The 108,691-nt window shown below is 46.2% G+C and carries 137 protein-coding genes, 1 other RNA gene and 6 pseudogenes (2 of these 144 running past the window's edge); 81 read left to right on the plus strand and 63 right to left on the minus strand.

The window, feature by feature from the left end:
• The 3 genes from KNP94_RS02895 to KNP94_RS02905 form a co-directional block, all read left to right on the plus strand.
• Positions 1–923, plus strand: the 3' portion of a protein-coding gene (locus KNP94_RS02895; protein WP_251132549.1) for a glycoside hydrolase family 31 protein. It extends 1,414 nt beyond the left edge of the window; only the last 923 of its 2,337 coding nucleotides appear in the window; its start codon lies beyond the left edge, outside the window; it ends in the stop codon at positions 921–923.
• Positions 924–1,201: 278 nt separating this feature from the next.
• Positions 1,202–2,104: an acyl-ACP desaturase gene (locus KNP94_RS02900; protein ID WP_088836876.1), complete on the plus strand. Its 903-nt coding sequence runs from the start codon at positions 1,202–1,204 to the stop codon at positions 2,102–2,104.
• Positions 2,105–2,117: 13 nt separating this feature from the next.
• Positions 2,118–2,378, plus strand: coding sequence for a hypothetical protein (locus tag KNP94_RS02905; RefSeq protein ID WP_214804857.1), 261 nt, complete (start codon positions 2,118–2,120; stop codon positions 2,376–2,378).
• A 117-nt stretch (positions 2,379–2,495) separates the two neighbouring features.
• Here KNP94_RS02905 and KNP94_RS02910 read toward each other — a convergent pair whose 3' ends face one another.
• Both KNP94_RS02910 and KNP94_RS02915 read right to left on the minus strand, forming a co-directional pair.
• The gene (locus KNP94_RS02910) at positions 2,496–3,077 is read right to left on the minus strand and encodes a DUF1643 domain-containing protein (RefSeq protein ID WP_029333471.1); all 582 of its coding nucleotides are present in this window, start codon (positions 3,075–3,077) and stop codon (positions 2,496–2,498) included.
• 13 nt (positions 3,078–3,090) lie between these two features.
• A complete protein-coding gene (locus KNP94_RS02915) occupies positions 3,091–3,774 on the minus strand; it encodes a lytic transglycosylase domain-containing protein (protein WP_029333472.1) in 684 nt (227 codons plus the stop codon).
• Positions 3,775–4,089: 315 nt separating this feature from the next.
• On the opposite strand from KNP94_RS02915, the gene KNP94_RS02920 reads away from it, so the two are divergent.
• Positions 4,090–4,512: a hypothetical protein gene (locus KNP94_RS02920; RefSeq protein ID WP_088836877.1), complete on the plus strand. Its 423-nt coding sequence runs from the start codon at positions 4,090–4,092 to the stop codon at positions 4,510–4,512.
• A gap of 109 nt (positions 4,513–4,621) precedes the next feature.
• On the opposite strand, the gene KNP94_RS02925 is transcribed toward KNP94_RS02920, so the two are convergent.
• The 3 genes from KNP94_RS02925 to KNP94_RS02935 form a co-directional block, all read right to left on the minus strand.
• Positions 4,622–5,521, minus strand: coding sequence for a hypothetical protein (locus KNP94_RS02925; RefSeq protein WP_159172632.1), 900 nt, complete (start codon positions 5,519–5,521; stop codon positions 4,622–4,624).
• A gap of 92 nt (positions 5,522–5,613) precedes the next feature.
• Entirely contained in the window at positions 5,614–5,820 is a 207-nt protein-coding gene (locus tag KNP94_RS02930) for a DUF2922 domain-containing protein (protein WP_029333475.1), read from the minus strand.
• Between the two features lie 18 nt (positions 5,821–5,838).
• Entirely contained in the window at positions 5,839–6,066 is a 228-nt protein-coding gene (locus KNP94_RS02935; protein WP_214801289.1) for a DUF1659 domain-containing protein, read from the minus strand.
• 70 nt (positions 6,067–6,136) lie between these two features.
• Here KNP94_RS02935 and KNP94_RS02940 point away from each other — a divergent pair, with 70 nt between their 5' ends.
• The 4 genes from KNP94_RS02940 to KNP94_RS02955 all read left to right on the plus strand — a co-directional run bounded on the left by KNP94_RS02940 (position 6,137) and on the right by KNP94_RS02955 (position 9,769).
• Positions 6,137–7,132 carry a potassium channel family protein gene (locus KNP94_RS02940; RefSeq protein ID WP_236549986.1) on the plus strand — a complete coding sequence of 332 codons (996 nt, stop codon included), beginning with the start codon at positions 6,137–6,139 and terminating at the stop codon, positions 7,130–7,132.
• Between the two features lie 68 nt (positions 7,133–7,200).
• Positions 7,201–7,893, plus strand: coding sequence for a hypothetical protein (locus KNP94_RS02945; RefSeq protein WP_215115185.1), 693 nt, complete (start codon positions 7,201–7,203; stop codon positions 7,891–7,893).
• Positions 7,894–7,952: 59 nt separating this feature from the next.
• On the plus strand, positions 7,953–8,366 hold the full coding sequence (locus KNP94_RS02950; protein WP_215115186.1) for a hypothetical protein: 414 nt from the start codon (positions 7,953–7,955) through the stop codon (positions 8,364–8,366).
• Between the two features lie 59 nt (positions 8,367–8,425).
• A complete protein-coding gene (locus tag KNP94_RS02955; RefSeq protein WP_215115187.1) occupies positions 8,426–9,769 on the plus strand; it encodes a S8 family peptidase in 1,344 nt (447 codons plus the stop codon).
• A 52-nt stretch (positions 9,770–9,821) separates the two neighbouring features.
• Here KNP94_RS02955 and KNP94_RS02960 read toward each other — a convergent pair whose 3' ends face one another.
• A complete protein-coding gene (locus tag KNP94_RS02960) occupies positions 9,822–10,274 on the minus strand; it encodes a hypothetical protein (RefSeq protein WP_235195231.1) in 453 nt (150 codons plus the stop codon).
• Positions 10,275–10,409: 135 nt separating this feature from the next.
• Here KNP94_RS02960 and rnpB point away from each other — a divergent pair.
• From rnpB to KNP94_RS02995, 7 genes are all read left to right on the plus strand, one after another.
• An RNA gene (rnpB, locus tag KNP94_RS02965) (RNase P RNA component class B) lies at positions 10,410–10,783 on the plus strand.
• Positions 10,784–10,892: 109 nt separating this feature from the next.
• On the plus strand, positions 10,893–12,038 hold the full coding sequence (locus tag KNP94_RS02970) for a THUMP domain-containing class I SAM-dependent RNA methyltransferase (protein ID WP_088836883.1): 1,146 nt from the start codon (positions 10,893–10,895) through the stop codon (positions 12,036–12,038).
• Between the two features lie 1,008 nt (positions 12,039–13,046).
• Positions 13,047–14,591: a hypothetical protein gene (locus KNP94_RS02975; protein ID WP_215115188.1), complete on the plus strand. Its 1,545-nt coding sequence runs from the start codon at positions 13,047–13,049 to the stop codon at positions 14,589–14,591.
• On the plus strand, positions 14,533–15,156 hold the full coding sequence (locus tag KNP94_RS02980; RefSeq protein ID WP_215115189.1) for a hypothetical protein: 624 nt from the start codon (positions 14,533–14,535) through the stop codon (positions 15,154–15,156). Before KNP94_RS02975 ends, KNP94_RS02980 begins: the two co-directional genes overlap by 59 nt.
• Before the next feature lie 74 nt (positions 15,157–15,230).
• Positions 15,231–15,791: a hypothetical protein gene (locus KNP94_RS02985; RefSeq protein WP_215115190.1), complete on the plus strand. Its 561-nt coding sequence runs from the start codon at positions 15,231–15,233 to the stop codon at positions 15,789–15,791.
• 607 nt (positions 15,792–16,398) lie between these two features.
• A complete protein-coding gene (locus KNP94_RS02990; RefSeq protein ID WP_215115191.1) occupies positions 16,399–16,863 on the plus strand; it encodes a hypothetical protein in 465 nt (154 codons plus the stop codon).
• A gap of 995 nt (positions 16,864–17,858) precedes the next feature.
• Positions 17,859–18,872, plus strand: a complete 1,014-nt coding sequence (locus tag KNP94_RS02995) for a hypothetical protein (RefSeq protein WP_215115192.1) — start codon at positions 17,859–17,861, stop codon at positions 18,870–18,872.
• Positions 18,873–19,096: 224 nt separating this feature from the next.
• Here the strand turns inward: KNP94_RS02995 and KNP94_RS03000 are convergent, their stop codons facing one another.
• A complete protein-coding gene (locus tag KNP94_RS03000; protein ID WP_215115193.1) occupies positions 19,097–19,342 on the minus strand; it encodes a hypothetical protein in 246 nt (81 codons plus the stop codon).
• A 323-nt stretch (positions 19,343–19,665) separates the two neighbouring features.
• Here KNP94_RS03000 and KNP94_RS03005 point away from each other — a divergent pair, with 323 nt between their 5' ends.
• Positions 19,666–19,950: a hypothetical protein gene (locus tag KNP94_RS03005; RefSeq protein ID WP_214801298.1), complete on the plus strand. Its 285-nt coding sequence runs from the start codon at positions 19,666–19,668 to the stop codon at positions 19,948–19,950.
• Positions 19,951–20,002: 52 nt separating this feature from the next.
• Here the strand turns inward: KNP94_RS03005 and KNP94_RS03010 are convergent, their stop codons facing one another.
• Positions 20,003–20,332 (minus strand): ABC transporter permease, encoded by a 330-nt coding sequence (locus KNP94_RS03010; RefSeq protein WP_214769574.1) that lies wholly within the window; start codon positions 20,330–20,332, stop codon positions 20,003–20,005.
• Between the two features lie 167 nt (positions 20,333–20,499).
• Here KNP94_RS03010 and KNP94_RS03015 point away from each other — a divergent pair, with 167 nt between their 5' ends.
• The 3 genes from KNP94_RS03015 to KNP94_RS16100 all read left to right on the plus strand — a co-directional run bounded on the left by KNP94_RS03015 (position 20,500) and on the right by KNP94_RS16100 (position 21,932).
• On the plus strand, positions 20,500–21,114 hold the full coding sequence (locus KNP94_RS03015; protein ID WP_214769571.1) for an SMI1/KNR4 family protein: 615 nt from the start codon (positions 20,500–20,502) through the stop codon (positions 21,112–21,114).
• Positions 21,115–21,180: 66 nt separating this feature from the next.
• Complete coding sequence (locus KNP94_RS03020) at positions 21,181–21,468, plus strand: hypothetical protein (protein ID WP_215115194.1); 288 nt, start codon at positions 21,181–21,183, stop codon at positions 21,466–21,468.
• Positions 21,469–21,596: 128 nt separating this feature from the next.
• On the plus strand, positions 21,597–21,932 hold the full coding sequence (locus tag KNP94_RS16100) for a hypothetical protein (protein WP_214807930.1): 336 nt from the start codon (positions 21,597–21,599) through the stop codon (positions 21,930–21,932).
• Between the two features lie 1,444 nt (positions 21,933–23,376).
• Here the strand turns inward: KNP94_RS16100 and KNP94_RS03030 are convergent.
• From KNP94_RS03030 to KNP94_RS03050, 5 genes are all read right to left on the minus strand, one after another.
• Positions 23,377–23,838 carry a YrvL family regulatory protein gene (locus KNP94_RS03030; protein ID WP_215115448.1) on the minus strand — a complete coding sequence of 154 codons (462 nt, stop codon included), beginning with the start codon at positions 23,836–23,838 and terminating at the stop codon, positions 23,377–23,379.
• Positions 23,839–24,829: 991 nt separating this feature from the next.
• Positions 24,830–25,309, minus strand: a complete 480-nt coding sequence (locus KNP94_RS03035) for a DUF7878 domain-containing protein (RefSeq protein WP_214765643.1) — start codon at positions 25,307–25,309, stop codon at positions 24,830–24,832.
• Positions 25,310–25,795: 486 nt separating this feature from the next.
• Positions 25,796–25,951: a type II toxin-antitoxin system RelB family antitoxin gene (relB, locus tag KNP94_RS03040; protein WP_251132550.1), complete on the minus strand. Its 156-nt coding sequence runs from the start codon at positions 25,949–25,951 to the stop codon at positions 25,796–25,798.
• A gap of 65 nt (positions 25,952–26,016) precedes the next feature.
• A complete protein-coding gene (locus KNP94_RS03045) occupies positions 26,017–26,358 on the minus strand; it encodes a hypothetical protein (RefSeq protein ID WP_215115195.1) in 342 nt (113 codons plus the stop codon).
• Positions 26,359–26,408: 50 nt separating this feature from the next.
• Complete coding sequence (locus KNP94_RS03050; RefSeq protein ID WP_088836891.1) at positions 26,409–26,738, minus strand: hypothetical protein; 330 nt, start codon at positions 26,736–26,738, stop codon at positions 26,409–26,411.
• A gap of 173 nt (positions 26,739–26,911) precedes the next feature.
• Between KNP94_RS03050 and KNP94_RS03055 the strand changes: the two genes are divergently transcribed.
• Positions 26,912–27,529, plus strand: coding sequence for a hypothetical protein (locus tag KNP94_RS03055; RefSeq protein ID WP_214801313.1), 618 nt, complete (start codon positions 26,912–26,914; stop codon positions 27,527–27,529).
• A 107-nt stretch (positions 27,530–27,636) separates the two neighbouring features.
• Here the strand turns inward: KNP94_RS03055 and KNP94_RS03060 are convergent, their stop codons facing one another.
• The gene (locus KNP94_RS03060; protein WP_215115196.1) at positions 27,637–28,608 is read right to left on the minus strand and encodes a DUF2268 domain-containing putative Zn-dependent protease; all 972 of its coding nucleotides are present in this window, start codon (positions 28,606–28,608) and stop codon (positions 27,637–27,639) included.
• Positions 28,609–28,860: 252 nt separating this feature from the next.
• Here KNP94_RS03060 and KNP94_RS03065 point away from each other — a divergent pair, with 252 nt between their 5' ends.
• The gene (locus KNP94_RS03065) at positions 28,861–29,079 is read left to right on the plus strand and encodes a hypothetical protein (RefSeq protein WP_088836894.1); all 219 of its coding nucleotides are present in this window, start codon (positions 28,861–28,863) and stop codon (positions 29,077–29,079) included.
• Between the two features lie 74 nt (positions 29,080–29,153).
• Positions 29,154–29,630 (plus strand): glutathione peroxidase, encoded by a 477-nt coding sequence (locus KNP94_RS03070; RefSeq protein WP_088836895.1) that lies wholly within the window; start codon positions 29,154–29,156, stop codon positions 29,628–29,630.
• A gap of 83 nt (positions 29,631–29,713) precedes the next feature.
• On the opposite strand, the gene KNP94_RS03075 is transcribed toward KNP94_RS03070, so the two are convergent.
• Both KNP94_RS03075 and KNP94_RS03080 read right to left on the minus strand, forming a co-directional pair.
• A complete protein-coding gene (locus tag KNP94_RS03075) occupies positions 29,714–30,178 on the minus strand; it encodes a hypothetical protein (RefSeq protein ID WP_088836896.1) in 465 nt (154 codons plus the stop codon).
• A 12-nt stretch (positions 30,179–30,190) separates the two neighbouring features.
• The gene (locus KNP94_RS03080; RefSeq protein WP_215115197.1) at positions 30,191–31,096 is read right to left on the minus strand and encodes an EamA family transporter; all 906 of its coding nucleotides are present in this window, start codon (positions 31,094–31,096) and stop codon (positions 30,191–30,193) included.
• 171 nt (positions 31,097–31,267) lie between these two features.
• Here KNP94_RS03080 and KNP94_RS03085 point away from each other — a divergent pair, with 171 nt between their 5' ends.
• From KNP94_RS03085 to KNP94_RS16195, 7 genes and pseudogenes are all read left to right on the plus strand, one after another.
• On the plus strand, positions 31,268–32,206 hold the full coding sequence (locus KNP94_RS03085) for an SMI1/KNR4 family protein (RefSeq protein ID WP_215115198.1): 939 nt from the start codon (positions 31,268–31,270) through the stop codon (positions 32,204–32,206).
• A 219-nt stretch (positions 32,207–32,425) separates the two neighbouring features.
• Complete coding sequence (locus KNP94_RS03090) at positions 32,426–33,283, plus strand: SDR family oxidoreductase (RefSeq protein ID WP_214765671.1); 858 nt, start codon at positions 32,426–32,428, stop codon at positions 33,281–33,283.
• A 67-nt stretch (positions 33,284–33,350) separates the two neighbouring features.
• A complete protein-coding gene (locus KNP94_RS03095; protein WP_088836900.1) occupies positions 33,351–33,578 on the plus strand; it encodes a DUF2188 domain-containing protein in 228 nt (75 codons plus the stop codon).
• 558 nt (positions 33,579–34,136) lie between these two features.
• Positions 34,137–34,703: pseudogene (locus tag KNP94_RS03100) on the plus strand (helix-turn-helix domain-containing protein); the annotation flags it as partial.
• Positions 34,704–34,830: 127 nt separating this feature from the next.
• Positions 34,831–35,355, plus strand: a complete 525-nt coding sequence (locus tag KNP94_RS03105) for a DUF421 domain-containing protein (RefSeq protein ID WP_215115199.1) — start codon at positions 34,831–34,833, stop codon at positions 35,353–35,355.
• 72 nt (positions 35,356–35,427) lie between these two features.
• Positions 35,428–35,625: pseudogene (locus KNP94_RS16190) on the plus strand (helix-turn-helix domain-containing protein); the annotation flags it as partial.
• A gap of 6 nt (positions 35,626–35,631) precedes the next feature.
• A complete protein-coding gene (locus KNP94_RS16195; RefSeq protein ID WP_483299338.1) occupies positions 35,632–35,871 on the plus strand; it encodes a zinc ribbon domain-containing protein in 240 nt (79 codons plus the stop codon).
• Between the two features lie 49 nt (positions 35,872–35,920).
• Here KNP94_RS16195 and KNP94_RS03115 read toward each other — a convergent pair whose 3' ends face one another.
• Positions 35,921–36,568 (minus strand): DUF3885 domain-containing protein, encoded by a 648-nt coding sequence (locus KNP94_RS03115; RefSeq protein WP_214765680.1) that lies wholly within the window; start codon positions 36,566–36,568, stop codon positions 35,921–35,923.
• A gap of 137 nt (positions 36,569–36,705) precedes the next feature.
• Between KNP94_RS03115 and KNP94_RS03120 the strand changes: the two genes are divergently transcribed.
• On the plus strand, positions 36,706–36,927 hold the full coding sequence (locus KNP94_RS03120) for a DUF2188 domain-containing protein (protein ID WP_215115201.1): 222 nt from the start codon (positions 36,706–36,708) through the stop codon (positions 36,925–36,927).
• 16 nt (positions 36,928–36,943) lie between these two features.
• On the opposite strand, the gene KNP94_RS03125 is transcribed toward KNP94_RS03120, so the two are convergent.
• Together KNP94_RS03125 and KNP94_RS03130 are read right to left on the minus strand one after the other, a co-directional pair.
• Positions 36,944–37,528 (minus strand): GNAT family N-acetyltransferase, encoded by a 585-nt coding sequence (locus KNP94_RS03125; protein ID WP_214765686.1) that lies wholly within the window; start codon positions 37,526–37,528, stop codon positions 36,944–36,946.
• A gap of 23 nt (positions 37,529–37,551) precedes the next feature.
• On the minus strand, positions 37,552–37,905 hold the full coding sequence (locus KNP94_RS03130) for a hypothetical protein (RefSeq protein WP_215115202.1): 354 nt from the start codon (positions 37,903–37,905) through the stop codon (positions 37,552–37,554).
• Between the two features lie 170 nt (positions 37,906–38,075).
• Here KNP94_RS03130 and KNP94_RS03135 point away from each other — a divergent pair, with 170 nt between their 5' ends.
• Genes KNP94_RS03135 through KNP94_RS03145 form a run of 3 tightly spaced genes read left to right on the plus strand, consistent with a single transcriptional unit; the run spans position 38,076 to position 41,543 of the window.
• Positions 38,076–40,067 (plus strand): hypothetical protein, encoded by a 1,992-nt coding sequence (locus KNP94_RS03135; RefSeq protein ID WP_215115203.1) that lies wholly within the window; start codon positions 38,076–38,078, stop codon positions 40,065–40,067.
• Complete coding sequence (locus KNP94_RS03140) at positions 40,060–40,920, plus strand: ATP-binding cassette domain-containing protein (RefSeq protein WP_215115204.1); 861 nt, start codon at positions 40,060–40,062, stop codon at positions 40,918–40,920. Before KNP94_RS03135 ends, KNP94_RS03140 begins: the two co-directional genes overlap by 8 nt.
• Positions 40,917–41,543 (plus strand): hypothetical protein, encoded by a 627-nt coding sequence (locus KNP94_RS03145; RefSeq protein WP_214769529.1) that lies wholly within the window; start codon positions 40,917–40,919, stop codon positions 41,541–41,543. The genes KNP94_RS03140 and KNP94_RS03145 overlap by 4 nt, the downstream gene beginning before the upstream one ends.
• A 110-nt stretch (positions 41,544–41,653) precedes the next feature.
• Here KNP94_RS03145 and KNP94_RS03150 read toward each other — a convergent pair whose 3' ends face one another.
• Complete coding sequence (locus KNP94_RS03150; RefSeq protein WP_214765701.1) at positions 41,654–42,232, minus strand: histidine phosphatase family protein; 579 nt, start codon at positions 42,230–42,232, stop codon at positions 41,654–41,656.
• A 231-nt stretch (positions 42,233–42,463) separates the two neighbouring features.
• Here KNP94_RS03150 and KNP94_RS03155 point away from each other — a divergent pair, with 231 nt between their 5' ends.
• The 3 genes from KNP94_RS03155 (at position 42,464) to KNP94_RS03165 (ending at position 44,759) form a co-directional block, all read left to right on the plus strand.
• Positions 42,464–43,357 (plus strand): Cof-type HAD-IIB family hydrolase, encoded by an 894-nt coding sequence (locus KNP94_RS03155; protein WP_215115205.1) that lies wholly within the window; start codon positions 42,464–42,466, stop codon positions 43,355–43,357.
• Complete coding sequence (locus KNP94_RS03160; RefSeq protein ID WP_215115206.1) at positions 43,341–44,312, plus strand: LacI family DNA-binding transcriptional regulator; 972 nt, start codon at positions 43,341–43,343, stop codon at positions 44,310–44,312. The genes KNP94_RS03155 and KNP94_RS03160 overlap by 17 nt, the downstream gene beginning before the upstream one ends.
• Before the next feature lie 87 nt (positions 44,313–44,399).
• Positions 44,400–44,759, plus strand: coding sequence for a cupin (locus KNP94_RS03165; protein WP_215115207.1), 360 nt, complete (start codon positions 44,400–44,402; stop codon positions 44,757–44,759).
• A 49-nt stretch (positions 44,760–44,808) separates the two neighbouring features.
• Here the strand turns inward: KNP94_RS03165 and KNP94_RS03170 are convergent, their stop codons facing one another.
• Entirely contained in the window at positions 44,809–45,030 is a 222-nt protein-coding gene (locus KNP94_RS03170; RefSeq protein WP_214807965.1) for a hypothetical protein, read from the minus strand.
• Between the two features lie 363 nt (positions 45,031–45,393).
• On the opposite strand from KNP94_RS03170, the gene sstT reads away from it, so the two are divergent.
• The 5 genes from sstT (at position 45,394) to KNP94_RS03195 (ending at position 48,202) form a co-directional block, all read left to right on the plus strand.
• Positions 45,394–46,665, plus strand: a complete 1,272-nt coding sequence (gene sstT / locus KNP94_RS03175; RefSeq protein ID WP_215115208.1) for a serine/threonine transporter SstT — start codon at positions 45,394–45,396, stop codon at positions 46,663–46,665.
• 330 nt (positions 46,666–46,995) lie between these two features.
• Entirely contained in the window at positions 46,996–47,253 is a 258-nt protein-coding gene (locus tag KNP94_RS03180; protein ID WP_214765727.1) for a hypothetical protein, read from the plus strand.
• Positions 47,254–47,319: 66 nt separating this feature from the next.
• Positions 47,320–47,697 (plus strand): hypothetical protein, encoded by a 378-nt coding sequence (locus KNP94_RS03185; RefSeq protein ID WP_214807970.1) that lies wholly within the window; start codon positions 47,320–47,322, stop codon positions 47,695–47,697.
• A gap of 147 nt (positions 47,698–47,844) precedes the next feature.
• Positions 47,845–47,970 carry an ankyrin repeat domain-containing protein gene (locus KNP94_RS16105; protein WP_214765733.1) on the plus strand — a complete coding sequence of 42 codons (126 nt, stop codon included), beginning with the start codon at positions 47,845–47,847 and terminating at the stop codon, positions 47,968–47,970.
• A gap of 1 nt (position 47,971) precedes the next feature.
• Positions 47,972–48,202 (plus strand): hypothetical protein, encoded by a 231-nt coding sequence (locus KNP94_RS03195; protein ID WP_251131952.1) that lies wholly within the window; start codon positions 47,972–47,974, stop codon positions 48,200–48,202.
• 133 nt (positions 48,203–48,335) lie between these two features.
• Here the strand turns inward: KNP94_RS03195 and KNP94_RS03200 are convergent.
• Positions 48,336–48,635: pseudogene (locus tag KNP94_RS03200) on the minus strand (helix-turn-helix domain-containing protein); the annotation flags it as partial.
• A gap of 40 nt (positions 48,636–48,675) precedes the next feature.
• On the opposite strand from KNP94_RS03200, the gene KNP94_RS03205 reads away from it, so the two are divergent.
• Positions 48,676–49,326, plus strand: coding sequence for a BAR domain-containing protein (locus KNP94_RS03205; RefSeq protein ID WP_215115209.1), 651 nt, complete (start codon positions 48,676–48,678; stop codon positions 49,324–49,326).
• 83 nt (positions 49,327–49,409) lie between these two features.
• On the opposite strand, the gene KNP94_RS03210 is transcribed toward KNP94_RS03205, so the two are convergent.
• A complete protein-coding gene (locus tag KNP94_RS03210; protein ID WP_215115210.1) occupies positions 49,410–50,315 on the minus strand; it encodes a TerC family protein in 906 nt (301 codons plus the stop codon).
• Positions 50,316–50,460: 145 nt separating this feature from the next.
• On the opposite strand from KNP94_RS03210, the gene KNP94_RS03215 reads away from it, so the two are divergent.
• Both KNP94_RS03215 and KNP94_RS03220 read left to right on the plus strand, forming a co-directional pair.
• Positions 50,461–50,691, plus strand: a complete 231-nt coding sequence (locus tag KNP94_RS03215; protein WP_215115211.1) for a hypothetical protein — start codon at positions 50,461–50,463, stop codon at positions 50,689–50,691.
• Positions 50,672–51,205, plus strand: coding sequence for a class I SAM-dependent methyltransferase (locus KNP94_RS03220; RefSeq protein WP_251132586.1), 534 nt, complete (start codon positions 50,672–50,674; stop codon positions 51,203–51,205). Before KNP94_RS03215 ends, KNP94_RS03220 begins: the two co-directional genes overlap by 20 nt.
• A 14-nt stretch (positions 51,206–51,219) precedes the next feature.
• Here KNP94_RS03220 and KNP94_RS03225 read toward each other — a convergent pair whose 3' ends face one another.
• The 3 genes from KNP94_RS03225 to KNP94_RS03235 are packed head-to-tail and all read right to left on the minus strand — an operon-like array spanning position 51,220 to position 53,677.
• On the minus strand, positions 51,220–51,498 hold the full coding sequence (locus KNP94_RS03225) for a winged helix-turn-helix transcriptional regulator (protein WP_157898472.1): 279 nt from the start codon (positions 51,496–51,498) through the stop codon (positions 51,220–51,222).
• Between the two features lie 13 nt (positions 51,499–51,511).
• Positions 51,512–52,462 carry a TIGR03571 family LLM class oxidoreductase gene (locus KNP94_RS03230; protein ID WP_215115212.1) on the minus strand — a complete coding sequence of 317 codons (951 nt, stop codon included), beginning with the start codon at positions 52,460–52,462 and terminating at the stop codon, positions 51,512–51,514.
• A gap of 12 nt (positions 52,463–52,474) precedes the next feature.
• Positions 52,475–53,677, minus strand: coding sequence for an MFS transporter (locus KNP94_RS03235; RefSeq protein ID WP_214804791.1), 1,203 nt, complete (start codon positions 53,675–53,677; stop codon positions 52,475–52,477).
• A 329-nt stretch (positions 53,678–54,006) separates the two neighbouring features.
• Here KNP94_RS03235 and KNP94_RS03240 point away from each other — a divergent pair, with 329 nt between their 5' ends.
• Together KNP94_RS03240 and KNP94_RS03245 are read left to right on the plus strand one after the other, a co-directional pair.
• Positions 54,007–54,336, plus strand: a complete 330-nt coding sequence (locus tag KNP94_RS03240) for a winged helix-turn-helix transcriptional regulator (RefSeq protein WP_012370213.1) — start codon at positions 54,007–54,009, stop codon at positions 54,334–54,336.
• A 156-nt stretch (positions 54,337–54,492) separates the two neighbouring features.
• Positions 54,493–54,777 carry a hypothetical protein gene (locus tag KNP94_RS03245; protein WP_214845546.1) on the plus strand — a complete coding sequence of 95 codons (285 nt, stop codon included), beginning with the start codon at positions 54,493–54,495 and terminating at the stop codon, positions 54,775–54,777.
• 56 nt (positions 54,778–54,833) lie between these two features.
• On the opposite strand, the gene KNP94_RS03250 is transcribed toward KNP94_RS03245, so the two are convergent.
• The gene (locus tag KNP94_RS03250) at positions 54,834–55,343 is read right to left on the minus strand and encodes a hypothetical protein (RefSeq protein ID WP_215115213.1); all 510 of its coding nucleotides are present in this window, start codon (positions 55,341–55,343) and stop codon (positions 54,834–54,836) included.
• A gap of 116 nt (positions 55,344–55,459) precedes the next feature.
• Here KNP94_RS03250 and KNP94_RS03255 point away from each other — a divergent pair, with 116 nt between their 5' ends.
• Positions 55,460–56,323 (plus strand): LysR family transcriptional regulator, encoded by an 864-nt coding sequence (locus KNP94_RS03255; RefSeq protein WP_214765756.1) that lies wholly within the window; start codon positions 55,460–55,462, stop codon positions 56,321–56,323.
• Positions 56,324–56,377: 54 nt separating this feature from the next.
• Here KNP94_RS03255 and KNP94_RS03260 read toward each other — a convergent pair whose 3' ends face one another.
• Together KNP94_RS03260 and KNP94_RS03265 are read right to left on the minus strand one after the other, a co-directional pair.
• On the minus strand, positions 56,378–56,662 hold the full coding sequence (locus KNP94_RS03260) for a putative quinol monooxygenase (RefSeq protein ID WP_214765759.1): 285 nt from the start codon (positions 56,660–56,662) through the stop codon (positions 56,378–56,380).
• A 58-nt stretch (positions 56,663–56,720) separates the two neighbouring features.
• Positions 56,721–57,383 carry a type 1 glutamine amidotransferase domain-containing protein gene (locus KNP94_RS03265; protein WP_215115214.1) on the minus strand — a complete coding sequence of 221 codons (663 nt, stop codon included), beginning with the start codon at positions 57,381–57,383 and terminating at the stop codon, positions 56,721–56,723.
• 312 nt (positions 57,384–57,695) lie between these two features.
• Here KNP94_RS03265 and KNP94_RS03270 point away from each other — a divergent pair, with 312 nt between their 5' ends.
• The 3 genes from KNP94_RS03270 to KNP94_RS03280 all read left to right on the plus strand — a co-directional run bounded on the left by KNP94_RS03270 (position 57,696) and on the right by KNP94_RS03280 (position 62,050).
• On the plus strand, positions 57,696–59,636 hold the full coding sequence (locus KNP94_RS03270) for a glycoside hydrolase family 3 protein (protein WP_215115215.1): 1,941 nt from the start codon (positions 57,696–57,698) through the stop codon (positions 59,634–59,636).
• 142 nt (positions 59,637–59,778) lie between these two features.
• On the plus strand, positions 59,779–60,663 hold the full coding sequence (gene murQ, locus KNP94_RS03275) for an N-acetylmuramic acid 6-phosphate etherase (RefSeq protein ID WP_215115216.1): 885 nt from the start codon (positions 59,779–59,781) through the stop codon (positions 60,661–60,663).
• A gap of 13 nt (positions 60,664–60,676) precedes the next feature.
• A complete protein-coding gene (locus KNP94_RS03280; RefSeq protein ID WP_214807988.1) occupies positions 60,677–62,050 on the plus strand; it encodes a PTS transporter subunit EIIC in 1,374 nt (457 codons plus the stop codon).
• A 92-nt stretch (positions 62,051–62,142) separates the two neighbouring features.
• On the opposite strand, the gene KNP94_RS03285 is transcribed toward KNP94_RS03280, so the two are convergent.
• On the minus strand, positions 62,143–62,631 hold the full coding sequence (locus KNP94_RS03285) for a DUF4825 domain-containing protein (protein WP_214807990.1): 489 nt from the start codon (positions 62,629–62,631) through the stop codon (positions 62,143–62,145).
• Between the two features lie 136 nt (positions 62,632–62,767).
• On the opposite strand from KNP94_RS03285, the gene KNP94_RS03290 reads away from it, so the two are divergent.
• A complete protein-coding gene (locus KNP94_RS03290; protein ID WP_215115217.1) occupies positions 62,768–63,817 on the plus strand; it encodes a DUF871 domain-containing protein in 1,050 nt (349 codons plus the stop codon).
• A gap of 115 nt (positions 63,818–63,932) precedes the next feature.
• Here the strand turns inward: KNP94_RS03290 and KNP94_RS03295 are convergent, their stop codons facing one another.
• Positions 63,933–64,799 (minus strand): alpha/beta fold hydrolase, encoded by an 867-nt coding sequence (locus KNP94_RS03295; protein WP_215115218.1) that lies wholly within the window; start codon positions 64,797–64,799, stop codon positions 63,933–63,935.
• 113 nt (positions 64,800–64,912) lie between these two features.
• On the opposite strand from KNP94_RS03295, the gene KNP94_RS03300 reads away from it, so the two are divergent.
• From KNP94_RS03300 to KNP94_RS03310, 3 genes are all read left to right on the plus strand, one after another.
• A complete protein-coding gene (locus KNP94_RS03300; RefSeq protein WP_214769442.1) occupies positions 64,913–65,590 on the plus strand; it encodes a glyoxalase in 678 nt (225 codons plus the stop codon).
• A 64-nt stretch (positions 65,591–65,654) separates the two neighbouring features.
• Positions 65,655–66,014, plus strand: coding sequence for a DUF2178 domain-containing protein (locus KNP94_RS03305; protein ID WP_214769439.1), 360 nt, complete (start codon positions 65,655–65,657; stop codon positions 66,012–66,014).
• A 145-nt stretch (positions 66,015–66,159) separates the two neighbouring features.
• A complete protein-coding gene (locus KNP94_RS03310) occupies positions 66,160–66,324 on the plus strand; it encodes a hypothetical protein (RefSeq protein ID WP_214769437.1) in 165 nt (54 codons plus the stop codon).
• Between the two features lie 246 nt (positions 66,325–66,570).
• On the opposite strand, the gene KNP94_RS03315 is transcribed toward KNP94_RS03310, so the two are convergent.
• The 5 genes from KNP94_RS03315 to KNP94_RS03335 all read right to left on the minus strand — a co-directional run bounded on the left by KNP94_RS03315 (position 66,571) and on the right by KNP94_RS03335 (position 68,806).
• Positions 66,571–66,954: a hypothetical protein gene (locus KNP94_RS03315; RefSeq protein ID WP_214769434.1), complete on the minus strand. Its 384-nt coding sequence runs from the start codon at positions 66,952–66,954 to the stop codon at positions 66,571–66,573.
• Positions 66,955–66,976: 22 nt separating this feature from the next.
• Positions 66,977–67,402, minus strand: coding sequence for a MarR family winged helix-turn-helix transcriptional regulator (locus KNP94_RS03320; RefSeq protein ID WP_088836956.1), 426 nt, complete (start codon positions 67,400–67,402; stop codon positions 66,977–66,979).
• Entirely contained in the window at positions 67,399–67,842 is a 444-nt protein-coding gene (locus tag KNP94_RS03325) for a MarR family winged helix-turn-helix transcriptional regulator (protein WP_214765795.1), read from the minus strand. Before KNP94_RS03325 ends, KNP94_RS03320 begins: the two co-directional genes overlap by 4 nt.
• Positions 67,843–67,995: 153 nt before the next feature.
• Positions 67,996–68,214, minus strand: coding sequence for a PLD nuclease N-terminal domain-containing protein (locus tag KNP94_RS03330; protein WP_088836958.1), 219 nt, complete (start codon positions 68,212–68,214; stop codon positions 67,996–67,998).
• A 49-nt stretch (positions 68,215–68,263) separates the two neighbouring features.
• Positions 68,264–68,806 (minus strand): hypothetical protein, encoded by a 543-nt coding sequence (locus KNP94_RS03335; protein ID WP_088836959.1) that lies wholly within the window; start codon positions 68,804–68,806, stop codon positions 68,264–68,266.
• A gap of 227 nt (positions 68,807–69,033) precedes the next feature.
• On the opposite strand from KNP94_RS03335, the gene KNP94_RS03340 reads away from it, so the two are divergent.
• Complete coding sequence (locus KNP94_RS03340; protein WP_088836960.1) at positions 69,034–69,504, plus strand: DUF2243 domain-containing protein; 471 nt, start codon at positions 69,034–69,036, stop codon at positions 69,502–69,504.
• A 3-nt stretch (positions 69,505–69,507) separates the two neighbouring features.
• Positions 69,508–70,302, plus strand: a complete 795-nt coding sequence (locus tag KNP94_RS03345; protein ID WP_215115450.1) for a cytochrome c oxidase assembly protein — start codon at positions 69,508–69,510, stop codon at positions 70,300–70,302.
• A gap of 20 nt (positions 70,303–70,322) precedes the next feature.
• On the opposite strand, the gene KNP94_RS03350 is transcribed toward KNP94_RS03345, so the two are convergent.
• From KNP94_RS03350 to KNP94_RS03360, 4 genes and pseudogenes are all read right to left on the minus strand, one after another.
• Positions 70,323–71,561 carry an MFS transporter gene (locus tag KNP94_RS03350; RefSeq protein WP_215115219.1) on the minus strand — a complete coding sequence of 413 codons (1,239 nt, stop codon included), beginning with the start codon at positions 71,559–71,561 and terminating at the stop codon, positions 70,323–70,325.
• Between the two features lie 166 nt (positions 71,562–71,727).
• Positions 71,728–71,910 (minus strand): annotated as a pseudogene (locus tag KNP94_RS15870) (GNAT family N-acetyltransferase); the annotation flags it as partial.
• A gap of 15 nt (positions 71,911–71,925) precedes the next feature.
• Entirely contained in the window at positions 71,926–72,189 is a 264-nt protein-coding gene (locus tag KNP94_RS15875; RefSeq protein WP_251132552.1) for a GNAT family N-acetyltransferase, read from the minus strand.
• Positions 72,190–72,203: 14 nt separating this feature from the next.
• Positions 72,204–72,425 (minus strand): DUF4177 domain-containing protein, encoded by a 222-nt coding sequence (locus tag KNP94_RS03360; RefSeq protein WP_214765805.1) that lies wholly within the window; start codon positions 72,423–72,425, stop codon positions 72,204–72,206.
• A gap of 134 nt (positions 72,426–72,559) precedes the next feature.
• Between KNP94_RS03360 and KNP94_RS03365 the strand changes: the two genes are divergently transcribed.
• Positions 72,560–72,751: a hypothetical protein gene (locus tag KNP94_RS03365; protein WP_215115220.1), complete on the plus strand. Its 192-nt coding sequence runs from the start codon at positions 72,560–72,562 to the stop codon at positions 72,749–72,751.
• A 77-nt stretch (positions 72,752–72,828) separates the two neighbouring features.
• Here the strand turns inward: KNP94_RS03365 and KNP94_RS03370 are convergent, their stop codons facing one another.
• Positions 72,829–73,086 (minus strand): hypothetical protein, encoded by a 258-nt coding sequence (locus KNP94_RS03370; protein ID WP_214812012.1) that lies wholly within the window; start codon positions 73,084–73,086, stop codon positions 72,829–72,831.
• Positions 73,087–73,099: 13 nt separating this feature from the next.
• Entirely contained in the window at positions 73,100–74,212 is a 1,113-nt protein-coding gene (locus tag KNP94_RS03375; protein ID WP_088836963.1) for a GGDEF domain-containing protein, read from the minus strand.
• A gap of 179 nt (positions 74,213–74,391) precedes the next feature.
• On the opposite strand from KNP94_RS03375, the gene KNP94_RS03380 reads away from it, so the two are divergent.
• The 6 genes from KNP94_RS03380 (at position 74,392) to KNP94_RS03405 (ending at position 77,917) form a co-directional block, all read left to right on the plus strand.
• The gene (locus tag KNP94_RS03380; protein ID WP_088836964.1) at positions 74,392–74,571 is read left to right on the plus strand and encodes a hypothetical protein; all 180 of its coding nucleotides are present in this window, start codon (positions 74,392–74,394) and stop codon (positions 74,569–74,571) included.
• A gap of 15 nt (positions 74,572–74,586) precedes the next feature.
• On the plus strand, positions 74,587–74,787 hold the full coding sequence (locus tag KNP94_RS03385; RefSeq protein ID WP_088836965.1) for a hypothetical protein: 201 nt from the start codon (positions 74,587–74,589) through the stop codon (positions 74,785–74,787).
• Between the two features lie 145 nt (positions 74,788–74,932).
• Entirely contained in the window at positions 74,933–75,736 is an 804-nt protein-coding gene (locus KNP94_RS03390) for a helix-turn-helix domain-containing protein (protein ID WP_215115221.1), read from the plus strand.
• Between the two features lie 21 nt (positions 75,737–75,757).
• Positions 75,758–76,420, plus strand: coding sequence for a M15 family metallopeptidase (locus KNP94_RS03395; RefSeq protein WP_088836967.1), 663 nt, complete (start codon positions 75,758–75,760; stop codon positions 76,418–76,420).
• Positions 76,417–76,665 (plus strand): SPP1 phage holin family protein, encoded by a 249-nt coding sequence (locus KNP94_RS03400; RefSeq protein WP_215115222.1) that lies wholly within the window; start codon positions 76,417–76,419, stop codon positions 76,663–76,665. The genes KNP94_RS03395 and KNP94_RS03400 overlap by 4 nt, the downstream gene beginning before the upstream one ends.
• 109 nt (positions 76,666–76,774) lie before the next feature.
• Complete coding sequence (locus KNP94_RS03405; protein WP_214804761.1) at positions 76,775–77,917, plus strand: GGDEF domain-containing protein; 1,143 nt, start codon at positions 76,775–76,777, stop codon at positions 77,915–77,917.
• 63 nt (positions 77,918–77,980) lie between these two features.
• Here KNP94_RS03405 and KNP94_RS03410 read toward each other — a convergent pair whose 3' ends face one another.
• Positions 77,981–78,277: a hypothetical protein gene (locus KNP94_RS03410; protein WP_088836969.1), complete on the minus strand. Its 297-nt coding sequence runs from the start codon at positions 78,275–78,277 to the stop codon at positions 77,981–77,983.
• A 200-nt stretch (positions 78,278–78,477) separates the two neighbouring features.
• Positions 78,478–79,149, minus strand: coding sequence for a hypothetical protein (locus KNP94_RS03415; RefSeq protein WP_088836970.1), 672 nt, complete (start codon positions 79,147–79,149; stop codon positions 78,478–78,480).
• Between the two features lie 127 nt (positions 79,150–79,276).
• Between KNP94_RS03415 and KNP94_RS03420 the strand changes: the two genes are divergently transcribed.
• Positions 79,277–80,353 carry a threonine aldolase family protein gene (locus KNP94_RS03420; protein WP_371815996.1) on the plus strand — a complete coding sequence of 359 codons (1,077 nt, stop codon included), beginning with the start codon at positions 79,277–79,279 and terminating at the stop codon, positions 80,351–80,353.
• On the opposite strand, the gene KNP94_RS03425 is transcribed toward KNP94_RS03420, so the two are convergent.
• The gene (locus KNP94_RS03425; protein ID WP_251132553.1) at positions 80,350–80,751 is read right to left on the minus strand and encodes a MerR family transcriptional regulator; all 402 of its coding nucleotides are present in this window, start codon (positions 80,749–80,751) and stop codon (positions 80,350–80,352) included. The two genes, KNP94_RS03420 and KNP94_RS03425, sit on opposite strands and share 4 nt — an antisense overlap.
• 76 nt (positions 80,752–80,827) lie before the next feature.
• Between KNP94_RS03425 and KNP94_RS03430 the strand changes: the two genes are divergently transcribed.
• Entirely contained in the window at positions 80,828–81,592 is a 765-nt protein-coding gene (locus KNP94_RS03430; RefSeq protein ID WP_215115224.1) for an SDR family NAD(P)-dependent oxidoreductase, read from the plus strand.
• A 103-nt stretch (positions 81,593–81,695) separates the two neighbouring features.
• On the opposite strand, the gene KNP94_RS03435 is transcribed toward KNP94_RS03430, so the two are convergent.
• Together KNP94_RS03435 and KNP94_RS03440 are read right to left on the minus strand one after the other, a co-directional pair.
• The gene (locus KNP94_RS03435; protein WP_215115225.1) at positions 81,696–82,217 is read right to left on the minus strand and encodes a hypothetical protein; all 522 of its coding nucleotides are present in this window, start codon (positions 82,215–82,217) and stop codon (positions 81,696–81,698) included.
• 520 nt (positions 82,218–82,737) lie between these two features.
• Positions 82,738–83,040, minus strand: a complete 303-nt coding sequence (locus tag KNP94_RS03440; protein ID WP_088836975.1) for a hypothetical protein — start codon at positions 83,038–83,040, stop codon at positions 82,738–82,740.
• A gap of 209 nt (positions 83,041–83,249) precedes the next feature.
• Here KNP94_RS03440 and KNP94_RS03445 point away from each other — a divergent pair, with 209 nt between their 5' ends.
• Together KNP94_RS03445 and KNP94_RS03450 are read left to right on the plus strand one after the other, a co-directional pair.
• Positions 83,250–84,449, plus strand: coding sequence for an MFS transporter (locus KNP94_RS03445; protein WP_215115226.1), 1,200 nt, complete (start codon positions 83,250–83,252; stop codon positions 84,447–84,449).
• 248 nt (positions 84,450–84,697) lie between these two features.
• On the plus strand, positions 84,698–85,201 hold the full coding sequence (locus KNP94_RS03450) for a DNA topology modulation protein (protein WP_214845589.1): 504 nt from the start codon (positions 84,698–84,700) through the stop codon (positions 85,199–85,201).
• Here KNP94_RS03450 and KNP94_RS03455 read toward each other — a convergent pair.
• The 4 genes from KNP94_RS03455 to KNP94_RS03470 form a co-directional block, all read right to left on the minus strand.
• Positions 85,187–85,750, minus strand: coding sequence for a GNAT family N-acetyltransferase (locus KNP94_RS03455; protein ID WP_214769412.1), 564 nt, complete (start codon positions 85,748–85,750; stop codon positions 85,187–85,189). The genes KNP94_RS03450 and KNP94_RS03455 overlap by 15 nt on opposite strands.
• A 61-nt stretch (positions 85,751–85,811) precedes the next feature.
• On the minus strand, positions 85,812–85,985 hold the full coding sequence (locus KNP94_RS03460) for a DUF6440 family protein (RefSeq protein ID WP_214769410.1): 174 nt from the start codon (positions 85,983–85,985) through the stop codon (positions 85,812–85,814).
• 173 nt (positions 85,986–86,158) lie between these two features.
• Entirely contained in the window at positions 86,159–87,319 is a 1,161-nt protein-coding gene (locus tag KNP94_RS03465; protein WP_215115227.1) for a globin domain-containing protein, read from the minus strand.
• Positions 87,320–87,466: 147 nt separating this feature from the next.
• On the minus strand, positions 87,467–89,104 hold the full coding sequence (locus KNP94_RS03470) for an ABC transporter substrate-binding protein (RefSeq protein WP_215115228.1): 1,638 nt from the start codon (positions 89,102–89,104) through the stop codon (positions 87,467–87,469).
• 103 nt (positions 89,105–89,207) lie between these two features.
• Between KNP94_RS03470 and KNP94_RS03475 the strand changes: the two genes are divergently transcribed.
• Positions 89,208–90,443, plus strand: coding sequence for an MDR family MFS transporter (locus KNP94_RS03475; RefSeq protein ID WP_215115229.1), 1,236 nt, complete (start codon positions 89,208–89,210; stop codon positions 90,441–90,443).
• 19 nt (positions 90,444–90,462) lie between these two features.
• Positions 90,463–91,014, plus strand: coding sequence for a GNAT family N-acetyltransferase (locus KNP94_RS03480; RefSeq protein WP_215115230.1), 552 nt, complete (start codon positions 90,463–90,465; stop codon positions 91,012–91,014).
• A 97-nt stretch (positions 91,015–91,111) separates the two neighbouring features.
• Here the strand turns inward: KNP94_RS03480 and KNP94_RS03485 are convergent, their stop codons facing one another.
• The 3 genes from KNP94_RS03485 to KNP94_RS03495 form a co-directional block, all read right to left on the minus strand.
• On the minus strand, positions 91,112–91,354 hold the full coding sequence (locus tag KNP94_RS03485) for a hypothetical protein (protein WP_215115231.1): 243 nt from the start codon (positions 91,352–91,354) through the stop codon (positions 91,112–91,114).
• Between the two features lie 127 nt (positions 91,355–91,481).
• The gene (locus KNP94_RS03490) at positions 91,482–92,240 is read right to left on the minus strand and encodes an HAAS domain-containing protein (protein ID WP_215115232.1); all 759 of its coding nucleotides are present in this window, start codon (positions 92,238–92,240) and stop codon (positions 91,482–91,484) included.
• Positions 92,241–92,243: 3 nt separating this feature from the next.
• Complete coding sequence (locus KNP94_RS03495; RefSeq protein ID WP_214812061.1) at positions 92,244–92,564, minus strand: PadR family transcriptional regulator; 321 nt, start codon at positions 92,562–92,564, stop codon at positions 92,244–92,246.
• A gap of 145 nt (positions 92,565–92,709) precedes the next feature.
• Between KNP94_RS03495 and KNP94_RS03500 the strand changes: the two genes are divergently transcribed.
• Genes KNP94_RS03500 through KNP94_RS03510 form a run of 3 tightly spaced genes read left to right on the plus strand, consistent with a single transcriptional unit; the run spans position 92,710 to position 95,056 of the window.
• Positions 92,710–93,375 (plus strand): GntR family transcriptional regulator, encoded by a 666-nt coding sequence (locus KNP94_RS03500; protein WP_214812064.1) that lies wholly within the window; start codon positions 92,710–92,712, stop codon positions 93,373–93,375.
• 2 nt (positions 93,376–93,377) lie between these two features.
• On the plus strand, positions 93,378–94,292 hold the full coding sequence (locus tag KNP94_RS03505; RefSeq protein WP_215115233.1) for a DMT family transporter: 915 nt from the start codon (positions 93,378–93,380) through the stop codon (positions 94,290–94,292).
• A gap of 53 nt (positions 94,293–94,345) precedes the next feature.
• Complete coding sequence (locus KNP94_RS03510) at positions 94,346–95,056, plus strand: DUF554 domain-containing protein (RefSeq protein ID WP_214894197.1); 711 nt, start codon at positions 94,346–94,348, stop codon at positions 95,054–95,056.
• Positions 95,057–95,117: 61 nt separating this feature from the next.
• Here the strand turns inward: KNP94_RS03510 and KNP94_RS03515 are convergent, their stop codons facing one another.
• From KNP94_RS03515 to KNP94_RS03525, 3 genes are all read right to left on the minus strand, one after another.
• A complete protein-coding gene (locus KNP94_RS03515; protein WP_215115234.1) occupies positions 95,118–95,618 on the minus strand; it encodes an NUDIX hydrolase in 501 nt (166 codons plus the stop codon).
• A 2-nt stretch (positions 95,619–95,620) separates the two neighbouring features.
• On the minus strand, positions 95,621–96,382 hold the full coding sequence (locus tag KNP94_RS03520; RefSeq protein ID WP_251132556.1) for an arylamine N-acetyltransferase family protein: 762 nt from the start codon (positions 96,380–96,382) through the stop codon (positions 95,621–95,623).
• A gap of 132 nt (positions 96,383–96,514) precedes the next feature.
• Positions 96,515–97,024, minus strand: coding sequence for a MepB family protein (locus KNP94_RS03525; RefSeq protein WP_215115235.1), 510 nt, complete (start codon positions 97,022–97,024; stop codon positions 96,515–96,517).
• Positions 97,025–97,129: 105 nt separating this feature from the next.
• Here KNP94_RS03525 and KNP94_RS03530 point away from each other — a divergent pair, with 105 nt between their 5' ends.
• On the plus strand, positions 97,130–97,591 hold the full coding sequence (locus KNP94_RS03530) for an NUDIX domain-containing protein (protein ID WP_215115236.1): 462 nt from the start codon (positions 97,130–97,132) through the stop codon (positions 97,589–97,591).
• A gap of 138 nt (positions 97,592–97,729) precedes the next feature.
• On the opposite strand, the gene KNP94_RS03535 is transcribed toward KNP94_RS03530, so the two are convergent.
• From KNP94_RS03535 to KNP94_RS03545, 3 genes and pseudogenes are all read right to left on the minus strand, one after another.
• Entirely contained in the window at positions 97,730–98,134 is a 405-nt protein-coding gene (locus KNP94_RS03535) for an NUDIX hydrolase (protein WP_215115237.1), read from the minus strand.
• Between the two features lie 54 nt (positions 98,135–98,188).
• Positions 98,189–98,722, minus strand: a pseudogene (locus tag KNP94_RS03540) (HAD-IIIA family hydrolase).
• Between the two features lie 240 nt (positions 98,723–98,962).
• Positions 98,963–99,718: pseudogene (locus KNP94_RS03545) on the minus strand (phospholipase D-like domain-containing protein); the annotation flags it as partial.
• A 131-nt stretch (positions 99,719–99,849) separates the two neighbouring features.
• On the opposite strand from KNP94_RS03545, the gene KNP94_RS03550 reads away from it, so the two are divergent.
• Both KNP94_RS03550 and KNP94_RS03555 read left to right on the plus strand, forming a co-directional pair.
• Complete coding sequence (locus tag KNP94_RS03550) at positions 99,850–100,437, plus strand: GNAT family N-acetyltransferase (protein ID WP_215115239.1); 588 nt, start codon at positions 99,850–99,852, stop codon at positions 100,435–100,437.
• Entirely contained in the window at positions 100,434–100,913 is a 480-nt protein-coding gene (locus KNP94_RS03555) for a GNAT family N-acetyltransferase (RefSeq protein ID WP_214765889.1), read from the plus strand. Before KNP94_RS03550 ends, KNP94_RS03555 begins: the two co-directional genes overlap by 4 nt.
• 59 nt (positions 100,914–100,972) lie before the next feature.
• Here the strand turns inward: KNP94_RS03555 and KNP94_RS03560 are convergent, their stop codons facing one another.
• On the minus strand, positions 100,973–102,025 hold the full coding sequence (locus KNP94_RS03560) for a C45 family autoproteolytic acyltransferase/hydrolase (RefSeq protein WP_088836998.1): 1,053 nt from the start codon (positions 102,023–102,025) through the stop codon (positions 100,973–100,975).
• Positions 102,026–102,190: 165 nt separating this feature from the next.
• Between KNP94_RS03560 and KNP94_RS03565 the strand changes: the two genes are divergently transcribed.
• A complete protein-coding gene (locus KNP94_RS03565) occupies positions 102,191–103,897 on the plus strand; it encodes a methyl-accepting chemotaxis protein (protein ID WP_215115240.1) in 1,707 nt (568 codons plus the stop codon).
• Between the two features lie 87 nt (positions 103,898–103,984).
• On the opposite strand, the gene KNP94_RS03570 is transcribed toward KNP94_RS03565, so the two are convergent.
• Together KNP94_RS03570 and KNP94_RS03575 are read right to left on the minus strand one after the other, a co-directional pair.
• A complete protein-coding gene (locus KNP94_RS03570) occupies positions 103,985–104,410 on the minus strand; it encodes a VanZ family protein (RefSeq protein ID WP_371815998.1) in 426 nt (141 codons plus the stop codon).
• A gap of 328 nt (positions 104,411–104,738) precedes the next feature.
• Complete coding sequence (locus KNP94_RS03575; protein ID WP_215115241.1) at positions 104,739–104,999, minus strand: hypothetical protein; 261 nt, start codon at positions 104,997–104,999, stop codon at positions 104,739–104,741.
• Positions 105,000–105,190: 191 nt separating this feature from the next.
• Here KNP94_RS03575 and KNP94_RS03580 point away from each other — a divergent pair, with 191 nt between their 5' ends.
• From KNP94_RS03580 to KNP94_RS03600, 5 genes are all read left to right on the plus strand, one after another.
• The gene (locus tag KNP94_RS03580) at positions 105,191–105,739 is read left to right on the plus strand and encodes a GNAT family N-acetyltransferase (protein ID WP_214894210.1); all 549 of its coding nucleotides are present in this window, start codon (positions 105,191–105,193) and stop codon (positions 105,737–105,739) included.
• Complete coding sequence (locus KNP94_RS03585; protein ID WP_215115242.1) at positions 105,736–105,978, plus strand: hypothetical protein; 243 nt, start codon at positions 105,736–105,738, stop codon at positions 105,976–105,978. The genes KNP94_RS03580 and KNP94_RS03585 overlap by 4 nt, the downstream gene beginning before the upstream one ends.
• Before the next feature lie 94 nt (positions 105,979–106,072).
• Positions 106,073–106,381 carry an ArsR/SmtB family transcription factor gene (locus tag KNP94_RS03590; protein ID WP_214765897.1) on the plus strand — a complete coding sequence of 103 codons (309 nt, stop codon included), beginning with the start codon at positions 106,073–106,075 and terminating at the stop codon, positions 106,379–106,381.
• A gap of 94 nt (positions 106,382–106,475) precedes the next feature.
• Positions 106,476–107,780, plus strand: coding sequence for an arsenic transporter (locus KNP94_RS03595; RefSeq protein ID WP_214894212.1), 1,305 nt, complete (start codon positions 106,476–106,478; stop codon positions 107,778–107,780).
• A gap of 12 nt (positions 107,781–107,792) precedes the next feature.
• On the plus strand, positions 107,793–108,691 hold the 5' portion of the coding sequence (locus KNP94_RS03600; protein ID WP_215115243.1) for an FAD-dependent oxidoreductase. The gene runs 766 nt beyond the window's last position; the window shows 899 of its 1,665 coding nt (coding positions 1–899); it begins with the start codon at positions 107,793–107,795; its stop codon lies beyond the right edge, outside the window.

A 108,691-nucleotide genomic window follows, 5' to 3' on the forward strand; every position in this document is an offset into this window, starting at 1 on the left:
AACGGTATTTACGGTTGCGTCATCAACTCGTCCCGTATATTTACACGATGAATGCCCGCAATCATTTTGACGGATTGCCGCTCGTCTCACCGATGTATTATGAGCATCCGGAAGACGAACTTGCGTATGCCGTCCCGAACCAGTATTATTTCGGAACGGAAATGATGGTCGCACCGATCGTCGAACCGATGAATCAGAAATTACACGTCGCGGCGACGACGGCGTGGTTGCCGGACGGGGAATGGTTCGATTTCTTCTCCGGTCACCGTTATACAGGCGGGAAACAAATGCGTCTGTTCCGAAAGCTTGACGAACAGGCGGTTCTCGCGAAAGCAGGCGCGATCATTCCGCTCGGTCGACACGTCGAGCACTCGAACGCCTTGCATAATCCGGAACACCTCGATGTTCACGTATTCCCTGGCGCCTCGAACCAATTCACGCTGTTTGAAGATGACAGTGTCGGTGTCGCCCACCGGGACGGGGAAAACGTCGAGACATCGTTCGAACTCGACTGGGTCGCCCGGACGATGACGATCGCAGCACCAATCGGAAAACAGGAACTGTTGCCTGAAAAACGGGTCATCACCGTGATTTTACGTGGTGTCAACGAAGGGTATATCGTCCGTGACGGAGAAACGTTACCGGGCGAATATGACCCGAAAAAACAATCGTTGACGGTTTCGCTCGGTGAAGTGACGGAAACGGTCACGTTATCGCTCCAAGTCGAAATGTCAACGAACGATAATCGGATGGAACGCTTATATGAGTTCCTCGATCAGGCGGAAATCGGCTACGACTTGAAGGACCGTCTCTATCGTCTGTTGACGCAACGTCTTGAGCCGATCAATTTGATGCATCAGCTCCAGGCACTGGATCTTGAGAAGGATATCGTCGACTGTTTACTTGAATTGATGCTGTACTGACGCGAAAATGAACGACAGGATGAATAGTATTCAAATCATTTTAGCGATTTTTCTCAAGTGAGTCATAAGCCTGTATGCATGGATTTTTAAAAAATCTGTGAATGCAGGTTTTTTTTTCTTGGATAGGACGGCGTCTCACTTTATAATGTCTACAGTAGCTAATACGACCTGCTCCTTAAAATGTTATAGCCATAAACAAGTTTGATTTAAATCATTATAATGGTTAAATACATTTAAATGGGTTAAGGTTAAAAAAACATCTTAAAGGAGACATGATCATGTTAAATTCAGATTTAGATATTCGTTTAGAACCGCGCATTCAAGAATTATATCGATTACATAAGGAACGCTCTGCACATATCGACTGGAGCTATCACGAATTCATTCCTTGGGACAAGGCGATGTCATTTAAACGGGTTCCTTGGGAGGAAAGTCAAGTCACGCTTCCGGAAGGTGTCATCGTTGCGGTGGAAACGGCCTTGCTGACAGAAGTGAATTTACCTTGGTACACGTCGCATTTGGATTACACCTTTAAAAACTCGATGGAGGTCATCAATGATTTCGTCCGTACGTGGACGGCGGAGGAAGATCAGCATTCGAGCTTACTCGAAACGTATTTACTTGTGACACGAAACGTCAATCCGACACGGTTGCATCAATTAAGAAGACGCGTCGTTGAAAGTGGTTGGTTCCCGGACTTTACGAATCCTTTAGCAACAATGGCCTATACGTCGTTGCAGGAGCTTGCGACACTCGTTTTCTATAACAACGTCGCGAGAGTGGCAGGGGCGCATGACAAAGACTTGGCGACGCTGCTTCGCCGTTTGGCGAAAGACGAAGCCCTTCACTATGCGTTCTATCGCGATACGGTAAAGGCACACCTTGAGCTCGATCCGAACTTCATCGTGTTCTTTGAAGATGTCATCATTAACTTCTCGATGCCGGGTGCCGTCATGCCGGACTTTACCGAGCGCATGAAAACCATCGCCGTCGATACGAATTACGGACCACTCCAATACTTCGACCAAGTATTAGATGTCGTCGTGAAATACTGGGATATCGAGAACTTGGAACCGACGAGTGAAGAAGCCAAACAATCACAAGCGAACATCATGAAATATCATGGACGTCTAAAACGAATCAAAGAACGCCAATTAGGAAAAAGTAAGCAAGATGTCTGAAAAGGGGAGCGGAATGAACATGACGTGCGAAATATGTGGAAAAGAAACGAATAACCAAGTCAGTTATCTGGAACTGGAAACGTGGGAATTTAAAGCGTTGAAGACAGATGAAAAAGACTTTCATGCGGTTTGTTACAGCTGTTTTGATAAGCATACGAACCAGTTCATCGACCAAGAAATGGATCTTGAATTGAGAAAAAAACGTTCGCAGATGGTGAATAAAGAAGTCGAAGCAGAAATCGAAGCTATTCTGGAAGTCGAAGTCGAAAAGTGATTCGAACCGCTTTACCGATGAGACAAGACAGCATCCAGACGTAAATGCTTTAATCGTCCTAAAAAAAGGTGTTCTCCCGTGTGTAAGAACCGGGAAGAACACCTTTTTGTTGACGCATTATTTACGCCGCAGTTTTTTCGCTTTTTGTTGCATCTCACGATACGTAATCATCGGACTGTCGTCGACGGTCAGACGCAAGTGGTTCGGTTCGCCTTTAGACGTGATGCCGGAGCAGTATAATATGTCGGCATATTCGTTGAATAAATCTTCGAATGCAGGCAAGTGGTGCATCAAGCGACCGGGGGAGCCCCATCCGCATAAGACAACTCCATTTTTGGCGCGGACTTGCTGTAACGTCTGTTCGACGAACTGGTAGTTGATTTCGTCATAGCTCGCCTGGGCGAACGGTAAATCTTCACTGACGAGTAAATCAGGCATCAAGCTGATGATATCGTATTGTTTGACGGGAGCACTGACGTGTTTCTTCATCAAGTTATACGCCCGTTGTGTCGTCGTCCCGGACAAGAAGGCGTCCGTCGTCCGCGGTGTATAAATCATCGCGGCGACGTGCGTCCCTTCCTCGATGTCGTCAAAGATGTAGCTTCGCAAATAACGTTTCGTCTTGTCTGCATCAAATGTCGTCTTGACGCGGATTGACGATTCCTCGATCTGAAGTGATGAAAGATCGGGTTGTGTCATGGTGGTGCCTCCTTTAATTGAGTAAACGTGAGCTGACGCGAAGAAGTAGGGCGAGTGTCTTTTGTTTGAAGTCGAGGTCGTTCGCATCAATCGTCTCGACTTGCTGTTGATAATTATCGTATTGTGCGAGGACGTCGACGACATATTGTTCACTGCGATTGTATTCAAACAGTGCGGACTCGAGCGTCTGGCGTTCAGATGTTTTCGTGACGTCATGCTGGTTGAGGTACTTCGCTGCCGTATGGGCGCTATCCGTCAGGTTCGTCGGATCGGCTTTGCCGTCCTGGTCAGCATCGACCCCAAGACCGCCATACTTTTCAATTGCTTCCGGATCCGTCAAATCAATCCCGTCGTGCTCGATGTCACCAAGCGACGTACCACCTTCATATCCCCAACCGACCCATGTTTTCGGCATGAATTGGAATGGACCGATGGCGCCGACGGACGACTGCATCGCGGAAGAGTTCGAAAAAATCGTCTCGACCCGATGGATTGCTGCTAACAGCTTCCAATCGATTTCATAACGGTCACCGGCTTGTTCGTAGATGTCGATGTTCTCGGCAGGGACGCCGTATTGCCCGTAATAGGTACGATACAATTCATTTTGGACACGTTCCCGATTCTGCCAGTAGACGAAGCTGCCGGCGATGAGGACGAACAGTACGAACAAGATGCTAACTCGTAAAAACTTTCGCATAATGTTCTCTCCTCTTTCGATGATTCCACTGAATGGTATCACATTTTTAATGGAGCTAGTAGCTATTTCTTTACGGGACGGATAGTGTCGAAGGATTCAATCATTTTTTGCCGATTTGCGTCCAGGCGGTTAAAAAAAGCAAGACGCGGGGAATGTTGTTAATTACTGACATCGTCAACAGCGGAAAAGTTTGTTAGACTAAACGTCAGACGAAGGCATCGTTCAGTTTCATTAGTTTGTCACTTGCACGAAAGGTCAATCGGCTTGTAGAATAAGAGAGTAAACGCTTACACATCAAAGGAGATGGACGAAACCATGCGAACGATCACTTCCACTGGCGAACGAAAGAAAACGAGTTGGATTTTAAACATCGGTAGTCAGCCAAAGTTAAAGACGGACGGAGTGATTGAAACGTCGATGGATCATGAGCGACGCATCCTCTTTCAGCAATGGTCGATTCCGACGACGGAGACGTTAATTTTTCGGTTTAAGCAACAATTCCCGAACCATCTCTGCGAGAACGGGTATGATGTGTATGGAGCGGCTGCTTTTGATGAGCAGGTCGTAGAACTGATTTCGAATTGGTTCGTCGAACTCGTCACGGTCCTGACGGCGATTCAACGGACAAAAGGGATTCATCATGTTCATATTAAAGGCGGCGTCGCGAAACGAACGGACTTTTTACCGACGATCCGCAGAACGTGTCGGGCCCTCGAGTCGACGCTCGACATCACTTAATTTCAAAATGCCGCTACCTCGAAGTAAGTGTTCGACGGTAGCGGCATTTTTTTGTTTCGGAAAATCGGTTTCATTTAATAGGTATTTCATGCGTGAGAGTCGAAAGAGGTTACGTACGCGAATCGAGATTCTTCTCGACGGAGCGGCAGGCACGGAGTAACGCGTCCTTGAAGAAGCGATCTTCCTGTGAAGCCAGTTGGCGTGTCGCATCTTCGTCGCCACGCAGTGACTTGCCGAGCATTTGGATGACCTTGACCCAGCGGCGGACATGGTCGAGTTGGGGACGGCCCATTGCGACATAGACCGTGAACCAGTCATTTTGATCGCGGCGGATCATCCGTTGGAACAGGGATTTCGCTAAATCGACTTCTTCTGTCGAAGGCAGCTCGTTCGTTTCGAAAAACTGACGTAAGCCCCGGATGGCCGTCACATATGCCGCGAGGACTTCAGCCGACGGTTGGTGTTTTCCGTAGTCGGAAGTCGACAAGTGGATCAAGGCCGGTTTTTTCTCGATGCCCGTCACCCAAGCTGCTATCGTTTTACTGCCTTTGAGCGCTTGGCGGTTCGCGACGGGAAGTTTTGCCGTGACTTGTCCGACTTTCCCGATGACGGTCACTTTACTGTTGCGTTCCTGAATCTCCGTGACCTTCATCTCGACGGTGTCACCCATCTCGAACGGGATTGCTTTCGGTTGGAGCTTCTCTCCGGCAGAGAGGGGAGAGCGTTTACGGATCATCCGTAATGCTTCCTGCTCCATCCGGTCGTCGAGCGACCATAAATGTTCCGGAGGGACGTTACGGAAACGGCGGCGCCGCACCTTGATGTATTGATCAAGCGACTCCGCTGCTTGTTGACGGGTCGCGTCACCGGTCGCGACCGGTCCGATGATGTCTCGGAGCGTGATCGACTCGAGTCGTTCCATAATTCCTTCGAATGGAATCAGTTCCATTACATAGAGACTACAGACGACGAGTTCGCATTCGCGAGGGGTAAGAGGGCGTTTGGCCATAAATTGACTTCCTTTCCAGCTGGTTGATAACACTAGTATACCAAAAAAAAGTCATCATCACCTCAATCGGTGATGATGACAACTGGTGCGTGTTAGAGGACGTAGGCGGATTCCGAGCTGTTTTGCAGTTCGGCTTCACGCAGTTTGATGATGCCGTTATAAAACGGATCGTGTGCGACCATCAAGTTGCCGAGGGCTTTGACCTCAGCGACCGTCGTGTCTGCTTTCGCACCGGATAACCGAAGGCGAAACGGTTTGTTCGTCGATGTGTCGAACGTCAATAAAATGGTATGTTCCATGAGAATCCTCCTTTAAGATTAGGCGTTGAGTAGAGCGTAGTCACGACTGATTTCACTGTGTGTGTATGTTCCTGTGATTATTGCGCCGATGGCTTGACCGATTGCAGCGACAGCTTCAGGTGCTAAGTCTGGACGGAGTCCGTTGAAGCGACGACGGGCGATGAGGGCATCTCCGTTCGGTGAAACTTTATCCGCTCGTTCGAAGACGACGACGAGACTCGTTTTGATTTCTTCCGCTTGTGTCATGTGTATCACCTCCTTCGCCCCTATTAACAGGGTGCGAAGAGATATTGTTCGAAAGGAAGTGAAAAAAAGGATGATTTGGTTTCGATTTTTACGAAAGATGTCCTTTTTAAAGATGCGGACGCTAGGCTATGCGTCGTTTTTCTTTGTGTTCGGCGTCGCCTTGCTGATGTATCTCGTCGAACCGGAGACGTTCGGCTCGTATTTCCGCGCCGTCTACTGGACGATGACGACCGTCGTCACGGTCGGATACGGTGATTTCTTCCCGAATACGGATTTCGGGCGGATGATGACGATTTTTGTATTCATTTTCGGGATCGGGATCGTCGGGAGTTTAATTTCGAAGCTCGTCGACGGAGTCCAAGTGATCCGCGATCAAAAAGAGAGAGGGTTGTTGCAAGTGAAAGAGTCAGGCCATACGATCGTCTTCGGCTACAGCCGCCGGTCGAAACATGTCATCGAGGAACTGCTCGAGACGACGGATGTCATCCTCGTCGATGATTTGGAGCGGGAACCATTCAGTCACGAACGGTTCCACTATGTCAACGGGGACCCGGCACTCGCCTCGACGTTACAACGGGCGAACGTCAAACAGGCGGCGCGTGCAATCGTCCTCGCCGATCATTCAATGCCACCGGCGCTGGCGGACGGCCGGACGCTGCTGATTGCTTCAAGTATCGAACGCGCGAATCCGGATATTTATACAATCGTCGAGATGATGCTTGAAGAACATCTCGACAGCTTTGAACAAATCAAGGTCGACGAAGTCATTCTCGGGGACGAAACGATTTCCCGGATGGCGATTCTCGCCTCCCATCACCCGGGTGTGACGAAAGTCGTGACGAACTTATTGACGAAACACGGGGACGGGATGTTCTCGATTCCGGTACGACCGGAGTGGACGACGTACCGTGAAGCGTTCCATGCGATGCTCGAAGAAGGCGTGACGATTTTGTCCGACGGAAAGCGACTTGACCTGAACCGGCGGCTCGACGAAACGATTCCGCCCGGCTCATTGTTGATCGTGTTATGTGGAGAAGAAACAGCTAAACGGATTGGTGCTTTTTAAAGAAGAGGATTACATTTATTTCTTTTCGGGTATAGTAAATAAATTTACTACGTAGAGGAGAATTTATTATGACGAACGAACAACCAGAGTGGATTCAAGAATTATTTGAGACTGTCGATCAAGGAGATTTGAAAGATGTCCCGAAATTACTTTATATGGCGCTAACATTAGAACCAAGTTATTTCACGAAAGCAGTCAGTCGACTCAACCAGCGGCTGGAAGTCGAAACGCTCCGTGACGTATCGGAGCTGTTGACGGTGTATCGTCAATTCTTCATCTCGGCGAACCCGTCGGAAGAATATTGGACGATCGCCTGGAATGAATTGATTCAAACGATGCATCACTTCATCGACCGGACGGAAGCACAACAACTCTTTAAAGAGCACGTCGATTTAATCGACTGGTGGTCAAGTGAATCGTTGTTATCGTTACCGAGCTGGTTGACGGTCCTCGATTTAGCGGAACGTATTGATGCGCTCGATCAATTCAGCAGCTATCTGCCGGACATTTTTGAAAGTTACGCTCTTGAGACGGCGAAAGACGAGCCGTTTGCGCGGCTTGCCTGGTACGCTCTCGCAAGTCAGCAACAAGCGTTGCTTGAGCCACACCGGGCGCGCATCGCCGAGTCGGAAGCGACTGAAATCCGCTCGCTCCAAAAGTCTGATTTACTCGATCAAATTGATACGACGCGCGTCCATGTGTTAAAGTCTAAGAACAACGAACCGATTGAATTGATGTTTGATCGAAAATGGACATTATAAGGCAGTGAACAGCAAGTCACATCAAGAAACTACACGAATTTAATCCAAGGGGTGTAGTGATGATACACGTCAATGTACCGAGCGGTGACTACATCGTTCTAATTGAAATCAATCGCGAAGTATTACTTTGTCATACGTTAGAAGACGCGGATCAAGCTCAGCGCGACCGCTATGAACTGGTCGGGAGAATGAGTGAACGCCTCCCGGCAGAAGTAATCGGTCCCTCGATTGCGGATTTCGTCAGATTTTCAACGGGTTTCATTGGCGAATCTGTAATATGGAACGAGGATGAAGAAGCGTTTTTTTGTCAGCAGTTTGAGACATTTGACGGTTCTCCGCTCGGAGAAGACTTGACGGGGATTGACGCCGCGCGTTGGCGCGCCGTCCTGGCACGGTACTATGCGTATGTCACGATTGGGAAAATCACTTCATTTGAAGTCAGCGAAGAATCAGGTGGCACTGTTCCTTTTTAAGTCCGTTGAATCAGCAAATCAATCGAATCGTCGTGTACTAATAGAAGGGCAGGGTCCATATGAAAAAGCAACTTGTATCACTCACTGTCGCGCTTGCGGTCGGTCTGCCGACGACGGCACTCGCTAGTTCCCAATATGTCCAGTACGATCCGACGTTCACTGACCAACAAAAACAAACCTGGTTAAAAGACCAAGGCTTAAAAGAAGTACGTCCGCTGAAACAGGACGGATTTTCGCTCGTCGAGCCACTCGCACACCTCGATGAGGATGAAATTGAGACAGATTTAATTCCAGTAACAGAGGTCGAAAAGGCCGTTGATTCCGCACAACTGCAACAAACATATCTTGATCAATCTAGAGTCCCTACTTACTGGAAGTACAGTCATGGGAAATCAGATATCCGCGTCGCGATCATCGATGACGCGATCGATACGAAACACTCGGAATTCAAGAACGTCATCTATAAGACGACGACGATTTCCGGAATCCGTAAACCGGATGACCACGGAACGCATGTCGCCGGAATCGTCGCAGCTGCAGAAGACGGAAAAGGCATCGTCGGTGTCGCTTCCGGCGTCAAGTTGATTGGCGCGGATGTGTTTGACGGCGATTTCGCAAGTTCGATTGATATCGGTGACGGGATTTTGTACGCAATCGCGCAAGGCGCAGACGTCATCAATCTGTCGCTCGGTCAATACGAATTCGATCCATATATGGAAGCAGCGCTGAAAAAAGCAGAAGCGAAAAATATTATTGTTGTTGGTGCAGCTGGAAACGATGGACGCAATAAATTACTTTTCCCGGCATCAATGACCTCTGTAATATCAGTTGGATCGGTTGGGGCGCTTGGTCGAGCGTCATCGTTCTCGAACTACGGACGTGGACTGAACATCATGGCACCGGGGGAAGGCGTCTACTCGACAATCGTCGGGAATAAATATGGCTACCTTGACGGGACATCGATGGCAACGCCGATCGTCAGTGGCGTCATAGCGCTCGCAAAATCAAAAAATCCATTTGTTTCAAATAATGCACTTCGGAACAAACTTTATGCAGCGGCAACCAAAAAATCAGGGGATACGTCACTTCATTACGGGAATGGCCGGTTGAATGCAGGTATTTTGGCAAAAATCCCTGCTCCTATTTCAAAAATTTCAATACCGTCTGTCGTGAAGCCCAATCAAACATTTTCTTTTTATTTTAATGAATATTCAAATGCAAAAACCAGAACGCGTTTATATAAAAATGGCATTGTAGTTAAAACGTTTACCGATAAAAAATTACTGAATGGTTTGTATAAGTTTTCCTACAAGCTAAAGGACAAAGGGACGTATAAACTCGTCTTCACGACATCTGCCGGCCGCCACACACGAACGGTCGAACGTGTCCTGACGGTCAAATAATCAAATAAAAAAAGCCGATTCCTCATGTGAGGAACTGGCTCGAAGAAAGGACTCAAAGATCTTGCTTTGGGTCTTTTCCTTTTTTATAAACGGGAGTCGGCACGGTGAGCGTCTCACCTGTCCACTCGATTTTAGCTTCCATTTTATACCCGGTATCATCCTCATGGACAAACGAGAGGCGTCCCGAATCAATTAGTTGATACAAACCGAATTCAACCTGTTCCGCCCATGAGCGTAATGTCATCGCTTCATCATAGAGTGGAATTTGTTGCGGGAATCGTTCGTTCATCAAAAGAATATCGTGTTGGTCGAAATGATAGCTTCGTTTTGATAACGCATCCGGTTGTTTGACGTTAAATGGCTCGAACGCATGGATGAGTTCTCCTTTACGATAAAAGGCAAAGATGCCGTTGCGGAGATGCAGCGCCTTGATTTCATCGATTTCGATCAAGAACGTCAGCTTCCGGACGGTACGCTGGTTCGTACCAGAGCGTCGTTTTTTCATAGTACATGCCCCCTTCTGAACCATTGTACTATACCGCGAAATCACGTGAAAACGCAACTTTTTCGATTGTCCTTTTTGAAAATAAACCTTGCGGGAAACAGGGGAGTACGCTACACTGTTAAGCAGTGACTATGTTGGTTCGGACAATTGCGGGGCACTTCGGTGCTTTGAGGAAAGTCCATGCTCGCACAACCTGCGATGGTTGTAGTGATCGTGCTACACGAAAAGATAAGTGTAGGCAGCGTCGTGCTGACGGCAGAAGGAACGCCTAAGTCTTCGGATACGGCCGAAACTTCTTGAAAGTGCCACAGTGACGGAGCCTTACTGGAAACAGTAAGGGTGGAACGAGGTAAACCCCACGAGCGAGAAACCCAAATTTGGTAGGGGAATTTCCGGAGCGGAACTGAACGCGAAGGAGAGCGTATGTAAATACGGAGATAGATGATTGTCGCCCACGTGTGAGGGTCAAACCGTTTGCAACACTAGGGAACAGAACATGGCTTACAGGACCACATAGGCTGTTATTTTTACTTTGAACGAGAGTCCAGGTCCAACTGGGCTCTTTTTTTATTGAAATGATTTTGGAAATCTTAAAAACAGGTAGGAGCGTGAACAATCATGGCAAAACGTTTAGTCATCGCGACGGCAGCGATGGGCATCGAGGCATTGGTCGCGAAAGAAGTCCGCGATTTAGGATATGAGTGTACGGTCGAGGACGGAAAAGTATACATCGACTGTGAGATGGAGGACATTCCCCGTCTCAACCTCTGGTTACGGACAGCGGACCGTGTCAAACTCGTCGTTGCGGAATTCAAAGCGACATCATTCGAAAAATTATTTGATCAAGTCAAAGACCTTCCGTGGAGCGAACTGCTCCCGTGGGAAGCGAACTACGTCGTCAACGGCCGCTCGGTCAAATCGAAGTTGTTCTCGATCCGTGACTGTCAGAAAATCACGGAAAAAGCGATCGTCTCGCACATGCAGGAAGCGTACAACAAAGGGGACGAGTGGCTGCCGAAAACGGGCGCCAGCTTCCCGATTGAAGTCGCACTCTTAAAAGACATCGCGACGCTGACAATCGATACGTCAGGCGACGCCCTCCATAAACGCGGCTACCGTGAGTTCCACTCCGCGGCACCGCTGAAAGAGACGATGGCAGCGGCAATGCTGATGCTGACGAACTGGAAGCCGGACATGCCGCTCTACGACGTCTTTACGGGTTCAGGAACGCTGGCAATCGAAGCGGCGATGATCGGACGCAATATCGCACCTGGGATCAACCGTGAGTTCGTCTCGCAGGAATGGGCAGCGATTCCGAAAAAAGCCTGGTTCGACGCAATCAAGGAAGCAAACGAAAAAGCCGAGTGGGACAAGCCGCTCAAAATCTATGCCAACGATACCGATCCCGAGATGGTCAAGCTCGCGAAACAAAACGCTGAGCTCGCGGACGTCCGGGACGCGATCAACGTCATGCAACGCGACGCAGCCGACTTCAAGCCGAAGGAAGACTTTGGTGTCATCATCGGCAACCCGCCGTACGGGGAACGTCTCGAGGACGCACGTGAAGTCCATCAGTTGTACCGGAAAGTCGGTAACGCCTTTAAGGAATTCCCGTATTACAGTGTCTATATGATCACGTCATACGTCGAGTTCGAGAAAGCGTTCGGCCGCCCGGCGACGAAACGCCGTAAGCTGTATAACGGGAACATCGAAGTTCAGTTTTATCAGTACTACGGATTGCGCCGGAAAAGACCGCAGGCTTAAGCCATTTCTAGCCCTTTAGAAAATCCCATTGCACACTCATTGCACAGTTGATGTAAAAATCGGGATTTTCCTCACGAACCGCTCTGTTGAGCGGTTTTTTGCGTTATATTAGAAAAACGAAGAATATTCACTTTAGCTAACAAAAGCAAAACGCGTTCTCGTGGAAAGCAAACTAAAAAGTCTGTACATATTACCTGCCCGCATCGAATCGTTAAAGGCACGCTCAGCTCCTACAATCACAGTCAGTTATCAACCGAGTGAAGTGCAGCGGAACAGTTGACCGTTTAGTAGTATAGAGAAAGCGGTCATGCTGCTCGAACAACTTCGGCAGGCAGAGGCGGAACAACGTTTCTTGCTCTGGATCCGTGAAGAACTTCGACGAAACTGACCAGGACCTGAACGAAATCTAGAATCTCCGGCACCGGCCGAAATTTAAGTACACGGATAACGTCGTTATCGAAATTATTCGCTACTTAAACTGGAACACGTACAAAGAGGCAAAGGACAAACTGCTCGGCATCGTCGCCTATTGCGTCAGTGTTTGGGATGATTTCGGTTCTGACAACTAAATTTATGAATGAAGAAGTGAAAAAGCGATGAAACAATAAACTATCAATTCCTGTTGTTGCAATTGCTATGAATCAGCCACCATCAAGCCGAATGGATTGAAAAATGAACCAGTCAGGCACACAGGTGATCGATAAAATATCGCACAACTCATGCATCGAACTTGTCAATCGCAAGACATCTTGTCCACCGGAAGAACCAAAACGTTATTTTCATCATCCCTACGGAATGGCCTACTACATCGACGGCAAGTAGATATGGGATACGGTGAAGTCGAACCAATCGCTCCGGAAAAACCGAAACTCACATAGAAAGATTAATATTTTTTGATAAAATAAAAAAATGTCGAAAAATGTCATACGTTTTTTAGGTTGTTTATTAGGTGAATTTTCAATTTTAGTTTTATCATGAATCAGTAGATTGATTTTTGGGGGCTAAAACATGGAGACAACAATAGAAATAAATATTCAGGATAATTTATTAAATATTTTCACGAATACTACTTTGGATGATATCTTAAAAAGCATGATTAAGCTTGATGCAGATAGTTTTACAAATTATCATAATGAAGAACTTCAAAAGAATAAAAGAGGATACAATAGCGGGGATAAAAAAATTGAGGCAATATTATCTATTATCGATAGAAAAAATGCTTCTGCAGGTACTAGGGCTGACGGATATGTCAAAAAACTAAAAAATGAATTCTTTAATCGTGGGCAGAAATATGCAGAACTTTTTCACGAACAATATTTAACTAATTTAGAATATCATTTTAATGTTAGAAGAGTTTACGGGATGGGTTACTCAATCGAAAATTATGATTGTTTAGAAGATTACCTGAACTCATTGTATCTATTGTTAATAAAAAATTATGATCCGAAAATTACAGGAGAATACATTCCTGCAAAAGTTACAGATATAAAGTTAAGAAACGATAATTATTTTAGTATATATAAAGATAATAAGAAAATTGAACTATATGAAAAAATCGGTGTGATCTATCAAACTGAAAAGAAAAACACAAAATCAGTATTTGTTAAGTATACGTTTGATTTTGAGAATGATTTTTTCGAATTATCATATAATGAGAATACGTTAAAGGATTTATGTAATCCCTCAATTGATATGAAAAAAATCATTTTAGAATCAGCTGATATTAATCAAACAATTACTTCTAAATTCGCAAACGAAAAAGTTGCTACTTTAACTTTGTATAGCAGAATGAAGGGGCTTGTAGAGTCGAAACTTGCTATTCGTTCTATTGGTGACCAGATTGCTAGGATTGCATTAGACGAGGAAATGAATAAGGAGAAAGATGAAGTAACTAAATTAAATAATCTTAAATCATTTAATACAGAAAATGAAGCTTTTAATAAGTCTCCTTTTGAACTAGCCATGTATAAGTTATTTAAGGAAGATAGAGATTCGATGATTTCGAGAATTCTAGGAGAAAATGAAGAAAAGGATACAAGTGATATTGAAGATTTTATAAATGAAAAATTTAAGGATTTTGATAATCATAGTGTTGGAATGAGCGTTAAATTTTTAAAAAACATGAAGGCTTTCACAAAGCTAAAAAAGAAATCCCATATTATTAATGGTCTTGAAGATTTTATTTTCTCATTTACAGTACGTGACTGGGAGGTAACAAAATCAACAACTAAAAATCAAGAGAGACTTCCAGTATATACATCAGATTTTTACTGGCATCTTCAGGAGGTAGTCGATGGTATCAAGTTGATAAATGAACTTGGGCTGCATGTTTCAACAGTAATTCCATCAGGAGAAAAATTTTCTCAAGAAATTAAAATAACACTAAGTAATGATCATTTGATTTTTATTTATTATCAAAATGATAAAAGAATCAGCGGAAGAGTTAAATCAATAAAAAATACGCTAAAAATATCTGAAGCGAGGGCACAAATCAATGACAATGTTAAAAACAAATTTAGAAAAATTATATCAGAGAAATCCGAGTCTCAATGAGCTATATCCATTTGACGAAACTTATGAGAAATTAAATTACTTTATTGATTCTGAGGTTAAGAACGGGAAAAAATTTCTAAATCCATACAGATTCTCAAAAGTTTTTAATATTGAACTCTCAAAAATATTTGTTCTGTTCGTATATATCAGTTCGATAAACGATAATAGAACACTTGAATTAAAATATCGTTATACATGTAAAAATAATACTGATGTTTTTCTTACTGAAGATGAACTAGAAAATTTTATTTGCGATGAGGATTGTGGATGTGAAGAAGAATTCAATTTACGAGAAGCGATTGAATCTGAAGCTATCGATGTTCCCATATTTTTTGAAATTGACGCTTATTTAATCTCAAACATCCTTTCTTCAATTGGAGATGAATCTTCTTTTTCCGAAAGAGATGAAGGGGGAATGTCTAATGAAAGCATAAATAACTTAAAAATTTTAAAAGAAGAAATTGACCTTTTGGAAGAACATGCTGATGATAATCAAATGATTATTCGGCAATTATCACAACTTGAATATTTAACAGAAACAGCAAATAGAGCTAAACTACGTTGACACTTTCCTTAGACATTATTGTACCTGTATTGGGATCTGCATTGCTTACTATAATCATTAGAAGTTTATATGAATTGAGTAAGAACTTAGTTGTCGCAAGGAATATAAAAAAGTTATTAAGAGTTGAAATCGAAAAAAATAATGAGATTTTAGAAAATTTAGAGGAAGCATTAAATTTCTTAGATAATAAAGGTGAAGTAATTCAAAATATTGATATTATGAATTTGACAGAAGAGGAATTTAAGGATCAGTACGTTGATAACAATGCTCTCCTTAAAGTAATCAAAATTTTAATTAACACTGCAGACAGGCAAATTAACTTATTATCTGTACTGGTTTATAAAGAGATTTTTTTAAAAAGTGCAATTAACTTTCATTCAAAGGAAGACAGATTAATTCATAAAATTTATGTTTCAATCGTTGACATAGAAAAATATATGGCATTCATCTCTTCTTTTGATAAGGAAAACAATGAACTAGAAATGTATCAAGCTTACTTTAAAATACTTGATAAAGTTACGAGTTCTTTGGAAGAAATAAAAAATTGGGAGAGAATAAGTAGAAACACTTATGAAAAATTTATGGATTTATTTTTACCAAAGAATATGAAAGAAAAAAGTAATACAAATACGTAAGAAAAACGTAATACATTTTTATACAATATTGATACAAAAACTTGCCAAATATGTAATATTCTTTTCATGTAGACGAAGCGGGTGCGACGACAGTTGCATTGTTCTACAGGACATAAGCATTACTCACATAGCAGACGCCTTGTAACGGACAGGGCGTCTTTTTTGTATGCAGAAGTATCCGGATGGGTTGATGACATCCCCGATTATCATGATGATGGCTCCATGTCATTCCCCAGATGCATTGCAGCTATCGTTCTCATCCAGATATTTGTACATATAAAGGAGAGTGATTCTATGGAAAGAAAGCCATTCGTGATCTGCTGGAAAGTAGACAAGAATCGTAAGGACAAACGAACAGGAGCCGTCAGAAAATTCTCGCAAAGTGATTGGTTGAAGTACATGAAGTATCTCTGGAAGAAAGAACTCGAGCGAATGAGATGATTCGCTCCTTGCCAACAACGTATGACGCAGCCAAGAGAGAACGTGAATTAAACACGAGGGCGGAGTGGTCGTGCGTTGTTGGGAAAAAGATTAAAGGATAAATTAATGATTTACAGAAATAGTTAATTACGGTTTAATACCGAATACTATTTTTGGAGGAAAAGACTTGGAAACACAAATGGTAAGCAAAGAAACAGATTGGAAATCAGATTTTGCAAGAAAACTAGTTCGAGAACAAAAGGTTACTGCTATGACTAATGTAAAGGACACTTTAAATTTTTTCGAATCATACTTTGATGAACTTCAAAAAGAACTAGAAGTAATAGCGGGTGACAGCGTTAGTTTTGATCCTTCTAACGGGGTGGGTCATTTTTACTTAGATATCAATCACTATCTAGGTGTACAGATTGCGTATGTAGGAGAGAATGGAGCAGTCACCTTGAAAACGGTTACGCAATGTGCGCACAATGGCCGTTCAACAAAGACTCTAGCTTACGTTGTCATTCGACCGGGACAAGGACCATTAATCCTTACGACAAACGATAAAGGTGATTTGACAGGTGAAGAGATTCCCTTATCTGTCAAATGGGTTGATGAAAAAGTGAAAAAATTTCTTACAAATGCAATATAAATTATCTGCACATCATTTTATGGTGTGCTTTTTTGTGCTTTGCAACGAGCTGATGGGGATCGACCTAGTCGGTTCGTTGGAAAGCATAAAAGAGAGGAGGGGATGAGTTGGCCACTTTGAATGCACGTCAGAAGCGTTTTTGTGATGAGTATCTAATTAGCTTGAATGCAACAAAAAAGAGCAACCGTAATCGCCCATACGGATCGGATCGATAGACAGAATACGCCCGGTCACGACATCAAGAACGATTGTCGCATAGTGGTGTCTTTTTCTCGTAGTGAACTCATCGACGAGGAAGTGTGTCGCATATGCCACTGTATCCACTGAAGCTTACTGATATAACAACTGTTATACAGTCGTTAAGAGGTTTTGTATTCACACGCGAGATTTGGGAATTGTCTGGTCGTGGCAACGCTCTGTGATGCCTTTTTGAAACACTTAGAGTAGTGCGGACGAGTCGTCCGAGACCGTAGCCATATAACGAACGACAAGTTACAAGAGAGGCATCTTCGACGTGGGACATCGAGTTCAATCCATAAGGTACCCACTTCCCACGCATAACCGTGTCAAAAACGACTACGCTTTTTCGAGTGCAAGATGGTCTTTTTGTAACATATCGTAAAAAGGGTATCGTGTGTATCTAGTATCTAGAATGGCAGGAAATATGTGAGGCTCTTCATCTGAAGACATTTGAACTTGAAACAGGACTGGAAGGGGAAGAAGCAATTTGATAAACAATTGGGAGGAATCGAAAACTCTAATCATAGTTTGTCTAAGCAACAATTACGTTATCGAGGTTTACACTTTTTCTATGTTACATTCAAAATCGGATGGATTTCATATGTCAACATCACCTTATCGTGATGAGCTATTAGTATTCATTTGTAATAACAACTGGTTTTGAAAAACATATTTACTATAAGAAGAAAATTCCCTAAATTTTACTTGGGGCAAGTATTACAATAAAACAAGATAACAAAGGGAGATGATCAAAAGTGAAAAAAACAGCAATCCTATCTAGTGTTTCATTAGCATTAATATTTTCCGTAAGCTCTGTGTCTGCTCAAACTAATAATCCAGTTACATATGTTGTACAAAATGACAAAAATGTTGTAGGAGGAATTTATAAATCGATTCCTAATAAAAAAGAAACGTTGATATTGAAAAGCGATAAATCAAAGTTTAATAAGCAAGTATTAGCAGCTCAAACAGTTGGTCAAAGTCTTGTTTACGAAAAAGTAATTGGAATGGAACCCTTAAGGTCGTATCGTTGTGATAGTGTACTGTATAAAGTGGACATTTTAAGTATGACTAAAGGTAAAACTATAAAAATTGCGACGGAGTATGTGCCTCCTAAACCAACAGAAAATATGAAGGTTGTAGGGTCATCTTTATACTATGTTAAATTTGAAAACTTCAAAAAAGATGATAGTGTTTTTTCAGTTGTTAAGTCAGATTTAATAGGAAAGAAGAGAAAGACCTTAATTAAAGGTGTTAAGGATTTTTGGATTCGAGGTAAAAGTATTTTTGTCATAAAAAATAACAAACTCCAAAAAATGAGTCTTGAAGGAAAGAATCTACAATCTATTAAAAGTTTAAACTATGATCTATACCCAACTCAATCGTATTGTGGAGAAAACAAATACAATGTTTCATCAAATTCTTTAACAGCATATGATGAGTTAAGTCCTAACTATGATGAATATAAATTTACGGCATATGATTTTACAAAAAATAAGGGAGCTACAATTAATTTTAAATTTAAGATCGATGACAGACATCCTTTACCAGAAGATATCAACTTAGAAAAGAAAAAAATGATTGTTTCAAGTTGGATTCAAAATAAAAATTATGAAATGAAATTTAGTTACGGTTTATATGATTTTAATGGAAAGAAAATTAAAACATTGATTAAATCAACTGAGCAACAAAATATTATTTATAGTGATATGTCAAAAGGGCACATTTTATATAAAGATGGTCAAAATTTAAAATTAGTCAAGTTTTAATGTGAAATAAAAAATTATTTTGAATAAACGATAAAATAACTTTTAAAGACGTATATTATAATCTCAGTCTTCTAAATGAGATTATAATATACGTCTTATTTTTATGATTTATATACCCGAATAGTGGCATCAAGACACATTCACCTAGAGTGCTTAAGAACCTTTTCTTCTTGATGGTCACAGTAAGTCGCCGTAAAAAAGCCGTCAAATTGACGGCTAAGCTGTTACCATTCATATCCTTCTTCACTATAAGATCCATCCGAATTGAAGAAGCGTTCTTCTGCTTTACCGCTTGACGTATTCGAATAGATGACATATACATCAAGGTCATCGTGCTGATCCGCTATTTTTTTAGCAGCTTTACGAGCATCGGCTTCATTCGTAAACGTTTCCGTCATAGTTGCCTTTTGATGCTTCTCTACACCATTTTCCTCATAACCTTCGACTGTCCAGACTTTTTTTGATGACATAATAACCAACATCCTTTCGTTGCAGAGCGAGTTGTGTAACACTTTGCTGTTTATCATTATGCTTGGTTTCATTAAAATTAGTCAAATCATTATCTTTATACAGATAGAGAACAGCATCCAGAGGGGCTTGAGATTGAAGACGAAAGGCGATTTTTCTCGTTTAAGAGAAGAATCGATTTTTAGTTTTGTTCTATTTAGGTGTTCGCTTACATTTTTGTAATCATCATAAATATCGAATGAACATCCGTTTCAATATGGTAAATTATTGATATTGATAAATGGTTGGTGGTTTTAAAATATGCTCGACTAGGAGGAAAAATGGAATGGATATTCTGCTAAAAGGTTTACTTTATGCAGCTGTGCTCGGAGCGCAGTATGTATTATCGAGTCAAAAGAATGTGTACTTAGGGGCAGTTGTTCCATTGTTGTTTTCTGCAGGAATGACTTGGCGATATGTTAACGTCGAGTCGGTTAGTACAATACAATACTTGCTAATCACAGGGTTTGGTTTGCTTTGTTTGGTAGCGGAGTGGGGGAAAGGCCGAGAGGTGTTTAGAAAAAAACAGGAAAAAGAGTTGGAGCGCATGAGCATACAGGATTTGAAGTGAACAGACCGTGCATTATGATTCGAAGTTAGGGTTCCTTTTCTATTCTGTATTTTCATCTTGACTGATTTACTTGCCGTCGTTTAATGAAGTTCTTAATCCCTAATACGAGACCGATGATGAGATACAGGATCCCGTTACCAACGATCACGAACCCAATAAAAGCTGCTGCATAAGCTGCTCCAAAACCGTATCCGCCCGTACTATGGTCGATTTTTAAAAAAACAGAACCGGTTATCAAAGCGATGATTGGTCCGAGTATGACAATTAGTAAGCCGGATCCCCATAAAGGCATTTTCCCTTTTTTGTATAAAAGGATAGCTGATACATTTAATGCGATTAAGCTTGGTAATAATACACTCCAAAGTAGTCCATCACCACTCATCTAAAGCCCTCCTTCTAATGATAAAATAGGTAATAAATGTAATAAAAGCACTGAGTTGATCATATCATAAAGTCTGTAATCTAGTATCTTTATTTCCAACTAAAGGTATAAACTGAAGAGGATATTTTGGCGTGATGATAGTTCGAAAAAAATGAGGAGGAGATAAAATGAAACTGATTGAAAGAACGTTGATTTTGCTCAAACAAATGTTCAAAAACGAACCGAGATTTATTATGGGGAGATACGGGAGAAATGGATGGGCAACTTGCACCTTCAATACACCGTTAACTTCTAAAGAGATTGATTCACACTTCCTGAAAGATACGTTTTCTTTACCAAGGGACTACAAACATTTTTTAACGTTACATAATGGATGCGGTTTATTTGAAACAGAATCTGATTTAATCCTAGAATTGTTTCCTCTTGAGGAAATGCTCGAAATGTCGGAAGAGCACCATTCAGAAGACGGTATCCTCTCAGAAGGAAACTACTGGATCATAGGTCAAATAGATGAGAAATGGATTTTAATTGATAAAAATCAATGTACAGATGCAGAAGACTCCTTTAAAAAACCATATATCACGGTCGTGCATCCATCAGATGGTCTGGACACTGCAGTTGCGTTAAATTTAAATTTCGAATGTTTTTTAGAACGTGCTATCATCGCGCAAGGCGACTACTTTTGGGAGTGGTCAGAAGACACTGAACTAACTGTAACGTATGGTGATGTTTCGACGTATGAAGAAATCGACGAAACACTTTATCTCGAAGATAAGAAATAAAATATTTGATTGATTGTCGAAAGGAATAACAATAGGAAACACAACAAGGAGAGGAGGAATTGTGTCATGTGGTTACTGTTTGGGATACTTGCCATCTTCGCGACGGCGGTGAATCTGATTTTGTACTTCATCGGCAAGGACTATAAGCTGGCAATGGCTGTCGGGTTATCGCTTACGGCGCTCACACTGTGTGCGGAATACAGTCAACTGGCGAGCTGGGTCGAAGCGGAGGACTGGGCGGCCTTGGCAGACGTTGTTCCCGGAATGGAACGCGCCTGGTGGTTCTTAACGATTGTGTCGATTGGACTGAATCTGACACCACTGTTGCTCGAATATCGAAAAATCCGATCTTAATTGAGGCGTGAATGGATTTTAAAAGGGGATTACACGATGGATTAGCAGACCGTTCAACTGAGACGACAAGGCTTCATACTGCGACACATCTTCTGCACGAAGGATTGAGAAGAGTGTTGGGGGAGTCGGTGGAACAACGTGGTAGCAATATCACGGTCGAAAGACTACGGTTTGATTTTACGTTCCATCGAAAGGTGACCCAAGAAGAAATAAAGAGGGTGGAGGATTTAGTCAATGAACAAATTAGTAAAGGGCTAGCAATCAGTATCAAGAAGATGAGCGTAGACGAGGCGAAAGGAATGGGGGCTACCGGACTATTCGAAAGCCGATACGATGAAAACGTCAAGGTGTATTCGATGGGTGACTTCTCGCTAGAGATTTGTGGTGGCCCGCATGTGATGAATACACGTGATCTTGGGAAGTTTAGAGTGATCAAAGAAGAAAGTTCCGCTAGTGGCGTATGACGAATTAAGGCGCAGTTGACTGAATGAATGGATGTGGAATTGTTATACAAATAAGAAAATGGAACGTTATTGTCTGCATTTGTCATTCCTTCGTCTAGCAGCATCTACAAACTGAAGTTCTGTTCACTCATTTAGAACTACTTATAGCCATTGATAGTTTCATAATAGTTCTTCCGGATTAATGCTTCTATTACGAAAACGGAATCATCAATAATAAGCCAGTGCCGTTGTAGCAATATCAATTGATCAGTGATCGAAATGAAAATCTTCTCGGATTTGGGTTTTAGTTTCAGCATGATTCGGCTCTTTAATATGATAAACAATTTTTGACCAATAGATAAGAGACCGTTATTGGCTAGTATCTCTAGATTTAAATGCCGATAGAGACAACTATCGCGTAAAGGGAAGCAAAATGAAAGGAAAGAAGTCCACACCTGAGGAATGATGTGGACTTCTTTTTTATAGTAACTATGCTTTTGCTACGTTAAATAGTCAGTATTCGTCGTGATAATCATTTATAGACATCACGACGATGGCCGATTTTAAGAATCAAGATTACGACTTTCTCATCCTGGATGTCAGCCATCATGCGATAACGCCATTCACCCGAACGATTCGAGACGAGTCCCTTTCCATGATGATCCGCGTTTGTTGGGGACCCATCTTCTTGAGAGACTTTTGAGCTCCGTGCTCAAACTCTACGGTGTATGAAGTCATCCTAAATCAAGTTCCTTCATCTTGCTTCGGAACAGCCGTGTATCATTGGGGTTGACGACTTCGCCTTCAAAAAAGGACATCGTTACGGGACAATCATCTGCAATGCATAGACCCATCGTCCAACCGAATTATTCCGTTCATGGAATCCCGACGAGATGATTACATGTATAGATGGATTGATTGAAAAGCCTGTTCGAGCTTCTTCGGACAGGTTCCTAGGATACCAAGAAACATTTCAGAAAAAAGGCGTTGTAGTAGTGAGTAATCGTTTCTATCTGATTTACAATCTGTGGGAGTTGATTGTTACTGTTTGTAGAAATGTGCTATCTGGTCGTATACCAATCTGTAAGAGCCAGTCTGTGGTAGAGGAACTTTCATCCTCTATCACAGAATTTTTGCCCGATGATTCTACCCGATGATTCTAATCGTAAAATGCTTGTCTCTTCTGTTCAATCCATGTATCAAAAGGGCATGTCTCTGAATGCAATCGCTCGTTCTCCTCACCTAAAATAGCGAACTGTCAAGAAGTATAATGAGCTTGGTTACCGACACTTGTCACTACGACGGAAAAGTTCCCATTCAATTGATTGTTATATGCATCATTTAAGAGAGTACGTCTCGTTCTCATGTGAATCTGTCGTAATAGTTATAGAAAAAATGCATTCTTAAGTTTCCTGGGGTGCACTTTAAAATAGGACTGTATTTGATTGGTCGTATGACTCTCAGATTATTTTCCTCTTTTTTTAAAATTTTCAAATTCTTTGGTGCCTCTCTTTGGAGGTTCAGAGTCGTTTTGAATTGCTAACCATCCTATTAAGCCTGTGATTAGAGAAAAAATGAGGATACCTATTTGAGAAATAGAAACAGTATCTATAAATTGAGTGATTACTTTTAAAAGTACAAACGTACTAGCAATATTTAGGATCAACGCTATAAAACCTTTACTTGATTTTATAAAATTTAGAGTGACTAGGGCTTTCAATAATGACTTTAAAAATAAATTGATTGGAATTTCCAAAACTAGATATACACCAAAGAAGAATAGTAAACTTGATAAAGATTCGTAATGTAGACCAAGTATCTTTAAAAAAACAAATTCAAGAGAGGTAAATACAAGAAGTATGACAGAAATGATTAAAGCGCCTATAGATAGAGTTTTAATTTCTTTAATTTTAATCTTCCCCTTTATTTTTTAGATAGAGTGTCATAAATGTTAACTTTTCCCGAGCCGAAATAAGGGTCAATCCCTTCAAATCCTAAATCCACGGTTCCTTTAATTAATTGGTTGTCAATAAATGTTCTACTGATTTATGGACGAAAAACGGCGAAACGTTTTTCTTTTAAGAGAGTGCAAGCGAGTAAGGAATGGATTCGTCCCGAATCCAAGTGCAATGAGAGATTCGCAGTGGACGGATCCACTGCGGGTAAGAAAATACATCTTGTTTTTCTATGTAGAAGAGTGTTATGGAGCATGTATTAGTGAGACAAGTAGTGAAGTGTATGAAGGTTTGAGGGTAGATAGCTGATCGAAGTGAATTGATCCTCCTGTTAGATAGGTAGTAATGTTCTTTCTACTTGATGTACAACATGAAAAGATTTTTTGGCCTCATCGCACCGCTGCCCCCCTGCCGGACCGATAATTAGAGCTGGATTGTCAACACTAAACTAGACAATCACTCCTTAAGAAGATTGTCTAGTTTAGTGTTGACAATCGAATTTTCTTCATGGGTTCTTGAACTACCTCCACCTACGCTGCGCTAAGAGGTGGAGGATTCTTGAGTTATTCAACAACCTAGCGGTCAAAAAATTATCAGGCTAACCCCGTTGTCCCGACGGTTGAACGTTGATCTTGTCCGTTTCTTTTATACGGATGCCTACTCTGCTTGGTTTTCGCTACTTCGGTCATCCGCAAGGTGAACGTTGAAGATTTTACGTGACAGACGAACTTCCTGTCACAACGCCATATCTTCAGTTTTCAAAGAACATGACTTTTTTTATTCCTGGTTTTAATTGTTTTCAAACCAAGAGTGTTGGACAATTGACGTGTCGCAAGACACGCCTTGCCCGAAGACGATTCATCTCCCACTTGCACTAAGGCTTCGCCCTGAACGTTTAGAAGTGGGAGTATTCTCGTCTAATTTTGATAAAAAACATTTAATATACAAATTTTGATTAGAAATTCATTCCTTTAATAAAGTGTAAGGAATATGATGTATGAACTTATCTAACTGGACATTGAAGTAGGTTTCAATGTCTGACTTTAGCCTCTGTTCTAGGTCAAGTAAGGATGAAACTAACATGTCTAACGGAAATACATTATATCGATCATGTTCACCCCATATGGATTTAATACGACCTCGATTAGAAAAGGGAATCATCGAAATAATGGCTTCTTTTTCGTTCGCATCAAATTCAACTGAGTAATAATGAAACTCAGGGACTGACGTTTCCGTTATTTTTTCTTTCCAACGGTATAGAGATTTGTAAAACTCTAAAATGGACAATGAGGTTTCTAAATAAATGTCATCGTTCATTGTTATAGTGAACGATGCTTCGATTGAAAGAATGGCTGGGATATCCTTTGCAGAACGTTTTGAAAGAGCAGTAGGTTGATTTAAAAATGTATAAGCAAACATTACTTGATTAGGAGTACTACTCATATTTTACTGTCAGATCCTTTCAAAGACGCTTTAGTTATTTCCTGAATCGTTTGTCTTCTGACGTCGCTTGAATGACATTGAGAAAACGATATTGCGTACGATTTCAGAGATGATAGACGTACAGATTTCGATAATCAATTGAATCTCTCCTCTTCTGTATTGATTTCTTCTTCAGTATAGTCGTTTAGATTAATCAATTTTTGATAATTATTGCTAACTTGTGATAACAGGATTTAAAAAGAAAGAAGTCCACACTTGAGGAATGATGTGGACTTCTTACTATAGTAAATTGTGATACTTGCTGGGTTAATTGATAAATTGTTCATAATAATCATTTATAAACCTCACGACGGTATTCAATCTCAAGAACCAAGAAGACGACTTTCTCCTTTTGGATGTCAGCAATCAGAAGGGGGTCGCCGATGCAATAATGCCATTCACCCGAACGATTTGCAACAAGTCTCTTTCCATCCCGACCAGGTGCTGTTATTCTAAATCAAGTTCCTTCATCATATCGTCAAACGAAATTGATTCTGATTTTTTACGGTATGCTGCCATGGAATCATGATAGAGTTGTAAATCCATCTCATCTTCAATACGATCGAGGACGGCATCGCGAACAAGTTTAGAAATCGTACTCATACTTATCATCTCCTTTGTAATATATATTTAGATGTTAGTATACACGAGCTCTATTCGTTCGCTATTCATTTTACCATGATCAAGAAAGCAAACTGATCATCACCATTCTCCGACCATCTTGCTTGAAGTTCATATGCGTACGTTCCACTCTTTTTTGGTATTACGAGTTGCTTATTTTTTAACGTAACCGGGTTACTTTTTTCAGTCATGTGCAGACCGTCTGCGTAGATTTTGTCGACGCATTGACCTCTAAACATGCCACTCCAGCAAAATGTACCTTGGACCGTTAAAATACTTTGTCCCTTTATCTCGACACGGGGATCTGGCGGCTCATTACATAAGGGTTCGAATTGAACAAAAAACGCAAAGATGATCATTACAGAACCAATCAATAAGTATTTACGCATTTTAAACTGTTCTCCTACGCAAGTAGTATCTTAAAAAATCAATCATATTTTTAATCAGATAATCTAATATGAGTTAAACTGAAATGTGGCTTAAACTGTATATCAACTTCCGTTTTTCCTGAATCGCCTTTGATTTTTAAACACTCACTTTCATTTCTGATTGATTCTATAAAATATAGTTCAAAATCGAAGATCGTCCACCTGTATTCATCATTACTTAAGCTGACGTCACATTTATGTTCATATTGTGAGATATACAGTAATAGCTGAAATCCGAGTTTGTCGACCTTTTTATACATATAAAAACCGGCACCTTCTTGATAAAGTTCTTCCGGTTCGGATTCGAATAACTCAAGCAGTTCGTATTCATCATAAAACATATTTTTCTACTCCTTCCTTTTGTATGTTTTGTTTATAGGTAGGTATCGCGGTAATGACTTTCATGAGGATTTCGTCCTTAATGTTTAGAAGTAGGCAGATTTGTGGCTAGTTTTGATAAAAAACTAATGAATCAAGCAAGGTTTCTTTGCTTGACTCATTCTGGAGGTTCCAAATGACAATCGAAGTAATTAAAAATATAAGGGTGTTGTTTCGCGAAGAAGCAAAACGACCAGTTCCATTGTTGGACTACCTTGAACTAAACGATTTACGAATCGATGAACTTCTGAAAGAGGAAGATCGGAATGGTGAATTTATTATTGAATTCGAGCTGGAACAAGACACCATCACGTTGTCTTACGAAATGCATGAGCGGGAAGAAACATCACAAGTCGAATACATCGTGTATTTCATCTGTAAGTGGAAATGGATTTGGCAATGGTATTCGAAACGATTTTTAGAACACGACATACCATTTGACGTTTATCCGACAATCATCGATTACGCGAAAGCCCGCATACGTCCACTCGAATTAATGGAAGAAACGGTTCAAGAATTAGAGGGATATACAAAAGAAGGCTTACTCTTTTATTATGGGTCGGGACCGTTCGATGACTTTGAGGAGTCCGATCAAAATCTGGATCAAATTTTAGAATATGATGAAATGAACAGCAAAGAAAACATGCGAGAACAGGGACTTTATTTTGACCCGGAGATGGAAAGATGGATTCAGATTCCGGCTTCTCTCGACATCATCGAAAAGACAATTCGGCCATTATCAAACGTAATGTAAGGACGGACTTGACGATTAAGAAAGCATCCTGCAACGATATTTTTTTGTATTCACCGAACCTGACTCAATTGAATCTGCGTTCTTTTCACTACTATTTTGCTTATTCATCATTTGAGAAGATCCTGGTACTTGTAGCCTTTTAAGATGTCATCATTCTCTTCATACGTCCATGTTTTGACGGCGAGATCAGGGTTTGCTTTCAGGTGATGTGTTAAGATATCGCGACCTAAAGAGTAACGGCTCCATAAAGGGATGTCTTTTTCAGTGTTTCCCATTGTAATCTCCTGATAATCGGCTTCGCCGTTCCCAATCAGACGCGCTACATGTTTCTTCGCTGCCTCATCGATTGGTTTATCCCAGGGCGGCTTGACATCTTTAATGATGCGATCGGCAAAGGCATCGGCTTTCCCTTCGAAGATGACAGAGTCGAGGGACGTATCGATTGAACTGAACTCGGGTGTGTCATTCAGGACCAGGTGATGGTATTCATGTGCGACCGTATAGGCAAGCACGTCCTGATCGAAGTCGGGATTTAGATTAAAGAGGATGGAATCTTTAAAAGCGGCTCCACCGACTCCTCCTAACGGATCAATCATCGACCAAAATTCCGGATTGGACGGTGCGATGAAAATCGTGCTGTTTTTTTTAGGGAGAAACTTATGGGAAGCGATGTAGCTGTTCGTAATGATTTCTTTGATTTCGTCATGCCGTTTCGCCAATTCATTCGTACGATCGAGCAGATCCTGCTCATTGATTGTTGATTGCAACAAGAAAAAGCTCTTTAGGCTGTTTGTATTGAAGTTCTCCTGTTCCCCGATCTTGTCAATGTAGCCGAGGACATATTCTGCATAATTTTTTACGTCCATCGCTGAGTCGTCTTTCTTAAGCGATGCCTTCAAATATGTTTGATACGGCGCGTACAGCGGTACGATCGTCAGTTCGCTGTCCTTGCCGATTTTTATAGTTTCTGGTTTGAAAGCTGCAGACTCTTCATGAGTCACTGCTTTTTCTTTTTCATCTGAACATGCCGATAACAGAAGGAACGGGACACAAAGCAAAGGAACGATTACTTTTTTCAAGGGGATGACCTCCATCAGTGTTTATTATTTTGTCAATATGTAGGAATGAATGCTTCAGTGAGCGTAAGTTCAATGTAGTGAAGCGACATCACTTTATACGGGAGACCGTTGCATAAGGTTTCGATAATTCCTTTTATTTACAAAAAATATCACGTATCAAATTGTTTTGAATACTAATCGTATAAGAAATTACCGAAATCGTGAAACCTGCTTTGAGAAGAAGAAGTAGAAGAGAGCAAAGGGGATGATGAGATGGTACGCTGTACAAATTGTGACTACAAGTGGAAGACGAAAGATGTACTCGCTGTCGGTTTTGCGAAGCATGGCAAAGCATGCCCGAATTGTGGCGAGAAGCAGTATCTTTCAAAAGATACGCAGCATTATCTGTCGCTCGGATACGTCAGCCTGTTTTTTTTACTGATCATGCCGTTCGTCATCAAGCTGAGTGATCGGGAAGAATCTGTCTGGTAAGCAGCTCGCCGCGTGTTCAAAAAAAACGGAGTTTTTCTAACGGTGTATACTGACGGAAAAGGGGGCGCGACGGGATGCCATCGCTTTATGAGATTGAAGTACAGGATGCAACCGGACAGACCGTTTCATTACAAGATTATGCGGGAGAGGTACTTCTCATCGTCAATACAGCCAGCAAATGCGGGCTCGCCGGTCAGCTCGGAGACTTGCAACGGTTGTACGACACGTATGCCGAGCAAGGCGTTCAGGTGCTTGGTTTCCCGTGTGATCAGTTCAACCGTCAGGAATTCGCCAATCAAGAGGAAACGATGCAGTTTTGTCAGCGGAACTACGGCGTGACGTTCCCGATGTTTCAGAAGATTGACGTCAACGGCCCGACGGAACACCGGTTGTATACGTACTTGAAACAGCAACAGGGAGGACTGCTTTCGTCAACCATCAAATGGAACTTCACGAAGTTTCTCGTCGACCGTCAAGGGCGGGTCGTTAAGCGGTTTGCCCCGGTCGATTCAATCCAGACGATTGAAAAAACACTGGCGCGCTATGTATAATGAAACCACGTCCTGTCCGGCGCAAGCCGTCGGACAGGCGTATCGTATCACCCTACCTTTGGCGAGGTAGGGCTTTTTTTATGTCAACTCTGCTTTGGCAGATTAAAAGAATGTCTGACGGTAAAATCACTCATCTTGTGACCAAGATCCGTAAAGACCGGCGGACGCGGGGACAGGACATGAAAGTCTTGTTCGAATGCCCGGATGGCGTAGTGGGTCCAGTCGCGCGACGGATCCCGCTTCAAGCCCATCCAGGCCGTCGCAAAGGTCAGAAGTGCCGAGTCCTGATACAGGGTGAGCGGAACCGTACTGAACTCCAGTCCGTCATCCAGTTCATGCAAATCCGACGACCGGAGTAAGACACAATCTGCTTCAAACAACAGTTCAAAATAATTGCAGGAATAGTCACCGATGAGCACCATGATTTCGTCCGTATGGCCGCGAAAATAAAGTGCTAACCGATCGCTGTTTTTCTCATCTATGACTAAGTGATCAAGTGCAATCTGATAGTCTTCCCGGTACAACAGTTTCTCAAATGTAATGTGCATGACTAATCCCCCTTAAGAGTGTTTCTCCTTGGCGAGTTCGAGGATATCCGGCTGTCGCACCCGTCGTGACGACCAGATGAGTAATCCGATGCCGCAAAATAAAAGTAAAATGCCGACCCACGACAACAGACTGAGCGTTTCCCCGAGGACAAAGATTCCAAGTAATGCAGCGGTCAACGGTTCACCAAGCGACAGCGTGACGGCAGTCGAAGACGAGACATACGCGAGCCCTTTTGCGAACAAGAGGTAGGCAAGACCGGTCGCAAAAACTCCGAGATGCAGACTGATACCGGCACCGCGTAGACTGAAGACCCATGACAGGTCGAACAGGAACAGGAGCGGCGACAACAGGACGGCGCTGAGCGTAAAGACGACGGCGACGACCGACAGCGGCGGATGGGTTTTCACCAGATCCCGGCTGACGAACGTGTAGGCGGCAAAGGAGAGTCCGGCACCGAGAGCGAGCAAAATGCCGAGCGGATTGACCGATACTGCCGCTTGATTCATGACGAGCAGCAAACAGCCGGCGATCGACAGTAATGTCGACAGCCACCAAATCGTACCGGGACGGTTTTTTAGGACCAACCATTCAATCACCCCGGAAAAAATCGGCGCACTGCCGATCGCGACGACCGTTCCGACGGCGACACCGGTCATGAGGACGGCAGAAAAAAATAACGGTTGGTAGGCGGCCATGCTGACAGCAGCAAGAAAGATCGTCTGTAGCGGCCAAGCTTTCAGCGTAAACTTTCCCGTCAGTAAGACGAGACACAGTAAAAATAGACCGCCGACCGCTAATCGGACGGCGCCGATCGCAATCGGATGAGTTGCTTCCGGCGCAAAGGCTTGTGACGTGCCGGTCGTGCCCCACAGCATTGCTGCGAGTAGAATCAGCAACATCGAAGACTGTTTCTGCATGGTTTACCTCCAAGTGAGTACATAGATTCCATTCCCAAGACATTGTTTTGATTAGAAAAAGGATACCACAGAAACAGGAAGGAAGAATCGACCAAATTATTGGTAAAATGGTAGACTAAAGGAAGATGAGGCAAGACGGCTCATACATAGAGAAATAAAAGGATGGATATTATGAATCAAATCGCAGTTGTCCTCGATGGACTCAAACAGAAAATCAGCCATGGATCGACTTTCATCCAGCGCAGTTACAATTCAATCGGTCAGGGCACGTTCCATCTGCCGAAACCGGTTAAACCGGAAACACTTCAAGCGTTCCAAACCGAGTTCAAGCAACCGTTACCAAGCGAATACCAGACATTTCTCGAACTGCATGACGGAGCGAAACTGTTTATGTTAGGTGACGAGGGGCTGGTCTTGTATTCGCTCGAGGAAGTGATCGAAAAGACGATCGAAGCCAAGGAAGACGGTCTGATTGATGAAGACTATGATCATTACTGGATCATCGGTGAGGTAAACGAAGGGTACTTACTGATTCATACGGAGCATGCGAAAATAGAAGATACACCCTACATGTACTGGAAGTATCACGAAGGGTCAACCGAGGACACCGATGCCATCGGTCAAAACTTCGGGACATTCCTTGAACGGTCGATCATCGCGCAAGGCGACATGTACTGGGAATTTAACATTTTTGATGTCCGGGAAGATGATTACTACGTCGAAGAAGAAACGGAGCATGTGCAGGCCGGCGTGCCGATTGCTTCCGAGGAACGAGTCCGGATTGAAATTGAGTATCCGATTTACCGCCGGGGAGGGTTTATCGTTTCTTTTTATACATATGAAAATGGAAAACCTGATTTATGGTGGAGATCCGACTACGATACGATGAAACAGGTGCATCGCTCCCTGCTGAGTACTCTGGATGAACCACGGTTCCATTTTACAGAAATCAATGTGTTCCAAAAAGAAGCACCGATTTGGCAAAACGAAGATGCATCCGGTGAACTGATCGCGAAACGCGTCGAACATCCGCAAACCCAAATCATACAGTATGACGGTTATCAGGCCTTTGCAGAACAATTGCCACGCCCTTTACCGGGCTGGGAGTAGGAAATGATTTGCGAAAAAGTAGTGATTTTTTAAAATAGTCATTTAACAAGTAAACAGATTGAAGCACGGCGTGTAAGGGAAATACTCACTATCATCCGGATAGGTTTAGTAGTGAAAAGATATTCTGTTTCTTATTTGAGACTCGATTCATTTTGGGATTTTTACTACGTTTAGTCTGTATTTTAAGAAACAGTTAAAAAACGCGAAGGAGGAGAAAAAATGAAAATAGCAATATCGGCTGCGAATGGTAAGTTGGGAAAAGCAATAATTAAAGAAGCGGTCTCGCTATTACCTAAAAGCGATGTGATCGGACTAGCGCGAACGCCTGAAAAAGCAATGGATATTGGGATTGAAGTACGTCCTGGCGATTACGACGATCTAGAAGCATTAGAGAAGTCACTTCAAGGGATTGATGTGTTGTTACTTGTATCCGGTATGGATGCACCTGATAAGAGGGTAATTCAACACCGCAATGTCATTCGAGCTGCTAAAAATAGCGGTGTCAAGAAAATTGTCTACACTAGTATACAAGGAGCAGAGGAGGGGACTGCATTTTCACCAATTGTTAAGAGTAATCGACAGACTGAACAAGATGTAATCGATAGCGGGTTAGAGTGGGTTATTGGGCGCAATGGAATATATATTGAACCCGATGTTGAATACATCGACTCCTATATTAAAGAAGGTGGCATTCGAAATTGTGCAGGCGACAACAGATGCGGCTATACGACAAGAACTGAACTGGCTTATGCGTATGCAAAAATGATGATAGAAGATAAGCATGATTCTAAAATATACAATCTTCATGGCGAAGCCATTACTCAATACGAACTTGCAAATTATTTGAGCAATGCTTTTGATGTCGATTTAACTTACACGTCAATCAGTGTGGAAAAATTTAAAGAAGAACGAATTGCCGAGTTAGGTGAATTTATTGGAACAGTTGTGGCTGGAATTTATCAAGGAATCAGAGAAGGTAAGTCAAACAACACGAGTCACTACTTTGAAGCGGCAGGTAGATCTCATCAATATTGGAACGATTATTTTAAAAGTTTCAGACAAGAAAATAAAAATTAAACTTAAAGGGTACTTTCTATAAAAGCATTTTTTTGCAAGAGAATTTTTAACGATAGGAAGTGAACTCATGACGAAACAAAATCAGCATGTCACACCACATCCGGATGGTGGATATCAAGTCAAAGCGGCAGGGGCTTCCAAAGCCACAAAACGTTTTTCGACGCAAAAAGAAGCTATTGCCGCAGGTCGTGAAATTGCGAAGAAGCAACAGGTAGAGTTAATAATTCATAACAAAGAAGGTCAAATCCGCGATCGGGATTCTTACGGAAATGATCCTTTTCCGCCACGTGGATGACCGAAGTTTGGTAGAACTGCACAATAAAGCACGTCCATACAAACTGGACGTGCTATATTGTGCAGTATTTTTCGTGTGTGATCTCCTTTGAGTGCGCCACTTAAATTTAAGAAATACTTCAAAGATGAGAGTTCATGGTGTATGAAAGGAAATTACTTTGTTAACACGGGTGAAATGACTGTCTACACTGTATCTAGTCCTTCAGCCGTCACCCGAAGTCCTTTGACGTTGATTTCAAAATCGACAGGGTCTGTACCAAATATGATCGTATTTTGACCAAGTTCTTTACCATTATTATCAGAGAACACAATTGTCGTCTTGTCGTCAGGCTTAGCATAAGCAATGTAATTAGGATTATCAGATAACGCCTCTTCCGTTAAGAGAAAGCTGACCAAAAAATTTTTATTCGAAGAGCACGGTGACGTCTATCTGACAGTTTTTCAAAATTAGGCGAGAATACGCCCACTTTTAAACGATCCGCGTGAAGCCCGAGTGAAAAGTGGGAGATGAATCGCTAACCACTCTTTCGGGTATATACGTTGCAAGGAGAGGAACATCATGTTGACACACAAGGCCTACAACTTCAGAATATACCCGACAAAAGAACAGGAAATCCTGATAGCGAAGACCATTGGTTGTTCGCGCTTCATCTTCAATTACTTCTTATTGAAGTGGGATGAGACATACAAAATGACAGGAAAAGGACTGTCTTACGGTTCTTGTTCGGAAGAAATTCCGATGTTGAAGCAGGCGTTCGACTGGTTGAAAGAAGTTGATAGCACGTCTATTCAAACGAACGTCAAACATCTTGACGGTGCTTTTGACCGCTTCTTCAAGAAGCTGAACGAACGGCCACGCTTCAAGTCAAAGTGCAACCCTGTTCAATCGTATAGGACGAACATTCAGGGCAAGTCTCAACTTCCCGAAGACGGGCTCATCCGTCGGCGTCGATGTCGGACTCAAGACCTTCGCCATCCTGTCGAACGGCACGGTGTACAAGAATGACCGTTTTTTTTTCGTTAGCTTGAGAAAAAGCTGGCGCGTGAGCAACGCAAGCTTTCTCGTCGTCAACGGTTGGCCTTGGATAAGAAAGGAAAACTTTCCGCATGCTCGAATACAAAGCGGAATGGTACGGCAAGACCTTAACCTCTAAGCGAAGCGTAGGTAGAGGTAGTTCAATTTGAGCCTTTCCACGACAGACTGAACTAACGGTTCAGTAGTATAAAATTTTGAAAAGACAGGGGATGACTAAATGTTTTCAATAACAATAGAGAGTTTTATACGCATTACCACTGTAGGATTTTTAGCTTATATCAGTCTAATAATTTTTTTACGAATTTCTGGGAAGCGGACATTAACTAAATTGAACGCTTTCGATTTAGTGATAACAGTCGCACTTGGTTCTACTTTAGCTACTATTTTACTTAGTAAGGATGTCAGTTTATTAGAAGGATTGACTGCACTTACTCTATTAATTTTAATGCAATTCATGATGACATTCATAGCTGTTCGTTTTGAAAAATTCAATAAACTCATTAAGTCAGAACCACGATTGCTATATTTAAGAGGCGAATTTCTTGAAAGGGCTATGAAAAAAGAAAGAATCAGCAAGAACGAAATCTTACAAGCCGTGCGTAATAAAGGAATCGGGGGATTAGAGGAGGTGAAAGCTGTTGTTCTTGAAACAGACGGTAGCTTATCAATTATTAAAGGAGAACTAGAGGATACTTTACCAGAATTAGGCGGAAAAACGCCCACTTCTAAACGATCCGGATGAAGCCCGAATGAAAGTGGGAGATGAATCGCGACCCTCTCTTTTAGGTATATCCTTTGTAAGGTGGTGAACATCATGTTGACACAGAAGGCCTACAAATTCAGAATCTATCCGACAAAAGAGCATGAAATCCTGATTGCGAAAACCATTGGTTGTTCGCGCTTCGTCTTCAATCACTTTTTAGCGAAGTGGGATGAGAGGTATAACACGACAGGTAAGGGACTGTCTTACGGTTCTTGCTCAAAAGAACTCCCGTTGTTGAAGCAGGAGATCAACGAAATGCCGAAGACGGGCTTGTCCGTCGGCGTCGATGTCGGACTCAAGATCTTCGCCTCTAGTCAACTGTGCTCCAGTTGCGGACATCAACACAAAGATGTGAAACATCTTGGCTTGCGTGAATGGACGTGCCCGAGTTGTGGCATCCACTACGACCGTGATGTGAACGCAGGACTGAACCTCAAACAAGAAGCTGAACGCATCTTAGCTTCTTCAACCGTCGGGACGACGGGGGTAGCCTAATCAATTTTCGACCATTAGGTCGGATTCCTGAGTTGTGCAATACATGAACTTACTGCGTGTCAAAGCAATTAAGAAAGCCTTCTGATTGGTCAGATTTATATTTTTCGTGCAGACGATAAAAGGTCTCTTTCTCATTGAGCAGAATGAAACAACCCCGGTCGTCAAAAATATACAGGATGATGTCTTTGGCAGGGTTGACGAAAAAAATTTCAGGATAGTACGTCTGTCTCGACTTAAAGCGGGGATACAATTCAGGAAAGTCCTGATTGCAGATTGCTTGAAGCAACTTTTTATAACGAATGGACTGTCTGCTCGGTAATAAGCGGGCGTATTGGTAAATGACTTCTTCCTCATCGCGGACAGCCTTTTTTTCGAACTCAAGCGCGTATCGATTCTTGTTATTTTTAAGATAACGCTCAAAGATCTCCGTACTTTTCGCCGGAGGAGACTGGACTTCTTTTCTGACACGTACAATGAGGTACAGACGGTCGTCTTCCTGAAACAGATCTTCAAACAAGGCGAGGGATTTTTGATAGACCTTCTCAAAGTAGGCCATATTCAGTTCATCGGAATCCTCCTGTATTTGGTAAAGTCCTTTTTGCAAGTCGAGACTGAGTGTCAGTGGACGCTCCGCAAAAGATTCTTCCAAAACATCTGGATTGTCGAAGTGAATGTGGAAATAATCGTTTAGTTTCATAAAGTGTTCCTTCCTTGGCAGTTGTTGTGTACTTTCCTATTATATTTAAGAACGTCTCCGGATGAATGAAGATTTCCAGTTAAGGGTATCAAAGATAGAATCAAAATAAAACAATCCACTCAAAAGGAAGTGAACGCATGGCGAATCAGCATGTTACACCACATCCGGATGGCGGTTATCAGGTCATTGCGGAAGGGGCATCGAGAGCAAAGAAGCGATTTCCGACACAAATAGAAGCGATCGCAGCCGGACGGGAAATTGCGAAAAAACAACAGGTCGAGCTGATCATTCATAACAAGGAAGGTCAGATCCGCGATAAAGATTCATACGGCAATGATCCGTTCCCGCCGCGTGGGTAAACGCAAAAACACGTCGCTAGTATAAGGACGTGTTTTTATTGTGGATTGAGCCGTCCTGCCATTCTGTCTTCAACAAGGAATACATATACAAATCATCGAACTGTCCGCGTGTCTTCTCGTATTGACGCAACAGTCCTTCCCGCTTGAAACCAAGCCGTTCGAGCAACCGTTGAGTGGCCGTATTGTCCGGCAGAACAAGCGCTTCGATCCGGTTTAAGTTCCATTCATTAAAACCGTGTGCGAGTACGGCTCGAACGGCTTCTTGTGCCAGTCCTTTACCCCAGTGAGCAGGACTCAGTTCAAAGCCGAGTTCCGCCCGCTGATGCCGGGAAGAACGGTTCAAGAAACCGCAACTGCCGATGATGTCAGGAGTCGCATGTTCAGTGATGCCCCAGCGGAGACCGGTCTGTTCTGTTCGGATGGCGTGATACCAGTTGATTTCGTCCAACGCATCGGCTTCCGTTTGGAAGGGAGCGAGCCCTATCGGTTTAACGACACGTTCATCAGCGAGATACGTCAGTAGACTCGGAGCGTCGAGCGGTGTCACCTCGCGGAGCGTCAGTCTTGTGGTTTGCAGGATGGGGAATGGAGAAGTAGTCAAAGTAATCCCTTCCTTCCATGGATTTAATATAATCCGGTCATGGTCAGCTTCAGAAGCATCGATACAATGTATTCTTTGGCGATTGTTTCGTCGCTGAACTTCTTTTGGTCAAACGTCATGCCACGTTCCCGAAAAAACGTGTACCACGTACCGTATTCTTCATAATAATGAAATCCGTCCAGCAAACGATTGGATTCGGTCGAAGATGGTTCAGGTATACCGTGTACCGCCGTATAAGCCAAGACTTCCGCTCGACTGACAGTAAAAACGTCTGCGTAGGAATAATTTCGCATATTCGGGACACCAAGTGTTTCACAGGCGAACTGTAATGGATTTCCGTACAGCAGGACTTCAATTTGTTTTTTATGATCAATCACTTGTCTCGACTCCTGTTCTGAAAACATGTATTGATTTTGCGACCAAAATACATTTCCATCATTTTAACATTTGATTAAGATTAAAACCATATAGTGGTAAAATAGATAAGAGACAAAAAGAAAAATCCTACTCTTTACCATGGTTTTTATGTAATAAGAGGGGGGCAATCATGAAAAAAATTATCTTAGGCGAACTGCTAAAATTTTATGGAAAACAGATGGGGACGAGCCTGTTTTACATAGGGGCATTACTGGTGTTTCCTTTTAGTGTTCTCATGAAAGTTGTTGCCGATATTCGTGAAACCTATACCTATATGGACTTTGCTAGTTTACTGGATGGGCTCGTCATCCCGATGCAGGGAATCATGTTATTGGTTGCCGTCTATATGTACCGACTTGTCGCGGATGAAATCCAGTACCGACAAAGCATTCTTTTTCCAGACATCGTCCGGATTCAGTATCAACGCGTGATAGCAATACTCATGAATCATGCTCTGTTTACCGGTATGGCTCTTTTGTTTGGTGCCACAGGAATGTTTGTCTATTTTCATCAGGAACAAGTTCCGTGGTCTAGCTTCCAACTGGACATATTACGGCACATCTTGATTTTTTATTTTCTTCCACTTGTCCTCGCAGCCTTATGGGGAATAAATTGTGCGATGATTTTCGGGAAACAAAAAATTGGAATGCTTGTATTGGTTCTCATCTGGGTGTTCCTCGGACCTCTGAATACCGAGTTCTTTTCTGCTTATTTTTATGAAGGTGGATTGGAAGGAGACCGCAGTTTTCTGTTTATCGGTCCTTTGCAACCTGGTAGTGTATATGTGCCGCTCGTTGGATATCTTGGAAACCAAGCATTACTGTTGAAAATCTTCATTCACATCGTGCTTCAAAGTATCATTCTGTTTCTGTTAATTGGTCAGTGGCACCTCAGATTGTCACGACAATGGATGACAGTAGTCATTTCATTACTCGTGCTTTGCCTGCTGATCATAATCTCACCTTATGCGCTGGCGAACAACCAACAGACCTTTGACCGGAGTCACGATGCTGAGCTAGCCCAACATTATAAAACACCTTATCGGTTTCAGCCGAATCATAAAAATTTGGACTATACGATTCAAAAGATGAATTTAACTTTAAATCCTGTCGAAAATCAGATAGAGACGGATGCGGAACTGAAAATCCAGTCAGATCAGGCGCATATTGTCTTGTCTTTATGGCACGAGTACCACATCACATCCGTATCAGCCGGACAAAAAAAGTTGCAGTATAAACAGTACGGCGACTTTATTAGCATGTCGCTTCCTCCGCAGGCACGAACGCACACCGTGACGATCCGTTATCAACTCCACAACAGTCCTCATTTTCCGGTGACAGAGGAAGAATGGTATCTGCCGGCGACGACAAATTGGTACCCGGCCCGCCAAGTTGAGCCCATCAATCGTTTAGGCGTGGAGACGCTTGATCTGATTGTTGACCGATCTAATCTGATGAATGTGCGAATCACAGGTGAGTTGCCGAATGATCTCGTATCGAATTTAACAAGACAGGATGAAAATACGTACATAGGACGAGTATCAGGTGTGACGTTGCTTCGTGGGAACCTGTCGACCTATGAAGCTAGAGGGATCCAGATCGTAACGGATTCTTCCTGGTCCAATCCTTCGACTTATTGGTTGCCGGTCGAACAGGTACTGAAACATACAAATACAGTTATTCGGCGCACGTTTGGGAAAAAAGTGATTTTTCCGGATAAGGTGGTGCTTATTTCGCCGAACCTTGAGCGAAACAGTTTCTGTGATAGTCATCATTTGTTGTTGCAAGTGGGGACTAACCTCAGACTGGATCAAAGTTTAAATGAAGTGATTGCGGCCTATGTACCGGGCTTGATGTGGTCTGAGACATCAAGCCACGTCAAAATAGATCCAAAGTGGAAGCTGTTTAATGCCGCACTTGCCTACTGGTTGCAAATCGAACTGAAACTCGAACCGATTGAGATTGATTCATTTTATCTTCAACAAACCGGACGGGATATGAAGCAACTTAACGGTTGGATCAAAATGTTTTCTGATCGCAGTCATGACCAGCAGTTGGTGCTGTTACAGAAATGGTACCGTGAGTTGAATGCCAAGCAGAAGGGAGGGAACAGGGATGATTGAAGTGCAACATCTGTCCAAGTCTTACCGCAAAAAACACATTCTGCATCAAGTCTCGCTAGAAATCGAAGGTATCTATGGATTGCTTGGTCCAAACGGAGCCGGGAAAACAACATTAATGAAAATGCTCTGTGGATTGACGTCGATTACCGGCGGACAGATTGTGATTGACGGTCAATCCGTTGTCCGGAGAAAGTATGCCGATGTTTCCGATCGAGTCGGTTTCCTACCGCAAGATTTTAATGTCTATCCGACTTTAAAAGTGGAAGAAGTACTTCTTCATTTTGCTTTATTGCAAGGAATCATGGAGATGAACCAGCGGCAGGAACGGGTGGAGGAAGCATTGAGACGCGTCAATCTGCAAGACAAAGCACAAACACGGATGAATGAGTTGTCCGGATGGATGCGGCGTCGGGTCGGTATTGCGCAACTGTTGTTACGGAAACCGGAGATTTTAATTTTTGATGAGCCGACAGCTGGTTTAGATATCGAAGAACGGATTCGTTTTCGTAATCTGTTACATGAGTTGGGGGTAGACCACACGATTGTCATCTCCTCGCATCTCGTCGAGGACATCGAGTTCCTCTGTACAAAGATTGGGATTATCAAAGGTGGCTCCGTCCAGTTTGAAGGTACTCCGACCGAGTTAAAAGCACAAGCGGTTGGCTACCTCGGACAAGTTGACGTCATGGCAGAGGATCTTGGAAGGTGGATGCAGGATGAGCGTGTCGTACATTTAAATGAAAAAGGGGACGTCGTGGAAGTACGTTTTTTAGAAGACGAGGCGACTGGCATTTCTACAATCGAACCGAAGTTAATGGATGGCTACTTGATAGTCATGCGACGTGCTATATGAAGAAAAGGCAGATTCTCCATCACTTATTTATGTTCGATTGGAAACTGCACGGCGTCGCTGCATTACTTCCGGTGCTGGTCTTCCTTGTGTTGGAGGTGTCTGCGTTATCGGATTGCCTGACGTCCGGAATTCAAATCGTTCATACCGTGTTTATTCCGTGTGTGGCGTGGACCATTATGTTACACCTCCACCCTCTATTTGAAGAAGGAGCGTATCACACGTTAGTTTTGCAGTATCGAAAGTGGATTTGGATAGACGCAGGCAGGTTTTTCCTCGTTTATTTTGGTGGATACATCGTGTTGATGGCGACAATTCTCGAATTAGATTTTAGCGCCTTGCCATTTCTTGTATATGTTCATCATATCTTGTTGCTGTTGTTATTTTTATTTGTCGGGATGAGTCTGATGTTGTGGACTCAGAAGTTTGAATACGCGCTCGCCTTAATCTTGATGTACACCTTATTAGAAATCGTCACAAAAGGACAGTTCATGCCATGGCCACACGTTTTTCAGCTCGATGTTAATCTGACCGATCCTCTTTACCAATCCAAAGTTCAACGGGTTGGTGTTCTGACAATCCTTTTTGCCGGATTGTCGGGTATTCGATTATGGCAACGATCTTAAACAAAAACCGACTAAGAAGCCTTGCTCTTAAAGTTCTTCCGTCTCGACAATTTACCAGACAGAATCAATCCGCCGGAACAACCGATTTTGCTCGAGTTCATCACGTCTCATCAATCGTAAAGAGATAACGTGATGCGTGACATGTTTACGAGCTCTGTTCCTTTAAAGGTAAGTTGATAGATATCCGGCTTTGTCGTTTGGCGAAGAAAATTAAAATCGTACATAGCATCAAAGTGGTGAAAAATCGCAGTCATGATGAAACCGTGCGTGCCGATGACGAGCCGTTTTCCAGCGTTCTTTTGCAAAATCAACATCAATGCCTGAATTCCACGGTGCTGACAGGATTGAAATGTTTCCGAGCCGTCGCGAGAAAAATCGTGATCAGTAAACATCTGTTGGACGAGCGGATAGACGTCAGCTTGCGGCATCGTCTGGTGTTGTCCGGAAAAGGCACATTCCCGTAAGTTTTCTTCAATCAAGATGTCTTTCCCGAAATAATGCGCTGCCGCTTCAATCGTCAACAACGAACGCTGATAGGGACTGGAGAAAAACAGATCAATCTTTTTATCCTTTAAGTAGGTTGTGACGTGTTGTGCAGCCATTTGTCCGCCATCAGTTAAACCTCGTGTTCGTTCATCCAAATCGGTTTTCGGAGATTCAGCGTGCCTTACAAAGTAAACAGTTGTCATAGAAGCGGAACCCGCCTTTCTGTGATGGAGTAAAGTGATTGGTGAGGTAAAAATTAAAGGATACAGCTGACAAAGCAGATTAAAGCCCTACTTGATTAATTATGAGCCATTTCACAAAAAAGAGACATTCATTTTAACCTATGTGGAATGGGAACAAAGAGGTTGCTCTGGGATGCGTTTCAGAATCTATACTGAAGACGAACAGTACATTATCCCGCAAGGAGGAACACCATGCGCTTATTTGCCATTGATTTAGACGGCACGTTGTTACACTCAACTCATATAATTTCAGAACGAAATGTCTCAGCGGTCAAGCAATGCCAGAAGAATGGAGACATCGTCGTGATTGCGACAGGACGTGCCGCGTTTGACGCAGCGCACCTGTTACGGTTCCATGAACTCAATTGTCCAATCATCGGTTCAAACGGAGCAGAACTCCGGGCAGAATACGAAGGAGAACCGATACGGAAAAATACTTATGTTCCCTCTGATGAGAGTGAAGCCATCTTGAACTGCTTGCTGAAGCAGAACGTATATCTTCAAATTTACTTGGAAGATGAAATTCTGATGACGTATGACGCGACGGATCAGTTGATGAAAAAAATCAAAGAAGAACAAGGAACCAATCCGTCGTTTCAAGCTGACAAATTTCTTAAATCCGTGCACCCTCAATTGACGCAGTATGGCGTCCGGGAAGTAACGGATTTCTCTGATGTCAATTTCACGCAAGTCATGAAAATCATGATTGTCAGTCCGAAAGCAGTCGTACTTAAACAGATTCAAAATGACTTGTCGTCACGAAACTGCACCGTTACAAGCTCTGGCCCATTTAACCTTGAGGTGACGGCGAGCGGAAGTGATAAAGGAATGGCGTTGCAACAATTTGCTGAACGGATGGGAATTCTACTGACAGCAACCGTAGCGATCGGCGATCATCACAATGACTTGCCGATGTTTCGGGTGGCCGGGACAAGTATTGCGATGGGGAATGCGGAAGACACCGTTAAACGACTGGCGACTTACAAGACAGGACATCATGATGACGATGGAGTTGCCATGGCGTTAGAAACGTTCCGTTCGATTCAAGTCGGACATAAAGGAGTACAGGATGGCAAATATTACTGAAATCGCAAAGGAAGCCGGCGTTTCCCGCTCGACGGTCTCCCGTGTGTTGAACAATCAGCCGTATGTCATTGCTGAGAAACGGGAGGCCGTCTTACGGGCAATGAAGCAACTGGATTATCGGCCGAATCAAAATGCGGTTCATTTGTCGCGTGGCAAAACAAATGTCATCGGTGTGATGGTTCCGCAAATCAACCATCCGTTTTTCAGTCAACTGATCGAGGGCATCGGTATTGCCTGTGCCGAACAGAACATTTCGATGCTGATTCATCAAACGTTTAGTGACAGGGAACAGGAACAGCTGTCGTTTACACAACTGCGGCATAAACAAATCGACGGGCTGATCATCGGATCGTCAGTCAGTCCGCCGGAAGCACTTGAGCGTGTTCGACGCGATGGTCCGGTCGTAATCTGCGAACAGCGGGAAGAAAGTCTCGCGCAGGTCGCTGTTGATCATCAAAGCGGAGTCTTAGCAGTGTTATCTCATCTAGTGGAACGGGGGCATTCTTCTCTCGGACTGTGTCTCGGAAATCCGGCGAGCGGAGTTGGTTTGATTCGCCGTCATGCTTTCGAAGCGTTCGTTCAGGAACACGGACTACTCGTTTCGCCGGATTGGTATTTTGAGGAGAACTATTCCTTTGCCGATGGACAAAAGGTCATGAATCAGTTGTTGACGCTCACAGACCGACCAACTGCGATGATTGTCGGAAACGATTATGTCGCTGCCGGCATCATTCATCAGGCGAAACAAGAAGGTATTAAAATTCCGGATATGCTTGCTGTGACCGGCTTTGACAATCAGGCGATTGCGGAGGCAATGGGGATGACCACCGTTGCCCAACCGATTGAACGACTCGGAAAAGAAGCGGTCCAACTGCTCGATCGATTGGCTGCGGGAAAAGAGCCTCCCATCTGTCAGCCGATTCCACTCGAGCTGATTGTGCGTGAAACGACATGATACTTGAAAGTTGTAAAGCTTGTAAACGTAGCGGTTTATCTTCTCAAAGCGGTCATATTCAAAAGCGGTTGGTCAGGAGAGGATTATATGGAAATCTATCAATTTAAAAAAGAAGTGGGTAAGAAAATTACAAAGTTCGACTCTGATTTTGTGATGTCACGTATTACACAGACAGACAAAGTAGCACATATCGGATGTGTGCATTTAGATGAGGATGGATTAATCGGTTATCATCAGGCTGTTGTTTCTCAGCTTCTTGTAGTTGTAAACGGAGAAGGCTGGGTCAAAGGTGAGACGGATGAATATATCAAAGTTCATAGTGGGGAAGCCGTATTCTGGGATAAAGATGAATGGCATGAAACTAAAACAGATACGGGGTTGACTGCAATCGTTATAGAAAGCGAAGAGCTAATCACTTCATCATTAACATCTTTGAAGAAAATATAAGTGTTAACTAAATATGAAAAACTTTTAAAACCATCTTAGTTCAGTTACTTTACATAAAATGCTTTCGTTTGTACAGTTTATCTTCAATCCACAGCCAAACCCGGGTGCCGAGGTACACATTTCCGACCGTGACGACAAAGAGGATACCGAGCATGATGATGCCGCTCTGATCAAAAGTAAGAAGCGATTGGAAGATTGTAAAGACGGCGATTAACAGAAGTGGGACGGTAATACTGAGCCAAACAGAAAAAAATAAAAGTGGTTTCCACATACAAATCTTCCTTTCGTCTTTCATTTCTTCTTTTAGTATATGACGAATTTTAATATTAAGTGCAAAATTTAACGAAAAAAAAGAAAAGCCAAGGGAGGATGTCTCGTAACGAGAGGGTCTTCCTTTTGTATTTATGCAACCGATTGCATCCGTATTCGATTAAAGCAGCAGATTAAATGAATCGTTTCTCTTGCAAAAAACTAGTTTTTATTTCTTAGGTTTTGTGTAAAAATAGAGGACAACAAACTGAGAGAATTTTTAGAAAAATGAACGAATATATTATCTAATTTTTTGGATAAAAGAGAAAATCGTCGTTTTTCAAATTCTAAATAATTTATTTGCTTTAAGCCTGGAGGGGAAAGTATGAAAGTGTTGAAGATGTGGAACCAAATCAGTTTAGTGAAACAAATTGCAATCGGCTTGATTCTTGGTATTATTTTAGCTGTATCGATTCCTGAAGCCGCAAAATCCTTAACGATTTTTGGAACACTGTTTGTTTCCGCGTTGAAGGGAGTTGCACCGGTCCTGGTCTTCTTCCTCGTCATGGCGTCGATTGCCCAGCATAAAAAAGGACAGCAGACGAACATGAAGTCAATCGTCTTTTTGTATCTTCTCGGTACGTTCTTAGCAGCAATCGTGGCAGTCGTGTTTAGCTTCCTGTTCCCGGTAGATATTACTCTGACTCAAAATACAGAAGAACTGACTGCTCCGGGGAATGCCGTCGAAGTTCTCCGGACGCTCGTCTTGAATGTGGTCGACAATCCAGTCAACGCGTTAATCAATGCGAACTACATCGGTATTCTAGCATGGGCCATCGTCTTAGGGTTAGCGCTTAAAAATGCTTCGGATACGACGAAGACGTTCATCTCGAATTTCTCGGACGCGATCGCTAAAGTGGTCGGATGGATCATCAAGCTCGCTCCGCTCGGTATCATGGGGCTTGTCATCGGAGCGATCACGGAAAATGGTCTCAGCTCTTTGCTTAGTTATCTCAATTTATTACTCGTCTTGATTGGTTCTATGCTCGCTGTTGCACTGATCATCAATCCGCTGCTTGTATTCATCAATGTTCGTCAAAATCCTTATCCGCTTGTCTTCAAATGTCTTCGTGAGAGCGGCATTACGGCTTTCTTCACACGGAGCTCGGCAGCAAATATTCCGGTCAACATGGAACTCTGTAAGAAGCTTGGCCTTGATAAAGAAACATACGGGATTTCCATCCCGCTCGGTGCGACAATTAACATGGGTGGCGCGGCAATTACGATTTCCGTCTTAACGCTCGCAGCGGTAAATACGTTAGGCATCCAAGTCGATCTTCCGACAGCGATCATCTTAAGCGTCCTGGCTGCGGTCTGTGCGTGCGGGGCTTCCGGTGTCGCAGGCGGATCACTCCTCCTGATTCCGCTCGCATGTAGTCTATTCGGTATTTCAAATGATATAGCGATGCAGGTTGTAGCCGTCGGTTTCATTATCGGAGTCTTGCAAGATTCGTTTGAGACAGGTCTTAACTCTTCGACAGACGTTCTGTTTACGGCGACAGCTGAATTCAAAAAACGTTTAAGAGAAGGGGAACAACTGTCAATCAACCGATCGGTCATGGCTGCAGAAACAGCTGAAAAAGTCGTCAATAGCTGACTCGATTGTAAATAGTATCGGTGATGCTACAAAAAAAGGTTAAAACCACCCGAATGGGATGTGTTTTAACCTTTTTTCTTTAGACGGATCGGCCAGCCTTGATTGACATGGATGTCGTATTCCAAGAATGGGTGTTGACAGGGCCGCTCAACGTTAGCGTGAGGAAATGGTATCGGTAGGGAGCATCATCTGCCTGAGTAAAATATTTGGGTTTTTTTTCATAAATGAAACTTAATAAAGGAAAATATCGTATTTGTTAGTAGTATAATGTTTTTATGAAACGAACCGAGCTACTAATAGAACACGATACATATCTTGGAGGAAATATTTATGACCTTACCATTCATCGGTCTTGTTGCCGGTCTCTTCTTATTGATAGTAGGAACGTACTTCATCCGGTCGAAGCATGCGAAGCAGACGCCGTTAGAGGGAAATGGGAGTTACGTCGACAACATCGATTCATTCGTGTTCGGCATTCTACTCTCAATCGGAACGATCATTTTTTGTTCGTTGACCGTCAGACAGTACGGTTATATATGTATCGCAGGAGGACTGTTCGTACTGTACTATGTCAATTCTGTCTGGTAAACGATTGAGATGAGGAATTGACTCATTTTGGAAGTAGTACATAAATCGAAGTAAAGGGAGAGCACAATGATTCAATTATTAAAACAAATCGACAATCAAGTGCACCACATCGTCTATCACCAGGAAGGACGAATATTGTTTTACCGGGAAGGGATTGCCCGCAAAGAACAGATAAAGAATAGTGAAGACATGATGGAAATCAATGAAGAGTCGTCGACTGTCCGCGTACCCTGTCGAAATACGATTGTCGCCTATCGTCAGAAAAAAGAATGGATTCGTGAGAAGCTGGAAGACGGCTATATGCGCTCAACGTTTTCGCAATCAGAAGCGATTGAATACCGCGCAGATCGACGGATCATTCAATTACGCATGTTGAGCGCTGTTCTCGTCATGTTGAGCGGATTACTGACGCTGACAGGTATCTTGCCAATCCCGGGTATATGACGCTCGTCGTTCTGATGATTTTCTATCCGATGCATCTCGAAGGGAAATCAGTACGTGAGCGCTTTTATCGCTGGTCAGGAGTACTTTTCCTGTTTGCGTTAGCTGGCTCATCGCTGATGCTCGCCAGTCAGTATGGTCTTGACGGACATGCTGGCACACGGTGCAGAGCGGGATCATCAGGATGCAAAAGGGCGAACGGCGCTCGACTTTGCATTGAAACACCGGTATTCGGAAATCATTAAGCTGTTACAAACCATACATAGGGGGAAATAAGATGAAAAAATGGATTGGTCTCATTATTCTTGTACAAACGATCTTGTTTGGCATGCTGATTATCCAACTCGACAAAATGACAGACACGATTGCGGAAGCAGGCGCATATATCGCTACGAATGAGGGGGATCTTGTTTGGGGAGGCGGTCTTCCGGTAATGGATTATGTCTTATTTGGCATCTTGATCATTGTCGGCATCTATCTCCTCATCCCGGAAGATAAATTAAAGTGAAAACGGTTAAAAAGTGTAGGTCGACTCAAATGTCAAGTGATAAAATAAAGAATGGGATATTTATCCTTATATATACTTAATTTAAAAGGGTCGGTTCATATGAAAAAAGTAACATTACGGAATGTGTTAGCAAGCGGTGTCGTTCGTTCTGCTTCTTGAAGAAGCGGTCAAAGGCATTAACAAGATGTTTGACGTTCGTCTGCACAGACATGCTATCGACTTCCTTCAGCCAGTCGAACGCCTGCTTCAACAACGGAAGTTCTTTTGAACAAGAACCGTAAGACATTCCTTTACCTGTCGCTTTATACGTCTCATCCCACTTCGCTAAAAAGTGGTTGAAGACGAAGCGCGAACAACCGATCGTCTTCGCAATCAGGATTTCCTGTTCTTTTGTCGGGTAGATTCTGAATTTGTAGGCCTTGTGTGTCAACATGATGTTCACCTCCTTACAACGGATATACCCGAAAGAGAGGGTGGCGATTCATCTCCTACTTTCACTCGGGCTTCACCAGGACCGTTTAGAAGTGGGCGTATTCTCACCTGATTTTGATAAAAAAGTCGAGTCGTATAAAAAAGACTATGCAGCTGCGGTCAAAGAAGTCAAAGCACTAAAAAAATTCATTCCTGAAGTGAACACGGCGAAGGAGAAAAAGATAACGGATCGACGTGTCGCGGCCTTGAAGAAAGAAACGGCGCGCTTGAAGGCGAAATCAAAAGCGTTGTTAAAACAGGGCCAAGCCCTGTACAAAGTCATCACAAACTATGAGCAACAACAAATCCTCTCGTTTGAAAGCCGGTACGGTTCAATCAGCGAAGTGTTGACGCTGATCAGCTACCGTGACTATCTCACGCGCTTGGACAACTATATAACGGAAAACCATTACAGCAAGGATGCAAAAGCGGATATTATCGACCTTAACAGTGAACGGATGTTAAACGCGCGGGAAGAATCGTCAGAACGGTTAGGGGACACGCGTGGCAAGATGTTCCTGTTGATTTACGCCGGTAAATTCGAAGAAGCGAACGAACTCTTTACGTATGCGAAAGACACGATCGTCGTCGAGGAAAACGCCCGATTAGACGCATTGTACACGAAAATCATTGAACGGTATATGAAGAAGTAAATATAAAACAGCATCCTGCCGGGATGCTGTTTTTACGTAAACAAACAGGAAAGGAAGAATCATTCTCCCTTTCCTGTCATCAATTATTTTCCTGGCTTTGTTTTATAGAAACTGTAGAAGACGCTGATCAGGATGACGAGGACGATCGTACCGAGCGACATCCAGAGTGGCATTTTGTAGACATCACCGAGAATCATCTTCGCTCCGATGAAGACGAGCATGAAGCTGAGACCGTGCTTCAGGTAATAGAAGCGGTCGATCAGGTTCGCGAGGACGAAGTAGAGACTGCGGAGTCCGAGGATTGCCATGATGTTCGCATAGAAGATGATGAACGGGTCACGCGAATAGGCAAAGCTTGCTGCGACCGAGTCGACGGCGAAGACGATATCCGAGATTTCGATGAAGATCAACGCGATCAACAGCGGTGTGAAGAACAATTTGCCGTTGATTCGCTGCGTAAACTTACCGGACGAGATGTCTTGTGTGATTGGCAAACGTTTTTCAAGCCAATGGACCGTCTTGTTCTCTTCAAGCGACGTTTCCTGCCCGATGTTCTTAAACATCATGTAACCGGTGTAGACGAGGAACGCACCGAAGATGTAGTAGACCCAGGCGAAGTTCTCAAGGAGCGACACCCCGGCGACGATGAAGATGACGCGGAAGAGAATGGCACCGAGAATGCCCCAGAACAGGACTTTGTGCTGATACTTCAACGGAATCGCAAAGTACGCAAAGACGAGTGAGAAGACGAAGACGTTATCAATCGCAAGTGCCTTTTCGATGAAATAGACGCTCGTGTACTCAATGGCAGCGTCGCTGCCTTGCGCATAAAATAACCAACCGCCAAAGGCGACGGCGAGTCCGATCCAGACGAACGTCCACGTCCAGGCTTCGCGGAGCGAGACCTCATGAGCTTTCCTGTGAAATACGCCAAGATCCAGTGCGAGCATGATGAAGACGATCGCTAAAAATACAATCAATAGTGTCAACAGCGCTTCCTCCTTTTAAGTGGTGTTCTGTTCATATTTAAATTATAGGTTCAAATGAACTTAAAGTAAAGAAGGAAGTGTGCTGCTTTTGTTTATAAAATCAATCAGACACTTTTTCGTCTTAAAATCAAAAGGGGAGATTGGTATGGAAAAAACAAGTGCCATCAACAAAACCGCCTGGGAATACCGGGCTTATGAATTTTGGAATCAACGCGATGGATCGCCGGCGGACAAGGCGAAAGCAATCAGGAACGACCCGAAAGCGAGTCTGAAGAAACATCAGCACTTGTTTAAAGAGGTTACCGGCAAAAAAAATTGCCAATCTCTGCGGATCGAACGGGCGCAAAGCGGTTCCGCTGGCGTTACTCGGTGCTGACGTCACGGTCTTCTACATCTCGGAAGAAAACCGCCGTTATGCGCTTGAGCTTGCCGCCTGTGCCGGGACGCACCTCGAGTATATCGTTGGAGATATCTATGAAATTAATTTGAAGACGTACCGGCATCAGTTTGATGTCCTGTATCTTGAAGGCGGGACATTACATTATTTTCATGACCTGGAGGCATTCACGGCGATTTTGTTTGCCTTGCTCAAGCCGGGCGGGAAGCTGATTTTAAGCGACTATCACCCGATCAAACATTGTATTGATGAAGACACGTACATCCCGCGTTATTTCGATCAGGATGTGTACGAAGACAAAATCGCCTATCAATCACATTTTGATCCCGCTGAGCAAACGGAGTTTCCGAAAGTGATGCTGCGGCACTATACGATGAGTGAGATCGTAAACACGGTCATCCGGAACGGCTTCACCCTCGCACAATTGGACGAGCACCGGGGCTGGAACGGCGAAAACATCCCGTGGGAATTCACGCTCGTCGCGACGACATAAAACCCGGCATCCATTTACGGATGCCGGGTTTGTTTTTCGATGGCGTGAAAGATGGGCTGCAAACTCTCGCCGATTGGTGTCAGACGATAGATGGATGCCGGTCGTTCGATGACTCCGCGTTGTTCGAGTTGCGCGAGACAAACGGTCAACTCAGGTGTGGAATGTGCTGATCCGACTGCTGTCAGTTGTTCGAAGGAACAGGGAGCTTGCAACAGCACCCGAATAATCTGCATCTCGAACTTGGTCCCGAGGATCTGGACCGTATGGTCAAGTGCGCGTATATCAGATGTCATGTGATACACCTCCTCAACGTAACGGCGGGAAGTGCGGCAAAACATAGGTTCCGAGTTCATCAATGACCTCTTCCGCCGATCGTTCACTGTCGAACAGGGCGAAGAAAAGGTGATTGACACCTAGATCACGGTAGAGATGGAGCAGTTCAATCAAACGATTGCGTCCGATTCGGAATCCAAGTCGGATCGGTGTCGGTTCTTCATCCGGATCAGCAGATAGATCGAGATGCATTGGCATCGAAAACGGGCGGAACCGGGTTATTCCGGCGTCTTGACTCGTCCGGCGCCAATCCTCAATCGCTTTTGCCTGTTCCAAAGGTCCTTGCGGATAATACATCCAGCCGTCCCCGTTGGTTGCAAGCCAGTCCATGTTTTGTTGGGCAAACCCGGTAATCATCGTCGGAATCCGCTTCTGTGGTCGCGGCACGAGTGTCGCACCGGTGACGTCGCCGTACTCAGACTGAATCGTCGGGTAGTCCGTATACAATGCTTGCTCCATCACGCGTAACGCTTCTTTAAACTGGACACCCCGACTCGGATGATCAATTCCGAGACCATGAAAATCCGCTTGCCGGTCGCCGGACGAAACACCGAGTATCAGCCGTTCCGGGAACAGTGCGTCAATCGTCGCGAGTTCTTTGGCAGCCCGTAACGGGTGACGGAGCGGCAGGACCAAAGCAGATGTTCCGAGGGCAATCTGTTTCGTCTGACTGAGTAGGTGAGTACCATAAATCAACATGTCATAAATTTGACCGACGGCAGGATCAAAAAAATAAGGATCTTTCAACAGCACGTCGCGTAACCAAAGGGTTGTAAAACCAAACAGATCGGCTTTTTGTGCCAGCTCGATTTGTTTCGCGAGGGTCGGTGTCTGCATCTTAAAATTCTCCAGCGGAATGTGGAGACCGAGCGTCAGCTCACCTTCCCGGTACATCCGCTGGTAACTGGTATGATTGTCAAACATGAAATTTCCTCCTTACTGGTGTTCGAGACGACGGGAGACGGCAGTCAAAATGACGGCGAGAATGACCATGATGCCACCGACCCACGGTGTGTGAACGAGTCCAATCGTGTCGGCGACAAGTCCGCCGATCGTTGCACCAAGGGCGATCCCGATGTTAAAGGCGGAGATGTTTAACGCAGACGCGACATCAACGGCAGCCGGGACATATTTTTCAGCGAGCTGAACGATATAGAGTTGCAGTCCCGGGACATTCATGAACGCAAGAAGTCCCATCAAGATGATGCCGATGATACCGGCGACTTTAAACGGAATCATGAATGACAAGGCGATCATGACGATGGCGTGCAAAATGAACATATAGAACAATGCTTTAATCGGATTGCCGTTGGCGAGTTTTCCACCTGCTGCGTTGCCGATCGCGACGGCAATGCCGTAGACGAGCAGGATGATGCTGATCAGGCTCGGACTGATTTTCGTGACGTCCTGCATGATCGGCGTCAAGTAGGTGAAGGCGACAAACGTTCCACCGTAACCAAGCGCAGTGATTAAGAAACCGAGCATCAAGCGCCCGTTCGTCAACAATTTAAACATGTCGGAAAACTTCGCTGGTGGGGATTGTTTCAAGTCTTTTGGAATTAAGAAGAAACTGGCGATGATTGAGACAAGACCTAATGCGGCTACTGCGAAGAACGTCGCGCGCCAACCGAACGCTTGACCGATGAACGTACCAAGCGGGACGCCGGTAACCGTTGCGACCGTCAGTCCGGTGAACATCAAGGCGATGGCACTGGCTTTTTTATCTGCCGGTACGAGCTGAACGGCAATCGTCGCACCAATCGAGAAGAAGACACCGTGCGAGAATGCGGTGATAAAACGGGCGACGATCAACAGTTCAAAACTGGGAGCGACGGCAGAGACGAGATTACCGGCTATAAAGATGACCATCAATGCCATCAGTAACGTTTTCCGGTTCATCCGGTTCGTTAAAGCAGTCAGAATCGGGGCACCGACGGCGACGCCAATCGCGTAACCGGAAATGATCAACCCGGCAAGAGTGATGCCGATATTTAAGTCACCGGCGATGGCAGCAAGCAATCCGACCGGGACGAATTCTGTTGTTCCGATGCCGAAAGCGCTGATTGCGAGGGCAAGCAGGGCGAGGCGACCGTTTTTAGGAACCTGTTCCTGTTCGGAACGGGGGTTTAATTGATTCATGATAATTCCTCCTAAGGTTGAAATGAATAAAAAACAGTTTGTTGCCGGCAGACCGGGCCCAGTCTGCTTGATGAAAAGGAGAAGCTTCTGCATCCCATCATAGAATGGCAAGTTGAATTAAGGAAGTACGCACTTTCAAGTACCATAGGCACTAAAAAGTACCTTACCTACTTTCATCAAATCAATGGACGAAAGCAACTTGTACTTTCTGTTGACAGTTGTTATCATAAACCCATCAAATGCACTTGAGAAGTACACACTTTTAAGTACGATAGTCACTAAAAAGTACCTGTCCCGCTGTACTCCAAGAATCGAAAGGAAGAATCAGCATGGCCTATAACATTCCGGTCGAAGCGACGCTGCAAGTCATCGGAGGCAAATGGAAAGTCGTCATCATGTGCCATCTCATCAAAGGGGAACGCCGCACGAGTGAGTTGAAAAAGCTGATGCCGAACATCACGCAAAAAATGTTGACGCAGCAATTGCGCGAGCTTGAACAGGACGGTGTCATCATCCGGACCGTCTACGAACAAGTCCCACCGAAAGTCATCTATTCCTTATCCGACTACGGTTGGTCATTGCGTCCGATTCTCGACGCCATGTGTGCGTGGGGTGAAGGACATATCGATTTGACGGGTGAGGAAGTCGTTTCTTCTTAAAGAACAGCTACATGACAACACAAAACGACCGTCCTGATTTCAGGCGGTCGTTTTTGTTAGTACGATTGAAGTGTTTGACCGTGCGAAAGGATTAGAGATTAAAACGGCAAATTCCTTATTAAGGAAATTCATTTCTTAATAGGAGGTGGTCCGTTTATGCTGTCTGTCGATGCATGGTTTTACATTTATTTTGCAACTGGAGCAGTGGTTGTTTTTCTCATCGGTTGCGGGATTGCCAAGAAAACACAAAAGCAGGACAGTGGCTTTTCGTTTATCCTGCTGATGAGCGTGGTGTTGTTTGCGGCTCTAGCTTACTGGTTCAACGGTGCGGCTAAAGAAGTGTTCATGGGAACATTACCTTGGCTGATCAATCTCATATTCGGCGGCGTACTTCTGATCATGTTCCTTGCCGGTTCGAAAATGATGTTCAAAAGAATATAAAGGTCAGTTGCAATCGACGGACGGTTTCTTTCATAGGACCATCCGTATGTACGTGGTTAAAGAGGGTGACGACTCCCTCGTCGTTCGATGACGAGAATGTGATCCGTGATTTCTTCCGGTTCGTCGTCGAACGGATCATACGTGATTCGTTCGGACAACCGGATTTGGTATTGCTCCAAACCCTCGATGGTTTGCAAATAGTCCGGCAATCTTTCGGTCAGATCCGTTAACGTTGAATCGGTAAAAGGAAAATTATCGTCGTTCGGATTATTTGTATGGATGAAAACCGCGTCCGATCCTGCATCCAGCTGGGACAGTTCGATCCAGAGCTGGTACGGTTGTCCCCACGTTTGAAGAGCGGTGTTTAACTCATCCATCAGATGAAACAAGGCCTGGACATGTGCTGTTCGCATCTTAAGGTGACCGTTTCCGTGTCCGTCAAAATCGAGGTGGACGTGCCAAAAATCGAACCAGCTGTCAGGACTGAAATCGAGCGGATGGGCGCTGAGTTGTTGTTCTTTTTGAAGATTTCGGAAGTAGCGCCGTTTGCCTCTGAATTTTTTCATCTGGATCAATCCTTTCCGACTATAAATATTCTTATGGATGTTTGCTTGAAATGTTATTTGTCTAATGCCTGACGGCTCCTTATACTTAAAGTATCGCAGGAAAAGGAGCGAACACAATGATAGATTTTGAATGGTACCGGAGCTTCATCCATGTGTACCAACAACGTTCGGTCTCAGCGGCCGCACGGATTCGGTTTTTGACGCAACCCGCCGTTAGCCAGCATATCGCGGCCCTCGAGGCGGAATTGCAAAGCTCGTTGTTCATTCGCGCCCCGCGGCAGATGGTTCCGACTGATGCCGGCAAGGAGCTGTATACGCAAGTCGTCGGTTTGATTGACCGCTTGGAAGAACTGTCGCTCGAAATGAAATATGTCGCAGGTGAACAAGTGCGTCCGCTGTTGAAGTTCGGTGGACCGACCGAGTTCATCACCCACGAAGTGATTCCGGTCCTGCCGCTTGATCTCGCCCAGTACATCGGCGATTTCGGCTTGACCGACCAATTGCTGAAGCGGCTCGCCATAGGTGAACTCGACTTTGTCATCTCGACGAAACGAATCGAGGAACCGGGTATTCAGTATGTCCCGATTGCTGACGAAACCTTTTTCCTCGTCGCCCCTTACGCCTGGGAACAACCGGACGATGATTTGAAGAGCTGGATGGATCGACAGCCGTGGATCAGTTACGGACTCGAACTGCCGATCATCCGCCGTTATTACCAGACACAGTTTGGAGAACGGCCGGACATTCGACCGGAGATGGTGTTGCCGAACGTCGATGCCATATTAAAAGCTGTTGCTTCTTCGCATGGTGTCAGTGTGTTGCCGGATTATTTGATTCGTCAAGCGCTTAAAGACGAAACGATTCAAGTCATCGCACCGGAACGTTTTGCGACGAACCACATCTACATGGCGTACCGGACGGAGTCGCGGCATGATCCGTTGATACTCGATATTTTAGCTGCCCTGCAACATAAAAAGTAGGATCCAATTGGGGATCCTACTTTTTTAATGAAAGGTATTAAGTTCTGCTCGAAATTACATGATTTCGTCTAAGAAAGTCAGTTTCCGGTCAAGAACCAACGCTGCAGTCTGTGTCCGGTACGTTTGATAATGATTTGAGGCGATATGTGCATCAAAGGCGAGCTGATCCTGCCACTGTTCGTAAAAGACGAAGTGGTCTGATGCACCGGTTTCACGGTGGAAGGTATACTGCAGACAACCGGCTTCTGCACGGGACGGGGCGATGACTGCTTTGACGGCATCAAGGAACGCGTCACCTTGCCCTGGCTTGACCTGAATCTGGGCGATGAGAATAACCATTGCTTTTATCTCCTTTCATAAATGGGACCCGCCTGAATATAGGCGGGTCCCTTGTGGATTAGTTAAGCGTCTTGATGACGGCATTTGCGACGGCAACTGTAGATTGCGGGTTTTGACCGGTTACAAGATTCCCGTCGACTTGGACGTTTTCTGTGAAGTTGTCGGCGACGATGATGTTCGCACCAAGTTCACGGAGACGTGTCTCAAGCAGGAACGGCATGTAGATGTCGAGTCCTGTCGCGCGTTCTTCTTCATCCGTGAATGTTGCGATTGTTTTACCGGAGACGAGTGGTGTTCCGTCTGTCAATGTCGCACTGACGAGTCCAGCTGGTCCATGGCAGACGGCAGCAATCGTTTTACCCGCTTCAAACAACGTCCGCAGTGCGTGGTTCAAGGCATCACTGTTTGGTAAATCAAACATCGTCCCGTGACCACCCGGCATGAAGATGGCATCAAACGCGCTGAAGTCTCTGATGGATTTCAGGTCGAGTGTGTTTTCGAGCAATGGAGCCGTCGCTTGAATGTCTGCCGGTACTTCGTCTTCGAGGCTGCGGGCGTCGATTGGCGAAAGTCCACCGTTTGGACTGGCGACCGTAATCGTATAGCCTGCTTTTTGGAACGCAACATAGGCTTCACCGAACTCGGATAACCAAATGCCGGTCGCATGTCCTTCTTTCATTTCGCTGGCGTTTGTGACGACCATTAATACGTGTTTACTCATGTTTATTTCCTCCTTGGATGTGTTCAGTGATTCGCTACGTGATTAGAATAGCGCGTAGTTGATGTAAAAACAAATTAATAAAAATAGAGCTATCCATAAATAAATTTATAGATAAGTTTGTAGAAAAGGAAAACGTCTATAGAAACAATATTTTAATTTGATTACGCTTTCAAATAAAACATTGTTTCTATTCAAAGTGCTTGTTATACTAACGGTGAACGCAGGGGAAGTACCAACGGCGATTAGAAAACGCTAAACAGTGGATGTAAAAGCAGGTCAAGCAGGGGTTAAAACAAAAGGGGAGCTGAGCACATGGGACAGAAACTCAACTGGACGGCAACACTCGGATTGACGACGGCGCTACTCGCTGCGTCGCTACCGATGCAACCGGTCGCGGCGGAAACGACAACCTCCGTCACGGAGCGGGTCGACGCACAACTCGATCAGATGACGCTCGAACAGAAAATCGGACAAATGATCATGCCGGATTTCCGGCTGTGGGACGGGGGCGACCATACGCAGCTGGCACCGGAAGTCGGACGGGTCATCGACCGGTTTGATTTAGGCGGCGTCATCTTGTTTGCGGAAAATGTCAGTGCAACGGAACAGACGACGAAACTGGTCCATGACTTGCAGGAAGTCATCAAAAGTGACGCGAGTAACGACATTCCGCTGTTCGTGACGATTGACCAGGAAGGCGGCATCGTGACACGCCTCGGGACGGGGACGAATTTACCGGGCAACATGGCAATCGGGGCGACCCGCAGTCCGGCTTATGCGGAAGCGGCAGGCGGTATCATCGGGTCCGAGTTGAAGGCCCTCGGCATCAACGTCAACTTTGGTCCGGTCCTAGACGTCAACAACAACCCGGGCAATCCGGTCATCGGCGTCCGCTCGTTTTCGAGTAATCCGAACCTGGTTGGGGAACTCGGTTCGGCGATGACACACGGCATCCAGGAGCAAGGGGTCGTTGCGACGGCGAAACACTTCCCGGGACACGGGGATACGGCGGTCGATTCGCATTACGGTCTGTCGGTCGTCGATAAATCACTTGAAGCATTACAACAGCTTGAACTGATTCCGTTTAAACGGGCGATTGCGGAAGGCATCGACATGATCATGACGGCACATATCGGCATGCCGCAAATTGAAGATGAGGTCGTCGAGTCAAAACAAGGGACGTTCCCGTTACCGGCGACGTTGTCGGATGACGTCATCACCGGTGTCCTGCGCGAAGAACTCGGCTATGACGGACTTGTCGTCACCGATGCCTTGAACATGCAGGCGATTGCCGACAACTTCACGGAGTCGGAAGCCGTCATCAAGACGTTTCAGGCCGGGGGCGATATCGCCTTGATGCCGACGATTTTAAGATCTGCGAACGATCTGACGAAACTGGAGACGATTTTTGACGATGTGATTGCAGCCGTTGAAGCCGGTCAATTATCGGAAGCAACGATTGACGCATCCGTCGAACGAATTTTGACACTCAAAGCAAAACGCGGCATTTGGAACGAAACAGTCGACGCGGCGACGCTCGACGAAAAACTCGTACAAGCAAAAACGGTCGTCGGCAGTCCGGAGCATAAAGCACTTGAACGAGAAATGACGGAAGCCGCGGTCACGCTCGTCAAGAATGATAAGAAAACACTGCCGCTCAAACCGAAGAAAGGCGAGACGATCCTCGTCCTGTCACCGGCAAAAGATCAGACGGACAGTATGGTCAAGACGATCCGGTCGCTTGAGAAAAACGCCGGTAACCTGAAACACGTCAACATCGTGACGGAAAATTATACGGCGTCGACGCCGCACCTGGATCAAAATCCGAATCTGCAGGAAAAGCTGGATGCGGCGGACTACATCATCGTCGGCTCAAACGTCAACAACAGTGACAAGCTGAAAGCGACGGCGGCGGATCATTATGTACCGGCGGAAGTCTTCCGTCAGGCGAAACGGACCAACACACCGTCCGTCCTGCTCAGTCTCCGGAATCCGTATGATGTCGCCGTGCAACCGGACGCGAAAGCGCAACTGCTTGTCTACGGTTTCAAAGGAGATCCGAATGGACCGGATTCGGAAGCCGGGAACACGAAATCGGCCGGACCGAATTTACTGGCAGGAATCCGTGCCATATTTGGTGAAGTGAAACCACAGGGAAAACTGCCGGTCGATGTCCCGAAATTTGAGGACGGTCTGTTTAAAGAGGCGCTTCATCTCGAGTTTGGAGACGGGTTCCGGAACTGGAACCGGTAAGTGTAAAGGGAATAGGTGAGCTCAATCAATCGGATTGGGCTTTCGCTATTGACTTTTTTTGCAATAAAATTTTAATGATTTGTTAAGTGGAGTAAACTAAAGTTTTTTAAGGGTTACATAGTGAGTAGAGAGGGTGTTGACGATGTTAGATAAATTAGCGACAGAACGACGAAACGCACGAACGATGCACCTGGACGACATGGCGGTCGAAGAGGTTCTGCGTGTCATGAATGAAGAAGATACGACAGTTGCGAGCATCATCCGACAAGAGATTCCGGTGATTGCAGAAGTCGTCAAACAGATCATTACGTCGTTTCAGGCCGGTGGGCGCCTAATCTACATTGGAGCCGGGACGAGCGGACGACTCGGTGTCCTCGACGCGGCGGAATGTGTGCCGACGTTCGGTGTCTCGCCGGACATGGTCGTCGGACTGATTGCGGGTGGCGAACGGGCACTGATTCAAGCCGTCGAAGGGGCGGAAGACAGTCAGACGCTTGCCGTCGAAGATTTACAGGCACTTAAAGTAAACGTAAACGACACCGTCATCGGCATCGCTGCGAGCGGACGGACACCGTATGTCATCGGCGGACTGGATTATGCACACGAAGTCGGTGCGACGACGGCTGCCCTGTCCTGTAACAAACAAGCAGTCATCAGTAAGCACGCGCAGTACAAGATTGAAGTCGAAACCGGACCGGAAGTCTTGACCGGTTCGACTCGACTCAAGGCAGGCACGGCACAAAAACTTGTCCTGAACATGATTTCGACGGCGGCGATGATCGGCGTCGGAAAGGTGTATCAAAACTTGATGGTCGACGTCCAGTCGACGAACGAAAAGTTAGAAGTCCGTGCGAAACGGATGATCGTCGAAGCGACCGGGGTTGACGGAGAGACGGCAGCGCGTACTTTCACTTCGGCGAACGGTCACGTCAAGACGGCGATCGTGATGATTTTAGCCGACATATCGTATGATGAAGCAGTCGAACGCTTGCACCGCGCAAACGGATTCGTCCGTGATGCACTTTAAGGGGGGATAAAAGATGAAAAAAGAAGAAATCTTGGCGGAAGCCATCCTCGCACAGGTCGGGGGAACGGATAACATTCGGCAACTTGCCCACTGCATGACACGGGTCCGGTTGTCGCTGAAAGACCCGACGAAAGCAGACATCGAGGCACTTAAACAAATCGACGGTGTCATGGGTGTCATCGATGACGAGACGTTACAACTCGTCGTCGGACCGGGGACGGTCAACCGGGTCGCGGATCATCTCAGCCGCACGACAGGACTTGCAATCGGTGAGGAATCGGTCGACGAAAACTTGACGTTCGAGGAACGGGCCGCGATCGAACGGCAAAAAGTTAAAGAGAAACAAAAGTCCCCGTTCAAGCGCTTCTTACGCCGGATCGGGAACATCTTCATCCCGCTCATCCCGGGACTGGTCGCATCCGGAATCATCAACGGCGGAGCGAACTTCGCGAAGAATGCCGGAGTCGATGCAACAGTGACCTGGATGCAGATTCTATTGTTACTCGGAAGTACCGTCTTTGCCTACTTAGCGATCCTCGTCGGCTGGAACACGGCGAAGGAGTTTGGCGGCACACCTGTCCTCGGAGCGATTGCCGGCGGGATTCTATTTAATCCGTTACTCGTCGACATCGTTATTTACGGGGAACCGCTCGTCGTCGGTCGGGGTGGGTTGTTTGGTGTCATCTTTGCCGCCTGGCTGATGACCTATCTTGAAAAACACATCCGCCGCTTCATGCCGGTCTCGATCGATATCATCTTTACACCGCTGTTTACGGTCTTGATTGTCGGCTTTACGGCACTTTATGCAATCATGCCGGTCGCCGGCATCTTGTCCGACGGCATCATGTTAGGCATCAATGCAACGCTTGAAGTCGGTGGACCACTCGCCGGTGCCGTGCTCGCCGGATTCTTCCTGCCGCTCGTCATGGTCGGTCTCCATCATGGCTTGACACCGATTCATTTGGAGCTCCTGAACACGATTGGCGATACGCCACTCTTACCGATTCTCGCGATGGCAGGTGCCGGACAAGTCGGGGCGGCACTGGCGATTTTCGTCAAGACGCGGAATCAGCGTTTACGTAACATCATCAAGGGGGCGATTCCGGTCGGTTTCCTCGGAATCGGTGAACCGCTATTGTACGGGGTCACGTTGCCGCTCGGTCGTCCATTCTTGACGGCTTGTATGGGAGCGGCCGTCGGTGGCGCGTTCCAGGCGACGATGAAGACGACGGCGCTTGGAATCGGTGTATCCGGTCTATCATTGACACCGTTGATTGATAACGGGATGTACTTGACGTATATCGCTGGTCTCGTCATCTCATACGCGGCAGGGTTCCTGTTTACGTATTGGTTTGGCTTTAAGGAGGAAATGGCAGACGGGATTTAACGGGGATAGAGGATTTCAGAAGAAATAAAAGGATGGAAGATCACGGTTGAGGTGATGTTCCATCTTTTTTTTGGCTCCCGGCCCATTCAAAATCAATGAGCAAAAAACTGATTCACTGATTTATCGGACTTCAGCTGATTCCGGATCAGCTTTTTCAAGTCCTGTTCCTGTTCGATTGTGCTGAGTTGCGTGTTGTACCACCCATCAAGCTGTTCCCGCGTCACCTTGAAGGTATAGTCCGGGAACGAAAAGGTGATGTGGTCGACATTATCGACAAGTGCAAAGAGATAGGTTGCATTATACAAGACCGTTTCTTTGATTTCTTGTTCGACTTCTTCTGTCTCAATTTCTTTATAGTCTAAAGTGATTCCGTACGGTGTTTGTTTGGTTTCAAGAGCGATCTGTCGCAACTCTTGATGGTGTGCCAATTGCTTGACGATCGTTCCGACAGCACTGTTATCGCCGACATAAGTATGTTTGTAGTGGAACAGGTCCACCTTTGAATCAGCACGTTGGCTGTAGCCGTTCCAAATCAGTACGAGGCAGACAATCGACAGCAATGGGATTAAAATTCGTTTCATTGATAATCGCTCCTTTAAGTATCTCCTCCTCATGGTATCATAATTTGTAGAATACCTCCTAAAAAATTCTTATATTGGTACTTTAGTAACAATTCGTTAAGAGCAAATATCCAGTCAATCAAGAGGAGTGAAGCAGATGAAAGGACTCGCCGTTTATTTAAGTGAACCATTGACTGATGAGGCGAAAGACAACATCCGGCAGATGCGGACAATTGGTTTTACCTCAATCTTTACCTCATTACATATTCCGGAAGACGACCCGACGCTGTATACGGAGCGCTTGCGGGACCTCGGGGCGTTCGCTCGGGAGCTCGAGATGGAACTCGTCGCGGATATCGCACCGAGTTCGCTTGCCGCACTCGGCAAGACGTGGGACGATGCTGCTACCTTAATCGAATGGGGCGTGACCGGACTGCGGGTCGACTACGGCGTGACACCGAAGCAGGTCGCGGACTTGTCAAAACAGATGATGGTCGCCTTAAACGCTAGTACATTGACGGCAGAAGAGCTCGCTGCGATGAAAGCAGAGGGGCTTGTCCTTGAGCAGATCGAGGCCTGGCACAACTATTATCCGCGACCGGAAACAGGACTCGATCTGGGCTGGTTCAATGATAAAAATGAATGGCTCCGTGGGCAGGGAATCCGTGTCCAAGCGTTCATTCCGGGAGACGGACAACGGCGTGGTCCACTTTACGAAACGTTACCGACGCTCGAAGTCCACCGCAGGAGATCACCGTTTGCCTGTTATCTCGAGCTTCAAGCATCCGTCGACCGGATTCTGATTGGGGACCCGGGTTTGTCGGCGAGCACGATGAACCAGTTTGCTGCCTATCAGGAGGGAATCATTGTCCTCCGGGCGACGGGTCCAAGCGGTGATCCGTTGTTGACGCGCGTACAGACGAATCGACTGGATCCGGCACGCGACGTCATCCGGTCCGTCGAGTCGCGTAGCTCCGGTCGGCCGGGCAATGGATTATTAGAACCCGCGACCGTATCAGACCGGCCTGTCGGCTCGATCACGATCGACAATCTTAAGTACGGACGGTACGCCGGCGAATTGCAAGTCACGAAACGGAATCTTGCGGGCGACGAACGGGTCAATGTCATCGGTCGCGTGATCGAGGCGGATCGGCCGTTGCTGCAACAGATTGGACCCGGGGGACGGTTTCAAATCGAATGGTGCTGATCGTAGTGGCCTAACAGCAGGTCACGTAAGAAGAGACGTCCATGCCTTGCATATGCTCGGCGTGGGACGTCTCTTGTTGTTTTTGTGCAAGCTATCATGATTAGCTCCATGTCATCTATCTCGTGAAGGGGGCGGAAACATCATCCGTTGACCAGTTTTTCCGAATCGCTTCAAGGACAACCTCCGGATCATCCCAGTGCAAGATGTGGGAAGTTGACGGAGCAGATATTACCGTCCCACCGGTTTTCTCCTGCCAGATGGCAATCGCTTCTTGGCGGAACGGTTCATCCGAGACGGGTAACGTCGCCCGCAGCAACAGCACGTTTTCCCCCGGGACGTCGTCGAGGAAGTCGAGAATTTCGTCCTGATACATTGCCGCCAGGATCGCACGCGCCGTTTTCGCACGGGCATGCCAGTAATACCGTCCGTCCTGCATCCGGACGAAATCTTGTCCGGCCAAGTCAAGTAACGGCGACCGGCGCATCTTCGGTCCATAGACAGCGACGTCTAAAAACTCTTCGAGTGTCGCAACCGATTCTTCGAAGTCGGTCTCGTAAAAGGCAGCTTCTTGCTCGAGCGGTGTGCCGCGCAATCGTTTACTCTGATACCCACCGTCAATCAAAATCGAGCCGCGGACCCGCTCCGGCTGTTCCTTCTGATAAAAGAGCGCGATGAAACTACCCCAGGAGTGCGAGAGAAAATAGAAATCTTGGATTTGTAGAAGTTCAAACAGTTGGTTCAGCCAATCGGAGAAGCGGGCAAACCGGTAGTCGTTTTCGTCTGCGAACGGTTCCGTTTTTCCGTGACCCGGGGCGTCAATCGAAACAATCCGGTAGTCATGTTTCAAGGCATCAGCCAGTTCAATGAAGATGAGGCTTGTTCCGCCGAGGCCGTGCAGGCAAAAAATCACCGGACGGTCCGGTTCGCCCCATTCGGTGACCAGTGTAGAGGTACCTGCGCATTCAATGTTATACCGTTTCATTTGACTTCCTCCGTTTCGATAGGTGAGTTCTTACTTTTTAACCATTATTATACATCATTTACTTTATACTGAAGCTAAGAAATTGAAGGGAAACACTATGGAGGGAATGCGGAATGAAAATTACAGTTGCGACACTTTGGACGGATCAGGTAAAACCGATGCAGGACTTTTACACTGGGACACTTAGTTTTCCGCTCGTCGAGGAAACGGAAACATCCTTTGCGGTCCAAATCGGAACGAGTCAGCTTCGGTTTGAACAGGACACGATGCAGGAAGAGAAACAATATCACTTTGCGTTCAATATTCCGGGAGATGCGTTTCAGCTGGCGAAGAATTGGTTGCAGCAGCACGTACCGTTATTGATCGAGGACGGTGCGGACGAAATCTATTTCGAAAACATCGATGCCCATTCCGTCTACTTTTACGATCCGGACGAGAACGTCGTCGAATTGATTGCCCGGCGTGATGTCAATCCGGATAAGTCGCTTTCAACGTTTAGCGTACAGGATATACTCGATATCGGTGAAATGAACGTGACGACGCCGGACGTCGCCGGTGTCGGGGCAAGATTTGCTGAACTGGGTATCGTTCGGCGGGATCTTCAGCCGATCAAACCGGATGTCCTGAACTTCCTCGGAGAAGCGGAAGACGGAACCCATCTGTTGCTCGGGCGCGCCGGACGGCCGTGGTTATTTTCACCGAAAATAGCGCTGACGAGTCCGCTCGAGTTAGAGATCGATAATCAGATGCATGTCCGACTTGATCGGGAGGGTGTGCTGCATCGTAAATAAGAGGTAGAACTGTGTCTACGCGATTAAAAATATGTTAATGACGTCTAAAAGAGGAGAGTGAATCATGAAAAGAGTCAATGTGTTCAGGCGTTTTCTAGCTGCTGCTTTTCTGTTGTATGGAGGATACTTAGCTGTATTTGAAGGACCGGACACGCTCAGCATCGCTTTAATTTTAGCGGGCATTACCCAGTTAACGGTTGATTTAGTTTTTCCGAAGAACGATTCGGTTGATGAGCGGCAACGGTCCGTCCAGTCGAAAAGTGGCAGTACATCTTATGCTTTAAGTATTGTGTATGCGTTCTCTCTCTTAGCGCTCGTTCACTTTAATCTCATTCAACATGTCATGACGGCGTTATTGATCATGTTTAGCTTGCAAATGCTTACGTACACGGCAATGCTGTTCTTGTATAAACGCGTTATGTAGTAAAGATTAAAAATTGTTAAAAACGACGCTAGCAAGCTCCTAATGCCCGAACGCTTGGCGACCGTTAGCGACGGACGGACGTTTACTGATTGACAACGTATTTGTAATGTATTTAGTGAAGGTACATTGAAAGGAGAAGATGGTTTTGAATAAATACTATATGGCTGCCATCGTAGCGATCATCATATCGGCTGTATTATTCTTTACGAGTACATATGAGACAAAAGCAGGTGCAGTAATGCTAGCCATTTGTGTAGGTGCATTTGTAAAATTTACTGCAGATGGTGTATTGTCGACTGCTAAAAAATAAGTCTTAAAATAATTTGAATTGAGGCTGGAACAGAGCACGGTTTCGAGGGTATTTTTCTATGAGGAAAACCGAAGATGAAACGTAAACTAGGCTTCACTCTTGTAGTGGCAAACCTGAGAAAGTGGCCCATTCAGACTATTGCCTGAGGGCCAATCTGATAATATAGAACGAAAAAAGAAGGAATTGCGCATCTATGACGATGGCAATTCCTTCTTTCCATTCTAAGTCAGCTAGTCATATCGCATTCTAATAGTATTCCGACAGCTGCTCTCGTGACGCTTCCGTTAAATAACCGAGCGACAAGAAGCTTTGAACGAAGCGGAAAGAATCCGCAGGTTGATTCGGCGCCAGGTCGTCAGCGAAGTGATGCGGTGTCTTGTGCACCTCGATGCCGGCAGCCTGCAGTTTGACGAAGTCAAAGTCGAGGACGACCGTATCCGTCTCGTCCCAAGGGGGTTCTGAGTTCGAATAGAACTGATGGACGGTCTGTGCGAGTTGATTTGTTATAGGGTTCAGCTCAAACAGTAAATAACCGCTATGCGGACTTTCCGTGTGAAGGTTTGTAGAGATGCCGCCCCGGGCAACGATTGCCGGTAAAAACTGACGATGGGTGTAGTGTCTGAGAATCATGCCGGCCGGCCTCCTTTTGCTATCAAAATTGACTGTTTTGCATTTTGTTCAACAATTGATCAAACGTTTGATGATCGTTTTTCGTAAAGGACTGAAAGTAACGCTCGTCGATGACTTCGATGACCGGCGCGGATGCCTGGACGAGTGTTTCCCCGTCCGCCGTCAGAACGATCCGTTTTTCACGGTCAATCCGTTTACGGGTTAAGAGTCGGTTTTGCATCAGTTTTTTAAGCGTCTGTGAAATCGATCCGCTCGAGAGCTCGAGTGTCGTCTCAAGCGACTTTTGTGTCGCGCTCTCTAGTTGGTACAACGTATAGAGCATATCGAATTGAGAACGTGAGAGTTCCCATTGTTTTAACGTATCATTGACTTCTTTGACGTAACGATTGTGGATGCGTTGGATCGATTGCCAGTGTCCAATCGATGAAAAGGCAGCATGTGGATTCATCGAACTTCCCCTTCCTGTTGTTGTGTACTATGGAGCTGCATTACAAGTTGATGTAACGCGTGTTGTTGCGATGTGGTCAAGGCATGAAATTGATTCGCTTGAAAACGTTCGTACTTCGGTAAGACTTCGTTTAAAAACCGTTCTCCAGCCGGTGTCAGATGGAAATAGTTGACCTTGCGGTGACGTTGTTTTTCGATCAGTCGCTTGGCGAACAGCTTTTTAATCCCTTGAGAGATCGTCCCGTCCGTGACATGAATCAGGCGGGCGATTTCTTTTTGACTTGTACACGTCGTCGACTTTAAGCAGCGCAAGACCTCGAACATCGTGTGCGAGAGGTCCCACGTCTTTAAGAAGGCATTGACTTGTTTCGTTTGATGATTGTGGTACGTCGTAATCGTGTTCCAGCATGCGATCGGTAATGTCTCTGTATTGGGTTGCATATGTAACCTCTTGTTTTAAAGTGATAGTACGATTTGATTAGATACAAAATAACACAAAAAAGGGGGCGGGACTAGCTCTTATTTTTGGAAAAAACACATCGCTGTACAATACTTGTTCCAGTAGCAGGACAGGCGTTGTATAGCGATGTGTTTTTAATCGGCGCTTTGCTTGTTTACATTGTCTGCCGGGTGACGGCCCCAAGCTAAATAAAGGAGAGGGCCGATGTAATTGACACTGAAAATGGTGAGACCCCAAACCCACTTCGGTCCACGTGTCTGCTGACGCTTAAACAAATCGATACAAGCGACGGCGAGTAAACAAAACCCCGTCAAATAAATCGTTTTTTGTAAAAATGATTGAATATGATTCATAGTGTGTCACCGCACTCTCCAAAAATAATTGACGTTGATCATCAGATCGTTACGTCACAAAAAGTTCGGCATTGAAATTTTGAAGGATCAATGCATTTTGATGTAATTGAAAACCGTACCGGGTAAAACAATCTGTCGATACTTGGCCATGATGCGTGACGATTTCAAAGTCACCGCTGATTCGATAATAAAGATGACGTTTTTGTACATCATTAATCAAAGCTTCTAACAGAAGATTACGTTCGCCGAGTCCTTCTTTGCGGACGTGGACGTCAAGTAACGTAAAGGTTGCAACCTCTTTATGATTACAATGATACGTTTTAGTATATTCAATCGTCATGTGTGACCGGGATGAGATTAGCGACTTGGTCGTTTGCGGATTCTCTAATAGCGTGACGTAATAGATAAAATCTAACTTGTGTACATTGCGCGTAACTTGGACGACTTGATTTTCGTTGTTGTAAGCCAGTCCTATTAAAGATTCCTGTGGATGATCCTGAATCGTAAGGGAGCGGCTCCTGCATACATCCGGCCATTCATTTTCGGGAATCCATTTTAGTGCAGGCCTCCGGGGTGTCCTGATGAATTTCATAATATGCGTGGAACCTCCTTTTTGACTAGTACTTTGAATATACACTTTTTGGAAAAATTATAAAAGGAACGGTATTAATATTATTTAACCAAAATCAAAAAAATGGACAGGGGGAAAGCATCTTTTCATTCCAGGCGGTCATTTTCCTGGAAGATATACGTTTATCACACCTGTAAGAGGGAAAATTCGTGTTGAAGTGTATATCTAAAAAAAGGAAGTGTCCGTTCATGCAGAAAAATCAACAGCGTTATGCGTTGCGCAACCTCGGGTCCGGTTTTTTATTCGGTCTGGGTCTCGTCGCATTTTTAGACGAAGTCATTTTTCACCAATTGTTAGGCTGGCATCATTTTTATGACAAATCAACGACCGCGGTCGGACTGTTTTCCGATGGTCTGTTTCACGCATTCAGTTGGTTCGCGACAGTGGCAGCCCTGTTTCTAGTTGCGGACTTACGGAGACGATCCGCCTTTTGGATGAAGCGGTGGATCAGTGGTGTGATGATCGGCGGAGGTTTTTTCCAATTGTACGATGGTCTGATCAATCATAAAGTCTTCGCAATTCATCAAATTCGTTACGGTGTGGAACTTCTTCCGTATGATATCGCTTGGAATGCAATCGCTGCGCTTATTTTAGCGGGAGGGATTGTGTTATTCCTGCAGACCGGGAAACAACTGCGGACGACAGAGGAGGTAAAATAAGTGATGCATACGCATGAAGGCATGGGAAACGGTTTTGAAACGAGTGTGATGCTCCTCGTGCTCGTCTTACTTCTCGTTTATCCGGTTGCCGCCTGGAAAACGAACAATCACTACCGGCGCTGGCCAATCCATCGGTACGTGTTTTGGGGAAGCGGGATACTGAGTGCCGGTGCTGCGCTCGTCGGTCCGGTTGCAGACTGGGCACACATGAACTTCGCGGGACATATGACGGGGCATCTCTTACTCGGGATGCTCGCACCACTCCTGCTCGTGTTTGCGAAGCCGGTGACGTTATTGTTACGGACGCTACCCGTGCAGGCGGCAAGACGGGTGACGGGCGTCTTGAACAGTCAGCCGCTTGGTCTCTTGACGCACCCGATGACGGCAACGGTTTTAAACATCGGCGGCTTGTACCTGCTTTATACGACAGGACTCTATCCGATGATGCATCAGTCGACTGCACTCTATGCCCTGATTCATCTCCACGTCTTCCTGGCCGGTTACTTGTTTACAAGTGCCCTGATCTATATCGATTTGACGCCGCACCGCTACAGTCACGTCTACCGGGCGGGTATTTTAATACTGGCGTTGGCGGGGCATAAGATTCTTTCGAAATATCTCTACGCTCATCCACCCGGTGGAGTGGGGAAGGCGGAAGCGGAACAAGGGGCCATGCTGATGTATTACGGGGGAGATGTCGTTGATCTCGCGCTCATCATCATTCTCTGTTATCACTGGTACGAGGCGACGGCGCCGCGTTTACAAGCGTCAGAAACATTGGAAATGAGGAAGGACTGAAGGAAACGGTTTGTTGTTTCTTACGAGACTTTTATCTCCTCTTCGATTGGCTGCTCATAAAGATTTTGCTTCGAACGGTTAAAGACGAGCGGTATAGTGAGTAAACCGATGAGTAAAAAACCAATTGAAAAGATGATGTATGTCGCGCGGATGGAAAAGGCTTCGGCGAGTAAACCGATTGTCGCCGTCAAGAGAATGATGAGGAGTGATTCGGCGACATGGATGACTCCTGAAAAGCGGCCCATGAGATTGACCGGGACATTGTTTTGGTAAAACGATAAAAAGCCCGTATTCGCAAACGATAGAGCGAATGTCAGTAAGAAAAAGCCGGCGGAAGCTACCATGAAGTTATCGGAAGTAGCGAATAGAAGGTAGCCGATGGGCGTAGTGACTGCACCGAAGCCAATCAAAAAGCGAAGACGCAGCCATTTCGTGCAGGTCGCATTAATGATGGAACCGAAGATGATCCCGGTCCCGGCGATACTGACAAGAAATCCATAGGTACTTTCCGAGAAACCAAGCACACGTGTCGCAAACGAAGCCTCGAGTGAATCAAGACCCGACATGAAAACCATCATGACGCAAAAGAGACTGTAGACGAGCGTGATGTAACGGTGCTGGCTCGTAAAGCGCAACGTTTCTTTCCAGTCGCTGATAATCATTTGAAGACTCAATCGTTCTGCCTGCGCAAAGGTCAATTCTTTTTCTAAAGCGGGCAGGAAAAATAAGATAAGGGCAGAAATGGCGAGCGCGACAGCATTGATATGAATCGCAAGGGACGGTGAGCCCATGATGAACAGGAGACCGGCAATCGTCGGACCGACAATGAAACCGCACGATTGAATGAAATTTTTCAACGCATTAAAACGTTGACGATTACCTTTTGAGACGAGCTTCGTCATATAAATCATCGATGTGGATTCAAACAAGGAGCTGCCAACGTTGATCAAAAAGACAAATATATAGAGGAAGAACAACGAGTCGATAAAGGGGAGAAGGGCGATGAAGAGTGCTCGTGATAAATCGAGTAGCATCATCAATTTACGTTTGTCGACCCGGTCAATCAAAGAACCTGACCATAAACTCGTTATTAAAGAAGCGACAGGAACTAACATGTATAAAAGTGACACCGCGAACGCAGAACTTGTTCGATCAAGAATAATCAAATTGAGAGCAATGAAGTACACCCAGGCGCCTAAGTTCGAGATTCCGACACCAATCAGGAGTAAAGCAGGGTATTTCCAAGCTGTACGATTCATAGTCGGGCGCTCCCTTCTGGTTGTGAATAACCAATTTTTTATTTATAAATAGAAATTTATTACATTTGATGTTACGCGATTGTTTGTTTGAAGGCAATCAAATGTTTGAAGCGACACGAAAAAAGAAGTAGCGACAATAATATCGCTACCACATGGTGTTGTGGAACTAGTTAATCGGATTTGTTTGTATTTCCCAATAAATCGTTGAATCCGTTTCTTGTAGTCGTTCCATGTTCACTTTTTCTAATACGCGGATCGATCCTCGATTGGTTGCATCCGTTTTGGCAGCGATGTTTGAGACAGCTGTTGTCTGTCGCGCCCATTGAATCAACCCTGCGACAGCTTCTGTTGCGTATCCATTCTGCTAGTAGTGCTCGAGCAAACCGTAACCGATTTCCACCTCTCCGTCTCGATCCGGTTTCCCTTTAAAGCCGGCATCACCGATAATGACATCATCTGCCTGCCGGATGATTAACCAACTCCCCCAGAATAATAAAGACGGATCCTGTTCCAATGCCTTTAAATGATTCGTAATTTCGGGACCGTTCTGATAGTTTTGACGGGTAATAACCGGAAGCTGTTCCTGTGTACATGGAATAAGTCGTAATCGAGCTGTCTCGATGTGCATGCGTTTGAGTCTCCTTAAGATGTTTTCGTGTCCGTAATTTCGAACCGTTTTGTTCGTTCAAAAATCAATTCATAGTAAGAACCGACGGCAACACCGGACGTGACGAAATCTGGTGCGAAAATTTGTACGAAGCGCCAGCCGTCTGCGGCATGTGTCGTGATTACTTCCCGGTAATCTTCCTTCGGATTACCAGATAATCGCTTAAAATCAATCCGCACGAACTTGTATTCGAACATGAAGCTACCTCCTTTGACAATCGACTAATCATACCTACGTTTCAAAATGGGAGAAGTTTCCTAATATACAATGAATGATTCACACTTATCGAGTAAAATGAAGAAATCAGTTAGTAAGAGAGTGAGGAACCATCATGAAATACATACGTTACCTGATTTACTTCGGATTGATTGTCACAATCAATTATTACTTGTCGATGTACGTTACTGTCGATAAAAAGCTGCTCCATTCCTTGCTGGCGTTCGTCCTCTTAACCGGTGTTGCTTTCGTCTTGATAACGATTGAATATTTCTTTAATCGAAAAGTACATAAATCCCGCGACTAGTCTGTCGAAGCATGCGAAAAGGAGCACAAGCGTCGTCCAAAGTAATCGGACATGCTCGTGCTCCTGTTCTGTCTCAGTCAGGCTTTTCTTTTTTCGTTCAGCTCTTTTGTTTCCTGGTTACTCCAGCGCCACTCTGTCCGGCGACTGATGAACGATGTCAAAAACATCAGGAATGTCATGACTGGTAACAGAAGCCACCACGATTGCATGAAAAACAACGAGGCAAAGGAATCGATGAAAACAAACGTATGGGCGACGTAAATCCACATGAACAGTGAACTGACGAATAGAATCGCTTCTGCCGTCGTAATGAAATCAAGTTTCTTCTCTTGCATACTTTACCTCCGATCAAGAGCGAACCGTCTCCCGGCTCGCAGTTGCTGCGACATGTTGTTCACTTTCGCTATCCAACAAAATCGTCCGGTTACGCCCTTGCTGCTTAGCGGTATACAACGCTTCGTCGGCGATGACACTCATCCGCTGAATATGAATGTTCTTCCCGTGGGCGACACCGATCGATGTCGTCACATCGATTGCCGGGAATCCATCGATTTGGAAGTGCTCAGCAGCAATTCGTTGACGAATCCGGTTTGCGACTTTGGTCGCTTTTTCCGGTGCTAAATCATAGATTAAGACCATGAACTCCTCGCCGCCAATCCGTGCCGTAAAATCATGCGGACGCGTTTCTTCTTTCAGAATGTTCGCGAACTGTTGTAGGACGAGGTCACCATTGCCATGCCCGTATGTATCGTTGACGTGCTTAAAGTGGTCGATATCGAGCGCGAGAATATTGTAAATCCGACCTTCCTGTTCAAGTCCTGCTGTCCGAGTATCCCAAACCCGGCGATTGTAGAGACCGGTCAAATGATCGACTTCGGCTGACTTTTTATAAATGTCGACTTGCCGGTTCAACAGTTGAAAATCGAGCGTCAGCAGACTGGACAGAATACCGACTACCAAACCGATTGTCCATGTCGATAGCAGGAGGGTGAGGGCAGGTTGACCCCAACCTAAATTAATCAAGACGGCGATGGTGATCATTGATAATGCCCAGACGTTCATCGAGACATTTTGAAAAAACGGCCGATTGAGCAGTTTCCGGTGAAGCGCAAGCATCCCGAAACTGATGCAAAGGACGGCGGTGAAGCCGACGATAGCTTGTTCCGTCACCCCGAACAAGAAGCGGGAACAGGCAATGATCAGTGTTGCGATAACGAGCGGGAAGCGCCCCCCGTAAAACGCGAGCAAGACGAGTGGGAGGTGACGCAAATCCATCCGAAGCGTCTCATTGACGGCGATTCCCTTGAACATCAATAAAACACCCAGTGCCCCAGTCAAAAGGCCGACGATGATTGACTTGACGACATAAGATTCAAAATGGGTGGAATGGATAATTTTCGAGATGATATAAAACCCTGTGAAGGCAATGCAGGCATTCACGAGCAGTTCGACGATGAACATGGTTTTCACATCCTTGCACATGATACTTTCACATTACCACTTTGACAAAAGTTGTCAATAAAAGATAACCATTGGATATGTACATTTTTCATACACCAGATTATTTTATTCAATATAATTCAACCTGAAACCTTTTCTTCCTCCTTTTCGTAATACTAGTTGAAAAAGGGGGAAGACAGATGAGTACAACACTTGGTTCACTACTCGCCATATTGATTATGCTCGTCACAATTATTTATGGTGTCGTCTACATACAAAAAAAGAAGCGGAACACGGATCAGGAAGCGACTTACAAAATCGTTTTCACGACAGCGATTGTGCTGCTCGCTTTACCGTTTATCTTAACGATATTTAAGTAACATGGAGGTAGTATCTTGGAACAACTCATCATTCTTATCGGTTCATTTTTAATTGCGGGTGGGATGCTCTTTACGATCATCCGGGCGGGATCAATCGCTTACCGCCGGCAACAAATCTCAAAAGGACTGTTCGTGTTCGCGACCGTCTCATCGTCGATCGGGGCCGTGTTACTCGCGGGACTGCTGCCCTTATTGTTTAGTCTCTGGTTCGAGTGAAGACTAACGAAACGTGTGTCACTGATTTTTTAATCAGCTGACGCACGTTTTTTTTATTTTTTTTCGAACAATTGTCGAAACGGTCCTGTTAATCCTTAAGAGAAAGGAGGCGAACCTCCTTTGCATATCAAAGGAGGAACGAGCGATGCACCCTTATGTACAAGTCGAGCACCGTGTCCTGCGCGACGGACAACAGTTTTCATCGGTTCATGAAAAAATGATTTATTTGATTTTAGCGAGTTATGCCGGAGCATCCGGGAGTGCCTTTCCGTCGCACCAGACGATTGCGGACGCCGTCCCGTGCGGCAAGACGACCGTCAAAGCGTGTCTTGCATCGTTACTTGAAAAAGGGTTGATTGAAAAGGAGGAACGCTTCAATCAACACGGGGGACAAACATCAAATGAATATCACGTCCGATCGGTTCCGGACGCGGTACGACTACCGGGGGAGCAGGAGCCGACTACCGGGGCGGCGCGAGATGACGACGAAGAACCTGTCTTGAAGAAACAGTCTTTAAAAAAAGAACCATCCTCAACGGCGTCATCGGTCTTCACGTTGTTCGAAGCAGAAATTGGCTGCACCTCCCCTTGGATCAAGCAGCAACTGGCGCAAGCCGTGATAAAGACGAGTCATGACGTCGTCGTCCATGCAATTGAGCAAGCGGCAGCGGCGAATGTCCGCAAGTGGCAATACGTCAAAGCCGTCATCGATCAGTTACACGCGCGTCAGATCACGTCAGGTGAACAAATCAACCGTCATGAATCGAGACGGGCGGAACGACCGGCAAGGACGAAGCCGACGAAGCACCGTTCGTCAGCCGTATTACCGGCTTGGGTCGAAATGGAGCGGACAGAGCAGCGGCTGTTCGAAGAAAAGCGACGAGCGGCTTGGACGGCGTCAGTCCCGGAAGAAGCCGAACTGACGGACTTGCTCGCCCAATTGATTTAAAAAATAAAGGAGGATACACAGATGACTATCAGCACAGCATGGTTACTCGAACGCGCCGATCGGAAATTATCCGTCAAGGGAATGGACGCGGATGTCGTCACGATCACGCGGAGCGTCATCAAAGAACTCGCACCGCAACAGATTTACGTCGGCGTCGCGCAAAGCTACCGGACGAAACAGGAACAGGATGCCTTGTATGCTGTAGGACGGACACGCCCCGGAAAAATCGTCACCTACGCGCGCGGGGGACAGTCGAATCATAACTTCGGTGTCGCCGTCGATCTCTTTTGTTATTCATCTGACGGAACACGCGCTGAATTTTTAGCACCACCGGACAAACGGTTGTCACGGATTGTCGCGGCGATGAAGCAGCGACAGATGGAATGGGGCGGGGACTGGACACCATTTCGGGATTATCCGCACTTTCAACTGTTCGACGCCGTCAACGGGAAGAAGAAGCCGCACCTTGCCCCGCTTTATCTAGGACGTGCTCTAGCGAAAGGGAGTCAGGACAAGGAGACGATTCGCTTGATTCAAATGAAGTTACGTCTTCCGGCGAGCGGCCGGTTTGATGACGGTCTGACGCGTGCCGTCAAAGACTTTCAACGACAGGTGAAAATCACAGTCGACGGAATCGTTGGCCCTGTGACATGGCGTCATTTGTTTCAGGAGGGACGCGGATGACGGAGCGATATGCAGCAGCCCTGCGACTGATCGTCCCCCTCTATTCGATTGTCAATTTGACGCTTCTTGCGAGCGGGTATGATCCGCTACCATTTGCAGAAACAGCCGTCGATCTTGCAGTGACGACGCTCGTCGGCATTTTGGGTACACTCGTCGCTTGGTGGAAAAACAATAACGTCACCCGGGCCGCAAAAGAGGCGCAAGCGTTGCTTGACGAACTCAAGCGCAGTGTTCCGACGGACTGAATGTGCGATGAACACTAATACTTTGAAGTCGAGATGCCGATAAAGAGGTGATGAATTGAATCGTTCTCGATTCTTGCGAGAGCGTATAAAGAGAGAGGTCTGACTGGACGTGAAATTTTCCGCATTGCAATGGTTCTTAATGACGGCTTTGTTTTCATTGATGTTTACAAGTATTTGGAGTTACACTGCATTTTCTAATATCGAGCGGGAGAACGACCGGATTCTTGCAGAAGCGATTCCGATTTCGAATACAGCATCCCAATTGTTTCCTTTACTGCTCGATCAAGAATTAACGGTGCGGAGCTTTTACCTGGAACGACGTCAGCAAGACTTCGAACAATTCCAGACGACGCGCGCGAACCTGCAGGCGTCGCTTGAAGCGTTAGAGCAGCTCGACGATCTTGACCTGACGATGCGCCGGATTTTACAAGAGGAGGCGGTGCCGCTCCTGCAACAGACCGATGCCTTTTATCAACAGCAGCTTACGTATATTCAACAAGACAATCTGATCGAAGCCGAGCGGAATCGTTATGACGGCATGGCGTACATCAATCAATTTCGCCAGATCGACATTAAAATCCGGGCTGAAATCGAACAGATTGTCATGGCAGCGACGAACCGGTCAAAAGCGGCCTCCTCCTCTGCGAAATGGGTCATCGTCATCGTGTTAAGTGTCGCCGTCTTGATTTTGTTCGCCTTTTTGCAGACGTTTCGGCTCGAACGCAGTAAACGTGCGTTGATTCGCCGGTCGCTGCACGATAGTTTGACGGGGATCCCGAACCGGCGGGCGTTCGACGAACACCTTGAGCGTGTCTTTGAAGAGGCGCGGCTTTCCGCTTCAGAAGTGACGCTCATCCTGCTCGACGTCGATGCCTTTAAACTCTATAACGATACGTATGGGCACTTACAAGGAGATGCTTGTCTGAAACAGGTCGCGAGTGTCCTGAAGAAACAGGCTGGACTATTCGGACACGTCGCCCGGTACGGCGGTGAGGAATTTGCAGTCGTTCTCTCGGATCAATCGGCACAAGGAGAGCTTGTCGCCGAGCGGATTCGGACAGGGATTCTCGACTTGAAGTTACCCCATGAACGGTATGCGCCCCTGTACCAAGTCAGTGTCAGTTTAGGGATGGCAACCGTTCAGCCGGATGATGCGCTAACGGAGATTCATTTAATTGATCGCGCCGACATGGCACTGTATGCGGCAAAAGCAGCGGGGAAAAATCAGCTCGTCCGTCACGATGCGAGTTGAATATGGATCGTAATCGTAAAAGGCAACAGCTTCCGCAGAAGCTGTTGCCTTTTTTGAATGAATTCAATGTAAAATCACACAGTACGAATTGTCAGAGATTAACGGTGCAGAAACCACAAACACGACGTTGATCGGTGTTCCACCCAGTTTAGCATCGAGTTGATGGAGCTGTGAACGGATTTTACGACTTAGCCCATAACGGATCTCGGTACTCAGTTCATCCATGTCTGCATCATGTACGTGTAACAGGAGTTGAAATGGTTCGAGCGAGAAAATAGAAAAATCGCAGTCGATTCGGGGGTCCTCAAATTGCTCATTCAACCCATTTTTAATAAAGTATGCTTCCTGTGCTGAAATCATCCCGTTTCACCTCGCTCTCTTGCGAAAAAACCTGTCCAAACCTGGATAAAAAAATCGGCTTGCCTTATATAGTAGTTATTACCCAGTTTTATCGGAAAATATCAGAAAAGCGACAGAAAATGAAATTTGATGATCAGTCGAAAAATAAAAAACGAAGCGGCGGAAGTCGTGCTCACGCCCTGCTTCGTTAATGTTAATGTTTAGAGGTGTTGTTTACGTAAAAAATCATCGGTCGCTTGCTTGAAAAACGTAAATTGATGAACTTTGAGTTGGCATTTGTTGCCGTAACGGACCTCGAAATAACCTGGATCGACGGGGGAAGGGAAACCGATTCGTTTGAACCATTCCGTGATTGTTTCATGACCATAACGTTGTAAATGTTTCGGTAGCCGAAAATTAAAAAATTGAATATGTTCGCGAATCAGCTCGGAAGATACATCATGATCCGGCTGGATGATGACGGTGACGTGATGCTCATAATCGAACCCCGCGAGTTGGAACCGGTTTGGTCGGTAAATCTTGATATAATAATAAAAAAAGGCGAGCGTCGCGAAGCTTAGAACGATTAAGATGAGAATATAAGGTGGAGCCGAAATGGAAGAGTCGAAACTCGTCCGAAAGAGCGGTTTTTCCGGCGTGATCGATTCGATGTCGACGACGGCACCACGGTCGACGTTGAACGATTCGATACTGGAAATGATGGACGAATCGCCTTGATTGCCGCAACGCGCTACGCACGAAGAATCAGCTGTTTTATGTAAAAGTGATAAGGCCGAAAAATATACGGACGGGAGGACGGATTGGGCAAATAAAACAAGGAAACACGTCAGACTGATGTACAAAAAAACTTTTAAACGAAATGACTGTGGCACCGGTTTACTCCTTTCTCTCAACCTGAATGGGATGAATCTTTAGGAAGAGTATAGCAAAAGAAGTACAGTCTGTTATTTGTTTTTTCAAAATATAGTCATTATTTACAAAAATAATAGGGGGCTTTTTGTGATGGAAGAATTACGAAGAAGTTTTCAAGCAGCGCGGCAGCAGGTCAGTGGACACGGCAAGCGGAACGTCGGTGTCCTAAAAGAAGCCTTGCTGAACGTCGCTGACGATACGGGAAGTGACATTTACGGGAACGGGGCGGTCATCAACGACTTCGAACAAAAAATCGCGGCGTTGCTCGGGCATGAATCGGCCGTCTTTTTCCCGAGCGGGACGATGGCGCAGCAAATCGCGTTACGGATTTGGTCCGATGACCGGGACAACCGGCACGTCGCCTACCACCCGCTTTGTCACTTAGAGCTGCATGAACAGGATGGCTTACGGCAGCTTCATCCGATCGAGCCGATCCTCGTCGGTGAACGGGACAAGATGATGACGCTAGACGACATCAAAGCCTTACCGGAAATCGCCTGCCTACTACTCGAACTGCCGAACCGCGAACTCGGTGGTGTCGCGCCATCATTCAGCGCGTTAGAAGCGATTGTCGCCTACTGCCGGGAGCAGGGAATCCGTCTTCATCTTGACGGTGCCCGTTTGCTGGAACTGTTGCCGTATTATGACAAACCGGCAAGCGACGTCGCGAGCTTGTTCGACAGCGTCTACTTATCATTTTATAAAGGGCTCGGCGGGATTGCTGGTGCGATCCTTGCCGGCCCGAAGGCGTTTACGACAGAAGCACGGATTTGGAAACGACGTTATGGCGGCGACTTGATCAGTCTCTATCCCTATGTCATTTCGTCCGACTATTATTATGAGCAACGCAAGGACCGGATGGGGCACTATTATGAGCAGGCAAAGTACGCCGCCGAGCGGTTGAACACGATCGACAACATTTTCACGACACCGCGCGTTCCGGTCTTAAACATGTTCCACCTCCACTTTAATGGTGAAGTGGCAGACGTCGCTGCACGATTGGCGCACATCCAGGATGAACTTGGACTTGGCCTCGTCGGATACCTCGTCGAACACGACGGATACTGTTCGACGGAAATCAGTTTCGGTGACGCCTTCGACGCCGTCTCAAACGAGGCGTTCGAACAGTTGATCACCCGCTTGACGGCAGAATTTTCAGCTTAACGGGATTGAGTAGGCTGTTTCCCGGGAATGGACGGATGTAGGCGATGGTAGCTGCTGATTTTTTCAGTGATCATTTGTTCCGTCAGTTGTAATTCGGCAAGCTGCGCCCGGACAAGGGTTTGGTGCTGTTCGAGCAGGGCGAGCCGATCAAGCGTCGTATCGTGATCGTCTGAAGAAGCGCGGAATAACGCGACATACTGCCGGATTTGGTCAATCGGCATGTGTGTCGCCCGCAGGCGGAGGACGAACCGGAGCCAGTCGATGTGCTTGTCATCGTACTGCCGGACGCCGCTTGCCGTCCGGTCCGGGAACAGCAGTCCTTCCTTTTCGTAATAACGAATCGTGTGGGCACTCGTATCAGTCAATCGACTGACTTCTGAGATGGAATACATCAACATCACCTTTTCTGCTTGACTTAGAGTTCACTCGAAGGAGTAGACTCTCACTATACCAAAACGAAATGGGGAAAAACAGATGAAGTATACGGTCATTACAGGAGCAAGTTCAGGGATTGGGTTTGAGACGGCAAAAGTTCTCGCTGCAAAAGGAAAATCGCTTGTCCTCGTCGCCCGGCGGAACGATCAGCTCGAAGCGTTACGGGACGATTTACTGAAGACCTATCCGGAACTTGATATCATCCTTCATTCAGTCGACTTGACGGAGATGGCGAACGTGCATCAGTTGTATGACGACGTCAAGCACCTTGAAATCGAGACGTGGATCAACAACGCCGGATTCGGAGACTTCGACAACGTCAAAGACATCGAAATCGGAAAAATCGAGAAGATGCTTCATTTGAACATCGAAGCGTTGACGGTCCTGACGAGTCTCTACGTCCGTGACCACCATGACGTCGAAGGGACAACGGTCCTCAACGTCTCGTCAGGCGGCGGCTACCGGATCGTTCCGAATGCCGTCACGTATTGTGCGACGAAGTTCTACGTCAGTGCCTACACAGAAGGTCTCGCGCAGGAATTGCAACAATCCGGTGCGAAGTTGCGGGCAAAAGTCCTTGCACCGGCAGCGACGGAAACCGAATTCGCCGATCGCTCACGCGGGGAGGCAGGGTTCGACTACAGCAAAAACGTCCCGCAGTATCATACAGCGGTAGAAATGGCGACGTTCCTCGATCAATTGCTCGAAAGTGACGCAATCGTCGGGATCGTCAATGCGGAAGATTATTCCTTCCAGCTACGCGGACCACTCTTTACGTACGTCGGTGGCGCGAACTCGAACTAATTGTAAAAAAACAAGCCTTCGCTTTTAATGCGGAGGCTTGTTTTTGCGTTTGGTTGTTGAAGCGGGTTCGATTTACACTCGCTTTTGACAGTCAGTCAAATGCCTATGCCTTTTCGTGCACTATATTTTCCAGATACCCCATGTTTTCGACTGTCGTAATATCCTTCTTGAAGCGTTGAATCGCATGAGAAAAGGTTTTTTCATTCGTTCCTTTAGGATAACCGGAGCACACGTTTAAGATGCTGTTGAGTTTTTCGCAGTCGCCGCCGATAAAGTAATGTGACATCACATCCTTATCCGCGGAAGCGATCACGACAAATGTTGCAAAATCGAGAACATCTTCCACATGCTGTTCTTCAATTAATTTATCGGCAGTAAATGCCGTTTTAAATTCGTAGCTCTCAAACGACATAATACGCCCACGCAATACATCCAGGATGGATCGCCGATAGATGCAGTAAACACCACAAATCGTCTCATAAGGCGGTATAAAAGGGTCGTCCATTACATTGACAATTTTTTCGTCGTCTTTATCGATGGGAATGGCCTGAAACCGGTTGACCATCATCTTGTCGATATAATCGATTCCTTTTGGCATAAGTTCTTTTAGAGTACTTTCATGCAACGGGATGCGCATCCTTTCTTGTGAATCTATCAGTATCTACTGATTGTAATGTCTCAATCTGAAAAAAATCAAAGTGTATTTTCGTCGCTGTAGCGAATTTTTTTTAGATAGAGCTACGCTGCTTTCAAAGCGATGAACGGTTGCAACCATAATATCTTAATGAACAGCTTAAACGCCATCCCTAAAACTAGGAATGGTCAGGCTGTAGACAACGTGCTATCGGAAGACAAAAGCGTTTTTTTCGTTGCTTTCCTCGGGCGAGGCGCAAGCCGTTGCTCCTTGATCCTTACGGACAATGAGCAGGGTCTTGCCTGCCTCTTGCAAGTCGCGTTAAACACGCACTTTTCCCCGTAGGAGTCAACGAAACGTGACGCTTTTTAGGCAGTGGCGCAGGGGGGGACGAGGCGAGACAGGAAAGCGCGACACGCAATCTTCCCCGTATGAATTCCTCGTTTTCCACAGAGATTGTCTACAGTCTGAAAACGCCATTCCTAAAACTAGGAATGGCGTTTTTTTAAAGTTAAATGATTGGAATCGCAAGCGTCGAAAGTAGGCTGACACCTAGGAATAAGGCATAGCTGAAAAACGTCGCTTTTGCGTTTCGATCATGTTTATGTCCGAGAATCGCAAACAACAGAACTGCTAAAAACGTAAGTAGTGATAACGACAACAAGTGGTGTTGATCCGTTGAAGGAACGAGCGATTGAACCAAGTGGGCTAAACCAAGCGGTAAAACAATCAGTAAAAAATAGAAACCAAGCCGTGTTTCTGATGGAACTTCAGTTGCTTCGTCGTTCGGATCGATACGTGTGTACATTTTCATGGATCGTCACCTCCTTCTATTTCAGTATAAAGGAAGGGATGGTGAAACCTCGTTACAGTCCCGTAAGAACTACATAACAATTTGACTTCTAGATGACATCCAGATGTCGCCCCGTCTTGAATTTGTAAAAGTCAAAAAACATTTCGACAGGATATGTAAATAAGTGTAAAATGAAGCATCGAGTTACATCTCATCAAGGAGGGAACGACGTGCCTAAGGTGTTTCGCTATTTTTATCTGTCTGATTTGTTGGCCGTCGTCGGTGCGAGCATTTCCTATATCGCCATCTACTGGACGAGTGCAGAACGGTTGACGGCATTTCAGCTTGCCCTGTTGATTGGCGCCGTCTTTTTGACACGGTTCGTCGTCGCGACCTTTAGTGGTCCGTGGATTGATCGTGTCGACCCGGTCCGCTTACTCAAGGGGACGGTTGCCGTCCGGACGGGATTATTAGTTTTGACGGCAATCGGCTTGCAACTGTTTTCCGGTTCAATCGTCCTGTTGATTGCATTATTGATTGCTCAGACGGTTTTACAGACGATTGGCGGCAATACGGCGTTCAAAGTCGTGACCCGACTCGTCGAAGCAGACCGGTTACCGGTCGCGAATGCCTATTTAAGTACGCTTGACCGGATCGGTACATTAAGCGGACTCTTGATTGGCGGCGTGTTGATTGCGAGCTTTTCTATCGAGACGATTTTACTGATGGAAGCCGTCCTGCATGGCGCAGCGTGGCTGTTGCTCCTGTCCATTAAGCCTTCTGCACCCGGGGGAGAAGGGAAACAGAACCGGTACATCGACGCCTTGACGGAAGGGCTGACGTACTTAAAACAAGACCGGCAACTGATGCAAATCTTAGGATTCGCCGTCATCGCCAACTGGATGATTACACCCGCGAATACGTTACTCGCGCCGTTCGCGAAAGACGTCGTCGCTGGCGGAGCAAAAACCTTTTCGGTACTGGAACTCGCCCTCGTCATCGGTGGCATTCTCATGTCGCTGCTCTATGCCCGGTTCGCGAAACAAGTCGCCCACAGTCGACTGTTCCGGCTGTCCGTGTTGTTACAAGGCCTCTTTATCATCACCCTCAGCTGGACGGATACCGTGTCGCTCGCTTTCATCGCGCTCTTTTTACTGGGTGCTGCCCTCAGTCTATTCGGGATTCCATTTTCGACGCTGCTCCAGCAGACAACGCCGGATTTACTGCTCGGACGGGTCCGCTCGGCGATGGTCGCCGTCTCGACACTTTGTTCTGCGGTCTGTTACGTCTTATCCGGTTATATGACGACCTTCCTGTCAATCGAACACGTTTTTCTGCTTTTCGGCGGTTCAGGACTGGTCGGTGCCGTATTCTTAATGCTTACATCACGTCACGCAGCTAGTAATATCAGTCAGGACAAGGCAGGATAAGGAAATCGGTCTTAAGGTGGAGGGCAACCGCTTTCTTTCGCAGTACACTTAATAAAAGAAGAACAAAAGGGGATAGCGACGATGGATGGTCTGATGATGATAGCATTGTTATTTTTAATTCCGATTAGTGGGATGACGGTGTTGTTGAATCTGTTATGGCGACGAATTGAAGTAGAATAATATGAAGAAATGAACGGACTGCCGTAAGCCGGCAGTCTGTTTTTATGCGAAATTTTAGGGGGAGAATCATGAAGAAAATCATCATCATCGGTTCCGGCGGTTCGGGGAAATCGACGTTCGGACGTCAATTGCATGAACAAACCGGGATTAAGGTGTCACATCTCGATGCGTTGTTCTGGAAACCGAATTGGGTTGCCGTCCCGCGGGACGAGCAAATAGAGGTGCAACGGCAGTTGATGGAACAACCGGAATGGATCCTTGACGGAAACTACGGCGGAACACTCGGGATGCGGCTTGACGCCGCCGATACGGTCATCTTTCTCGACATGCCGCGGACCGTTTGTGCGTACCGGGTCATCAAACGTAATCTGAAGTACCGCAACCGGACACGGCCGGACATGGGGGAAGGCTGCATCGAACAATTCAGCTGGCAGTTCCTGAAGTGGGTCTGGCAGTACCCGAAAGCGCGGCGACCGGGTGTCTTACGCCAGCTTGACGAAGTGCGACATGAGAAAAACGTCGTCATTTTGTCGTCGAAGCGTGACGTACAGGCGTTTTTAGATCAGCTTTGATGCAATTTGGTTTGCGTTAGTCAGTTTTTCATAATCACTTTTGAGCATGGACATAATCAGTTCGTCAAAATAAACCCCATTATAATTTATCGATTCACGGAGTATACCTTCCGTTACAAACCCTGCTTTTTTATAAGCTGCTATCCCATTTGCATTATGACTATATACTTCAAGTTGAAGTCGATTCAATCGTAGTTTGTTAAATACGAAGTGCAACGTTAATTGTAAAGCTTCCGAACCATAACCTTTTCCTGTTAATTTCAATGAGCTCATGGAAATTCGAAATCCTGCTCGCTTATTTTCTTGATCTATCTCAAAAACAGACAATTCTCCTATCATTTTATTGTTACTGTTGAGACAGATTGCAAAATCATATCGTGTTGAATCGCTGTTTATAATTTTTATGTGCTGTTGAATTTGCTCTAATGTAAAGATTGCTTTAGTTGCCGTCACATATCGGATTTCGTCGTCTTGAGATGCTGCTAGCAGTAGAGGTGCGTCTTTTATTGTTAATGGACGTAAGTGAATGCGTTCCTGATGTAGTTGCATGTTAAATCCTCCTATGGTCAGTTTTTTTATTAACACACATGCAAAATAAAAATAAAGAAGGTTAACGTTTATCGACGACTACCTTACCATCCTGATCTAGCAAGGGGGTCATTCCGCTCACCCCGAGACCGCTTGTCATCAAATAATTTACGCCGGTCTGCGTATCGACGACGATTTTGATAATCCCTCCACTGAGGTGTTGTTTTGATTTCAACACGAACCGTTTATCACGCATACTGTACTCGTCTCCTTCTTATTTTAGCTGCGTAGCCAGAAACAAACATAAAAATTAAATTCTTCAGCGGACATAGCGCTATTACTATTAAGATAACTGAATTTGAAAGGAAAAAGACCGTTTTGACTGCGAAAATCACAGTCGAAACGGTCTTTTTTCAGTCGATTCCTCGATTAGTTTACTCCAACCGCTTCCGCCTCAAACGCAAGCACTGGTCCGAATACTTCGTAATGCAGTTGCTCCGTCGCTCCTTGCCAGTTCGACGCGACGAACCGAATCATCGCTTCCGGTCCGCAGACGAAGGCGATCGCAGACTTGTCGACGTTTTGAATGACTTCTTCCGTCAATCGACCGGAAGTCGTCCCTGTTTGCGGATGCCGTTCCGCATAACGGATGACCGTTGCACCGGCTGTTTCCAGGCTTGCGAGACGCGTCGAAAAGGCGCGGTCGCGGTCATCTTGAATCGCGACGTAGAGCGTGACGGACCGACTTGCCGCAAGTGCTGCATCGGCAATCGCGAGCAAGGGTGTCAGACCAATCCCGCCAGCGAACAGGACGACGGGTGCTTGACCAGCCGGTAACGCAAAATTGCCAGCCGGTGCACTGAGCAGGACCGTATCGCCGATGTTTGTTGCGTCATGCAATTGCTTCGACACGCTTCCGTCGCGTTTGACGGCAATCGTGTAAAACGCATCACCAGGGCGATTGATTAAGCTGTACTGCCGGTTTTGCCACAGTCCTGCCGGCGTTTTGATTCGGAGCGTCACGTATTGTCCCGGTGTAAAGGCCGGTAACGTCAAGGCATGTGTTGGCTGCAAGGTAAACGATTTGATGTCCGACGCTTCCTGCGTGATTGCCGTCACCGTGAAGGTCTGATATCCAGTGAAGCCTTTTGCCTGTTCGTCTTGTGCATAAAGTTCGGCTTCAAGCGTCATGAACAAATCAGCGATTTCCTGATAGGCGAGTCCCCACGCGTCGATGATTGCCGGAGTTGCGGCGTCACCTAGGACTTCTTCAATCGCGCGCAACAGTTCTGTCCCGACGATCGGGTACATCTCCGGTTTGATTTGCAGGCTCCGGTGTTTATGTAGGACGGGCAGGAGCGTTGGTTTTAAGACGTCGAGTTGATCGATGTTCGCAGCTGCCGCATAGACGGCTTGAGCGAGGGCTTGCGACTGGCGATTCGTTTTTTGGTTCGTCTGGTTAAAGATGTGCGTCATCTCCGGGTGCCGTTCAAATAAACGTTGATAAAAGACACGGGTGATGGCTGGTCCGTGTTCCGCGAGAACAGGGACGGTCGACTTGATGAGTTGGATCGTTGTTGCGTTTAACATAAGACCACTTCCTTTTCAGTTCGTTCTCCCACAGTATTAGCGGTTTTGTGCTTAAATACAATATATAAAATACTAGATTAAAAAAGAAAGTGAACTTTGTCACAAACGTGCCATCGATTCGTCAAGAAACGGACATAAACCGTTGACTCAAGTCAGCGGTCCAGTCGGAATCCATAGTTTTGAGAAGTCAAGGTAACCGAACGAATCGATGACGAGGTTCTGCAGCTCGATCGGGTAAGGAATGAGTCGCGTGTCATCAAACAGCGGGATGAAATAGGAGGCGTCGATGACGTACCGCTCGAACGACTGGTGGAGCGGCATCCAGTCTTCAAACGGCGTGTCGTCATACTGTTGGATACGCCGTTCCATCTCCGGCATCTGGCGGTACAGCTTGGCCGGCGGAGAATATTCATTTGTTAAGAACTGATGGAACGCGACCGTCAAGTTGCGCTCGAACACTTCCGCGTGGATCGCGAGATCGATGTCGGCGAAAGCGTGCAGGTTGGTGATACTTTCTTTGAATCCGACCGGAACGAATTCATAAGGAATGCGTTGGCGGTCGAACATCTCACATAACCAGTACGTCACGTTTTCCGTAAAGTCCGTCAGTTTGATCCGGATCGGCCGGTCGAACGTGACGGGTGGTCCATCGGGAACAACATATTCTTGACTAAACTCGCCGAGAAAGCCGCGGACGTTCGGTGTACCGCGCTCGTTGCACTCGGTGATGAAAGGGCGGACGGAAGCAATCAAGCGGTGGATGTAGTGCCGCGCCTCCACGCTTTCGAAGGCGCCGCCCGGACGGGGATTCAAGAAAATCAAGCCGAATCCGGACTGGGTGGCAATCGTCCCGGTTGCGCTCGATTCCGATAACGACGTCCGGTAAACCGGATCGTAGGCGTCCGGCATCTGGATGAACTCGATTCGGTCGAGTAACGCCCGGACGCCATAAAAATTCGCGAACGCCTGTAAAACGGTTTTTTTATCATCCTGTTGCGTCAGTTGAAACGGACCGGTCCCGATTCCTTCTTTATGAATGCTCGTGTGAAGTGTCGCAAGCTTCGGTAAAAGCGAGTTCCGTTGCTGGTCAAGGATCAGGTCGACCCGGTACGGTCCGTTCGATTTAATCTGTTCAATGTGGCGATACGACCAGGCGTAAGCAGGAAAGGCGATCAGTTCCCGTAAACTTTTTGTGACATCTTTACTCGTCATCAGTGAACCGTCGTGGAAGCGGACGTCTTTTCGTAAATAAAGCGACAAGGTGTTGCCTTGCCAAGCATAGTGATGGGCAAGTTCCCCTTTAAGCAGACCGTCTTCATCAATCCAAAACAAGCGGTTAAAGACATTTTGGACCAGGTGGGCACTATGGATATCGGCTGCTTCGAGCGGATGAGCCGTCAAGAAGGGGCGTTTCCGCGGAATGAGTAAAGCGTCGGATGCCGTTTGGACATAACCAAATTTTTGTTCGAGCCGCCGCATGAACCGCCCGGTCTGAGCAGGGGACCAGTCCCAACTGAGCTGTTCCGTCACGGCGTCAATCGATTCCCGGTCGATCCGCTCGAGCAGCTGACGGGCCAGTTCGCGCTCGACGTGCCGCAACCAGACGAGCTCCGACAAATGTCCCCGCCCTTGACCACTCGTATAATCAAGCCAACCGTCGTCTTGCCAGCGCTTCAAATAACGTTTGAATTGTTTCGGACTCAAATGAACCGTATCGGCGAGGTGCTGGATCGTATAGTGTCCGTCGCGACAGGTTTTCCATAACGTAAAGAGATAAGTTTCCATCAGTTGCTCCTTCCTTTAAAAGGGGACATTAATTTATGAAGATGTCCATTTTTCAATCAATCTGTCTTGTTTATCATACAGGTAGAGAATGGAAGGTGACAATATGAAATGGAAAGATATACCTAAACCAATTAAAGTCAGACTCGTAACATCCTTTTTTAACCGGACGGTGTCATTCGCCATCATGCCGTTCATGGCCTTATTGTTCGTCGATGCCTTTAATAAAGTCATTGCCGGATTGTTTTTAATCAGTACCGTCTTCTTAAGTTTCTTCATCGGATTGATCGGCGGGTACCTCGCCGATCGTTTCCCGAGAAAACGGTTGCTCGTCCTCTCGACGACAGCGACCGGCTTGATGTTCCTTGCGATGACGATCAGTCTCGCCGTCAATCAGATGATTGCCTTCACGATTGCCTACGCCATCTTTACCGTCACGAGTAACATCGGGCGACCGGCGATGGGGGCGATCATCATCGACGCGACGACGCCGGACAACCGGCGGGCGGTCTATGCGATCGATTACTGGTTGATCAATCTCTCGATTGCACTCGGGACGGCACTCGGAGGCTGGCTCTACGTCAGCAACAAACTGTTCCTGTTCAGCTTATTGACGTGTACGTCGCTCCTCTTACCGGTCGCGTACCATTTCCTGCTCGACGAATCGAAACACGTCTGGCGGAAACAGCCGTTCCGGTCCGTCCTGACCGACATCACGAACAGTTACCGGATTGCCTGGCGCGACCGTCCGTTCGTCAAGGTCGTGCTCGGTTCGATGTGTATCCTCGCCGCCGAGTTTTCGATGGGCAGTTACGTCGCCGTCCGGCTGGCGGACGAGTTCAAGACCGTCGAATTCGGTGATCTCCTCGTCAACGGTGTCCGGATGGTCAGTCTGATCAATATCGAGAATACGATTCTTGTCGTCTGTCTGACGTTTTTCATCCAACGGCTCGCGAACCGATTTTCTAGCCGGAAGACGCTTGTCGCCGGATTGGCGTTATACCTGGTCGGTTACATGACCGTCACGAGTGCGAATTCGATGACCGTCCTGTTGACATTCATCTTCATCGCGACGATCGGGGAGTTGTTGTACTCACCGACGTTAAACGCTGAAAAAGCGAACATGATGCCGGAAGATAAACGGGGCGCCTACTCGGCGTTCGCCGGGACGTCCCACGCCGGGGCCGACTTGATTTCACGCTCGACGATCATTCTCGGAGCAGTCCTTGCCCCGTTCATGATGAGTGTCTACATCGGCCTGATCGTTTTCCTCGGATTGGTTTTAGCGTACTCAGGTCTATATCTGAAAGAAGCCGTTGAGACGAAACGAAACGTCTCGTAATCAAAAAGGAGTGGATGAAATGGAGGAATTGACAACGAAGCGGCACCGGTTACGGCGCTGGCGTTCGGGTGACGCCGAAAGCCTGTATGCCTATGCAAAAGATCCGCGTGTCGGACCGAATGCGGGCTGGGCACCGCACGCGTCCATCGACGAAAGCCGCGCCGTCATTACGATGTTTCAAGAAGCAAATGATGGTTATGCAATCGTCGACCGGGCGACGGACCAGGTCATCGGCAGCTTCGGGATGCATGCGCGCCGGCCGGTCGAGGCACTGGCTGACAAAAAACAAGTCGAGTTCGGATTCGTCCTGCATCCTGATTACTGGGGACAGGGACGGATGCCGGAGATCGTCGACGCGGCACTCGCTGTCGCTTTTGTGGAGCTTGAGATGGAGATCGTCTGGTCTGCCCACTTTGATTTTAACGGTCAATCGCAACGCGTCATCGAAAAGATGGGCTTCCGCCACGTGCTCGACCGGCTGTTCGTCATGGAGCGGATTGACGGGCGGACGGTGACGAGCCGGCTGTATCAATGGACACGGGAGCGGTATGAAGCGAAAAAATTATGTTGATTGGATCAGTAGCACAAGACGTCCCTCTCCGGATTATGGAAGAGGGACGTCTTGTTTTTTACGTTGTTTAACAATTAAAGAAGGAGCGGAGCGGTATTTACAGATGTTTACTTGTTTTACGTTTAGGTAGCAACAGGTTCAGAATAACGCTAATCAGCCCTGCCATGACGCATTTGAATAAGTAGTTATCCGTTAGTCCCACGAGGACATATCCGTTAAACTTTTGAATGACGGTGGCTTCAGGGACCCAGTCGATGACAAGTCCAATCCCGAACAGTGCCGGCAGGCTAAGTGCTAGATAGACAATGAGGAAGACGAGAATCAGCATCTTAATATTCATAAAAGGTAGCCTCGATCCCAGTGGGTTTAATTCATTCTACTTGAAAATGTCATTAAGTACCAAATGAAAATCGCTAACTCATAGCAATACTCGTTTGTAGCGGATTCTATGCATTTTTCGAACTAAATCACTTCTGCATCTGTCGTTTCGTAAGCAGCATCGGTAAGAAAAAGTAAAGATTCATACTGATCATCGAAATGAGATAACTGCTCAAAATGACGATTAATCCATTGACTCCAGTCTGATGTAAAACAAACTGTGGTAAAAAATAGGCGGCAAGTCCGATGGCGATAATCCATGTCCCTGACCAAACCGATAACCAGACGATGACGACGAGATAAAGCAATCCGATCGCATAACTGACAGGGAGCGAAAACGTCACGGTCGGTGAATCGATGAAGCGGTCGGCAAAAACGGTCACCAAGATACTGACTGAAAATAAGCCGCCGAACAGTCCGAACAGCACCTTTTGACGGACAGGACTGACCGTATGCGTCGACAGGTACCGCAAGATCAACGCGAGACAGACGATGAGTAATGCAACTGCGCTCGCAAAACTCAATAAGAGAATGGCGCTGTAGGAGACGGAACCATTAAAGAGCTGTTGAAAAAACGAAAAACTGGATCCACCTACTAACACAAGCCCGAAGATTTGCAACAGTCCTTTCCAATCAAAGGCCAGTTCGTTCGAAATCGACTGGATGTAAGCAGCCGGACTATCGCCGGTAATGGATTTGACCGATTTGCCATCCGTCTCAGCGTCGCGCAAGTGATCCTCGAGTTCGCTGACGATGTCTTGCGTCGCCTGTTCATTTTTTCCGGAAGCTAACAAATACACGTGTAAGTCGTCTAAAAAACGAGTTGATTCAGTGGATAAGGGATGCATCCATCATTCCTCCTTTAAAATCTGGTTGACGCTTGTCGAGAGTCTCTCCCAACGTGCCGAGAAAGCGGTCAGTTCGTCGCGTCCTGCCGAAGTAATGGCATAATACTTTCGTTTTGGTCCGCTCGGAGACTGGCGTTGCGTTGCTTCAATCCAACCCAATTTTTGCATCCGCATCAATAACGGATAAATCGTTCCTTCACTGACGTCAGCAAAGCCGTAGGTCGCAAGTTTCGTCGCCAGTTCATAACCGTAGACCTCTTCTTCCGCGATCAACGCAAGTAAACAACCGTCGAGAATGCCTTTTAACATTTGAGTAGATGACATCAGTATTCCTCGTTTCGCTATCATGTATTGCAAGGTAACTATAGCCTATCATTCAATAACATGTAATACAAGGTAGTGAATTAAATTTTCCTGATAATTGAAAAAAACAAGTGCAATCAGCATTGATATGCAATATATTAGTTTTATGGATAACTCAAAAAAGACTCTTAAAATCAAACGGACTTCCTTGAGTCAGGAAGTGTATCAACACTTGCAGCAACAAATCATCACCTTGGAACTGGCGCCGGGTGAAAAATTGAATGACCTGGAACTGGCAGAACAGTTCGGTGTCAGCCGGACGCCTGTCCGGGAAGCACTGAAAAAACTGGAAGAGGAGGGACTCGTCGTCTTTAAACCCGGTTCACGGACGAACGTGACGGCACTGGATGTGGTGCAGGCACGCGAGACGTTTCCGATCGTCGCGACGCTCCATGGACTCGCGAGTCAACTGGCGTTTCCGCACATTACGCCGGAGACGTTAGTGACGTTACGCAAGCTGAATACCGAATTTCGGACGGCAATCGGTCAGGAGGATGCCCTCGAAGCGATGCAATGTGATGATGCGTTTCATCATGTCTTTTTACAGGCAAGTCAGAATCAGCAACTGACTGAAACGTTGAGTCGCTTGACGCCGCTCGTCCGTCGGCTTGAGTTCGCCCAGTTCAGCCGGATCGGTAGTTCGTCGGCAGATGACCACGATGCGATCATACAAGCGTGCGAACAGCGGGATGTCGATTTACTCGTCCGGTTGACGAGGCAGAACTGGAATGGGCTCGGTCGCCATATCATCGCAGCACTGAAGGAGGAGTGAAAATGCGTCCGCTCGTACTCGGTACCTTGGCGGCATTGTTTTTTGCCGTCACCTTCATCTTGAACCAATCGATGCAAGGAAGTGGGGGGCACTGGATTTACAGTGCGGCACTCCGGTTTTATTTTATGCTGCCGTTGTTGTTTATAATCGTCGCCTTTCGCCGGCGGGTCGGACACGTCTTCCGGGCGCTCCGTGAAGACCCGAAATTTTGGCTCATCTACGGGACGATTGGCTTCGGCATTTTTTACAGCGGGATTTGTTTTGCTGCCGATCATGCGCCCGGTTGGTTGATCGCCGGGACGTGGCAACTGACAATCCTTGCTGGTCCGTTGCTTGCGCCGTTGTTTCACCAGAAGATTCCCTGGACGGCGTTACGATTTTCCCTTGTCATCGTCGCCGGCGTCATCGTCATGCAACTTGCCGTCGCGGAAAACGTCAGCCTGTCATCGATGCTGTACGGTGTCGTCCCGGTCCTGATTGCAGCGGTCGCCTATCCGCTCGGGAACCGGAAGATGCTCATACGGTACGGCGACCAACTCGACGTGTTCGACCGGATTCTCGGGATGACGCTCGCGAGTCTTCCGTTTTGGTTTATCTTGACGGCATTTGCATACCGTTCGAGTGGCGTCCCTTCGATGGCACAAGTATCACAGTCGGCACTCGTCGCAATCTTTTCCGGCGTCGTCGCGACGTCCTTGTTCTTTTACGCGACATCGCTCGTCCATCGTGATCCCGTCCGGCTCGCGACAATCGAGGCGACACAATCGTTCGAAATTTTGTTCACCGTCCTCGGAGAAGCCGTCTTTTTACACGCGGCATTTCCGTCAGGTCTCGGACTGCTCGGAATTATCCTCGTCATGCTTGGGATGACACTCCACAGTTTTCGGCAAGCCAGTCCGACCGTCATCTCGGATTGACTTTATTTCAACTACCTTAATTTAAAAATAACTTAGCAAACGAGGGAACAAGGATGGTACTTACAGGAACACTTGTCAACACAGGACTGATCATCGTCGGGACGTTACTCGGTCTCCTGTTTCACAGAATTCCCGAGCGGACGAAAGAAACGGTCGTCCAGGCAATCGGTCTCGCCGTCGTCGTGCTCGGTGTCCAGATGGGGTTGAAAAGTGAGAACTTTTTAATCGTCATCGGCAGTCTCGTCATCGGTGGGGCGCTTGGCGAATGGTTGCGGATCGATGAAAAGCTCAACCGGCTCGGCGAATGGCTCGAACTGAGAATCGGCCGGGGACGCCCGTCAAACATCGCTGAAGGATTCGTCACGGCGACGCTGATCTTCGTCATCGGCGCGATGGGCGTGCTCGGGGCGCTTGACGGCGGATTGCGTCAGGATCACGACGTATTGTATACGAAAGGATTGATTGACGGCTTTACGGCGCTCGTCCTCAGTTCGACGCTCGGCATCGGCGTCATCTTCTCCGCCATTCCCGTACTTCTGTATCAAGGGGCGATTGCCCTCGGTGCCGTCGCAATCACCCAATATGTTCCGGATGCCATCTTGCAACAGTTCATCGTCGAGATGACGGCGACCGGTGGGGTGATGATTTTAGCGATCGGGTTGAATCTTGCCGGTATCACAAAAATCCGGGTCGCAAATCTCCTGCCCGGCATCGTGATGGTGGCCCTGATTGTGACAGGACTTCAACTATCCGGATTTAATTAAAAAAACTGCGCCTTTCATCTCGGAGACATCTGTTGTCCACGAAATGAGGGGCGCAGTTTTTTTAGTGAATAGATTGAAGCGCGTCTTTAGGCAAAACATCGGTCGTGTAATCGGTCAGCTGGTGTTGATTGTAGTCGAACGTGTGTCGGCAAAGAGGACCGTTCAAGATGTTCGGTAAATAATGTTTTAAGTTACTGATGATCCCGATATTGTCCGGATCAAGAATCCAGTTTAGCGATTTCCAGTCGAGAATCCCTTCGCGCGTCACGAGCGGTGTCGGAAGTGTTTGACCATCCGGTAAGTCGGCGAGGTAGAGGTAGATGCCGACTGCCTGTTCAGCGCGTAGGACGGCTGTACCGGCGAACTGGACTTGTGACAGCATGATTCCCGTCTCTTCGAACGTCTCCCGGACGACAGCGGCAGTTGGTGTTTCACCGGGTTCGATTTTGCCGCCGACACCATTCCACATTCCCATCGCCGGCTGCTTTTGCCGGTTGAGCAGCAGGAAGTGATCGTCTTGGCGGACCAGGCAAAGCGTATACGGGTAGGGTACGTCCTGCACGATCAGAACAGCTCCTTTTTCCAACTCGCATACTGTTCGTCTGACGGGACGGGTTGGATCGTTTTCTTTCCATCCGTCCAAGTCGTCAAGGCTTGTTCCGTCAAAATCCGGTGGCCGGTTTCAGTCCGGACGGCAAGTAAACTCCGTTTATTGAACGGGGAGGCGGCATGCTGCTGGATGATTTGTTCGATCGCTGCGAGCTGCTCCGGCAAAAGCGTCTGTTGGGTATAAAAATGGTAGCCGATGATGAACGTGTCGTCGAGTCCTATCCGTTGCATTTCAAGCTGGTACCCGGAACCGTTCGGGGCAATCCGGAAGCTGCCGCTTGGTGAAAGGACGATCTCACCTGTCAATGGAACAGGGCGTAAGGCGAGATTGATTCCGAACCCACTGTCGACGAGGTACGTCGCGCCTGCATGCTGGAGTAGAATCGCGACATGGGTCGGACCGGTCGCCGACCAGACTTCATGTTCATTGTCATAGACGGTCGCTTTGACGAGCGCGACATCAAATCCTTTGATCCGCAAAATTTCATAGAGCAGATGATTTAAATCGTAACAGACACCGCCTGCTTGATTGGTGACGAACGTCTGCTCAAGGCGTGCTTCGTTAAAAGGTAACGTCCGTTTCGAGAGGACGGCCTGATTATCAAACGGCAGGTGGTAGGCGAATGCTTCTAATAGAGATGGTAAATCGTCAAACGTAATCGGCCGGTCAAGTGGAAACTGTATCCGGGATGCGATTGTTTTCATGAGAGATGACAATTGAATTCCTCCTTTTTCAATCTCCTTAGTATGGCACAAAATGTCTGGAATTTAATTAAACAGTCTGGATAGTACCGAATCAATTGATTTTTTAAAATGAAATGAATCGATGAAAAAAGAGTTTTCGGGAAATTAAAGCGAATAACGTTCAACTAGTTCCTCATTTAACGAATCACTAGCATCGCACATATCGATAAAGTATGGTGCCTGCCATTTTTGAGTTGCGATGGCTTGTTTACTTGTTGGTGTATCCCAACTTGGATAAACACGCATCGCCATCTTTCCTTTTGTTGCATCAGATGAAAGAATATTTTGTTGAAGAAGTACTTCTTTCGGAAAGATGAATTGTCCGAATGCTGTCTCATTTTTAAAAGTCGTGATGACTAATAAATCAGGGGCTTCGTCATATCGATAGGGCTGATTCTTATTGTTGTCGTCTTTTTCCCAAAAGACCACAAACTGTCCTAGTTTTGTAGGCGTTACATGTCCTATCCGAAAACGAACGGTTTTGGAAAATATTTTAAAAGTCCCAGCACCATAGTTCGCATTTTGTGGTTCTTCTTGAACCCTCTCTAATGGTAAACGATTGGGTTCATAAATGATTTTATTTACGTAATTCAGTACTTCGAAAAAATCATGCACGTTTCAGTTCACCTCTCAACGGATTTAAATCGTCTATAGTTAGTATAAAGCTGTATATCACAAATTCTATTTGAAATGACATTACGCGTATAAAGGAGATCATCAATGAGACAGTCTAAAACGAATATTGAAAAAGAGATTCCGATTTTCGGACTGAAGCAGGAAGGGGTGCATTATCAAAACAAGGCGAGCGTCTATGCTGTTGTCGTTGATAAGGAACAACAAAAATACCTAAGCGTTCGGACTAATTCACAACATTTCTTCCTTCCCGGAGGTGGGAGAGAAGTCGGTGAAACACCGGAGCAAGCACTTCACAGAGAACTGTTAGAAGAGACGGGTTATACGATTCGTATCGAAGCACCGATAGGACGGGCCAAACAGCATTTTATAGCACGAAACGGTGAAGCAATCCTCAACGATGCGTTTTTTTACAAAGTGACGTTACTCGAGTTGACACAAGCTGCAGTCGAAATGGATCATCATCCGGCGTGGCTTAGTCTTCAAGATACGGATAAGTTATTTCATGCGCATCAGACATGGGCAGTCAGGGAAGCCGTCGATTATTAAAATCATCGAATTAAAAGCAAATGCTGGCTCCGTAAACAAGGACACCTATTTGGCCAAAAGATTTGGGGCGATGGATGCTCTAATTTGGAGCACTTCGTTGTCTACGTGCTGTCTTCTCGGAACGGTGAAGTGAAGGAGTCAAAAAGCAACATAAAAGGGTTGTTCCGCTTCGTTTAAAATTTTAAGGATTCGTTCACTGAAATTTGACCAGGTCACCATGTCTAGAACTTCTTCTAAACTGAAAAAGCCGACTTCCAGACTTTCGCTGCTCGTTTGTAGTGTCCCACCGACTGCTTTTGCCAGCCAACAGGTCGCGCAAACATGTTGGCTTATGTTTTGATAGATGCCACAAAAGCGAGTCACCTCAATATCGATTCCGGATTCTTCTTTCACTTCACGGATGATTCCGTCCTCGATGGTTTCTCCTAGTTCAATGACCCCACCCGGAAATTCCCAACCTCGCTCTGGTCCTTTGATAAGCAGGATTTTTCCGTGTTCATCAAGGACGACGGCACCTGCTGAGAGTGAATGTTTTGGCATCATCTAATCTCCACCTTTATTTAAATATAAGACTTGTAACCGGCACTATATCTTGTTTTATGCTCTGTCAGTTAAATAATACTGGCTGTACAACCAACTGATGGCATCCTTTAAGTCACTTGCAATGTAGTCAATATGGATGTTATTTGTTTCGTCACGATGGTCGCGTAACGACATTTCCCCCGCACCTGTTCGTACTAAAATTTTAAGGCATCCTGCTTTTGAAGCCGCCAACATGTCGGTCCAACGATCCCCGATGACGACACAGTTGTTTAGCGTTAAATCATGGGTGTGTCGTGCTTCCATTAACATCAGGCTTCCGGCACGTACAACCTTCTTGAGGGGGGGTGGACATACGTAAACATCATCAAAACCGAATCTAGTCAATTCCTGTTGAAAGTCTTCGCTTGTTGCTAAGCCTTTAGAAATACCGGGCTGATTTGTGAATGAAAATAATGGAATCCGGTCTTCTTTTAATCGATTGATTGCCAAAGCGGTATACGGAAACAGTTCAAATTCTCCTGGGTAGTGCATGGTGGTACCCCCGCCGGTACCATCACGATCCAAAAAGACAGCTTCTATGTTTTTCATCGTTTTGATCTCCTGTCATGAATTTAGTAGGTACGCTACCCCATGCCATTAAACATGCTCATTTTTATAACAAATGAATCCGTTTAGAAGAAAAATGAACTCATTAAACATAGTCAAATACGCTAAACATACTCAAAATCACTCAAAATGAGTATGTTTAGCCAAAAATGAGTTAATTTATGATTTGCCGTCCATCTGTTTAGTTATTCCATTACATGCTGGTTGTTACTTTTTTTAATGTTATAAGATTGGCGATAACAGGCGCGAGATACTTTCTTTAAAGCGGATCATCCACGGACGGGCAGCGTATTTTTCCCGCGTTAACAAGCTACTATCGGCGACGTCTGATAAAAAGAGCAGTTCCAGTTCTTCGCCGACCGCCGCATACGTCGCCCAGTAGACGAACGGGTGATCCGGCTGGTTCGGAATCATGATCTTCAGGGAGACACCGGACGCTAAGGTGATTCGGCGGCAGGCATCCATGAAACTGGCGTCCGGAATAAAGTAGGATGACTGAATATAGATTGATTTTTCCGCCGTATCAATCATTTGGATCAACATGTTTTTCAAGTATTCCGTCTCTGACGTTGGACCGGACGTCACGATTTGAGCCGGGACACGGTCTGTCGAATCCGCTAGCGGTGGAATCGGTGCCGTTGACCAATCGGTTCGCTCACGGCTCGCGGCATCCCAGTCCTGTTCAAAATGAAACTCGAGTGCTTCGACGACGGGGCCGAGGACCCGCAGATGTGTATCACGCCAGTAACCGAACTGTTCGTCTTCCCCGAGGTACTCGGAGCCGACGTTAAAACCGCCGATATACCCGATTTGCCGGTCAATCGTACAAAGTTTCCGGTGATTGCGGTTGTTGATCCGCAGGTTGAAGATGCCGAACAGCGAAGCGAAAAACGACCGGACTTCACCGCTGTCTTGGTTAAAGGCAGCAAAGTCCTTCGCTTTGAGTTTCCAGGAGCCGATTGCATCATAGAGAACGCGCTGACGACGAAACCAAAACAGGTCATTCACAAAAATCTGTCCCACTCATCACAGCAACAGATTCTCAAGCAGGTATTTTAACGTTTAACGTCTAAAGTATAGCTTTAGACATACATAAGGAGTGAAACGACATGTTTACCCATCAAATCACAGAACGACTCGGATTAAAATTGATTGAACGGCAAGATGCCGACGCCCTGTTCGCCTTAGTCGACGCCAACCGGGACCACTTACGGGAGTGGCTCGGCTGGGTCGATGGAGCGACGGGACCGGACAGCTATCGCGACGAAGTGATTCCGGCCTGGCTGAAGCAGTATGCGGACGGAGACGGTTTCGCCTGCGGGATTTATTATGACGGCGCTCTAGTCGGAACGGTCGCCCTGCACGAAATCAATCAAACGTTACGCCAGACATCAATCGGCTATTACGTAACGGGAGCCGGGCGCGGAAAAAACCTGATGACGGAAGTCGTTCGCTTCATTACGGAGTACTGTTTCGTGAACCTCGGCTTGAACCGAGTCGTCATTGAATGTGCGGCCGGCAATACACGGAGTCAACGGATTCCCGAGCGGCTCGGGTTCGTCAAAGAAGGAACATTACGGTCGGCAGAACGGCTTTACGGAGATTTCCATGATATCATCGTCTACGCGATGCTTGCACAGGACTGGCAATCGAAAATGACACAGGTCGAACAAACGGAAGTAGGGCACAGCCGATGATAAATATCCGCTTTGAACCGATGACGGAAACGATGTATCAGACGTATTTACCGACGGCAATTGAAGAGTACGCCGCGGAAAAGGTGAAAGCCGGAACGTGGGTGGAAGCGGAAGCCATCGACCGGTCGACGGAAGAGTTTCGTCAACTCTTACCGGACGGACGCGCGTCAAAAGACAATTATCTTTTCTCGCTAGTCGATGAGGCGACGACTGAGGCGGTCGGGATGATGTGGTTTCATGTCGTGGAAAAAAAACAGGGACGGACGGCATTCATCTATGATTTTTCGGTTGATGCACATCACCAAGGAAAAGGCTACGGGCGACAGGCGATGGTGGCGCTTGAACAGGTCGCACGGCGGATGAACATCAAAATCATCGGACTTCATGTCTTTGCCCACAATACGCGGGCGATCAAGCTGTATGAATCGTCAGGGTACGCGCCGACGGATCTCCATATGGAAAAACGGTTGGATTAAATGAAAGCACGAAAGCAACTGTACCAGCTGCTTTCGTGCTTTTTGTTAGTTGAATTCGTTCAGCGCCACGTCTGTAACGTGTTCGCGAACTGGATGTCGGTCTCAAGTTCTCCTTCGATGCGTTTCAGAGCAAAGTCGTTCCCGGCCAACCAGTCGCGGAAATCGAACTCGACCGGCTCTTGGTCACCACCGAGCGCGAACCAGACCTTCAAGTCCTCCGGAAAGTACGCCGACGTATGAATCGTTCCGGCCCAGTGGGAGTAAAGCTCGGAAAAGACCCCTTTATCGGTATCGTTGAGCAGACGGAAGGCAGACTCCGCATCTTGAATCAAGTGCTGGTGCGACTTCATCTCCATCATCCGTCGTTTCGAGTCATCGAGATGGAACCGGTTTTCGTGTTGCAGTAAATCAAAGTGGTTCGTACAGAGATTCGTCTCCCGGACCTCGATGTCGCGTGCCGTCGCTTCGATGACGAACGAGCGCGCCGACTTGTCGTGGACGACGTAGGTGAAAGAACCGCGGTGCGGCAATTCCTTGACGAGCGAAATCGCGTCTTCGACCGATGTACACGTTTCGAGGATGATCCGGCCAATCATGAAACTGACGAAACCGTCTCCGGGGCGTCGCCGGTTGATGAAGTTGTAGCCCATCGCAAGACCGTGTTCGTTCATCCCGTCCATCCGACCGGTCACGCGTGACGCGGGACCGATGATGGCAGAACCGCCGTCCGTCGGTTGGAAAACGGAAAACCGTCCGTCGTAGGTCATTGGATGATAATCATAATTGCGGACTAAAAAATTGTCGCCCGTCATGATCGAACAGCCGCTTTTCGGACCTTCGACGCGGTAATGACCAAAGTGAAGCAATGTGTCTTCAAGCGACAGTTCAAGTTCATCCTGGAGTCCGAGGATTTCATCCCACATGTGCGGGACATACCGCAGGAACATTTCTTTTGTTTCGCCCGGGTCGACCTGAAAGCGTGGAACCCGAATCTTCCAGTTGTCTTCCCGGTTATGGAGTAATTCATTTTGTTTGACGTACCGTCCTTGTTCGCGACCGAACTCGTAATGGGTGCCGCGAAACTGAGTGATTTCATTAGCAACCTGTTGCATGACGACTCATCCTTTCTGCTTCTCGTACTGCCGATTATACCGAACGACTTAACAAAAGTCGTAGCCGACGCATTGGCGGTAACACATCATGGATTGGAAAAATTCCGTAAAAAGAGTCAAACATCGCTTCATTTTACCGATATAGAAAAGTGAGGGGGAAAATGGATGAAAAATTTGACAGTACGAAGAAAGATTCAAGTGTTGGTTGCGACAGCACTCGTCGCGATGGTCCTGATTACGAGTGCGAGCATCTACTTTTTAAATCAGATGGCCAATGCATCTGAAGCGATGTATGAAGAAAATTTAATTCCCGTTCAAGAAGTCGGGAAGATTCGGATTGATACCCGGGCGCTCGATTCGTTCCTCGTCGAGATGATGTTGACGAAAGATTCGGCACGACTCGAAGAACTGGAGGGTCTAATCGATCAACGCCAAGCACAAATCCGGACGGCGGTCGACAAGTTCGAGCGGACGGCGAACATTGGTGCCCGTGAGGCGAAGCAGCTTGAAGAACTAAACGATTACATCATCGCCTACGACAATGGACTCAGTACGATTCAAAGTTTAGCGATTGAAGGCAATAAAGAAGAAGCCTATCAAACATACTCTACTGGTCTCGAACAAGTTCGGGATCAAGTCGCTGATACGGCAGCAAGCTTAATGAAATCGATGACGAATCAAGCGAAGTCGATCAACGAACAAAATCAGGCAGAGAAACAGACAGCCTTTTACTTAATGGCGGCAATTTTCATCGGATCGTTGCTTTTGTTTGCGATTTTAGCGATTTACATCATTCGCTTAATCACGCGACCGATCCGTTCACTCCAAGGCTGGATGGAACAGTCGGGTGATGGTGATTTGACGGTACGTGGTGATTACAATTCAAAAGATGAACTTGGTCAATTAACAGCATCGTTCAATACGATGACGGAACAGTTGCATCATGTCATCGTCGAGATGACGGGCACGTCGAACCACGTCGCGAAAGCATCGGACGAACTGAGTGCGAACGCGGAAGCGACGACGAAAGCGACGGAACTCGTCGCCGTGACAATGGAAGAAATCGCGAGCGGATCGACACAACAACTAGGTCAAGTCTCGGGCGCGTCACGAACGGTCGAGGAATTGACGTCCGGCATCCGCCAAGTCGCGCGGAATGCGCAACAGATGTCTGACGTGACCGGCGACGCGATGGGGAAAGTCGAGCAAGGCAGTCAAGTCGTCGACACACTCGGCCGACAAATGGAACAAATCAATACGGACGTCACGGAACTTGGACACGTCATCGTCGGACTCGGTGGTCGCTCAAAAGAAATCGGGCAGATTACGGCGTCGATCACGGGCATCGCCGCGCAAACGAACTTACTTGCCTTAAATGCAGCGATTGAAGCGGCACGTGCCGGAGAGCAAGGGCGCGGATTCGCCGTCGTCGCAGCAGAAGTCAAGGCGCTCGCCGAACAATCGGCGGTTGCGGCGAAGCAAATCGAAGGATTGATTCAAGTCATTCAGCGGGAGACGGAACATTCCGTCGTCTCGATGGAGAAAGTATCAGGCGAGATGACGAGCGGGATTCACGTCGTCGCAGCAGCGAGTGATTCGTTCAAGGAAATCGAGCGCTCAATCGTCGACGTGACCGATCAAGTCGAAGAAGTATCCGGTGCTGTTCAGGAAATGGCAGCGGGCAGCGAACAAATCGCGGCCGTCATGCGGGAAATCCAGGGCGTCACGGAAAGTGCTGCTGCCGGAACGGAGAATATTTCAGCGTCGACGGAAGAACAGATGGCATCGATGCAGGAAATTTCATCGGCCTCGCAGTCGCTCGCGACGATGGCAGAGGATTTAAAAGGACTAGCGGACCGGTTTCAAGTTTGAATCGATTTCGGATCGTGAAAGATAAAATCATACAAAAACGACGGATGCGACGCTATTACAGCGAAAGGCATCCGTCGTTTTAATTGGTTACGAAATTTTAGTTTTATCCGTTTGCTTCGGGAACTGGTTGAATTTCGTCAGCATGAAGTGGATGACGCTATAGGCGATGAGCATCCCAAGTAAGCCACCGAGTGTGTTCAGCAATAGATCATCAACGTTGAAGGTACGACGGAAGAGCAGACCGACATAACTGAAGACAAATTGCAGCGTCTCAATCACAAAGCTCGTCAGAAAAAGGAACAGCAACCCTTTTGTGAACCGTGTTTTGAAAAGGACAACAAGATAGACGCCGAGCGGCAGGAACAAAAGGAAGTTATAAGCAGTCAACTTTACTGAATTCCAAAAGAACCAATTGCCTTGCTGTCCTGCAATCATCCAATCGTTAATAAAGTGGAAAGGGCGCAACTGAATTTCGATTGAACCTGCTTGCGGAGGGAATTGAACTACCTCCACCTACGCTACGCTAAGAGGTGGAGGATTCCTGAGTTATCCGACCTATCGGTCGAAACTTTATCAGGCTACCCCCGTCGTCCCGACGGTTGAGAGTTAATCTTGTCAGTTTTTTTTTACGCGGATGCCTACTTTGCTTGGTTTTCGCTACTTCGGTCATCCGCAAGGTGAACGTTGAAGATTTTACGTGACAGACGAACTCCCTGTCACAACCCTATATCTTCAGTTTTCAAAGAACATGACATTGATTTTATTCCTGATTTTGAGTGTTTTTAAACCAAGAATGTCGTGCAATTGACGTGTCTCAAGACACGTCTTGTCCGAAGGCGATTCATCTCCCACCTGCGCTGGGCTTCGCCCTGAGACGCTTAGAGGTGGGAGTATTCTCGCCTGATTTTGATAAATTGTCGTCCTTAAGATTGGACGCGTTTCGCTTTTTTTGTTTCCATAATATGAATGCGATGATTCCTGTCGCGATAAGATAAAACACACCATAGAGTTGCTGGATCAAATAAGGCAGATCAAACAGATGGATGATGCGAAATCCAGCTACAAGCATGAGACATAAGATGAATGCTAGTTTTGTACTCAAAACATTTACCTCCTAAATAATTTAAACAAGGAAAATGGGAATTAAATACCAAAAATAGGATAACACAACAAAAACCCATTCGTCTTTCATTATTAGGAATTAACATTGTTTTTGTGGAAAAAGCAGGGATTTTGAGTGGGAGTGCCGTAATATGCGTTTAAGGACAGTAAATGAAAATCGGAGGAATGAACATGACTTTTCCCGTTTTACAAACGGAGCGATTACAGCTCGTCGAAGTAACAGACGACCATGCGGAAGCATTATTTGAAATCTTATCGGACGAGGCGGTGACGCGCTTTTACGGGATGGACCCGTTGACATCTGCCGAACAAGGAACCATGATCGTCAAGTCATTCGACGATACCTATAAAACAAGACGCGGCATCCGCTGGGGGATGGTCGACAAGGAAACCGGAGCGTTCATCGGGACGATCGGCTTTAATCACTTGAGTGAATACAGCAAGAAAACAGAAATCGGTTTCGAATTAAGTCCCGCTTATTGGGGGAAAGGCTATACATCGGAAGCGGTCCGGGTAATTTTGCGGTATGCGTTTGAAGAACTTGATTTATTCCGTGTCGGAGCCGTCACCTTCCCGGATAATGTCGCGTCAATCCGTCTCCTCGAAAAACAAGGGTTCGTTCAAGAAGGCAAACTGCGGGGTTATCTCTATCAAGGTGGACGTTCGCATGATGGGTGTTTGTTTTCGATAATTCAACCGGACTGGGTGGTGAAATCATGAAAACACCGCAACGGTATTTCAACATACTTGGACTTTTCCTGATGGGCGGTATTTTTTTAACACTGGTGACGATGCCGGTCGCGATTGATAAAACCGGGCACCTGCACATCGACCGGACATTGTTTTTACATGATGAAAAATTGTTGTCCTTCACCGTATTCTTTTTTATTGCATTCGCGCTTTATTTTTTGGTCGTCAATCTACCGGCGTTCACATCCTTTACACAGAACAAAAAATAATCTTTTAAAAATCATTGAATAACGAGCTAGTTATATAATAGACTGGTTATGTTAGAACACGTGGCATAGGAAAAGAGGAGGAGGCGAGGGGCCATTGAACACAGACGTCGAAACAGTCAGTGCCTATTTGAAATTGCTGAGTGACGGAATCCGGCTTGATATGTTGAATCGCCTGCAAGAGCGTGAACACTGTGTCTGTGATTTCGTCGATGTGTATGGCATATCCCAGCCGGCAATCAGCCGGCATTTGAAATTATTACGGCAAGCGCACATCATCTTGGAACGACGCGATCGTCAGTGGATTCATTTTCGGCTTAATCCGGACCATTCACACTATGCATTGCTCGTGACGATTTTAGCAACACTCGAACGACCGTCCTTGACGGAAGGAAATATGTGCTGACCGGAAAGGTCACTTTTCGGTTGGTCGACAGCGTCCTTATATAACAAGGTTGTTATGTGAAGTTGCTGAAATTAAAATTTTTTATAGAAATGAAGTGACGATTTTGACTGGAACACACGTACTTGCGATTGGAATCTTTTTAATCACGTTATTTTTAATCATCAAACAACCGAAAGGTCTCGGGATCGGTTATTCGGCGATCGGGATGGCCATCATCGCCTTGCTGACCGGCGTCGTCAATCTGGACGATGTCGCGACCGTTTGGGGCATCATCTGGAACGCGACCTTTACCTTTATCGCGTTGATCATCATCTCGCTGATTTTAGACGAGATCGGCTTCTTTGAATGGGCCGCCTTACATATGGCACGAATCGCCAAAGGCGGCGGATTGAAATTGTTCATCTACATGACGCTGCTTGGGGCAGGGGTCGCTGCCTTGTTCGCAAATGACGGCGCCGCGTTGATTTTGACACCAATCGTCCTCGCGATGGTCCGGCACTTAAAGTTACCGGATTATGTCGTCCTCGCGTATGTCTTCGCGTCCGGCTTCATCGCCGATACGGCAAGTCTGCCGTTCGTCGTTTCGAACCTCGTCAACATCGTCTCGGCCGACTTCTTTGACATCGGCTTTACGGACTATGCGGCACGGATGGTGTTCGTCAACGTCTTTGCGGTTTCCGGGAGTTTACTCGTACTTTATCTTTACTTCCGTAAGAGTATTCCGAAGACTTATGACGTGACACAACTCGTCGCACCACGCGCGGCAATCAAAGATCAGCGAATGTTCAAATTATCATGGGTGGTCCTCGTGCTGCTTGTCGTCGGTTACTTCACGAGTGATCTTATCGGGATTCCCGTCAGTCTCGTTGCCGGCGTCATCGCCTTGTTCTTCTTACTGATGGCCCGCCGTTCACCAAGTGTCCCGACGAAACGAGTCATCGCTGGTGCACCATGGGCAATCGTCTTCTTCTCGCTCGGGATGTACATCGTCGTTTACGGGCTTCAAAATGCCGGTCTGACGCAACTTTTAGCGGACATCATCGATGGATTTGCGACAAATCTCGCCGCCGCGACGTTCGGGATGGGCTTCCTCGCTGCCATTTTGTCATCGATCATGAACAACATGCCGACCGTGATGATTGATGCACTCGCGATCGATCTCAGTCAGGCAACAGGATCGATCCGGGAGGCCTTGATTTATGCCAATGTCATTGGCTCCGACTTAGGTCCGAAAATCACGCCGATCGGGAGTCTTGCGACGTTACTTTGGTTACACGTCTTACGGACGAAAGGTGTTAAAATCGGGTGGGGACAATACGTTAAGATTGGAACGATTTTAACGGTTCCGACGCTTGCGATCACCTTACTTGGTCTTTACATCAGCTTGTTACTTTACTAAGGGGGATTATTCATGAAACTACTCATCATCGGTTCAGTTGCTGCCGGAACATCGGTCGGCGCGAAAGCCCGTCGGAACGACGAATCATTACAAATTACGATTTACGACCGCGATCAAGACATCTCGTACTCGGGTTGCGGCATCCCGTACTTCGTCGGTGGTGAGATCGAAGACATCGATACCTTGACACCACGGGACGCGGCATTCTTTAAAAAACGCTACAACATCGACGTCAAGACCCAACATGAAGTCGAATCAATCAATCATCAGACGAAGACGGCGACCATCTTAAATGGCGTAACGGGTGAACGCTTTGAGGATACGTACGATACGCTGGTCCTCGCGACAGGGGCCTCAAGCATCATTCCGCCATTTCCCGGTGTTGATGCACCAAACGTCTTTTCCGTCCGGAACGTCCAGAACGCCGGTGCGATCCGTACGTACATCGAGCGACACGATCCGAAGACAGTCACGATCGTCGGTGGCGGATTCATCGGACTTGAGATGGCGGAACAATTGACGTATCGCGGCATTGCCGTCACGCTCGTCGAACGGCTGCCGCAAGTCATGCCGCCGCTTGATTTTGATATGGCATCGCGTGTCGGTGATCATCTTGAAAGTAAAGGGGTCCGGCTGTTGTTAAATGAATCCGTCTCGGCATTGACGGGCGAAGGCGAAGTCACGCAAGTCGAACTCGCGAGCGGAAAATCGATTGCGACGGATTTCGTCATCCTCTCGGTCGGCGTCAAACCGAACACGGAACTGGCGACGCAAATCGGCGTCACACTCGGTCAGACGGGGGCGATTGCCGTCAATCCGCAAATGCAGACGAACGTGAAAGACGTCTACGCCGTCGGAGACGTCGCAGAGAGCTTTTCCGTCATTACGGGAGAAGCAATCTATCGGCCGCT

It is taken from the genome of Exiguobacterium sp. s80 (genome assembly GCF_018618725.1).
Classification (GTDB): Bacteria; Bacillota; Bacilli; order Exiguobacteriales; family Exiguobacteriaceae; genus Exiguobacterium_A; species Exiguobacterium_A oxidotolerans.

What these genes read in the sequence shown, in the direction of transcription:
- KNP94_RS03305 (WP_214769439.1), top strand. Translation starts at nt 65,655, where the DNA reads ATGAAAAGAGTCAATGTGTTCAGGCGTTTTCTAGCTGCTGCTTTTCTG.
- KNP94_RS03195 (WP_251131952.1), top strand. Translation starts at nt 47,972, where the DNA reads ATGAAAAAATGGATTGGTCTCATTATTCTTGTACAAACGATCTTGTTT.
- KNP94_RS03260 (WP_214765759.1), bottom strand. Translation starts at nt 56,662, where the DNA reads ATGGTTATTCTCATCGCCCAGATTCAGGTCAAGCCAGGGCAAGGTGAC.
- KNP94_RS03085 (WP_215115198.1), top strand. Translation starts at nt 31,268, where the DNA reads ATGAATCAAATCGCAGTTGTCCTCGATGGACTCAAACAGAAAATCAGC.
- KNP94_RS03225 (WP_157898472.1), bottom strand. Translation starts at nt 51,498, where the DNA reads ATGACATCTGATATACGCGCACTTGACCATACGGTCCAGATCCTCGGG.
- KNP94_RS03565 (WP_215115240.1), top strand. Translation starts at nt 102,191, where the DNA reads ATGAAAAATTTGACAGTACGAAGAAAGATTCAAGTGTTGGTTGCGACA.
- KNP94_RS02935 (WP_214801289.1), bottom strand. Translation starts at nt 6,066, where the DNA reads ATGACACAAGCGGAAGAAATCAAAACGAGTCTCGTCGTCGTCTTCGAA.
- KNP94_RS03105 (WP_215115199.1), top strand. Translation starts at nt 34,831, where the DNA reads ATGTTTTCAATAACAATAGAGAGTTTTATACGCATTACCACTGTAGGA.
- KNP94_RS03015 (WP_214769571.1), top strand. Translation starts at nt 20,500, where the DNA reads ATGAAACTGATTGAAAGAACGTTGATTTTGCTCAAACAAATGTTCAAA.
- KNP94_RS03285 (WP_214807990.1), bottom strand. Translation starts at nt 62,631, where the DNA reads ATGAAACGAATTTTAATCCCATTGCTGTCGATTGTCTGCCTCGTACTG.
- KNP94_RS03095 (WP_088836900.1), top strand. Translation starts at nt 33,351, where the DNA reads ATGACGAAACAAAATCAGCATGTCACACCACATCCGGATGGTGGATAT.
- KNP94_RS03450 (WP_214845589.1), top strand. Translation starts at nt 84,698, where the DNA reads ATGAAGAAAATCATCATCATCGGTTCCGGCGGTTCGGGGAAATCGACG.
- KNP94_RS02915 (WP_029333472.1), bottom strand. Translation starts at nt 3,774, where the DNA reads ATGCGAAAGTTTTTACGAGTTAGCATCTTGTTCGTACTGTTCGTCCTC.
- KNP94_RS03375 (WP_088836963.1), bottom strand. Translation starts at nt 74,212, where the DNA reads ATGTTCATCGTCGAACTGCTCGTGAATGCCTGCATTGCCTTCACAGGG.
- KNP94_RS03250 (WP_215115213.1), bottom strand. Translation starts at nt 55,343, where the DNA reads ATGAAAAAATTCAGAGGCAAACGGCGCTACTTCCGAAATCTTCAAAAA.
- KNP94_RS02955 (WP_215115187.1), top strand. Translation starts at nt 8,426, where the DNA reads ATGAAAAAGCAACTTGTATCACTCACTGTCGCGCTTGCGGTCGGTCTG.
- KNP94_RS03425 (WP_251132553.1), bottom strand. Translation starts at nt 80,751, where the DNA reads ATGTTGATGTATTCCATCTCAGAAGTCAGTCGATTGACTGATACGAGT.
- KNP94_RS02940 (WP_236549986.1), top strand. Translation starts at nt 6,137, where the DNA reads ATGATTTGGTTTCGATTTTTACGAAAGATGTCCTTTTTAAAGATGCGG.
- KNP94_RS02980 (WP_215115189.1), top strand. Translation starts at nt 14,533, where the DNA reads ATGACAATGTTAAAAACAAATTTAGAAAAATTATATCAGAGAAATCCG.
- KNP94_RS03290 (WP_215115217.1), top strand. Translation starts at nt 62,768, where the DNA reads ATGAAAGGACTCGCCGTTTATTTAAGTGAACCATTGACTGATGAGGCG.
- KNP94_RS03585 (WP_215115242.1), top strand. Translation starts at nt 105,736, where the DNA reads ATGAAAACACCGCAACGGTATTTCAACATACTTGGACTTTTCCTGATG.
- KNP94_RS03160 (WP_215115206.1), top strand. Translation starts at nt 43,341, where the DNA reads ATGGCAAATATTACTGAAATCGCAAAGGAAGCCGGCGTTTCCCGCTCG.
- KNP94_RS03500 (WP_214812064.1), top strand. Translation starts at nt 92,710, where the DNA reads ATGGATAACTCAAAAAAGACTCTTAAAATCAAACGGACTTCCTTGAGT.
- KNP94_RS02930 (WP_029333475.1), bottom strand. Translation starts at nt 5,820, where the DNA reads ATGGAACATACCATTTTATTGACGTTCGACACATCGACGAACAAACCG.
- KNP94_RS03475 (WP_215115229.1), top strand. Translation starts at nt 89,208, where the DNA reads ATGAAATGGAAAGATATACCTAAACCAATTAAAGTCAGACTCGTAACA.
- KNP94_RS03080 (WP_215115197.1), bottom strand. Translation starts at nt 31,096, where the DNA reads ATGCAGAAACAGTCTTCGATGTTGCTGATTCTACTCGCAGCAATGCTG.
- KNP94_RS03035 (WP_214765643.1), bottom strand. Translation starts at nt 25,309, where the DNA reads ATGAGTAGTACTCCTAATCAAGTAATGTTTGCTTATACATTTTTAAAT.
- KNP94_RS03235 (WP_214804791.1), bottom strand. Translation starts at nt 53,677, where the DNA reads ATGAATCAATTAAACCCCCGTTCCGAACAGGAACAGGTTCCTAAAAAC.
- KNP94_RS03230 (WP_215115212.1), bottom strand. Translation starts at nt 52,462, where the DNA reads ATGTTTGACAATCATACCAGTTACCAGCGGATGTACCGGGAAGGTGAG.
- KNP94_RS03215 (WP_215115211.1), top strand. Translation starts at nt 50,461, where the DNA reads ATGGAAAAAACAAGTGCCATCAACAAAACCGCCTGGGAATACCGGGCT.
- relB (WP_251132550.1), bottom strand. Translation starts at nt 25,951, where the DNA reads ATGAGTACGATTTCTAAACTTGTTCGCGATGCCGTCCTCGATCGTATT.
- KNP94_RS03050 (WP_088836891.1), bottom strand. Translation starts at nt 26,738, where the DNA reads ATGTTTTATGATGAATACGAACTGCTTGAGTTATTCGAATCCGAACCG.
- KNP94_RS03010 (WP_214769574.1), bottom strand. Translation starts at nt 20,332, where the DNA reads ATGAGTGGTGATGGACTACTTTGGAGTGTATTATTACCAAGCTTAATC.
- KNP94_RS03510 (WP_214894197.1), top strand. Translation starts at nt 94,346, where the DNA reads ATGGTACTTACAGGAACACTTGTCAACACAGGACTGATCATCGTCGGG.
- KNP94_RS03000 (WP_215115193.1), bottom strand. Translation starts at nt 19,342, where the DNA reads ATGTCATCAAAAAAAGTCTGGACAGTCGAAGGTTATGAGGAAAATGGT.
- KNP94_RS03560 (WP_088836998.1), bottom strand. Translation starts at nt 102,025, where the DNA reads ATGCAACAGGTTGCTAATGAAATCACTCAGTTTCGCGGCACCCATTAC.
- KNP94_RS02950 (WP_215115186.1), top strand. Translation starts at nt 7,953, where the DNA reads ATGATACACGTCAATGTACCGAGCGGTGACTACATCGTTCTAATTGAA.
- KNP94_RS03470 (WP_215115228.1), bottom strand. Translation starts at nt 89,104, where the DNA reads ATGGAAACTTATCTCTTTACGTTATGGAAAACCTGTCGCGACGGACAC.
- KNP94_RS03430 (WP_215115224.1), top strand. Translation starts at nt 80,828, where the DNA reads ATGAAGTATACGGTCATTACAGGAGCAAGTTCAGGGATTGGGTTTGAG.
- KNP94_RS03005 (WP_214801298.1), top strand. Translation starts at nt 19,666, where the DNA reads ATGGATATTCTGCTAAAAGGTTTACTTTATGCAGCTGTGCTCGGAGCG.
- KNP94_RS03455 (WP_214769412.1), bottom strand. Translation starts at nt 85,750, where the DNA reads ATGCAACTACATCAGGAACGCATTCACTTACGTCCATTAACAATAAAA.
- KNP94_RS16195 (WP_483299338.1), top strand. Translation starts at nt 35,632, where the DNA reads ATGCCGAAGACGGGCTTGTCCGTCGGCGTCGATGTCGGACTCAAGATC.
- KNP94_RS02960 (WP_235195231.1), bottom strand. Translation starts at nt 10,274, where the DNA reads ATGAAAAAACGACGCTCTGGTACGAACCAGCGTACCGTCCGGAAGCTG.
- KNP94_RS03410 (WP_088836969.1), bottom strand. Translation starts at nt 78,277, where the DNA reads ATGATTTCAGCACAGGAAGCATACTTTATTAAAAATGGGTTGAATGAG.
- KNP94_RS03090 (WP_214765671.1), top strand. Translation starts at nt 32,426, where the DNA reads ATGAAAATAGCAATATCGGCTGCGAATGGTAAGTTGGGAAAAGCAATA.
- KNP94_RS03380 (WP_088836964.1), top strand. Translation starts at nt 74,392, where the DNA reads ATGAGTACAACACTTGGTTCACTACTCGCCATATTGATTATGCTCGTC.
- KNP94_RS03530 (WP_215115236.1), top strand. Translation starts at nt 97,130, where the DNA reads ATGAGACAGTCTAAAACGAATATTGAAAAAGAGATTCCGATTTTCGGA.
- KNP94_RS02905 (WP_214804857.1), top strand. Translation starts at nt 2,118, where the DNA reads ATGAACATGACGTGCGAAATATGTGGAAAAGAAACGAATAACCAAGTC.
- KNP94_RS02910 (WP_029333471.1), bottom strand. Translation starts at nt 3,077, where the DNA reads ATGACACAACCCGATCTTTCATCACTTCAGATCGAGGAATCGTCAATC.
- KNP94_RS03255 (WP_214765756.1), top strand. Translation starts at nt 55,460, where the DNA reads ATGATAGATTTTGAATGGTACCGGAGCTTCATCCATGTGTACCAACAA.
- KNP94_RS03150 (WP_214765701.1), bottom strand. Translation starts at nt 42,232, where the DNA reads ATGACAACTGTTTACTTTGTAAGGCACGCTGAATCTCCGAAAACCGAT.
- KNP94_RS03315 (WP_214769434.1), bottom strand. Translation starts at nt 66,954, where the DNA reads ATGATTCTCAGACACTACACCCATCGTCAGTTTTTACCGGCAATCGTT.
- KNP94_RS03485 (WP_215115231.1), bottom strand. Translation starts at nt 91,354, where the DNA reads ATGAATATTAAGATGCTGATTCTCGTCTTCCTCATTGTCTATCTAGCA.
- KNP94_RS03170 (WP_214807965.1), bottom strand. Translation starts at nt 45,030, where the DNA reads ATGTGGAAACCACTTTTATTTTTTTCTGTTTGGCTCAGTATTACCGTC.
- KNP94_RS03465 (WP_215115227.1), bottom strand. Translation starts at nt 87,319, where the DNA reads ATGTTAAACGCAACAACGATCCAACTCATCAAGTCGACCGTCCCTGTT.
- KNP94_RS03135 (WP_215115203.1), top strand. Translation starts at nt 38,076, where the DNA reads ATGAAAAAAATTATCTTAGGCGAACTGCTAAAATTTTATGGAAAACAG.
- KNP94_RS03400 (WP_215115222.1), top strand. Translation starts at nt 76,417, where the DNA reads ATGACGGAGCGATATGCAGCAGCCCTGCGACTGATCGTCCCCCTCTAT.
- KNP94_RS03505 (WP_215115233.1), top strand. Translation starts at nt 93,378, where the DNA reads ATGCGTCCGCTCGTACTCGGTACCTTGGCGGCATTGTTTTTTGCCGTC.
- murQ (WP_215115216.1), top strand. Translation starts at nt 59,779, where the DNA reads ATGTTAGATAAATTAGCGACAGAACGACGAAACGCACGAACGATGCAC.
- KNP94_RS03070 (WP_088836895.1), top strand. Translation starts at nt 29,154, where the DNA reads ATGCCATCGCTTTATGAGATTGAAGTACAGGATGCAACCGGACAGACC.
- KNP94_RS03390 (WP_215115221.1), top strand. Translation starts at nt 74,933, where the DNA reads ATGCACCCTTATGTACAAGTCGAGCACCGTGTCCTGCGCGACGGACAA.
- KNP94_RS03240 (WP_012370213.1), top strand. Translation starts at nt 54,007, where the DNA reads ATGGCCTATAACATTCCGGTCGAAGCGACGCTGCAAGTCATCGGAGGC.
- KNP94_RS03395 (WP_088836967.1), top strand. Translation starts at nt 75,758, where the DNA reads ATGACTATCAGCACAGCATGGTTACTCGAACGCGCCGATCGGAAATTA.
- KNP94_RS02945 (WP_215115185.1), top strand. Translation starts at nt 7,201, where the DNA reads ATGACGAACGAACAACCAGAGTGGATTCAAGAATTATTTGAGACTGTC.
- KNP94_RS03270 (WP_215115215.1), top strand. Translation starts at nt 57,696, where the DNA reads ATGGGACAGAAACTCAACTGGACGGCAACACTCGGATTGACGACGGCG.
- KNP94_RS02925 (WP_159172632.1), bottom strand. Translation starts at nt 5,521, where the DNA reads ATGGCCAAACGCCCTCTTACCCCTCGCGAATGCGAACTCGTCGTCTGT.
- KNP94_RS03120 (WP_215115201.1), top strand. Translation starts at nt 36,706, where the DNA reads ATGGCGAATCAGCATGTTACACCACATCCGGATGGCGGTTATCAGGTC.
- KNP94_RS03550 (WP_215115239.1), top strand. Translation starts at nt 99,850, where the DNA reads ATGTTTACCCATCAAATCACAGAACGACTCGGATTAAAATTGATTGAA.
- KNP94_RS03180 (WP_214765727.1), top strand. Translation starts at nt 46,996, where the DNA reads ATGACCTTACCATTCATCGGTCTTGTTGCCGGTCTCTTCTTATTGATA.
- KNP94_RS03065 (WP_088836894.1), top strand. Translation starts at nt 28,861, where the DNA reads ATGGTACGCTGTACAAATTGTGACTACAAGTGGAAGACGAAAGATGTA.
- KNP94_RS03145 (WP_214769529.1), top strand. Translation starts at nt 40,917, where the DNA reads ATGAAGAAAAGGCAGATTCTCCATCACTTATTTATGTTCGATTGGAAA.
- KNP94_RS03045 (WP_215115195.1), bottom strand. Translation starts at nt 26,358, where the DNA reads ATGCGTAAATACTTATTGATTGGTTCTGTAATGATCATCTTTGCGTTT.
- KNP94_RS03185 (WP_214807970.1), top strand. Translation starts at nt 47,320, where the DNA reads ATGATTCAATTATTAAAACAAATCGACAATCAAGTGCACCACATCGTC.
- KNP94_RS03165 (WP_215115207.1), top strand. Translation starts at nt 44,400, where the DNA reads ATGGAAATCTATCAATTTAAAAAAGAAGTGGGTAAGAAAATTACAAAG.
- KNP94_RS03440 (WP_088836975.1), bottom strand. Translation starts at nt 83,040, where the DNA reads ATGAAAATGTACACACGTATCGATCCGAACGACGAAGCAACTGAAGTT.
- KNP94_RS02970 (WP_088836883.1), top strand. Translation starts at nt 10,893, where the DNA reads ATGGCAAAACGTTTAGTCATCGCGACGGCAGCGATGGGCATCGAGGCA.
- KNP94_RS03340 (WP_088836960.1), top strand. Translation starts at nt 69,034, where the DNA reads ATGCAGAAAAATCAACAGCGTTATGCGTTGCGCAACCTCGGGTCCGGT.
- KNP94_RS03365 (WP_215115220.1), top strand. Translation starts at nt 72,560, where the DNA reads ATGAAATACATACGTTACCTGATTTACTTCGGATTGATTGTCACAATC.
- KNP94_RS03055 (WP_214801313.1), top strand. Translation starts at nt 26,912, where the DNA reads ATGACAATCGAAGTAATTAAAAATATAAGGGTGTTGTTTCGCGAAGAA.
- KNP94_RS03350 (WP_215115219.1), bottom strand. Translation starts at nt 71,561, where the DNA reads ATGAATCGTACAGCTTGGAAATACCCTGCTTTACTCCTGATTGGTGTC.
- KNP94_RS03330 (WP_088836958.1), bottom strand. Translation starts at nt 68,214, where the DNA reads ATGAATCATATTCAATCATTTTTACAAAAAACGATTTATTTGACGGGG.
- KNP94_RS03370 (WP_214812012.1), bottom strand. Translation starts at nt 73,086, where the DNA reads ATGCAAGAGAAGAAACTTGATTTCATTACGACGGCAGAAGCGATTCTA.
- KNP94_RS02920 (WP_088836877.1), top strand. Translation starts at nt 4,090, where the DNA reads ATGCGAACGATCACTTCCACTGGCGAACGAAAGAAAACGAGTTGGATT.
- KNP94_RS02900 (WP_088836876.1), top strand. Translation starts at nt 1,202, where the DNA reads ATGTTAAATTCAGATTTAGATATTCGTTTAGAACCGCGCATTCAAGAA.
- KNP94_RS02975 (WP_215115188.1), top strand. Translation starts at nt 13,047, where the DNA reads ATGGAGACAACAATAGAAATAAATATTCAGGATAATTTATTAAATATT.
- KNP94_RS03300 (WP_214769442.1), top strand. Translation starts at nt 64,913, where the DNA reads ATGAAAATTACAGTTGCGACACTTTGGACGGATCAGGTAAAACCGATG.
- KNP94_RS03535 (WP_215115237.1), bottom strand. Translation starts at nt 98,134, where the DNA reads ATGATGCCAAAACATTCACTCTCAGCAGGTGCCGTCGTCCTTGATGAA.
- KNP94_RS03265 (WP_215115214.1), bottom strand. Translation starts at nt 57,383, where the DNA reads ATGAGTAAACACGTATTAATGGTCGTCACAAACGCCAGCGAAATGAAA.
- KNP94_RS03490 (WP_215115232.1), bottom strand. Translation starts at nt 92,240, where the DNA reads ATGCATCCCTTATCCACTGAATCAACTCGTTTTTTAGACGACTTACAC.
- KNP94_RS03580 (WP_214894210.1), top strand. Translation starts at nt 105,191, where the DNA reads ATGACTTTTCCCGTTTTACAAACGGAGCGATTACAGCTCGTCGAAGTA.
- KNP94_RS15875 (WP_251132552.1), bottom strand. Translation starts at nt 72,189, where the DNA reads ATGCACATCGAGACAGCTCGATTACGACTTATTCCATGTACACAGGAA.
- KNP94_RS03345 (WP_215115450.1), top strand. Translation starts at nt 69,508, where the DNA reads ATGCATACGCATGAAGGCATGGGAAACGGTTTTGAAACGAGTGTGATG.
- KNP94_RS16105 (WP_214765733.1), top strand. Translation starts at nt 47,845, where the DNA reads ATGCTGGCACACGGTGCAGAGCGGGATCATCAGGATGCAAAAGGGCGA.
- KNP94_RS03555 (WP_214765889.1), top strand. Translation starts at nt 100,434, where the DNA reads ATGATAAATATCCGCTTTGAACCGATGACGGAAACGATGTATCAGACG.
- KNP94_RS03155 (WP_215115205.1), top strand. Translation starts at nt 42,464, where the DNA reads ATGCGCTTATTTGCCATTGATTTAGACGGCACGTTGTTACACTCAACT.
- KNP94_RS03480 (WP_215115230.1), top strand. Translation starts at nt 90,463, where the DNA reads ATGGAGGAATTGACAACGAAGCGGCACCGGTTACGGCGCTGGCGTTCG.
- KNP94_RS03320 (WP_088836956.1), bottom strand. Translation starts at nt 67,402, where the DNA reads ATGAATCCACATGCTGCCTTTTCATCGATTGGACACTGGCAATCGATC.
- KNP94_RS03335 (WP_088836959.1), bottom strand. Translation starts at nt 68,806, where the DNA reads ATGAAATTCATCAGGACACCCCGGAGGCCTGCACTAAAATGGATTCCC.
- KNP94_RS03495 (WP_214812061.1), bottom strand. Translation starts at nt 92,564, where the DNA reads ATGTCATCTACTCAAATGTTAAAAGGCATTCTCGACGGTTGTTTACTT.
- KNP94_RS03460 (WP_214769410.1), bottom strand. Translation starts at nt 85,985, where the DNA reads ATGCGTGATAAACGGTTCGTGTTGAAATCAAAACAACACCTCAGTGGA.
- KNP94_RS03280 (WP_214807988.1), top strand. Translation starts at nt 60,677, where the DNA reads ATGAAAAAAGAAGAAATCTTGGCGGAAGCCATCCTCGCACAGGTCGGG.
- KNP94_RS03020 (WP_215115194.1), top strand. Translation starts at nt 21,181, where the DNA reads ATGTGGTTACTGTTTGGGATACTTGCCATCTTCGCGACGGCGGTGAAT.
- sstT (WP_215115208.1), top strand. Translation starts at nt 45,394, where the DNA reads ATGAAAGTGTTGAAGATGTGGAACCAAATCAGTTTAGTGAAACAAATT.
- KNP94_RS03140 (WP_215115204.1), top strand. Translation starts at nt 40,060, where the DNA reads ATGATTGAAGTGCAACATCTGTCCAAGTCTTACCGCAAAAAACACATT.
- KNP94_RS03115 (WP_214765680.1), bottom strand. Translation starts at nt 36,568, where the DNA reads ATGAAACTAAACGATTATTTCCACATTCACTTCGACAATCCAGATGTT.
- KNP94_RS03325 (WP_214765795.1), bottom strand. Translation starts at nt 67,842, where the DNA reads ATGCAACCCAATACAGAGACATTACCGATCGCATGCTGGAACACGATT.
- KNP94_RS03245 (WP_214845546.1), top strand. Translation starts at nt 54,493, where the DNA reads ATGCTGTCTGTCGATGCATGGTTTTACATTTATTTTGCAACTGGAGCA.
- KNP94_RS03360 (WP_214765805.1), bottom strand. Translation starts at nt 72,425, where the DNA reads ATGTTCGAATACAAGTTCGTGCGGATTGATTTTAAGCGATTATCTGGT.
- KNP94_RS03295 (WP_215115218.1), bottom strand. Translation starts at nt 64,799, where the DNA reads ATGAAACGGTATAACATTGAATGCGCAGGTACCTCTACACTGGTCACC.
- KNP94_RS03075 (WP_088836896.1), bottom strand. Translation starts at nt 30,178, where the DNA reads ATGCACATTACATTTGAGAAACTGTTGTACCGGGAAGACTATCAGATT.